This window comes from Labrys sp. WJW, assembly GCF_001676615.1.
In the GTDB taxonomy this organism is placed as follows: domain Bacteria; phylum Pseudomonadota; class Alphaproteobacteria; order Rhizobiales; family Labraceae; genus Labrys; species Labrys sedimenti.
Genome location: NZ_LYXZ01000012.1, coordinates 1 through 94,779, shown reverse-complemented (window position 1 = coordinate 94,779; position 94,779 = coordinate 1). Strand labels below are relative to the sequence as shown.

Sequence of the window (94,779 nt, the reverse complement as noted above, 5' to 3'; positions counted from 1 at the left end):
GAGCAAAGCGCGTTTAGACGGAAACGCTGCATTGCTCTAACTCTTTGGTTCGACGCGTCTTTGCGATTCTTGGTGATTCCACCAAATCGCAAAACGCTTTAGCCGGATACCCTCCGGGCATCGATGAGCACTGCAAGTCCGGCCAGAACACAACACCTGAAAAGACGGAGGCAGCGAAGGATCAATCGCCAATAGGCGATGCGCCCGGCCATGCCGCACAATAGAACCGAATTTCAGGTGATAAGGAGAATGGCTCCGCGAGCAGGACTCGAACCTGCGACCCAGCGATTAACAGTCGCTTGCTCTACCGGCTGAGCTATCGCGGAACAGAGGGTGTCCCCCGGTGGAGCGGGTGTATAGCTCCAAGAATCTCACTTGCCAAGACCTATCCTGCCCTCATTGCATCTTCTTTTCGGATTAATATCTAAGGGTAAGGGAACACAACCGGATCAAAGGTCCGGTTTTGACCGTCTGGAGGGCTTTTTGGCACCCAATGAACAGATCAATCGTCCGAAGGTGAAACTCGCCGGACGACATTTTCATCTGCCAGCCTCGCGAAGCCTGCGAGTGATTCTGGGTGTTCTGCTGGTGATCGGCGGCTTTCTGGGCTTCCTGCCGATTCTGGGCTTCTGGATGATTCCGCTCGGCCTGCTGATTCTGTCGATCGACATCGCGCTGGTGCGGCGCCACCGTCGCAAGCTCGCAGTCTGGTGGGGGCGCCGGCGCCAGACACGCCCGGTAGAGGATCGCTGATTCCGTCCGCGCTTCAAGCGTTACCGGCCACCACGCGCGTTTCCTCGATGGCGACCAGGCGATTGACGACCCGTTGAAGTTCCTTCAGGGCAGCCAACCGATCCCGGCGGGGAATCTGCTCGAGGTCCTCATTCCCCTCGACCGCACAGGCGCGAGCAAGAAAATCGGCCAGTTTGATCTGGCCGAGGAAGAGTTCGAAGGCAAACACTTCCAGATAGAGGGCGTACGGCTGATCCGGCGTCGGATGGCAGGGGCAGATCTTGATTTCCAGTTCGCTCGCCTCGAGCAGATCGAGATCGCGCCGTGTCGGCATGCCTGGTGTGCCGCGGTTATGCGCCAGCCACTCCCGCTGGCGGTCGACGTCGTTGGCAGCTCGATCTCGACCGAGCGGATAGTAGCTGTCATTGGCATCCGTCATGCACCGTATTCCCTTGGCTGGCCGCGCCGGTCGATTCAAACGGCGGCCGGCCGGAAGGCCGACGGTCGCAATCAATGGACCGGCTTGCGTTAACAGACTCTCATCCAAGGTCCCCTGACAGCATCCCGTCCATGGAATCATGGCGCACCAACGGGTGTTTGGCATGACGCAAAGCGGAAATGGCGGTATCATGCTGCATCAGGCTTGCGAGGGCTCTTACCTGCCACCACAGAAGCAGGCTGCCACCGGTTCGTCTCTCTTGCTTGAGGTGCCTGGCTATCACGCGCCGATCACGAGCGTGGTCGCCTAATGATAAAAAAAGGGGAGGTATCCGATGGTGGATGACTTCAGCGCGCTGCAACAAAAGGCACAGGCGCTACAGGTCGAGATCGAGAGCCTGTACGCTTTGCTCGGGGCAATGGCCCGGGCACTTGAAGAAACCGACCAGGATTTCAAGCAGCGCGTGGCCCGATCCGCAGGAGCGGCCATTCGGGCTCAGATGGTGGATGACGATACGCAGGTGATGCGAAACCACTGCCTCCATTTCATCGCGAGCACGCTGAAAGTGCCGCTGTACTGCGTCATCCGCTGAAGGGCGGATCCTTTCTGCCTTCTTCCGGGACCGACAACTCCGGCCGTTTGGATTTGCCGTTGGAAGTCCCTTTGCGACGCATGGACGCCACGAGAATCACGCTATGCTGCGTCGGGATCGGCAGGTGTCATTGCTCGGTGCCCCCGACAACCGACGATGACAATGCCTCGCTTTCAGGTACGAGAGCGATCTCGTCGGCGCTCGAAAGGCGCAATGGAGCAGGGAACAGCAACGGCCTGGGATATTTCCAGTCGTTTCAGGTTGCCTGAGCCGTGGCAAGCCGCGCGGGAAAACTCGTCGCCACGCTATGCTTGTCATTCAGGCGGCATTCAGCTCGTCCCCACTACTTTTACGCGAAGAATAGCAAGGAGATACGCCATGTCCCGATCGGTTCTCGTCGGCATGCTGGCGAGTGCAGGCATCGTTTTTTCATCGGCTGCCGGTGCTGCAATATCGGCCCCCTTGGCCGCCCCCAATGCGTCGCCAGCCGTGCAGGTGCAATATTATCCACCTTGACCGCCCGGCTATAAGGTCACCAGCCATGGCGTCTGCAAGCCGAGCCGCTACCTCAAGAGACACCCCGGTCAGGACCCCTATAGCGAGAACTATCAGCGCCCGCGCCGGTATTACCGATATGAGGATGATCAGTCAGGTTACGATCGTCGCTATCAGCGCCCCGATTACAACAATGGCGATGACGACGGCGATTACTGATCACCGTTCCTTGCGATCAACCCTGGACATCACGCTCCCAGCTAAGCTGTCTTGAGAGCCGCCCAAATCGCCACATGGTGGCGCGATGGCCTGGGAATGGCACGGCCAAGCCTGCGTGAATTCTCGATCCAGGCCTGGATTGCGTCCTGCGCCTTGGCGACCGCGCCCTCAGGTGTTTCGCCATTGCTCACACAGCCGGGAAGATCAGGGACGATTGCGGCGAACCCGCCCCCATCCGCAACGGACCGCGGCTCGACCAGAATTGGGTATTCCAGATCGCCCATGTCGCCCCCACTAGCAAACGCACCATATCGCGCGTGGGCGTCATTTGGATGTCAGCAGGCGCAGCATTACTCGATACCGCGTCCTTGCGATGAAGGGAGATCGCGAATCGATCGTGCCCTTGCCGCCGCGGGCGCCGAAAACGGCCGCCCTTCGCACACAAACCGTATCGCATGGTCATTGAGGGGTAAGCCCCATAGCCAAATTGCCGGACGCCCCGGTGCGTCCTAGGCTTCAGACGCTCTCAGCCGGAGCCCCGGCTGATCGAGCAGGGAGGCCCGGGAGACGATCCTGCAAATCTGCCCTCCGGGCCTCCTGTTTTCTTCCAAGGAAGGCCCTGGCCGATCTCAGGGAAATCTCGTGCCGTGAGGAAGAAAGGGAAGTGGGCGAGAATCGCCTGAACCGCGAGCATCATGCCGAACCGGTGCAGGGTGAAAGCGAACAACGGACGCATCCATTCCGCCGCCGCTGTCGCCAGCAGCCCAATCAGGACGTCCGATGTATCAGAAAAATTGGAGGCCACGCCCGGAATCGAACCGGGGTGCAAGGATTTGCAGTCCTCTGCGTAACCACTCCGCCACGTGGCCATCCATTGTCGCGCTGTGCAGGACAAAGCGGAGGCAGGCGCTATAACAAGCAAGCCTCACGCGTTCAACCGGTTTTCTCAGCCGAAGCAATATTTCCGTGAATGCGGGTTGCGGGCTGTAAAACTGAAGCCTCCCACCTCGCAGCAAGGCCAGCCTTCTTGCCTTTTGCGAGGCCATGCCGCAAACAACGCTGTGACAAACAGAGATATCGAGCGATGACCGACTTCATCCAAGCGCGCCGCACCATGGTGGATTGCCAGATTCGCACCAATGACGTGACCGAGGCGCGCGTCGTGGATGCCTTCCTTGCCGTTCCCCGCGAGACTTTCGTGCCGGTCTCCAAGCAGCCCTTGGCCTATCTCGATGCCGATCTGGCAGTTGGGGGCGAGGCCGGCCAGCGCTATCTCATTCAGCCGATGTATCTGGCCAAGCTCGTCCAGGCTGCGGGCATCAAATCCACCGACACCGTACTCGATATCGGCACGGCGTCCGGCTATTCGGCCGCGATTCTCGCGGAACTCGCCGAGAAAGTGGTGGCGCTGGAGAGCGATGAGGGGCTTGCCGCTTCGGCAAAGACCGCGCTGGCTTCCTACCCCAATGTGACGGTGGTCACTGGCCCGCTCGATCAAGGGGTAGCCAGATCTGGGCCTTATGATGTGATCCTGATCGAAGGCGCCGCCGAAGAAATTCCTCCCTCCTTGTTCGCCTCGCTCAAGGAGGGTGGTCGCCTCGTCGCCGTGGTCGGTCGCGGCCGACCTGGACGCGCCACCGTGTTCGTCAAGGTCGGGTCGGACCATACCGGCCGCATCGCCTTCGACGCCTCCGTGCCGGCCCTGGCAGCCTTCGCCAAGGCCCCCGCCTTCTCATTCTGATCATCAAAACAGCACCTTAGGAGAAAATTAACCACTAATTAACCGAACCCGGGGTTCACTGTCTCTTTTTTGCGTCAACCTCGGATTTATCTCTGGGCAGCCGAAATCAGTTGTTGGTGAAAGCTGCCTGACAGGCTATTTTTTTAAAAAATATGGCGGTTTGTCCGCTTCTTTTGATTTGGGTCGGGTCGAGTCATGAAAACTGTAAGCGTTTTTTCGTTATTGGCTGCAAGTGCTTCGCTTGTTTTCTTCATGGGCGGAGCGCAGGCTCAATCGCTGCAATCGGCCCTTGCCCAAGCCTATGCGGCCAACCCAACCTTGAATGCCCAGCGTGCTGGCACGCGGGCCAACGATGAAACTGTCTCGCAGGCACTCAGTGGTTACAGGCCGAACGTTTCGGCTTCGGCGAGCATCAGCGCCGAACGGGATTTCACCAAGTCTCTGCAGGGGAGGCGGTCCAACGACACCCGATTTCCGCGCGGCGCCGACATCACGGTAACGCAGAATCTGTTTAACGGCTTCCAGACTGCAAATTCAGTGCGTGCTGCCGAATCGGGCGTGCTCAGCCAGCGCGAAACGTTGCGTGACACCGAGCAGTCGGTACTCCTCAACGGCGTAACGGCCTATATGAATGTGTTGCGCGACGCGGCTCTGCTCAATCTGCAGAAGAACAATGTCGAGGTGCTCGAGGAGCAGCTCAAACAGACCAAGGACCGCTTCAATGTCGGCGAAGTGACGCGGACCGACGTCGAGCAGGCCAATTCCAGTTTGGCGAGCGCGCAGTCACAGCGGGTCGCCGCCGATGCGCAGCTCAAATCGTCGGTTGCCATCTATCGGCAGATCATCGGCTCCCAGCCCAAGAAACTGCAGCCGGTCAAGGTACCGCGCTCGCTGCCGAGGAACCAGAACGCCGCAATCCAGGCCGGGCTTGCCAATCACCCCGGTATCACGGCCGCGCTTCATGCCGTCGATCAGGCCGCCATGCAGGTGAAGGTCGCCGAGGGCGCACTCTACCCCAGCCTGAACGCCCAAGGCACGATCTCACACAATTATGAGCCATCAGGCGCGAAGATGGGCACTTCAGCCGCGATCGGCGCCTTCCTCACCGTGCCGATCTATTCGGGCGGCGGCGACTATTCCAAGATCCGCCAAGCCAAGGAACTGCTCGGCCAGGCGCGTATCCAGGTCGACGTCAACCGCGAATTGGTACGCTCCAACGTGATTCAGGCCTGGGGCTCCCTGGACGGCGCCCGTGGCGAAATCCAGGCCTTCCAGGCTGCCGTCAATGCGCAGGGTGTGGCCCTCGCCGGCGTGCGTGAGGAAGCCAAGGTCGGCCAGCGCACCACCTTCGACGTGCTGCAGCAGCAGCAATTGCTGCTGCAGGCACGGGCCAGCCTGATCCAGGCGCAGCGCGACCAGATCGTGGCCGCCTATACCGTGCTGTCGACCGTCGGCAAGCTCAACGCCGCGGCGCTCGGCCTCAAGGTTGCCCGCTACGATCCCACCACGCATTACGATCAGGTGCGTGACAAGTGGATCGGCACCGACATCCCGGATGGGCGCTAAGCGGCGCCTGCCCACAGGAAGATGACGGCAACGCCCTCCGTATCCTTGCGATCGGAGGGCGTTCTTGCTTGAAGTGCCACCATGCCGTTTCGCGCTTGGATGGACTCGCCGAGAATCGCCAGCACAACTCGAAACGAGGAACCGGCGCAAAGCGCGATTCGAAGACATTGCACTTTGCTCCAGCGCGCCATCGGGGCACGGCGCGCTCGATGTGGAAGGAGTCGCCTGATGTCGTCACCTACGCGGGCAGATCCGCCTCGTACCCTCAAGGAACCCTCGATGGACGAGATTCTAACTTCCATTCGCCGCATCATCTCCGACGATCCGCCGGCAAAACCAGGACGCCGTTCCACCGCCGAGGCTTCTTTGTTGGCGGACCTGCCAAGTGCGGCCGCTCTGCCTCGGGAAGAACCGGCGTCGCCCCCCAGCCCGGAGCGGGGTGCCGGCGGCCTGCTCTCGGCGGAGCCTCAATCTGAGGCGGCTTCTGCCTTCGCCTCCCTCAACCATACGGTATTTTCCAAGAACGCGCGCACGATCGAAGATGTCGTGCAGGAGATGCTGAGGCCCATGCTGCAGACCTGGCTCGACGCCAATCTGCCGTCCCTGGTCGAGCGCTTGGTGCGTCAGGAAATCGAACGCATTTCCGGGCGATCGTGACGGGCTGAGGCTCTCTGTCACAAACCGTCAGGCATTTTGATTTCTCACCTCATTCACGAAGCCCTAAATCCCTCGCGTCTAGAGTTCGTCTCGAATCGATGAAGGGTAGGGCGTATGTGCGGCATTGTCGGTATTCTGGGTAAGGAAGCGGTTGCGTTGCCTCTGGTGGACGCCCTGCGGCGCTTGGAGTATCGCGGCTATGATTCCGCCGGCATCGCCACGCTCGAAGGCGGAGCCATCATGCGCCGCCGGGCCGAAGGCAAGCTGCGCAATCTCGAAAGCAAGCTTGATCGCGACCCGCTCGCAGGTGTGATCGGCATCGGTCATACGCGTTGGGCAACTCATGGAAGGCCGACCGAGGAGAACGCCCACCCGCACGCCACCGCTCGAGTCGCAGTGGTTCATAACGGCATCATCGAGAATTTTCGTGAGCTGCGCGAGGAACTGAGCGCCGAAGGCGCACGCTTCCAGAGCGAGACCGACACCGAAGTCGTGGCCCATCTCGTCACCCGCGAGCTCGACCGCGGCCTGCCGCCGATCGAGGCGGTGCATGCCAGCCTCAAGCGCCTGCGCGGCGCCTTCTCGCTGGGTTTTCTCTTTGCCGGCGCGGACGATCTCCTCATCGGCGCACGCCTGGGTTCGCCGCTGGCGATCGGCTATGGCGAGGGCGAAATGTTCCTCGGATCGGACGCCATTGCGCTGGCGCCCTTCACCAACACCATCGCCTATCTCGAAGATGGCGACAGCGTTGCCCTGACCCACGGCTCGGCAACTATCTTCGATGCTGCCTTCAAGCGAGTTCACCGCCCGATCCAGAAATCGCAGGCATCCGCAACCATCGTCGACAAGGGCAACCATCGGCATTTCATGGCCAAGGAAATCCATGAACAGCCCGAGGTCGTTTCCCACACGCTGACCTCTTTCATCGACATGGTCGGCGAGACGATCCGACTGCCCGAGAATTTGCCTTTCGATTGGAAGGAACTCAACCGCGTCACCATATCGGCCTGCGGTACGGCGTCCTTCGCCGGCATGATCGCCAAATACTGGTTCGAGCGTTATGCACGGCTGCCGGTCGAAGTCGATGTCGCCTCCGAGTTCCGCTACCGCGAAGCGCCTCTCGACAGGGGAGGTCTTTCGATCTTCGTGTCTCAATCGGGCGAGACGGCCGATACGCTCGCAGCCTTGCGCTATTGCAAGGAACAAGGCCAGCATACGCTTGCCATCGTCAATGTGCCCACCTCGACCATCGCCCGCGAGGCCTCGGTGATGGTGCGCACTTTGGCGGGCCCGGAGATCGGTGTAGCGTCCACCAAGGCCTTCACCTGCCAGCTCGCCGCCTTGGCGGGGCTCGCCATCGGTGCCGGCAAGGCACGCGGTGTGCTGTCTGCCGAGGAAGAGAGAGAGCTCGTGCACGCCTTGATCGAGGCGCCCCGCCTGATGGCCGAGGCACTGCGCCTCGAACACGAGATCGAGACGTTTTCCAGGGACCTCGCCAAGGCCAAGGATGTACTCTATCTCGGCCGTGGCACCAGCTTTCCCCTTTCCTTGGAAGGCGCACTGAAGCTCAAGGAAATCAGCTACATACATGCAGAAGGTTACGCAGCAGGCGAACTCAAGCATGGCCCGATCGCCCTGATCGACGAGACCATGCCGGTGGTGGTGATCGCGCCTTTCGACACGATCTTTGAAAAGACCGTCTCGAACATGCAGGAAGTTGCCGCACGTGGCGGCCGCATCATCCTGATGACCGATGAAGCCGGGGCGGCGGCTGCCGCGATGACGACCCTGAAGACGATCATCCTGCCTTCGATGCCCACGATCCTGACGCCTCTGGTCTATTCCATTCCGATCCAGCTTCTCGCCTATCACACCGCTGTGATCATCGGCACCGACGTTGATCAGCCGCGCAATCTGGCCAAGAGCGTCACCGTCGAGTAGGAATATCCGCGGGCGCCGCCCGATTGGACCGGTTGCACAAATTTGCATCGACAGCCGGTGACAAGGGCGTGCTAGAAGCGTGACATGGTACGAGATACGCCTCCCCACACGGTGACACCTGCCGGTCCGCCTCAACGGGTCAGCAGATTTGGCGGTTTGCACAGCTACTTTCTCACCGGCCTTGTGGTCACCGGGCCGGTCGCGATCACGCTCTACCTGATCTGGACTTTCATTCAGTGGGTCGACGGCTGGGTCAAGCCGTTCATTCCTGAGCGTTACCTGCCCGAGACCTATCTCCCTTTTCAGATCCCGGGCTTCGGCCTGGTCGTGGCGATCACCGGCCTTACCCTGATCGGCTTCTTCACCGCCAATCTGGTGGGTCGTACCCTGGTGCGCCTCGGCGAGAAGCTGCTCGACCGCACGCCGGTGGTGCGCGGCATCTACAAGGCTCTCAAGCAGGTGTTCTCGACCATCTTCTCGCAATCCGGCACGTCGTTCCGGAAAGTAGGGCTGGTCGAGTTCCCCCAGGGCGCCTGGTCGATCGTGTTCATCTCCGCCGAACCGAGCCCGGTGGTGGAGGAGAGGCTACCCGGCGGCAATGGCGAAGCCTGGGTTTCGGTCTTCATGCCCTGCGCGCCCAACCCGACGACGGGATTCTTCTTCTTGCTGCCGAAGGCAAAGGTGATCGAATTGCCCATCAGCGTCGAGCAAGCCACCAAGCTGGTGATATCGGCCGGCCTGATCCAACCCGAGACGTTGACCGTCTCCGAAGAATTGCGGCCAGGCTGAGCTTGCTGACGCCCTTGCTTCAAGGCTCGATCAGGGCGTTGTTCCAGGCCGTCTCGAGCATGGCCGCAAGGTCCTCCCGGGCGCAGGCTGCGATATCGGCTTCGTCGCTGACACGCCCTACGCTATCCCGATCGTAGCAGACGCACGGCTTCATCCCGCTCGAACAGATAGAGCAAGGTCCGCAGGGCGACGCCGCGCGGCGAGACCAGTTCCGGATCGCGCGCCAGCACCAGCCTGGCATCGTCATTGGCGGGAGCCAGCAGATGGCGATGGCTGTCGAGATCGGCCACCCGGAAGCCGGGCATGCCGGATTGGCGCGTGCCCAGCACGTCGCCTTCGCCTCTCAGTTTCAGATCCTCCTCGGCGATGCGGAAGCCATCCTCCGTCTCGCGCATGATCTCGAGCCGCTTGCGGGAAATTTCCCCAAGCGGGCCCTTGTAGAGCAGCAGGCAGGTCGATTTGTCCGAACCGCGCCCGATGCGCCCGCGGAGCTGATGGAGCTGGGCGAGGCCGAAACGCTCGGCATGCTCCACCACCATCACCGTCGCCTCCGGCACATTGACGCCGACCTCGATCACGGTGGTCGACACCAGGACACGCAGGTCGCCCGCCACGAACCGGGCCATCACCTCGTCCTTGGCCGCACCCTTCATCTGGCCATGCAGCAGGCCGACCTTGTCGCCGAAGAGCGAGACGAGATGAGCATAGCGATCCTCGGCGGCTGCGACATCGAGGGTCTCGGATTCCGCGATGAGAGGACAGACCCAATAGGCCCGTGCGCCGGTCTGCAGCAGGCGCCCCAACCCGTTCACCACCTCATCGAGCCGTTCCAGCGAGATCAAGCGCGTGTCGACCGGTTTGCGTCCGGCGGGCTTTTCGCGGAGCTGGGAGGAGTCCATGTCGCCGAAATAGGTCAGCACCAGGCTGCGCGGAATGGGCGTGGCCGTCATCACCAGCACGTCGATACCGGCATTCTTGCGGCTCAGAGCCAGGCGCTGATGCACGCCGAAGCGATGCTGCTCATCGACGATGGCAAGGCCGAGATCGCGAAACTCGACATCCTCCTGGAACAGGGCATGGGTGCCGACCACGATGTCGATACTGCCATCCTTCAGCGCGGCCTGCATGCGCGTACGTTCGCGGGCCTTGTCGCGCCCGGTGATCAGGCCGACGCGCAAGCCGGCGGCTTCGGCCAGCGGCTGTATGGTAGCCAGGTGCTGGCGGGCTAGGATTTCCGTCGGTGCCATCAACGCCGCCTGCCGGCCGCCTTCCACCATGGTCGCCATGGCAAGCAGGGCCACCACCGTCTTGCCCGAGCCGACATCACCCTGCAGCAGCCGCAGCATCCGGGTCGGCGTCGCCATGTCGGCCCGGATGTCGGCCAATGCCGTAACCTGGCTCGCCGTGAGCTTGAAGGGCAGGGCGGCCCCGATCCGGGCCGAGATCACCCCCGTTCCGGTGACGGCAAGGCCGGGCAGGGCCTTGTTGTGGGCGCGCACCATGGCGAGGGCGAGCTGCGAAGCCAGGAGCTCGTCGTAAGCCAGCCTCAGTCGGGGCGCCGAGTCCGGCGCAACGACCTGCGGTGTCTCCGGCGAATGCAGAGCGGCCAGGGCCTCGCGGAAGCCTGGCCAGCGCTGAGCCTTGAGCCAGGCAGGATCCTGCCACTCGGCGAGCTCGGCGGTGCGGGCGAGCGCTTCCTGCGCCGCCTTCTGGATCTGGCGCGGATAGAGCCCTTCCGTCAGCGGATAGACTGGCTCGACCAGGGGCAGCGATTTGAGCCCTTCCTCATCGACGATGCGGTCGGGGTGCACCATCTGGCGCATGCCGTCGAACAGTTCGATCTTGCCGCTCAGCCAGCGCTTCTCGCCGACCGGCAGGGCATGCTCGATCCAGCTCGTCTGTGCGGCAAAGAAGACGAGGGTGAGATCACCCGTATCGTCATGGACATAAACGCGATAGGGGCCCTTGCCACCGCTGGGCCGATGGCGCTCCACCATGACTTCGACCATTACCAATTCGCCGATCGGCGCATCCGCCAATTTGGGGCGGCGGCGGCGATCGAGCACATTGGCCGGCAGGTGAAACAGGGCATCGACGACCCGCGCTCCAACCGGCTCCGCGCCTCCCAGAAGGCGGGTGAGCAGCTTCACCAGCTTCGGCCCGATCCCTGGCAGGGATGAGACGGAAGCGAACAGGGGGGTCAGAATCGCCGGACGCATGAAAGCCTCATCGGCTCTTTTGACCGGGCAGGCGGCAAGAGGCAAGTTTCAGAGGAAGGAAACCGTTCGCATTGCCTCGAAAGAGAACAGGTGGCGGCACCGTGCAATCCTGTGTTTTGGTTTGCTTGGGCGCTCTGCATTTCCCCCTCATCCCCCTGCCGGGACCTTCTCCCGCAAGGGGAGAAGGAACTGGACTGAGATAGGGCGCGCAGCGGAATGGCTTTCAAATTGTGACCGCCCACCAGATTAATCCCCTTCTCCCCTTGCGGGAGAAGGTCCCGGCAGGGGGATGAGGGGGTATTGCGAGGCAAGGCAAGAAAAACAAAACGGATTGTCGTACTTAGACCCGCATGCGCTCCAGTATTCCTCCGATTACCAGCGCATGGGTGTGTTCGGCATCCCTGGCGGCATAGATCAGGGTGGCGACCTTGTCACCGATCAGGCGGCGGAGCGCGACGACAGCCTCGTTGTTGTGCGCGAGTTCACTTTCGTAGCGGGCCTGAAATTCCTGCCATTTCGCCGGATCGTGGCCGAACCATTGCCGCAGGGCAGGGCTGGGGGCAACATCCTTGGCCCAGATGTCGATATGCGCCTCCGGCTTGGACAGGCCCCGGGGCCACAGGCGATCGACCAGGATGCGCAGGCCGTCAGAGGAAGCGGGTGGATCATAAGCGCGTTTCAATCCGATCGGCATCACGGCTCCCAGTCACCCCGCAGCCCGCGCCCAGGGAATTTGACCGCACGGATGATATTTCGGTCATCCATGGTTTCCACAAGGCTTCTTACTCTCTATACAGCGAGCCAACAGGATCGAGAACATGTCCGGAACGATACGCACTTCTGAGGAACTTGACCCACGTCGCAGACGGATCGTCTACCGGGCCTGGCATCGCGGTTTTCGCGAGATGGACCTCATCATGGGCAGTTTCTGCGATGCCGTCATCGTCGAGCTGTCCGAGGAAGAAGTCGCCGACTTCGAGACTCTCATCGATGCCCCCGATCACGAACTCTACGCCTGGATCAGGAACGAAGAGCCGGTACCAGGCGAATTCGATACGCCCGTGTTCCGGCGGCTGCGCGATTACCATTTCACCATGAAGCCGATGTTTGCATGAAAGCCGCCGATCGACTCGCCGAAGTCCTGAATCGCCCCGGCGGACAACTCGTTTTCTCCAATTGCGCCGACGGCCAGGATGGCCTCGTGCTCGCCGATTTGGCGCGCAAGCTGGTGGCGCAGGCCCGAGAGCGGCCAGCGGCCCTCCTGCACGTCGCGCGCGACGGCACGCGCTCCGCTACGCTGGAAGCGGCCCTCCAGTTCTACGCACCCGATATTGACGTCATCAGTTTTCCGGCCTGGGACTGCCAGCCCTATGACAGGGTTTCTCCCAATGCCACCGTCGTGGCGCGGCGCATGACCGCGCTGTCGCGATTGGCGACCACGAGGGGCGGGGACAAGCCGCGCATCGTGCTCACCACCGTCAATGCCGTGCTGCAACGCGTGCCGTCCCGTGATCTCGTCGCCGCCCAATCGCTCTCGGCTGCGCCCGGCAATGCCGTCAACATGGATCGGCTGTCCGCCTGGCTGGAGCATAATGGCTATCTGCGCTCCTCCACGGTGCGCGAGACCGGCGAATATGCGGTGCGCGGCGGCATCCTCGATCTCTATCCGCCGGGCCTCGCCATTCCGGTGCGTCTCGACTTCTTCGGCGACACGCTCGAATCCATTCGCAGCTTCGACGTCGAGACCCAGCGCTCCCAGACCCAGTTGCGCATGCTCGACCTCGTGCCGATGAGCGAAGTCCAGCTCACCACCGAGACGATCAAGCGCTTCCGCCAGGCCTATCTCGCCGAATTCGGCGCCCAGACCCGCGGCGACCCGCTTTATGAAGCCATCTCGGAAGGGCGGCGCTATGTCGGCCTCGAGCATTGGCTGCCGCTGTTCCACAACAAGCTCGACACGCTGTTCGACTACCTGCCCGAGGTTCCCGTCGCGCTCGATGCGCTGGCCGAGGATGCTGCCGGCGAAAGGCTGGCGCAGATCAAGGACTACTATGACGCCCGCCGCGACGTGCTGGGCAAGCCCGGCGAGAGCGTCCCTTACAAGCCGCTGCCGCCGGATCGTCTCTACATCGCGCCCGAGGAATGGCGACGACGCCTCGACGAGGCCGCCTTGGCCCGTCTGACGCCTTTCGCGTCTCCTCCAACGCCCGGTCGCGAAATCGTCGACTGCGGTGGCCGGCAAGGCCATAATTTCGCAGCGGAACGTGCTGCCGAGGACGCCAACGTCTTCGACGCCGTGGTTCGCCACATCAGAGCCCTGCAGGGCAAGGGCCAGCGGGTTATCGTAGCGGGCTGGACCGACGGTTCGCGTGAGAGACTCGGCGCCGTACTGGCCGATCACGGCCTCACCCAAGCCAAGCCAGTTCCGGACTTCGCCCGTGCCCTGGCCTTGCCGAAAAGCGAGATCGCCCTCGGCGTGCTGCCGCTGGAAACGGGCTTCGAGACCGCGGATCTGGCCATCGTCTCCGAGCAGGACGTTCTTGGCGATCGCCTGGTGCGCCGCGCGTCCAAGCGCAAGCGGGCCCAGAACTTCCTGACTGAGATCGGCACCTTGTCGCCCGGCGACATCGTCGTGCATGTCGAGCACGGCATCGGGCGTTTCGTCGGCCTGCAGACGGTGACCGCCGTCGGCGCGCCGCATGACTGCCTCGAAATCCACTATGCGGGCGGCGACAAGCTGTTCCTGCCGGTGGAAAATCTGGAGCTGCTGTCGCGCTATGGCTCGGAAGACGCCGAAGCGCAACTCGACAAGCTTGGCGGGCGCGGCTGGCAGGAACGCAAGGCGCGTATGAAGAAGCGCATCCGCGAAATGGCGGGTGAGCTGATCAAGATTGCAGCGGCACGTGCCCTGCGCGAGGCGCCGAAGCTGATACCCGCCCAGGGTATCTATGACGAATTCGCCGCGCGCTTCCCCTATAGCGAGACCGAGGACCAGCAATTCGCCATCGATTCGGTGCTCGAGGATCTGGCATCTGGCCGCCCGATGGATCGCCTGGTCTGCGGCGATGTCGGCTTCGGCAAGACGGAAGTGGCGCTGCGCGCCGCCTTTGCTTGCGCGCTGACGGGCAGGCAGGTCGCTGTCGTGGTTCCCACCACGCTGCTGGCGCGCCAGCATGCCAAGACCTTCGCCGACCGCTTCAAGGGATTGCCAGTGAAGGTGGCGCAGCTTTCGCGCTTCGTTCCCGCTGACGAGGCTCGCAAGACCAAGGCAGGCCTGGTCTCGGGCGACGTCGATATCGTGGTCGGCACCCATGCCTTGCTGGCCAAGACCATCGCCTTCCGCGATCTCGGCCTCCTCATCATCGACGAGGAGCAGCATTTCGGCGTGGCCCACAAGGAGCGCCTCAAGCAGCTGCGCTCCGAGGTGCATGTGCTGACCCTCTCGGCGACGCCGATCCCGCGCACCCTACAGCTCGCCCTCACGGGCGTGCGCGAATTGTCGATCATCGCCACCCCGCCCGTCGACCGCCTGGCGGTGCGCACCTTCGTCACGCCTTTCGATCCGGTGGTGCTGCGCGAGGCGCTGATGCGTGAACGCTATCGCGGCGGCCAGAGCTTCTTCGTGGTGCCGCGCATCGAGGACATCGCGGACGCCAAGGCCTTCCTCGACGAATACGCACCCGAGGCCAAGGTCGCCATTGGCCACGGCCAGATGGCCGCCGGCCAGCTCGAAGACGTGATGACGGCCTTCTACGAAGGTAAATACGACATCCTGCTCTCGACGACGATCGTCGAATCCGGCCTGGACATTCCCACCGCCAACACGCTGATCGTCTGGCGGGCCGACATGTTCGGCCTTGCCCAGCTCTACCAGCTGCGCGGGCGCGTCGGACGCTCCAAGACCAGGGCCTACGCCCTGTTCACCCTGCCGGCCAACCGCACCATTACGCCGGGCGCCGAGCGCCGCCTCAAGGTGCTGCAGTCGCTGGATACGCTGGGCGCGGGCTTCCAGCTCGCCTCGCACGATCTCGACATCCGCGGCGCCGGCAACCTGCTCGGCGACGAGCAGTCCGGCCATATCAAGGAGGTCGGCTATGAACTCTACCAGCAGATGCTGGAAGAGGCGGTCGCGGCCCTGAAGGAAGGCGGCGTCGAGACCGAGGTCGAGGAACAGTGGTCGCCGCAAATCACCATCGGCACTCCGGTGATGATCCCGGAGGACTATGTGCCGGACCTGACATTGCGACTCAGCCTCTATCGCCGCCTGTCCTCGCTGGATACCGATGCCGAGATCGACGCTTTCGGCGCCGAGCTCACCGATCGCTTCGGCGAGCGGCCGGCCGAGGTCGACCAGCTTCTCAAGCTGATGTCGATCAAGGCCCTGTGCCGGCGCGCCAATGTCGAGAAGGTCGATGCCGGCCCGAAGGGCGTCGTGGTCTCCTTCCGCGACAACGCCTTCGCCAATCCAGACGGGCTGGTGCGCTACATCGCCGAGCAGGGCTCCTTCGCCAAGGTCCGCCCCGACATGCGCATCCTGTTCCAGCGCGATTTCGACAAGCCCGACGACCGGCTCAAGGGCACGGCCGTCATTCTCAAGAATCTCGCTCGCATCGCCGAGACGAAGAAAGCCGCCTGATCGGACACAACGATGGCAATGCCCTCCCTCTCTTCCGTCGAAACCCCCTTCGTCCAGGTCGACCTCGATATCGCCGAGCGCAATATCGTGCGGCTCCAGGCCTATTGCGACGAACACGGCCTCAAGCTGCGGCCGCATATCAAGACGCATAAACTGCCGCACCTGGCCCGCTTCCAGGTCGAGCAGGGCGCGGTCGGCATCACCTGCCAGAAGCTGTCGGAGGCCGATGCCATGACCGACGGCACCGGGCTCGACGATGTCCTGATCACCTATAATCTGGTGGGGGAGGCCAAGCGCGAGCGCCTGCGAGCCCTTTCCGAACGCATCCGTCTCAGCGTCGTGGCCGACAGCGCCGCCGTCGTCGACGAATTGGCGGCCGCCATGAAGGGAACGGGGCGCAAGCTGACCGTGCTGGTCGAGTGCGATACCGGCGCCCGGCGCTGCGGCGTTCCCACGCCCGAGGCGGCGGCGGAACTGGCAAACCGCATCGCGGCATCATCCGAGCTCACTTTCGGCGGGCTGATGACCTATCCGCCGGTCGGTGGCACCGACGCGGTACAGGATTTCATGCAAAGAGCGAAATCCCTGATCGAAGCTTTTGGAATTCCTGTCGAAACGATTACAAGCGGTGGATCGCCGGATATGTGGCGGGCGCATGAAGCGTCCATCGTCACCGAATACCGGCCGGGCACCTATGTCTACAATGACCGTTCCCTCGTCACCCGCGGCGTCTGTGGCTTCGATGATTGTGCCCTCAACGTAGTTGCCACCGTCGTATCGGTACCCGATACGCACAGGGCCATTATCGATGCCGGCTCGAAGGTCCTGACCTCCGACCTGCTCGGCCTGACGGGCCATGGCCATGTCCTCGGTCGCCCGGACATCGCGATCGACCAGCTCTCGGAGGAGCACGGCAGGCTGGTCACCGAACAGCCGATCAACCTGTCCGTGGGTGACCGCGTGCGCATCGTGCCCAATCACGCCTGCGTCGTCGCCAATATGCTGGACTTCGTGGTCCTTTGCCGTGGCGAGACCCTTATCGGTCCCGAGCCTGTCGCAGCGCGCGGCCGGGTTTGGTAGGAAGCAGTGGTTTCTTCAGCTCCATCGAGAGATGGAGCTGGACCGACCACGTCGTCCGGTGCCTCCCATAGGGTCGATCCGGAGATCGATCCGCCCGTTTTTGTCTGGTATCAGGCCGCGCCCGCAAGCGGCTGGCCGGACTTAGAAGTATCGACACTTTGGCCAAGCTCATGGAGCTGCGGTGCCTCTTGTGCGCTCATGGGCTTGCCAAAGCGTGCGCCCGTGACCTCAAGGAGGCCGACGCCTCGCTCCGTGGCTCCCGAAGCAGGGTAGGAGGTCGATACCCACCCCTCCGCCCCGAGGGGATAGGACACCTCCCGCTCGCTGACGTCGAAACCGATCCCCGGCACCTGCTGGCCACGTAGAGCGAGATAGCCGCTTTCCTCGATGCCGGCCTCGACAAGCGGCAGGGCGGTATCTTCCGGAGCCGAGACCAGGGCTTCGAGCCCGAACCTGCCATCCTCCAGCGAGCGCATCGGCACGATGCCGATCTCACCAAGCACGGCGAAATGCGGAACGGAGCAGGGAACATCGGCCGGAACGACGGCTGTATGGGGCGTGCGCACAAGGCCTGCGACCTTCTCGAGCTTGCGGCTGTCGAACAAGCCGTCGACGAGGCCGGCGCGCAGCACGACATCGGGCAGCAAGGCATGGGTGACACCATGCATCGTCATCTGAACGGCAAAGACCGTCGCATCGAAAGCCTGGTGCAGGACGAGCTGGCATCCCGTGCTGAGCCATGACACAAGGCCGCCGGCAAGCCCGGCAAGCCCTGATGGCGCCATCGGACACAGCAGGCGCGAGGTTCTCGACAGGCCGAGTTCGGCTACCAGGATGGCTGCAGCCGCATGCCATTCCCGGTGATTGCGGGCGACGGCAAAATCTCCCTCCGGGCCTCGATCGATCGTCATGATCGCCAGGCTTTCCTCAGGACGCTCGCGCCGCGACAGGCGGGTAATCGCACCCGTGCGCGGATAGCCGATGCAATCTTCGAACGAGACCGTCCCGCCGGGCAGATCCGCGCCGAAGGCTCCGATGAAGCGAATATCGGCAATGGACTCATCGACGAGATGACGCAGGGACCGCAGGGGCTGGACATCGCCCATGCGCCGCGCCGCCAGGATCGCCTTGGCGTTCAGGCGCTCCGCGACGCCGACGATCTCGGCCGAAGAGAAGTCGATCGGTACGATCACCGCCACCAGACCGGCGCGGATGCAGCCGAGCAATGCGATCAACGTATCCGTGACGTTGAGCCCCTGCACGCAGACCAGCGCCTCGCTCGGCAGTCCCATCTCGAAAAAGCGACCGGCAACCGCGGAAACGGCGGCATCGACCTGGTTCCAGGTCAGCCGGCGAGGCGCGCCGTCGGCCCAGAGCGGGCGATCCGGAGCATCGACCAGGGCCAGCGTATCGCCGCCGCGCTGGGCACTGAGGCGCAGCAGCTGGTCGAGGGTAGGGGGAGCGGGGGCAATCCTGAGCGTGATGTCTGACGTCATGGGGCCTCAGGTATTCACGGGGCACGAATCAGATCCAGGCGAGTGTAACCCCGGATGAAGGCAAAGCCATAGCCGGTTTGTCGGTCCGGGTCGTCCCATCCGCGGGCGCCATCCACACCTTGAGCAGACGTCAGCTCGCATGTCGGTACAGATAAGGCCTCTCGGGTATCAAAGCATTTGGCCTGCCCGGCCGGGCGATCCATAATCGCAGACATGATTCCCGGTCAGAAATTCCTCACGCTCCTGCGCGACATCGCCGCCGACAAGCGCCTCGCTTTCATGCTGTTGCTCGGCTTCAGTTCGGGCCTGCCCTTTCTTTTGGTGTTCTCGACGCAATCGGCCAGGCTGCGCGAGGTCGGGATCACGCGCACCGACATCGGCCTGATGTTCTATGCGACGCTGTTCTACAGCATCAAATTCCTCTGGGCGCCCTTGTTGGAGCGCTTCGATCCGCCGGTGCTGGGCCGGATGGTCGGTCGGTGGCGCGGTTGGCTCCTGATCACGCAGATGGGCGTTATCCTAGGCCTGTTCGGCCTTGCCGGCAGCAATCCGGCAAGCTCGCTGGGAATGACGATATTCTGGACCACGGTTACGGCATTCTTCGCCGCTAGCCAGGACGTGGTGATCGACGGCTGGCGCATCAATGTCATCCCCCGCGATCGTCAGGGCATCATGCTGGCGGTCTCCCAGCTCGGCTATCGCGTCGGCATCTTATGCGCCGGGGCGGGCGCCCTTTATCTGGCCGAGTATTTCGACTGGCAGGCGGCCTATGGTGCGATGGCCGCATTGATGCTCGTCGGCATCCTGGCTGCCTTGTTTGCGCCGGACCCACCTGCCGCCGAGAAGGAAACACTCGAGGGCAAGCTCGTCTCCGTATTCGACGACACCAAGCCTGCCAGTCCGCAAAGAGCATCCAGTTGGCCCGATTGGCTGATCGCTTACAAGGAAGCGTTGAGCGATCTTTTCCTCCGCCGAGGCTGGGTCCTCGTGCCGATCATGCTGCTCATCGCACTCTATCGCCTACCGGACTTCTTGGCTGGCGTGATGTCCAATCCCCTCTATATCGATCTTGGCTTCTCCAAGGCCGAGATCGCCAATATTTCGAAGATTTATGGCTTCGCCATCGGCCTGACGGCTCCGTTCGTCGGCGGCTTTTGCATCTGGCGCTTCGGCCTGATGCCGTCACTGCTCTTCGGCGGCATCGCTGCAGCCACCTCGCATTTGAGCATGGCCCTGTTGGCTTCCATGGGGGCGAATTCGACCTATCTGGCCTTGGCAGTGAGCGTGGAGAGCTTTGCGGGAGGCTTCGCCGGCACCGCATTGATGGCCTACATGTCCTCCCTGACATCACCGGCCTTTGCCGCCAGCCAATATGCCCTGTTGAGTTCGCTTTATGCGCTGCCGGGTAAGTTGCTGGCCGGTATGTCGGGCAAGATGGTCGATCTTTTCGGCTACCCTGTCTTTTTTTCGGCAACCTCGACCATCGGCCTGCCGGTCGCAATCCTTTGTCTGATCGTCTGGCGCTCGGCCGACAAGGAAGCCCCTGCCCGGCCGGAGGAAGAACGGGAACAGGCCTCCCTGGCGGGGGAAGGCGGGCGCCGCTGAGGTCCACGGCAACCGAATCGCTTCCCGATGCAGGCAGGCCGGCTTGCTCCCCCGCAATTTTCGCAACTCGAGTGCCAGATAGGGCAGGCTGGTCACGTTTTCTTCAATTTGTCATGCACAAGCTGCGACACCGTCGCCATAGGTCGTTTTCGAGGCTGGAAACCCGTGCCCGCTTCGTTTAAGGACCTTTTCCGAAATCGTCATCTTGGCGCCTTCGTCGGCGATGAGAGACATTCAGCCCCATCGGTGCGTTGCCACCCCGCGCTTGCCCAGCGCGTTGCGGCGGCGGACTTAGGACCCAAGGATTTTGCATGATGTCGTTCCGCCTCCTTGCGACTGCAGCTCTTGCGGCGCTCAGCCTTGCGGTGACACCCGCATTGGCACAGGATACGCCCGCCAAGCCGGCCGCACCCGCCACGAAGCCGAAGGCACCTGCAGCCAAGCCGGCGCAGAAGCCTGCAGCGGCCGCTCCGGCGGCAGCTGCAGCCCCCGCTGAGCCGGTTCCCGGCCTGGAAGGCGCAACCACGCCCGCCATCTCCAGCTCCCAGCCTGATTGGGTGAAGCTGTGCCAGGCCGATCAGGCCAAGAAGGAAATCTGCCTGACCCGTCGCGACCTGCGCTCCGATACGGGGCAGACGATGATGACGGCCATCCTGATGCAGAACGTCACCGACAAGAAGCAGATCCTGCGCCTCGTCCTGCCGGTCGGCGCCCTGATCCAGCCTGGTGTCGGCCTCTATCTCGACAATGCCGCCTTCTCCACCGGCAAATATGCCGTCTGCTCTCCCGAGGGTTGCCTGGTCGAACTGCCGATCGATGAGGCACAGCTCAAGGCTCTCCGCTCCTCCAAGACCCTGGCGATCGCCTTCAAGACCCCCAACCAGGGCGTCCAGCTGCCCCTGGGCACCGAGGGCTTCGCCAAGGCACTCGACAACAAGCCTCTCGATCCCCAGTCGATCGTCGACGAGCAGAAGAAGCTGCAGCAGCAGTTGCAGGACGCCGCCGAGAAGGCGCGCCAGCAGCTCAACGCCAATCCGGCGCCTGCTCAATAAGACCGCCCAGGAACAGGAATCCAGATTATGCGAAACTCTCTGATCGCTGGCGCTGCGGCAGCCTTGATCCTGTCGGCCGGTACCGCGCTGGCCCAGCAACAGCCCCAGCCTGCTGGCCAGCAGCCCGAACTGCCCAAATTCGACCAGCCGGACTGGACCAAGATCTGCGCCAAAACCCCCGACGGCAAGGACACCTGCCAGACCGTGCGTGACCTTCTGGCGCCGACGGCTGCCTGGATGATGACCGCGCAGGTCGGTCAGGAGAAGGGCGGCAAGCCCAAGCTCACCGTGATCATTCCGGCCGGCGTGGTGCTGCCGCTGGGAGCCCGCGTCCTCGTCGATGACCAGACCATCGACACAGCCAAGTATCGCATCTGCACGGGGCCGAGCTGCATCGCCGACATGCCCTTGACCGACGCCAATCTGGCAAACCTCAAGAAGGGCAAGAAGCTGAAGGTGCAGGCGATCACCTTCCAGGGGCAGCCTATTTCTCTGGATATCGGGCTGGACGGCCTCGGCAAGGCCCTCGATGCCCAGGGCATCGACCAGGCTGGCTATGCCGCCAAGCAGAAGGCCTATGGTGAGAAGCTGCAGGCGATTTTCCAGCCCCTGATCGATGCCCAGCGCAAGCAGCAGCAACAGCAGGGCGGCACCGCTCCTGCGGCACCAGCTGCCCCGGCAGCTCCCGCAGCGCCGGCAGCCCCGGCGCAATGAGATGACAAAGGCCGGCCTTCGGGCCGGCCTTTTCATATCGGAAGGTGGCTGCCTCGCACCGGTCACGGAAGCAGCCGATATGCTCAACGAGCCCGGTTGTCAGTGCCGCGTACCGGGCTTCAGCCGATAGCCGCCATCGTCATCGCGATCGAATAGTTCTTCGATCTGCGTGTTCCGGACCGGCCTGCCGCTGTCGTCGATAACCAGGTTTTGCTCGGAGACATAGGCGACATATTCAGTCTCCTCATTCTCCGCGAACAGATGATAGAAGGGCTGGTCCTTCGAAGGGCGCACATCTTCCGGAATGGACTGCCACCATTCTTCCGTATTGGCGAACTCCGGATCGACATCGAAGATGACGCCGCGGAATGGATAGATGCGGTGACGCACCACTTGACCGATAAAGAACTTTGCTTCCCGCGCTTTATTCATACGCCGTTCAATCGTCATCTGTGCTCGGCAGGCCTGCAATATGATGCCAGCAAGCCGGGCGATACCGAGTTCGCCACAACTGCGCGAACCTGCTATCCCGTTATCAGGATAGCAGTATTCTCGTCAAAGTCGTCCAATATTTCATTAAGAGAGGACGGCGTGACCCGCCGTCATCCCCAGCGCCGGTGTGCCCACATCCATTGTTCGGGATGTTCGCGGATCCACTGCTCGAACAGGGCATGAATTCTGCGCGTCGCTTCGGCAATGTCGGCATCGCGGTCAGCGGTACGCGGCACTTCGATGGCCTCAGCCTCGATGTAGAAATGCACGCCGCCGGTACGCACGCATCGCGCAGCGAGCAGTACGGCATCGGTGCTACGGGCCAGCAAGGCGGGAAAGGGCGTGGTCGGGGCAGGGCGCCCGAAGAATGGCGTCGTGATGCCCCGGCGGTCACGCAGATCCGCCAGCAAGGCCACCGAGCCGCCCTCCCGTACGATGCGCATCAATTTGCGCCCGATGTCATTGCCCTTCGGGAACAGGCCGCGCGGATAGCGGTCCCGGCGAGCCAGCGTGACATAATCATCGACCCTGGGGTTCTTCATGCGCTGGTAGACGCCGGCTGCCTTGATACCGTGAAGCAGTGTCGGATAGATCACCAGCTCCCAATTGCCAGTGTGCAGCGAAACGAAGACACTGCCCTTGCCGGAGGTTTTCAGCGCACCGAGCTGATGGCCGGCGCGGTCTTCGATGCGGCCGGCCCGGAGGATGCGCTCGCTGATCAGTGCTTCCGCGAAGGTCCGGCCAAGTTGCATCCACATGGCCCGCGCAATGCCCTCGATCTCGGCGCGCGATTTTTCGGGATAGGCTGCTGCGAGATGACGAAGGGCACGTTCGTGGCGACGCAGATGCGGCGCGACGAGGCGCCAAATCGCCCCCATCACCCATGAGCCGAAGTCGATGGGTAATATATGCAACAAGCCGGCAAGGGCACGCAGTGCACCGTATTCGAAGGCGTATTTAATCCGCCGCGTGCGGCGTCGCCCCCCCTTTTCGTCCGTGCCGCCCGCCACGATGCCTTCCGCTGTTTCCACGAATTGTTCGTCCCTCCGGCCATTGATAGCAGAAGCCGGAAGAATTCAATGCTCTGCTGCGCGCGCGAGCCCCTGCCGCATCATCACTCGTCTCAGGGGAGCGACCCGCTCAAGGGCGTAGAGCCCGAGGCCGCGCAGCCCCTGCAGAGGAAAATGCCCGGACAGCAAGGAGCGGTTCAAGAGATCGACAGCCGAGTGGCGGGTCCCGATGTCGAGCCGCCTTGCCTTGGCATAGGCCTCGATCACGTCGGCATCGCCGGGATCGCGGGCGACCTCCAGGGCCTTGGCCAGGGCTGCAATGTCGCGCAGCGTCAGGTTGAATCCCTGCGCCCCGATCGGCGGCAGCACATGGGCGGCCTCGCCGATGAGCGCAACCCGACCAACCGCCTGCGTCATCGCCACGACCGCACTCATCGGCCAGAAGGAGCGCCGGCCGTCGACCTCGACATGGCCGAGCAGGGCGTGGCTGCGGATTTCGATGGCCCGGGACAGGGCGGCATCATCCAGCACCCGCAACTCTTCGGCCTTTTCAGGGGAGACGACCCAGACGAGACTGGCCCGCTGCCCCGGCAGGGGCACCAGTGTGAACGGGCCGGACTCGGTGTGGAACTCGGTGGAGATGTCGCGATGGCTGCGGCCGATCTTCAGATTGAGGGCCAGTGCCACCTGCGGATAGTCATGGCTGCGCGTCTCGATCCCGGCAGCCTGCCGCACGAGCGAGCCGCGTCCGTCCGCGGCAATGATGAGATCGGCAGTCAGATCAGGCTGTCCGTCGAGCTTGAGAACGAGACCGGCTGGTCCCGGTTCGGCCGCAAGCACCCGCACCGGCAGATGTTCAACACCGGCATCCCGCAGACGGGCCTGCAGGATCCGGGTCAGAGCGCCGTTGGGGATGTTCCAGCCAAACGCCTCCAGACCGATCTCCTCGGCCTTGAAGGCGATAGGGCGGGCCCGCAGGAGCCGCTGGGTCGCATCGACGATGGACATCACCCGCAGCGGCGCAGCCTCGGAATGACCGGCAATCGCGATGCCTGCCCTTGCCAGGGCCTGGATGCTGCCATCGAGCAGGGCGGTGGTGCGTGTGTCGCCCACATTGCCGGGCGGGCCGACCAGGGTAGTCCTGAAGCCTTTTGCAGCAAGGACCACGGCACAGGCCAGGCCCGCAAGCCCGGCCCCTACGATGACGATCGACCGATAATTTGATTCACGATTGGCTGGCATGATGCTCAACGCAATTAACGCCCTCTGAAGCGGACGTCACGTGTTTTCCGGATGCGGCGGACCAGGCGCAATTGCACCGGAGCGCGTGAATTTGGTAATATCGGGCGGAACGGACATCGGCGATGAAAAGCTTTGTGATCGGGCTCTTTCTGGCGGCCGCTGTGCTGGTGCCGCCGCTGCGTGCGGAACCGTTCACCACCACCGCGCCCATCGCCCTGGTGATCGAAACCGGTTCAGGCACGGTCTTGCTCGACAAGAATGCCGACAAGCCGGTCGAGCCCGCCGCCATGGCCAAGATCATGACCGTCGCCGTGGTCGCCGAAGCTCTGCGCAAGGGCCAGGCTTCGAGAGAGACCGAATATCCGATTTCGGAGGACATCTGGCGCAAGGGTGGTGCTCCCTCGGGCAGCGCCACCATGTTCGCCGCCGTGAGGAGCCGGATGCGTGTCGATGATCTCCTGCGCGGGGTTATGGTCCAGGCTGCCAATGATGCCTGCCTGGCGCTGTCGGCGGGCCTCACGGGCCAGCTCGAGGGGCTGGTGCCGCGCATGAACACGCTGGCCGCCGAGATCGGCTTGCAGCACACGCAATTCCGCAATGTCACCGGCTTTGCCGATCCGGCCCAGTTGACCACGGCGCGAGATCTCGCCCGGCTGCTCGGCTGGCTCCGCCGGAACGAGCCGGACATCTATGCCATCTACCAGGAGCGGGACTTCACCTGGAACAAGATCCGGCAAACCAACCGCAATCCCCTGCTCACACAGGGCCTGGGTGTCGATGGCGGTGTCACCGGCGCATCCGACACGGCGGGCTATGGCGTGGTCGTTTCAGCCCTTCACGGCGACCAGCACTTCATCATGGTGCTGCACGGCCTGCAATCGAATGCCGAACGGGCAACGGAAGCCAAACGCGTTCTCGAATGGGCCGAAAACTCATTCCGCCCGCGTCTCGTCTTCACCAAGGGCGAGATTGTCGGCGAGGCATCCGTCTATGGCGGCACGGCCAATGTCGTGCCCGTCGTGGCCGATCGCGACGTCTCCATGCTGGTGGACAGCAGCGGTACGGAAAAACTCAGCGCCAGACTGCTCTATGATGGGCCTCTTGAGGCGCCGGTACAGAAAAACACCTCCGTCGGCCGGCTCCAGATCCTGCGCGAGGGACAGGTTTCACTGGAAATTCCCCTGTATGCAGCCGCCGATGTGCCAGTCGGCAGTCTTCCCCAACGCGCATTCGGTGCTATCTACGAACTTGGCATCGGATTGATACAGGGTGGGCACGACAAGCGATGAAGGGCCGGTTCATAACGTTCGAAGGCGGCGAGGGCGTGGGTAAATCCACCCAGATCCGCCGGCTGGCGGCATCCTTGAACGCGCTCGGCGTCGAGACCCTGCTGACTCGCGAACCCGGCGGCTCGCCGCATGCCGAGGAATTGCGCGAAGTTCTGCTTTCCGGCGGCGCCAAGCATTTCGGTCCCTTTGCCGAGACCATTCTGTTCTATGCGGCACGCGATGACCATCTCAACACCACGATCAGGCCTGCCTTGGCCAGGGGATTGTGGGTCCTGTGCGATCGCTTCATGGATTCGACCCGTGCCTATCAGGGGGTGCTGGGCGAGGTCGAACCAGCCCTGATCCGCTCGATCGAGCGTGTGGTGGTTGGTTCCACCGTGCCAGACCTCACGTTCATTCTCGATATGCCGGCCCGTGACGGGCTCGCCAGGGTCCGGTCCCGCGGCACGGCCATCGATCGCTTCGAAGGTGAAAGCCTGAATTTCCATGAGAAGCTGCGCGAGGCCTTTCTGGCCATCGCCGAATTCGAACCCCGTCGCTGCGCCGTCGTCGACGCCTCCGCCTCCCAGGATGCGGTTGCCGCGGCAATTCTCGGCGTGGTGCGAAGAAGGCTCAACCTCGATGCGGCCCAGGTGTCGGCATGAGCGAACGCCTCGAAAGCGATACGCTGGCCGACAGCCCGCATCCGCGCGAAACCACGCATCTGATCGGCCAGGACCGGGCGGAGCAGGCTCTGCTGAGTGCCTATCGTTCGGGCCGCATCCATCATGCCTGGCTGCTGGGCGGCCCCGAGGGCATCGGCAAGGCGACGCTGGCCTATCGCATGGCCAAATTCGTGCTCACCCATCCCGATCCTCACCAACTCGGCGATGCAACGAGCCTCTCTGTCGCCGCCGACACCACGGCTGCACGCCAGATCGTATCGCAATCGCATGTCGACCTTGCGATCCTGCGTCGCCTTCCCAACGACAAGACCAAGGGGTTCTATTCCAACATTCGTGTCGACGACGTCCGCAGCGTGGTGCGTTTCCTCGGCTCCACCGCCGGGGCAGGGGGGTGGCGCATCGCCATTATCGATTCTGCCGAGGACCTGGCACGTGAGGGCGCCAACGCCCTGCTCAAAGTGCTGGAAGAGCCGCCGCCGCGCGTTCTCTTCTTGATGATCTCGCATCAGCCGGCCCGCCTCCTGCCGACCATTCGCTCGCGCTGCCGGCTACTCACGCTCGATCCCCTCGGCGACGCCGATGTCCTCAAGGCCGCGGCACAGGCGCGTCCAGATCTGTCCGAGCAGACGCTGGCTGCAGGCGCTGCCTTGGCGCAGGGCAGCGTCAGGCGCGCCTTGACCCTGGCGGATGGGGAGGGGGTATCTCTGCACCGTTCCCTTACGGACCTGCTGGCCAAGCTGCCTCGGATCGATGTAGCCGCAGCCCACGCTCTCGCTGACCGCTGCGCCAACAAGGCAGGCGACGAGAATTTCGCGCTCCTGCTCGACTTCCTCGACGAATGGCTGCACCAGCGCCTGCTGGCGGCGCGTGGTGAACCCGTGGCCCGCCTTGCGCGCTGGGCTGAGGTATGGGAGAAGGCCCGTCATGCTGCGCGTGATGTCGAGGCCTACAATCTCGACCGCAAACCTTTCGTGCTCGCGACCCTCGGCTTGCTCGCCGAAGCTTCTGCAGCCTAAAGGGCTTTGCGTTAGACGCAATCGCGTCGACTCGCGAAACGCCCCAGGCATTTTCCGGCGAAAAGTCTCCCAACTTTCCCCGAAAATGCACTACATCAGGAATCCCTGATGCGCGGCCTGACTGGCGGTGTCGCGCATCGTTGTCAGGAAAAGCGTCATCGATGGCCGAGAAAGACACCTATTACATCACCACGGCGATCTCCTATCCCAATGGCAAGCCCCATATCGGGCATGCCTATGAGCTGATCGCGACCGATGCCATCGCCCGCTTCAAACGGCTCGACGGGAATGATGTGTTCTTCCTCACGGGCACCGACGAGCACGGCCAGAAGATGCTGCAGACGGCGGCCAAGCAGGGCACCACGGCCCAGGCCCTGGCGGACCAGAATTCGGAATATTTCCGCGAGATGGCTCGGGTGCTCAATGCGTCGAACGACGATTTCATCCGCACCAGCGAAGAGCGCCATCATCGCGCCTGCCAGGAGATCTGGCGGCGGATGGAAGCGGCAGGCGACATCTACCTGTCGAAATATTCGGGCTGGTATTCGGTGCGCGACGAAGCCTTCTTCGACGAGAAGGACCTGGCGCTCAATTCGGATGGCTCCCGCAGCGTGATCGAGACCGGAGCCAAGGTGGAATGGGTGGAGGAGGAGAGTTATTTCTTCCGCCTTTCCGCCTATCAGGATCGCCTGCTGAAACACTATGAGAGTCATCCCGGCTTCATCGGCCCGGAGGAACGCCGCAACGAGATCCTGAGCTTCGTGCGTTCGGGCCTGCGCGACCTTTCCATCAGCCGCACCACCTTCGATTGGGGCGTGCCGGTGCCCGGCAATCCCAAGCATGTGATGTATGTCTGGGTCGATGCGTTGACCAATTACCTGACGGCGACAGGCTTTCCGGATACCGATACCGAACGCTCGAAATTCTGGCCGGCCAGCGTGCACATCATCGGCAAGGACATCGTGCGCTTCCACACGGTTTATTGGCCGGCCTTCCTGATGTCGGCCGGCATCGAGTTGCCGCATCGCGTCTTCGGCCATGGCTTCCTGTTCAACCGCGGCGAGAAGATGTCGAAGTCGGTCGGCAACGTGATCGATCCCTTCACGCTGGCCGAGCATTACGGTGTCGACCAGTTGCGCTATTTCTTCCTGCGCGAAGTTCCTTTCGGCCAGGATGGCAATTATTCGCATGAGGCGATCGTCAACCGCATCAATGCCGACCTTGCCAATGATTTCGGCAATCTGGCCAATCGTTGCCTGAAGATGATCGCGGCCAATTGCGGCGGCAAGGTACCCAGCCCCGGCGATCTCCTGCCGTCCGACGAGCAATTGCTGAAGGCGGCGGACAATCTGATCTGGCAGGCTCGGGACGCCATCTTCAATTTCGCCCTGCACACCATTCTGGCCGATCTGTGGAGCGTGGTGGGCGAAGCGAACCGCTATTTTGCAGCCGAGGAACCCTGGAAGCTGAAGAACAGCAATCCGGCTCGCATGGAAACCGTGCTCTATGTCACCGCCGAGGTGGTCCGCCAGGTTGCCATCCTGGCCCAGCCGGTGATCCCGGCAGGGGCAGCGCGCCTGCTCGATCAACTGGCCGTACCGGAAGATGCGCGCGACTTCGACCATCTCGGCATTGACGGTCGCCTGTCGCCGGACATCGAGCTGCCGGCGCCGACAGCCGTCTTCCCCCGCTATGTCGAGGCGGCCGATGGGGCAGGCAAGGCCTGAGACGGACAAACTGAACCATGCTGATCGATAGCCACTGCCATCTCGATTTTCCCGATCTGCAAGCCGAGATCGATGACGTCGTCGCGCGTGCGCGCCAGGCCGGGATCGGGCGCATGATCACCATCTCGACCCGTATCCGCCAGTTCGAGAAGATCAGAGCGCTGATCGAGCGCTATGACGATGTCTTCGGCTCGGTCGGCACGCATTGCCTGCATGCCCATGAGGAGGACGACATCCCGCTCGAGGCCATCCTGGAACTTGCCGCCCATCCCAAGGTGGTGGCGATCGGCGAGGCCGGGCTCGACTATCACTATGACTACGCCCCGCGCGACGTGCAGGCGCGCGGGTTTCGGAAACATATCACCGCGGCACGGCTCACGGGACTGCCGCTGGTGATTCATGCCCGCCAGGCCGACCAGGACATCGGCGACATTCTCGAGGAAGAAATGGGGAAGGGGGCTTTCAGCGCCGTTCTCCATTGCTATTCGTCCGGCCCTGACCTGGCCCGTCGGGGGCTCGCCCTCGGCTTCTACGTCTCCTTCTCCGGCATCCTCACCTTCAAGTCGGCCGAGGAGATCCGGGATATCGCCCGCTTTGTCCCGCACGACCGGCTGCTGGTTGAAACGGATGCGCCCTATCTGGCGCCCATGCCATTCCGCGGCAAGCGCAACGAACCCGCCTATGTGGCCAATACCGCGCGGGTCCTGGCTGAAGCCATCGGCCTGAGCGAAAGCGAGGTGGCGAGGCAGACCAGCGAGAACGCCTTCCGTCTCTTTGCCAAAATGCCTCGTCCCGATGGCATCAAGGCGGCAGCCTGACGCCGATGAAGTTGACAGCGACATTGCTGGGCTGCGGCTCTTCCGGCGGCGTGCCTCGTGTCGGGTTCGGCTGGGGCATCTGCGATCCTCACGAGGCGCGCAACCGACGCCGGCGCTGCGCCCTGCTGCTCGAACGGGACGGAGCGGAAGGTGGCCGTACCACCGTGCTCATCGATACCGGCGCCGACATGCGCCAGCAATTGCTCGACGCCGAGGTCAAGGCGGTCGATGGCGTGCTCTACACCCATGATCACGCCGATCACACCCATGGCATCGACGATCTGCGCGTGCTGGCGCTCTATCAGCGCAGCCTCGTCGATGTCTATGCCGACCGGCGCACCGCCGCCCTGCTGCGGAACCGCTTCGACTATTGCTTCGAGACGCCGCCGGGCTCGTCCTATCCCCCCATCCTGACGCTCAACACGATAACGGTTGGACAGGCCGTCAGTATCGGGGGCGCCGGCGGTTCGATCACGGCCTTGCCGTTCGAGCAGGATCACGGAGATATCCAGTCTCTCGGATTCCGCATCGGAGACTTTGCTTATTCCAGCGATATCAATGGACTGTCGAAAGAAAGCGAAGCTTTACTGGAGGGATTGGACGTCTGGATCGTGGACGCCCTTCGCCCCACGCCGCATCCCAGCCATTGGTCACTACCGGAGACGCTGGCCTGGATCGAGAGATTGAAACCGCGCCGCGCCATCCTGACCAACATGCATACGGACATGGACTATCAGACCCTGCGGCGCACGCTGCCTGCCGGCGTGGAGCCGGGCTATGACGGCATGCGCATCGAGCTGGCACCACCACACGGCAGGCACGTTTAGACGGAAACGCTCCTCTGCTCACACTCTTTGGCGCGACGCGTCTTTGCGTTTTTGATGCGGCTGCCGGATCACAAAACGCTCTGGAACAAACTGACCGAAAAGCTCAAAATGTGACATTAATGTTCATGCTGTTTCAATTGCTTATGTGATAGATTCCTCTTTCTCGTCATGAAGAGGATTCGTCCTTAAGGAATTATTCGGTTGGCTGGTCAGCACGTTTTTCTCAATCTTCTCGCCGGTATCGCACTCCTGATCTGGTCCACCCGCCTGGTGAAGACGGGCATCATGCGGGCCTTCGGCGAGCGATTGCGCGGCGTGATTTCGCGGGCCACTTCCAATCGATTTTCGGCCTGCCTGGCAGGGGCAGGGGTGGCCGCGGCCCTCCAGAGTTCAACCGGCTCGACCCTCCTGGTGATGTCCTTCGTCGAGCGAGGCTTCCTTACGCTCGCCATGGCACTGGCCGTCTTGCTCGGCAGCAATGTCGGTACCACGCTCGTGGTCCAGGCCCTGTCCTTCGATCTTTCCGCCCTGATGCCGGTCCTGATCGTTGCCGGTGTGGCCTCGTTCATGCTCGGGCGCTCTTCCGTCGCCCAGAATGTCGGCCGCGCCATGATAGGCCTCGGCTTGATGATCCTGTCGCTTCACCTGGTTGTCGGGATCGCCGATCCGATCCGCCAGAGCGAGATTATGACGTTGATCTTCGAACGCCTCAACGGCCAGCCCTGGGCAGCGCTGCTGATCGGTGCTGCACTGGCCTGGCTGGTGCATTCGAGCGTGGCGATCCTGCTTCTGGTGATGTCGCTGGCCGGGGCAGGGGTGGTAGGCATTCCGCTCGGCCTTGCCCTGGTGCTGGGCGCAAATATCGGCTCGGGACTGGCGCCTCTCGGTCTGTCGCTGGCTGCCCCGATCGAGGTGCGGCGAGCACTGCTCGGCAATCTCGGCACCCGCCTGGTAGGAGCCGTGGTGCTCTTGCCCCTGATCGGCCTCATCCAGCCTTGGTTGGCGCAACTGGAAGCCTCGGGGGCCCGCCAGATCGCCAATTTCCATGTCGGCTTCAACTTAGCGCTTCTGATCGTCTTCCTGCCCTTCATCGACCAGACCGCCCGGTTGCTCGAAAGGCTGGTGAGGGCACCGGAAGCGCCGATCGGCGAGCGTCCTTCGCCCGTGCTCGACGAGGGGGATTTCGACAGCCCCTCGGTCGCGCTGGTGGCTGCCTCGCGCGAAGTGATCCGGCTCGCCGAACTGGTTGAGATCATGCTGCGGGAATCGATCATAACCTTCGAGGAACAGGACGATTCCAGGCGCAAGCAGATCAGCCAGCTCGATTATCAGGTCGACCGCCTGCAGGAGAACATCAAGCTCTACCTGACCCGGTTGACGCGTACGCCGCTGGACAAGGACATGAGCCGGAAGGCGTTCGAGCTCATCCTGTTCACCACCAATCTCGAGCATGTCGGTGACATTCTCGACAAGACCCTGCTGGAACTGGCGGCCAAGAAGCAGCGGCTCAATCTGAGTTTCTCGAGCGAGGGCTGGGCCGAAATCAAGGCCATGCATCGCGAAGTGGTGGCGCAGATGCGCCTCGCCATCACGGTGTTCATGACCCAGGATCCCGTCATGGCCCGCCAATTGGTGGTGGCGAAGGATCATATCCGCAATTTCGAACGCTCGGCGGCGGAGAGCCACCTCAATCGCCTGCGGGCCGGTACGCTGGCCTCGATCGAGACCAGTTCGCTGCATATGGACGTCATCCGCGACCTCAAGCGCATCGTCGCGCATCTGACGGCCGTGGCCTATCCGATCCTTGAGGCGGCAGGCGAGCTTTCGACGTCACGCCTCAAGGATGCCGGATAAAATCCAGCTTTACCAATGTGATAAATGGATTTTTTCGAGCGATTGATCGACTACAGCGGATTGGGATCACCCCGGCGCAGCGGTGAGATTTCGCACCACGTCGAGAAGCACGCTTGCACCGGCGAGAAGATCGGCATCCGGCGTGAACTCCTTGGGATTGTGGCTGATTCCGGCAACGCTGGGCACGAAGATCATGGCTGAGGGCGCAATCCGCGCCATCATCTGGGCATCATGCCCCGCCCCGGAAGTCATCCGGCGGCAGGGCAGGCCGCGCCGGCCCGCCGCCTGTTCGATCTGATCCACCAGTTCCCTGTTGAAAATGACCGGCTCGAAGCGGGCGAGGCGCTCGACGGACACCGTGACGCCCTCCGACCGGGCGAGCACGTCGAGGAATGAGGCGAGGGCGCCTTCTGCCTCGCGCAGGCGCATCTCGTCGGGATCGCGCAGGTCCACGGTAAAGGTCGCCCGTGCTGGGATGACGTTGATGGCATTCGGCTTGAAACGAAGGCTGCCGACGGTCGCCACCGATGGCGTATTGGCGGCAACGGCCCGCTCGCGCAGAAAGGTTATCACGCGCGCCGCGGCATGACCGGCATCATGGCGCAGCAACATCGGGGTGGTGCCAGCGTGGTTGGCGACACCCTCTATGGTGATGCGCTGCCAGGAGATGCCCTGCAGCGTCTCGACGGCACCGATGGCCCGGCCTTCGCGTTCGAGCACCGGGCCCTGCTCGATATGAAGCTCCAGATAGGCATACGGCTTGAGGAAGCCGGGCTCCCGTTCGCCCGCATAGCCGATCCGCAGCAACTCGGCGCCAAGCCTGGTCCCATCGGTGCCGATCGAGGCAAGCGCCTCCTCGACCGGCAATCCGCCGGCATGGACCAGGGAACCCATCATGTCCGGCGCGTAGCGTACGCCTTCCTCATTGGTGAAGGCAGCCACGGCGATCGGGCGGCTTGGGTGCCAGCCCGAGGATTTCAGCGTCTCGATGACTTCCAGGCCCGACAGCACACCATAGCAGCCATCATAGATTCCGGCGTCGATGACGGTGTCGATATGAGAGCCGAGCAGGAGCGGGGCCTCGTCCCGTACATCGTCCGGCTGCCAGATGCCGAAGATATTGCCGATCCTGTCGATAGCGACCTCAAGGCCCGCATCCTCGAGCCATCGAACCAGACTGTCGCGCCCTGCCTTGTCGGCGTCGGATGCAGCCAATCGCGCCAGTTGGCCATCGTCGCCACGACCGATCGCCCCGAGACTGCGCAGACGCCCCAGCAAGCGCTCGGCCTGGATGGATATTTCGCTCATGCCCGGGCCTCGCCATTTGCCATCCGCACATCCTCCGCGTCGAGGCCGACAAGATCCCGGTATCGCGCGGGATCGGTGGCGCCTTCGCTGTTGATCACCAGAACGCGGGCATGGGCATCCAGGCCGAGTGCCTGGCGCATGACATCGTCCCGAGCAGCCTGAAGCAAGCCGGCAAAACCGGCCGCGCCGCTCTCACCAGCGACAATAGCGGGATCGCCAGGCAAAGGACGCGCCAGGGCCTTCATCGCGGTGATCGCTTCCTCGTCCTCCACTGTCATGAAACCGTCCGCCACCCGCTCCAGGATCCGCCAGGCAACCTGGGATGGCTCGTAGCATTCCAGCATCGCCATCACCGTAGGAGCACCATGGCCGACCTTCACGGGTCGGCCGGCCTTCGCGCTGGCGAAGACACAGGCCGAGAGCGCCGGCTCGACCACCACCAGCTTCGGGCGCCGGGCATCGAGGACCAGTGCTGCATGGCCACCAAGCGCCGCCGCGATGCCGCCGACGCCGGCCTGGACGAATAAATGGGTCGGCGGTTCGCGCATCTGCTGCAGGGCCTCGCGCAGAATGGTGGTATAGCCCTGCATCACAAGGCTCGGGATGCGCTCATAACCAGTCCAGGACGTATCGGAGACAACGGTCCAGCCCCTGGCTTGGCTGACGCGCGCGGCTTCGGCAACGGAGTCGTCATAGGTGCCATCCACCCGTATGATCTCGGCCCCGAAGGCTGCGATCGCCTCCACGCGCCCCGGACTCACCCCGCCATGCACGAAGATCACGGCTTTGGCTCCGACAAGCCGGGCTCCCTGTGCAACGGAACGACCGTGATTGCCGTCAGTCGCACACGCGAAAACCATCCCGGAGGCAACCGGTCTGACGTCGTCCTGCCCGAGTTCTGCGTAATCAACTTGCCGTCCCAACTGCCGGCTTGCTCTCTCGATGACCAGCCGCACCACGGCATAGGCTCCACCAAGAGCCTTGAAACTACAAAGGCCTAGGCGATGGGCCTCATCCTTTACGAGGAGCTCGCCGATGCCGAGCCGTTCCGCCAAAGCGGGCAGGGAGAGCAGGGGGGTCGGGCGATAATCGGCACGAATGGCTAGAAAGCGCTCGACCTCGTCCGCACCGGCACTTCCCAGCATGTCTCGGTCTTCGGCGAGGATGGCGGAACGATAGTGCGGGCCGGAATTGACCAGATGCATCGGGGACCTCCATTTATCAGGCGCAATTCTATTGCGTAGCGGCCGATGAAAGCGCTCTGATTGGGGATCATTGGTGCAATTTTGTCTCGTCAGGTCTCCATGTCGCGCATTTCCGGCTCATCTCTCGAACTTGACGGCTTCGACGTCGCCATCCTGGCTATCCTGCAGCGCGACAACCACACGCCTCAACGCAAGATCGCCGATGCCATTCACCTGTCAGCGCCGGCCGTACAACGCCGCATCCGACGCCTGGAGGAGAGTGGCGTCATCACAGCCAATGTCGCCATGCTCGATCCGGCCAAACTTGGCCAGCCGTTGACCATCGTGGTCAATGTCGACCTGGAGCGCGAGCGAAGCGCCCTGATCGACGAGGCAAAGAAGGCTTTCCTGGCCGAAACCTGCATACAGCAATGCTATTATGTCGCCGGAGAAACGGATTTCGTGCTGATCTTGAACGTGCCGTCGATGGCTGACTACGAAGCACTGACGCGCCGGCTGTTCTTCGCCAACAGCAACGTCAGGCGCTTCCGGACTTTCGTCGTGATGGACCGGGTCAAAACCGGCACCGCCTTGTCCCTGGACAAGGTTCCGGGCGTCTCGTCGTCGCAATAACTCCCCAGGAAATCAGGTCCGAACAATCTTTCAACATATTGAAATACAATGAAAAATTTGAAATTTCATGTTAAGTTGTCATTGCCTTCATGACCAAGATTTCATATTGGCGGCCTTGAAGCCGCCGGGTTCTTGGCACCACATCCGGCCGTGCTGATCGATCCGGTCGAATCCCAAGATGGAGACGTCCGAAAGTTCGTGGCGAGCTCGGGCTGGGCGATCGTAGAGGAGCAAGAACGGATAATGGACCTGAATAATCTGCTTGGAAAAGTGCTGGGTGCCGGCGGTCAAGTTCTCAACACGCCGGGCAAGAAGCTGGCGGCTGGTGGCGCTGCGGCAGGCATCCTGTTTACCGAGACCGGCCGGGATCTGGCCGGCGCCGCCGTCAAATATGGCGGCATTGCCGCTATCGGCGCGCTGGCGCTGCATGCCTGGCAACGCAGCCAGGCAGGGCAAGCCGGTGCTCCGGCAACAGCCGACAACGGCGCCACGGCGGCCAATAGCGCACCAGGCGGCTTCCTGCCGCCACAATTGTCGAGCTCGCAACCGCTGCCGCCCGTCATCGAGGCACGTGCGGTCGAGGCATTGCCCGTGGAAACACCCGCCGCGGCTGAAAGCCATGCCAAGCTCTTGCTGGGCGCCATGATCAATGCAGCCAAGGCCGACGGCAATGTCGATGCCGAGGAGCAGAGCCTGATCCTCGGACATGCCGACAAGCTCGATCTCTCCGATGACGAACGCAACTTCCTGTTCCAGGAGTTGAGCAAGCCATTCGACATGGAGCCGATCGTGCGTGGTGCGAGCACGCCGGAACTGGCGGCCGAGGTCTACGCCGTTTCGCGCATCGCCGTCGGCGCCGCTTCGCCAGCCGAGAATTCCTATCTGCATGTGCTGGCCAGCCGCCTGAAGCTGCCGCAGGCCGTCACGGGCCAGATCGACAACGGCCTGGCTGCCGCCGTCGGCCGATAGCGCGGCCGGGGATCAGACCGCGTCGATCCCGAACACGAACCCCAAGACCGGGCTTTTCCCGAAAAGCCCGGTTTATCAGGCCCTTGGGCCGGTTGGGGGGATGGGTTTATGTTCCATAATATATCTTATGCGAATAATGGAGTCTCACCTTAAAAAGGGAGACTAACGCATTGAAAGATATCGTGTTCCGGGAATTGCTGACGCCGCTGGCTTCCCGGCTCGGAACCATGGCGGCGGGCGCAACGTGGGCTTACATGCCTGCGGGCCAAAACGGAGAAACGGAGTTTGCGAAGGCCGTCGCAATCATCGCCCTGGTGGCGGTTGATCTCGTGATCGGCAAGCTTCTCCGGAAAACGGAGGGCCGCAAATGAGCTGGCTCGGCGGCCTCCTATCTGCGGGCGCAAGCATCCTCGGCGGTCTCTTCGGCGGCGGTGACGATGAGCCGAAAGTCACAACCAGTTACGTCGATTATCGACGCATGGTGCGTGAAGCTGAGGCAGCGGGGTTTAATCCCCTTACTGCGATCCGCAATGGTGGCTCGGCGGGTTTCTCCGTATCGAGCACCACGGGCGGCGGTTCATCGCCGCTATCCAGGGTAGCGGGTGCGCTCCCTGGCATCGCTGATAACTTCCTGCAAGCAATCGATCCGTTCAACGATAAGTCGCGGGAGATGCAATATAAAATTCAGGAAGCGCAGCTTGCTAACCTCCAGGCCGACACGGCAGCGCGCAATCGTGTCTCGATTGGCGGAGTCCCGGCTGTGACGGGTGGTGCCGTAGCTCGCCCCCGTGTGGGGTCGGGCGTTCCGCACGGTAAGACAAATGTGTCGTTACCGGCAGCGGTCCCGCTGCCGGATAGTGCGGCGGAAACCAAGACGCCAAAGGTGGAGGCCCCTACTCTGACGAATCCGTATCCGACGCAGTCGGGGGCGGTCGTGAATAAGGGGCTCCCCGATGCGGAAGTCATCGAAAAGCGCTACGGCGAAAACGAACTGTTTTCGACGATTGGCGGGTTGGGTGTCTTCGCTGGTGACGTCTACAGCAACATAGACAAAGGCGCTCGCGCCTGGGTCGATAAGTACCGAAAGGTACCTGGGTTGTGGGAAGACGCTGCGGGCTATCTGTCGAGAACGAAGAAGGCCGCAAACAAGGCGGTCCCCGGTAGGTCTGGGGATTGGGAGGACCCACGCATGTGGTACCCCCCTCCCCTCTCGCGATAATTGGTTAGCGAGAGGTAAACGACAATGGCTTGCCGCCGTTGCTTAAAGCGACGGGTTAAGATCCGGCGTATCATCCGAAAAATCAAAGGTCTGAAGAAATGAAGACAGGTAAAGGCGCATTGGTTGCGCCCGCTGACGCACGCATGTCCACAACTCCGCTTGTGGCTCCGCGTACAACCCGACGTTGGGCCGCTCGCGGCATCACGTCGTTGCCGGCTGGCAAGATGGTGCCGGTGTTCGCCGCTCCGGTGCTGCGCGAAGATAGCGTGATCTCGGGCCGGCTGCGTCTCAATTTCGAGAGCATGGAAACGGCTGAAATTCTCATGAACGCCATCAACGTCTCGGTGAAGGCGTACTTGGTGCCGTTCCTGGCATTCGACCGGTTCGAGGGGTCTATGGACCAATTGAACCGGTCTTGGGAAGGCCAGCAATTCAAGGGGCTTCCTGTGGTGCCGTTCGTGGAAACGGCAGTGTTCGGGACGCATGGGTCGAACGCCGTGTACAAGTACCTTGGGCTGCACGCCAAGGAAACCGACATGGTGAATACCATGTATCTGGAGGCGTATAACCAGATTTGGAATTTCCGTGCGGGCAATCGGTCGGCCAAGCTGGCGAAGCGTGCTCGCCTGGCAACAGACCTGGCGCCGGCGTTCTGGAACCGGGAGCGGTTCAAGCACATTGTGCCCAGCTTCGACCAGGCCGTCATTGACGGTGAGGTTCCGCTGAACATTACGGCTGGAACTAACCGGCTGCCGGTGCGCGGCATCTATGCGGACAAGGGTTATGCGGTCGGGCCGGCGCTTGGTGCGAACCTGCGCGATAGCGCGGGGCAGCCGCCGCCGGCTGGGTCAACGGGCCTCGGGACGTTCGATGGCACGGCAGCGGCGTTTTACATCAAGCGCGTCAAGCCGGGTGCGGAACTGATGCCGGACATTTGGGCGGAGTTGAATGCGCAAGGCATTACTGTGTCGCTGTCCAACATTGAGTTGGCGCGCAAGACGCAGGCATTCGCCAAGCTGCGTGAGCAGTATAACGGCCACTCGGAGGATTGGGTGATCAATATGCTCATGGATGGTCTGTCCATTCCTGAGCAGTTCATGACGCAGCCGATGCTGGTTGCTGAGCGCGATACTGTGTTCGGCATGTCCAAGCGGTATGCGTCGGACGGCGATAACCTTTCGAAGAGCGCTGTTAATGGGGCGACGTATGTCGATATCTCGATCCAGACGCCACGCGTGCCAACCGGTGGCGTCGTCATGGTGGTCGCAGAAATTACCCCCGACCAGCTTTTCGAGCGCCAGCGAGATCCGTTCCTGCACGCCAAGGCCGTCAAGGATTTCCCGGCCTATCTGCGTGATACGCTCGATCCTGAAAAGGTCGATGCGGTGCCGTGCAGCTATGTGGATGTGGACCACGCTACGCCGGATGCGACGTTCGGTTACGCTCCGCTGAACTATATGTGGCAGTCGGATGCGCCGCATATCGGCGGCAAGTTCTATCGGCCAAAGGTCAATGCCGGGTTCGATGAGGACCGCCAAAGGATTTGGGCGGTTGAAACGATGAACCCCAAGTTGGCAGAAGACTTCTATATCTGCACCAATATTCACCAAAAGCCGTTCTTGGTGACTACTGGCGACCCCTTCGAGTGCACTACGCAGGGCGACCTAGTGTTGCAGGGCAATACGGTCTTCGGCGGCGTTCTGCATGAAGAGCAGAACAATTACGACAAGGTGCTGGCGGAAGCGCCGCAAGAGCGGCTTCCGACTTCTACCACCTAACGCAGTAGTTCTAGCGCCGTCGCGTATGCGGCGGCTGCTAGGGCAATCCCGATAAACGTTGCTCGAAGTTGAGCGCCAAATGAAGGCCAATGATCCATGATCAGACTCGGAAACCTGGGCCGCTGGGTGGCCCTGCCCCGTGGAAGCAAGATTACTTTCCCGGGCAAAGATGTAAGGCGTGTGCGCCTTACTGTCAATTCGCCCGGTGTGGCGAAGCTCTACACTATCGATGACGATGGTGAATTGCACTTCCTGGCGGCTCCTGATCGCCTGGAGGAAGTTGAGTTCTCGTATGCCGGTGATCTGGTGATCGCTACGGATGCTGACGATGTCAGCTTCCTTACGGCTGAAAACGAGCCTGAGCATATCGTCATTGACGATCCGGAAGTCTTCACGGAGATCGCCCAGCGGGCGGCGCGCAATCCTGAACTCGAACGCATGATGTACATGCAACAGCTGAATGCGGAGAAACGCATTGCGGCGATGTTCAACGATATCGAGGGAAGGATTGCCGGTGCATTCGACGCGGGACAACGGGCCGGTGCCGGGCGGACTTCGGGAGAAAATCCTGCGGATGATGGCGAAAAGCCAGCCAAACCGGCTCCTAAGCCCAAGTCACCCCCTCCGGCAGTTGGAGAGGGTGAACCCGCCGCGCCCTCTGGAGGTGCCGGTGACTGATCTGTCAACGGCAATGCGGGCGATGATCGATCAAAAGTTCGTCGCCTCGCAGCGGTACAAGGATCAGCAACACCGCGCCAATATCGAAGGCGCGCATGCTGATATCCTTGAATTCGGCAAACGCCTTGTTACGCGGATGCGTAAACAAGGCGTCCCCCTCTTCATCCTGAACTGTGTTCGGGGTGAGGCTGCGCAGGAAGAGTACTATAGAACTGGTATGTCCAGGGCGAAGTACGGTCAGTCTGCGCACAATTTCGGTATGGCCGTGGATATCATCCATGGTCGCAAGGCATATGACCTTGACCGCAAGTCCTGGGACTTGCTCGGCCATATCGGCAAAGAAATCTCTGTCCAGGCGGGGATACCTATCACCTGGGGTGGCGACTTTATATCGCTATGGGACCCCGCACATTGGGAGTTGAAAGAATGGCGAAAGATGAGCCAAGGACTGAAGCCGTTCCCGTGAACAAGCCGGATTATCCGGTTGGTCTTGGGCAAGGTCCGTTTCTGACTAACCTCAAGCCTCTGTCGGAGGCGTATCGGGACCTTCCGAAGAAAGCGCTGTCCTCGAATCAGCGCGACCATGATCTGCATGTTATGCTGATCATGCGTGATGAGGACGTGTCCAAAACCAAGGCGCTCGCACAGGCGTATTGGGAAGGCTCTGCGGGCCTGACCGAACGTCTGCGCAAGTAGCGCCGTGCGCCAGCCATGCAACCCTGTCTGCATGGCTGGCGCGAAAACATACATCTTCTTGAGTATATATGCATTTAGTGACAGGAAATCTAAAAGTCCCCTCCCCCTCCACTCGGCCTAGTCGAGTAAAGCCGTAAATCAAAAGGCAGGATGCATTCATGCATCCCTGCCTGGACGGCGAGTCCGGGGTAGCAGAGGGCAAATTCGCCGAAGGCGGGACCGGAGCTGCAGCGAAGCGAAGCGAGGACCCACAATTTTCCCGGCGCGAGGGCGGAGCCCTTAGCTCTTTCTTCCGGCAAGACCATGCTCCGCATTCGGCCCCTGGGACGCGGTCAAAAAACAAGACGGAGATAGAGCAATGTGTATAAATCCCGGACTATTAGCGGATGGGACTGAGATTGCATGTCGCATATGCTGGCAATGCAGAGATAATAAGGTCAACGATTGGGTTGGCCGCTGCATTGCCGAAACAAAAACTGCGACACACTCGTTTTTCTGCTCTCTGACCTATGGGCGCGACGAAAACAATAACTCCGACCATTTCAGGTCGGCATGGCTCACCTATTCGGACGTACAGAAGTATTTCAAGTACCTCCGCACGGACGGGTACAAATTCCGGTACCTCGTCTGTGGTGAGTATGGCCATATGAAGGGCCGTGCTCACTGGCATGCAATGCTGTTCTTCTATGGTGAGGCACCACCGCATGAATTGACGGTGGATAAAAATAACAGTCGCATGTTTCATAATAAGTACTGGCCGCACGGTCATCAAGTATGGATGACGGCAACGGAGGCCAGTGCAAAATATGTATGTAAATACATAAACAAGGACATAGGCGTGGAAGAGCGTCAAGCTCACCTAGCTATGTCCAAAAAGCCCCCGCTTGGGGACGCATATTTCAGGTTGCTGGCGCAAAAATACGTGGATGCTGGGCTATCGCCCCAAGATCTTTATTATACGTTCCCTGAAATCAAGGACTACAAAACGGGGCTTCCTAAAAAATACTATCTGCGCGATACAACGGCTTATAACTTCATAGAGTATTACAAGGCCGCTTGGAAAATGATGTATGGTAATAAATACCATCCATATTCAGAAGTGATTGAAAAACACGATGATAAAATAGCAGCGCAGAACAATAATTTCGTCCGAACGGAACCAAAAATACGTATACCTGACCTTCCAATTGGCGCTAAACGCTGGTATGAAGGCATTAACCCTGTTACGGGTTTCAAAGGTATTTACGCGGATGACATGTGGTCAATCCGCTATTGGCTCCGGAAGTCGGACGAAGGGGATTTGCTATGGCGAAGCGAAGAGGAAATGAGCGAAGAGACGAAACGAGAGTGGAGCGCGTGGCGCGAAGCTCGGGGCGGTTCGATAGAGCAGAGCGAAGCGGAACGGTCCGAAGAACTGATCCGCTGGATACGCTCGGCGCTCCGAGGTCTCTCGGGTTCTCCATAGACCCTTTTTCCAGCGATGCCCGTAAACGCGGGCCGGTCTCCTACGGCGTGAAGCCGGAAACTCAAGCCGCAAAAATGCGAGGCACCATTGCAGAGCACGCGGCGATACGGGAGCGCATTGCGCTCTCCCCTCATGAACCGGACCATAAGCGGACGTGGCGGGCCCCTACCCTGGGTGAGCACGCCCCGCGTATGAAAGATCATATTAACGATTGGTCATGTAAAAAGCGCCCTACCCGCACGCAGAAAAAAAGCGGAGGGTCGGGAAAAAAATGGGTCCCCTGGTGCAAATAGCACTTGACGAATCACGTGAGAATTAACTATATAAGTACTTGAGATTCCATTATATATCTTATGCGAATTAAAGACGTCGTCCACTACCCCACTCCTGGGCCGGTTTCGGCCGGCATTTGCGACGAGCTTGATCGCTGCTCGCCATCGAAATTGCCAGCTGTCGTTCAAGGTTCTTCAGCGCCTCTGCATCATTTGTAGCGCCGACCATCGACGCCCGTTCACAGGCATGCCAATTTTGGCCGCTAGGACCGCCGTTTCCCTGGAGGTCGTCCAATGCGCTGCATGCTCCTTGTCTGCTTGCTCTTGCTTGCGCCGCCGGCTCGGGCCGCTTCCGACTTCACCGATGGCGTATGGCTGACGACGGGATACGGCCATGCCTATGCCATCGACGGCGGACATTTGCAGCGTTTCGAGATCACGGCAATCAGTTGCCAGAAGTCGGTCTCTGCCGAACGCGTTGCGGCCTTCGAAAATTCCGCTCGCTTTGCCGGCTCCAGCATCAACAACGACACCGGGGTAATCGATGCCTTCGCGTTCCGGCGAGGTCGACAGCCGAACCGGCTCGTGCTGACTGTGGACGGCGTCGCCACCCAGACCCAACTCACACGCACCGATGCACTGCCAACGGCCTGTTCGCAGGCCGATTCCACGGATCCCATCGTCAATTTCGACATTTTCGCGCGAACTTTCGCCGAACAATATCCGTTCTTCAAGCAGCATCACGTGGATTGGGCGGCTGTGACAGCCACACATCGGATGGCTATCGGCTCTACCACGGACGATCAGACGCTCTTCAGGCATTTTCGCGAGATGCTGGCGCCACTCGAAGATGCCCATGTCTGGGTCGAGGCACCAGCCCTCGGCCTGGAGTTCAGCGGCTGGCGCCCACCCGCAGCCAGGAGCGAGGCAATCCATCAGCGCGCGCTCACCATCGTTGAAAAGCGGTTCCTGACGACGCCCCTCGCCTGGTACTGCAACCGGCAGCTTGCATTCGGCATGTTGCCCGACGGTGTCGGCTATTTGCTGATCGTCAGTTTCGAGAACTACGACAAGAATGCCGAAACTGCCGCCCAGACTGCCGCTCTCGATGCGGCGCTGGACGACATTTTCGGCAAGGTAGCCGGATTGCATGGGCTCATCGTCGACATACGCCTCAATGGCGGCGGCACTGAAATGTTGGGCTTGCAGATCGCGGCACGCCTGACCACCGTGTCCTATCCTGCCTCCAGCAAGATCTTTCGCATCGATCCGGCGGATCCGACGAAATTCAGCAAGCCGCAGCCGATCATGGTGACACCTTCCCCGCGCCCGGGCTTCTACGGACCGATGGCGCTGCTGATGGGTCACGACAGCGTCAGTGCGGCCGAGGCTTTCGCCATGTCGCTCCAGGGGCGCAGGCACAAACCCGTCTTCATCGGTGAGAACACGCAAGGCGTCTTCTCCGACGTGCTGATCCGCCATTTGCCGAATGGCTGGCGCTTCGGCGTTCCCAATGAAATCTACTTGAACCAGCATAGGCAAGCCTATGATATAATGGGCGTTCCACCTGATCTTCCGACCGCCCTGTTCACTGAGGCCGATCTCGAGGCCGAGCGTGATCCTGCTCTTCAAGCCGCGATGCATGCCATTGACGAAGCGCACCGATCGGGGCCGTTTCCCGATCTTCCAAATCGATAATGAATTAGATTCAATAGAAGATATAACGTATTGAAAAACATATATTTTTATCTTGAAATTCGCTTGATTTCGGCGATCATCTCGTCGGTGCTGCGTGTCCGGCAATAATGCCCCTTCATGCTGTCGATCGAAGCCAGATGATTTTCCGGTGTCTCGGCCGCACAGCAATCCTCTATCTGTGTCACGAGGAAGCCGCGGTCGGCTGCGTCACGTATGGCCGACTCGACGCACTGGTCGGTCACCACGCCATAGACGATCAGGAACTCCACACCGAGATTGCGCAGCACATACTCGATATTGGTGGCGTTGAAGATGCCGGATGCCGTCTTGGGGATGATGATCTCATCGCCTCTGGGACCGACAGTCTCGATCACTTTCGCTTCCCAGCAACCCTTCGGGAAATTCAGTCCTGAGATCTTGTGGTCGAGGCTGCGGTCGCGGCCATCCTGGGTCAGGCTTTCCAGCACGGTGAAGATCACCTCGATGCCGGCGGCCCTCGCCGCTTCCTGCAGGCGGGCCTGGTTGGGGATCACCACGCTGTCGATGCGTTCATAGAAGGCCCGCTTTGCCGCTTCCGGCGTGCCCGGCATGCGGGCCCGCGCCAGAATCTGCGCGTTGAACTCGCCATTCTGCATATCGACGTTGAGCAGCGCCGTTCGGGCCGCAACAATCTCGCGCTCGCGGTATGCGCCGCCCGGCGCGTCGATGGCTGGAAGGCCGGCCATGATGTCCTCACAAGATGGAATGCCTTGCTGTAATTCAAATTACGGTTTTGCCCGCAATTGACCTATCCTGTACCGAGGCACTGTGAAAGACAATGGCATCCGCGCGGGTGTCAGGAACATCCGCTCGGACATCGAGAAGAGGTATCGCCATGGAGCCCCCGAGAGCCGCCCTGCCCCAGACCGGCACGACGCTGGCCGACCGCGTCGCGGCAACCATGCCGTCGCTGAGCGATGCGGAGAAGCGTGCGGCCCGCGCCCTTCTTGCTCGCTATCCGACCACCGGCATGGAGACAGTGGCACTGTTCGCCGAGAGAGCCAAGGTCAGCGCCCCCACCATCCTGCGCTTCGTGGCCAAGCTCGGCTTCCCAGGTTATGCCGACTTCCGGCGGGCCCTGCGCGAGGAAATGGAGGCCCAGGCCGAATTCCCCCTGACGCGCCCGCATGCCGATGCCTCGACCTCTGCGCTCATCGAATTCAGCAGCGCCCTGGCCGAGACGGTGCAAGGCTCGATCGCCATGATCAACGAGGCGGAGCTCGCGCGCCTGGTCGACATTCTCGTCGATGAAAGGCGCCAGGTCTTTCTGCTTGGCGGCGATTTTACCGAGCCGGCTGCACGCCATCTGGAATTCCACCTGCGCAAGCTTCGCGGCAAGGTCCGGCTGTTCTCCGCGGGACTGATGCGACGCGCCGACGAGCTTGCCGAGCTTCGGCGCAAGGACGTGGTGATCCTGTTCGATATCCGCCGCTATCAGGCCGACACAGTGCGTACGGCCGAAGTGGCCAAGGGCCGCGAAGCCGTGGTTGCCCTCTTTACCGACCAGTGGATGTCGGATGCCGCCCAGGTCGCCGATATCGTGCTGAGGGCTCGCGTCGACGTCCCCTCGCCCTGGGATAGCCTGATCGGAGTGATCGCCTTGGTGGAAGCGGTTGCTCTCGCAATCGACTCCCGGCAATGGCCGGTCGCCAGGGCCCGTTTCGAAACCATTGAAGGTGTCCGACAGAAGCTGCTCCCATGACGTTTCTTCATTTTGCCAAAAATTACGTCATCGTCGCCATTAACATCATCTTGTAAGAAATAATTCTCACATGCTAGCGTTCGTTCCCATAAGAACAGGGGAACGGCACGCCAATGGCAACAAGGCCTGAGAGCGTCATCACGGTCTGCTGCAGCGACATTGCCGGCCAGGTTCGCGGCAAGGGATTTCTGGCAAGCGACCTGGAGAACCGCCGTCGCTTCGGTGTCGGCTGGACCCCGACCAACATCATGATCAATTGCTTCGGCCGCATCCCCGCCACTCCGTTCGGCGCGGAAGGCGATCTCATGCTGGTGCCGCAACCCGGCGGGGATATCCGCCTGCCCTATGACGACGGCACGCCCGCCGAACACATCATCCTCGGCGACATCATGACCATGGCGGGCACTCCCTGGGATTGCTGCCTGCGCAGCCTGCTCAAGCGGGCCCTCGTCGCTCTGGAGGCCGAGGCGGGCCTGCGCCTCATCGCCAGCTTCGAGCATGAATTCTGGTACGCGGCCGGAGAAGAACGCCCGGGCGACTCCTACGCCGCCAGCAGCCTCAGGGGCATGGAGGGCTTCATCGGCTCCTTCCTGGCTACCCTGCGCGCCAATAATATCGCCCCCGACACCTTCCTACCCGAATACGGCCCTCGGCAGTATGAAATCACCATCGATCCCGCGGAGGGCTTGAAGGCGGCCGACCAGGCGGTGAAACTCCGCGAAATCTGCCGCTCTCTGGCCCGCCGCCATGGCAGCCATGCCAGTTTCTCGCCCGTGGTGACACCGGGCATCGTCGGCAATGGCGTGCATATCCATTTCAGCCTGACCGACCTTGCCGGCAAGCCCGTCTGCTATCAGCCTGGACGACCGGGAGGCATGAGCGAGATCTGCGCTTCCTTCTGCGCCGGCATCCTGCGACATGCTCGCGCCCTGTGTGCCGTCACCGCACCGAGCGTGATCTCCTATGAGCGGCTGAAGCCGCATTCCTGGTCGGCCTATTATGCCAATCTCGCCGATCGGGACCGCGAGGCGCTTTTGCGCATCTGCCCCTATCCCGAGATCGAGGGCATCGACGTCGCCAAGCGTTACAACATCGAGTATCGCGGCGCCGATGCCACTGCGAGCCCCTATCTGCAGCTGGCTGTGCTGGTCTTTGCCGGTCTTTCGGGCATACGGGACGCCCTGCCCGCTCCCTTCATCTCCAGCGGCGATCCCGGGCGTTGGAATGCAACGGAACGAGCCGAACGTGGCATCGGCGACCTGCCTCGCAGCCTGGACGAAGCCCTGGATGCCTTGAAGGCAGACACCGCAGCCACCGCCTGGCTCGGCCCGGTTCTGACCGAGGCCTATCTCATGCACAAGCGCGGCGAGATCGAAATGGCTGGAGACACCGGCCTGGAAGACCTCTGTGCCCTCTATGCGAGGGCCTATTGATGATTTCGCCCCTGCGCCCTCCCCCGACCAGCCTGCTCGCTGCCGGCGATCCACCGCCGGTCGGCTTGCACAATGAAGAGGCCTTCTCGCCCTTCCTGATCATCTGCGACCATGCCGGCAATGCGGTTCCCGCCGCCCTGGCGAGATTGGGCCTGCCGCAATCAGAGCTCGACCGCCATATCGGCATCGACATCGGCATCCTGGGCGTCAGCATGGACCTGTCCCATCGGCTGCGGGCGCCCCTGATATTCCAGCGTTATTCGCGCCTGGTGGCGGAGTGCAACCGGCGGCTCGACTCGCCGAGCTTCATGACGCCAATTTCCGACGGAACGACTGTGCCGGCCAACCGAGATCCCACGGCCGATGACCGCCAGGCTCGTATCCGCGAGATCGTCGAACCCTATCATGCCGCGATATCCACCCACATCGATCACAAGCTGGCGGCCGGCCTGCCCCTGATCCTGGTGTCGATGCACAGCTTCACGCCGTCGCTTTTAGCCGCTCCCGCGCCGCGCCCCTGGCATGTCGGCCTTTGCTTTCACGACAACAGGCAATTCTCGGATCTGGTTCTCGCTGAACTGGCCAATCAGAGCGATCTCGTGATCGGGCGCAACGAGCCCTACGGCGTCAACATGGCCGAGGACTATTCCGTGCCCGTCCACGGTGAGGAGCGACGATTGCCCTATGTCGAGTTCGAGATCCGCCAGGACCTCATCGCCGATGCATCGGGCCAGGCGGCCTGGGCGGAGCGCCTGGCGCCCGTCCTGAATGCCGCCTATGCGCGCTTCAGCCTGGAGACCGGCCGATGATCCCCGATCGCAAGGCGCCCCTCGATCCCGTTCGGACTGCCATCCTGGTGATCGACACGCAGGACGGCATCTTCAACGCACAAGCCGAGGCAACACGGCCCTACTTCTACCGCTCGGCCCGAGATGTTGCGATTCCGAACATTGCACGCCTGCTGGCCGCCGGCCGGGCTGCAGGCACCGAGATCGTCTATACCGTCATCGCCAGCCTGACCCGGGACGGCCGCGATCGCAGCCTCGACTACAAGCAGACCGGCTTCCATTTCGCCCCCGGCAGCCCGGAAACCCGCGTCATCGCCGAGCTCGCGCCCGGCCCGGACGACATGGTGCTGCCGAAAACCTCGTCTAGCCTCTTCAACTCCACCAATTTCGAATATCTCGTCCGCAATATCGGGCTCGACAGCCTCGTGGTAACGGGATTCCTGACCGATCAATGCATCGACCATACCGTGCGCGACGGCGCCGATCGCGGCTTTCGCATGGTCTGCCCCGTCGACGCCTGCACCACCGATACGCCCGAGCGACACGAGCGGGCCCTGAGCGCCTTCAAGGGCTATTGCCGTCAGACCAGCACCGACGAGTTGGTCAAAGAACTGGCGGCCCCGCGGAGGCGCGGCGATGGCTGAACCGACCTCGTCGCAAGCCGCCCCCCTGCTGCACACGGCCGATCTTACCAAGGCCTTTCGCGGCCTGGTCGCCCTGCGCAATCAGGCCATCAGCGTGCGGGCCGGCGAGATCGTCGGCATCATCGGCCCGAACGGATCGGGCAAGAGCACTTTTTTCAATCTGGTGACGGGCTTCTCGCGCCCCAACGCCGGCACGATCGAGTTCCTGGGCCAATCGATCGCCGGCCTGTCGACGGCTGCCATCGTCGAGCGGGGCATCGCCCGAACCTTTCAGGGCTCGCGCCTGTTCGGCTCGTTGAGCGTGCGGGACAATGTGCTGGCTGCGGCCCAGCTTCGCCATCCCATCGGCCCCTTGGCGGCGATCCTGCGGGGCGCGCACTACCGCGAGCGCCTGGATGCCGCCCAGCGCTCTGCCGATGAATTGCTCGACCTGATGGCCCTCCAGCCGAAGGCTCGGCAACCGGCATCGGCCCTGCCCTATGGCGACCAGCGCCGGCTTGAAATCGCCCGCGCTCTGGCAACTCAGCCACGGCTGCTGCTGCTCGACGAGCCCGCCGCTGGGCTCGATTCCAACGAGACCCGTGTCCTCGCCGGGTTGATCCGGGCCATCCGGGACCGCTACGGCATTGCCGTCGTGGTGGTCGAGCATGACATGGATCTGATCATGACGCTGTGCGAGCGCATCCAGGTCCTGGCCACCGGCGAGGTCATCTGCACCGGAACGCCCGCGGAAGTGCGCAGCAACAGCAGGGTCCGGGAGGCCTATCTCGGCCATGCCTGATGCCCGCTCCTCCTCTCCTTTGCTCCGGATCGACGGGCTCGAAGTCAATTTCGGCGCGGTCCGTGCGCTCAAGGGTGTCTCCCTCGATGTCGGCCAGGGCGAAGTCGTTGCCCTGGTCGGCGCCAACGGCGCCGGCAAGAGCACGACCTTGCGCACGATCTCCGGCCTGAACCGTCTAAAAGCCGGAGCCATCACCTTCGCGGGCCAGGCAATCGCAACCCTTCCGCCCGCCGAGATCGTGCGGATCGGCATCTCCCATAGTCCGGAGGGCCGGCGCCTGTTCGGCGGCCTGACGGTAGCCGACAATCTGCGTCTCGGCGCCTGCACGCGGCGTGATCGCGACGGCATCGGCCGTGACCAGGAACGCATGTTCGCCCTGTTCCCGATCCTCAAGCAGCGCCTGGCGCAATTGGCCGGCACGCTCTCGGGCGGCGAGCAGCAGCAGCTTGCCCTCGCCCGCGCCATGATGGCGGCCCCTCGCCTCCTGCTGCTCGACGAACCCTCGCTCGGCGTGGCTCCCCTGCTGGTCCGCCACATCTTCGATGCGCTGTCCGAACTCAAGCGCCAGGGCATGACCATGCTGCTGGTCGAGCAGAACATCGCAATCGCCCTCGAACTGGCCGACAGGGCCTATGTGCTGCGCACCGGCCGCGTGGTGCTCTCCGGCAGCTCCGCCGAACTGACGGCCAATGACCGCGTGGCGCAGGCCTATCTGGGGGCCGATGAATGAACGGCTTCGAATATATCCTCCAGCAGATCATCAACGCCGTCAGCCTGGGCAGCCTCTATGCCCTGGTCGCGGTCGGCCTCTCCATCGTCTTCGGCGTGCTCAAGCTGACCAATTTCGCCCATGGCGATGTGATGATGGTGGGCGCCTTCACCACCGTGATCCTCGGCGTGGCCGGCATGCCTTTTGCCCTCGCCATGCTCTGTGGCATCCTCGCGGCGGCCCTGGCCGGCTTCGTGATCGAGCGCATCGCCTACCGGCCGATCCGCAACGCGCCGGACGTGACGCGGCTGCTGACCAGCCTCGCCGTCACCTATATCCTGGAAAATCTCGGCATCCTGGCCTTCACCTCTTCGCCGCGCAATTTTCCCCTGCCCGATTTGCTCAACGGCTCCTGGCAATTGGCCGATGGCGCTATCACCTTCACCAACATCAACATCCTGACCATCGCGCTCTCCTTCCTGTCGCTGCTGGGCCTCGGCTGGTTCATCACCCGCACCACCGTCGGGCTCGGTATGCGCGCGGCAGCCGAAGACATGTCCGCCGCCCATCTCGTCGGCCTCGACGTCAACCGGGTGATCGTGATCGCCTTCGTGGTCGCCTCCGCCTATGCCGGGCTCGCCGGCGTTCTCTGGGCCGCGCAGGCCGGGGTCGTCCAACCCCAGATGGGCTTCACGCCTTTGCTGAAGGCCTTCGTGGCCGCGATCATCGGCGGCTTCGGCTCGATCTCGGGCGCCCTTGTCGGCGGCTACATGCTCGGCGCCCTCGAGATCTTCATCGTCGCCTTCCTGCCCGATGCGGTGACGCCATACCGCGACGCCATCGTCTTCAGCCTGCTGATCGCCTTCCTGCTGTTCCGTCCTGGCGGACTGCTGCAGCCCAATCGAGAGATCAAGCTATGAAAGCCGGCCTGCCCATCGCCCTGCTCGCGGCCGTCGGCTTGGTGGTTGCCGGTGCGATTGCCATCGGCGCTCCCCTGGTCCTGAGCGACTATTTCACGCGCATCCTGATCCTGATCGCTCTCAACTCGGTCCTGGTTCTCTCGCTCTCGCTGAGCAATGGCTTCACCGGCGTGTTCTCGCTGGGCCATGTCGGCTTCGTCGGTGCCGGCGCCTATGCCTCGGGCATCCTGTCGCTGACGGTGCAACAGAAGGCTGCCCTGCTGCCGCATCTGCCGGCGCTGCTGTCGGGCTTCAGCCTGCCCTTCCTGCCGGCCACACTGGCGGCGGGCCTGTTCACCGCCCTGTTGGCGGTGATCGTCGGCTATCCCCTGATGCGGCTGTCGGGCTATTTCGTCTCGGTGGCAACGATGGGTTTTCTCATCATCGTCAATGTCGTGCTGATCAATGCGGCCGATTTCACCCGCGGCTCGCGCACCTTCACCGGCGTGCCCCTGCAGACCAACCTGCCCTGGGTGATGGCCTGGCTGGTGGTGACGCTCATCTTGCTGGCGCGCCTGGTCTATTCGCCTTTCGGCCGTTCGATGATGGCCGTCAGAGACGACACCATCGCCGCAGGCGCCGTCGGCATCGACGTGCTGCGCACGCGGCTGATCGCCTTCGTGATCGGGGCCTTCTTCGCGGGCGTCGGCGGTTCGCTCTATGCCCACTATCTCGGCTCCTTCTCGCCGATCACCTTCTATTTCGCCATGACGCTGAACCTGATCGCCATGCTCGTCCTGGGCGGCATGCGCTCGCTTTCCGGCGCCTTGATCGGCGTCGTCTGCGTCTCCTTGCTATCCGAGGTGCTGCGCTCCGCCGAGCGCGGCTTCAGCCTGCTCGGCGTGACCGTGCCGCCCCTTTTCGGGGCGAGCCAGATCGTGCTCGGCATCGTCTTCATCTTGATCATGATCTTCCGGCCGAAGGGGATCATGGGCGACCGCGAACTGACATTCGGGGCGACCAAAACATCGGCGAGCAGTCCATCAATTGAGAGGTGACCAGATGTTGACGTTGAGCAGACGCAGAACCCTCGCCCTCGGCCTGTCGGCCGCCGCCTTGCTGGTACATGTGGGGCCCGCGCTCGCTGCCGATCCGATCAAGATCGGCTATTCGGCCAATCTTACCGGTGTGCAGGCCTCGCTGGACGGGCCGATGCTGAACGGCGCCAAGCTGGCGGCGCAGGAGATCAATGCCGCCGGCGGCGTGCTGGGCCGGCCGATCGAGCTGGTGACCTACGATTCCAAATCGGACGCCACCGTGATCTCGACCGTCGCCAGCCAGATGATCGACAGCGACAAGGTCGTCGGCATCATCGGTTTTGCGGATTCGGATTCGGTGCTCGCCATCGGTCCCCAGGTCCAGAAGGCGGAAATCCCCTTCGTCACCCCCGGGGCCACCTCGCCCAAGCTGCCGGCTCAGCTCGGCAACGAGGTTTTCCTCGCCGCCTTCGGCGACAATGTCCAGGCAGCCGTGGGAGCCGAGTTCGCGCTGAAGACGCTGAACGCCAAGACCTGCTATCTGCTCACGGATATCGGCACCGAATACACCACCCTGCTCTCGGACTATTTCGTCAAGGCCTATGAGCATGGCGGCGGCAAGATCGTCGGCAAGGACAGCTACAAGATCGGCGACAAGACCTTCACGGCCCAGATCGCCAAGATCAAGGCCCTGTCCGAGAAACCAGCCTTCATCTATGCGGCCGCCAATGCCGAGGAAATCGGCCTCATCCTCAAGCAGTTGCGTCAGGCCGGCATCACCCTGCCTGTGGTGGGCGGCGACGGCTACGATACGCCTTTGCTGCTGCAGGTGGGTGGCGAGGCCGCCAACGACACCTATTTCACCACCCACGCCTTCATCGGCGACGGCGCCAGCGCCAAGGTGAAGGCCTTCATGGACGCCTACCAGAAGGCCTACAACACCGCGCCGGAAAATGCCTTTGCCGCGCTCGGCTACGATGCCGTGAAACTGATGGCCGACGCCGTCAAGCGCGCCGGAGCGCCCGAGCCCGCCAAGATCCGCGATGCGCTCGCAGCCACCTCCGGCCTTGATGGCGTGACAGGTACGATCACCTATCGCCCGAACGTCTCGGTGCCGGACAAGTCGGTCTCGGTGATCGGTGTGAAGGGCGGCAAGCTCACGCTCGCCGGAGAGGCCGCGCCCTCCTTCGTCGCGGAGCCCTGACATGGCCACTTCCCTGTCCTTGTGGGAGGTCTATCGCGCCGCATTCGCCGGCGCGATCTTCACCGATCTGAGCCACGCCTTCCACCCCGGGCAACCCCGCTTCTCGGCCTTCCCGGACGAGGAGCGCCAGCTCGTGTTCGACTATCCCAAGGGCGATGCCTTCCAGGTGCATCGCTATGCCTTTGTCGGGCAATGGGGCACGCATGTCGATCCGCCCGTGCATTTCATCGAGGGCGGACGCGCCGTGGACGACCTGCCGGTCACCGACATGCTGCTGCCCCTGGTGGTGCTGGACATTCGGGAGAGGGTTGCCGGCAATGCCGATGCCACGCCGGAACTCGCCGATCTCTCAGCCTGGGAGAGCCGCAACGGCACCATTCCCGCAGGCTGCTTCGTGGCCCTGCGCACCGGATGGTCGAAGCGCTGGCCTGACAATGAGCACTTCTACAATCGCTCGGCAGACGGCGTCTCCCATTGTCCCGGCTGGTCGCGAGCGGTACTCGAAGAACTGTTCGAGAAGCGGGGCATCGCCGCAATCGGCCACGAGCAGATCGACACCGATCCCGGCTTGGCAACATCGAAGGGCGATTTCAGCCTCGAGCATTACGTGCTGTCGCGTGATCGCTGGCAGATCGAGCTGCTCGCCAACCTCGACGCCCTGCCGGAAGCCGGCGCCCTGATCATGACAAGCTGGCCCAAGGCCAAAGGGGGATCCGGATTCCCGGCTCGTGCCGTCGCCATCCATCGCTGATGGTTTTACTCATTGGCCGACCGCTTCAGCAAAATCCCTGAAAGCGCTCGACCAGCGCATCGATCATCACCCGTGCCCTCAGGCTGAGATCGCGGCGATGAGGCCAGACAGCGTAAATCGGCAGGCTATCCGGCGCAAATTGCTCGAGAACCACAAGGAGCTCGCCGTCCCGGATGGCATCGCCAACAAGCCAGGCTGGCACTTGTGCAATGCCGAAGCCGGCCAACGCCGTTTCGGCAATCGCTTCGTAGCTGCCAATGCTCAGCCGCCCCGCAACCGCAAGGCTCAGTGCCGTTCCATTGGCGGCTTGCAGTTGCCAGCTCTGCGGCTTTCCGCCCCGGACATAGCTGATGCAGGCGTGAGCGACGAGGTCTTCGGGATGGACCGGCACTCCATGGGTGCGCAGATAGTCGGGAGCGGCACAGGTTACGATCCTCTGCTCGCCGAGCCGCCGCGAAACCAGATCGGCCGGGCGCCCAAGTTGGCCGATCCGGACGGCGATGTCGACATGATCCTCCACCAGATCGATGAGATGGTTCGAGAATCCCACCTCGATCTCGATCCCGCAATAGCGGCGCGCCACATCCCTGACCACCGGCATGACGACACGGCGTCCGAGTAGTTCGGGCACGCTGAGGCGCAAACGGCCGGTCGGCTCGAGCCTTCGCGAGGACAACAGCCCTTCCGCCAGGTCGAGTTCGCCGAAAGCACGCTGGCACGCATCGAGATAGAGCTGCCCCTCCTCCGTGAGAGACAAGCGGCGCGTCGTGCGCCGGAACAGCCGAACGCCGAGCCGCTGCTCCAAACGGGCCACGGCCTTGCTCACGGCCGATCCCGTCAGGTCGAGTTGCTCGCCAGCGGCAGCAAAACTCTCGCTACGCGCCGCCTGCGCGAAGATTCTGGAAGCACTCAGCAACTCGCCGGCTATCATTCATGTCCTCAATTATGGAATTCATTTCCAGAGTAAATGGATCTCCCGTCCGGGAAGGGAAATCAATCCTCTAATATAGTTCTCCCACAATCAGATATCGAAGCGGGAGGCGAGGATGCGCGAAAGCGAGGGGACGGCGGGCCACGATGACTATGCGCTGGGCCGCATGCCCCGCGAGGCACGACACAACTGGATCACCGTCGCCACGCAACGTTTCGGCCAGCTCTCCTGCCTGTCCCAATTCATGCTCGGAGCCACGCTCGGCTATGGCATGACTTTCTGGGATGCCTTCCTGGCGCTGACCTTGGGCGCCGTGATCCTGGAGATCGTCGCCATCTTCATCGGTATCGCCGGCCAGCGCGAGGGATTGGGCCTGGTGATGCTCTCCCGCTGGGCGGGTTTCGGCCGGCATGGGTCGAGCCTGCTCTCGCTGGTCATCACCGTCAGCCTGGTCGGCTGGTTCGCGGTCCAGAACGCCGTCTTTGCCACCGGCATCCAATCCCTGCTCGGCGGCCTGCAACTCTGGGCCTGGGCCCTCATATGCGGGTTGGCCGTCACGATGGTGGTCGCCTACGGCATTTCGGCGATGGCCTGGCTCGCCTATGTCACGGTCCCCGCCTTCCTGCTGCTGGCGGGCTGGTCGATCCTCGCGACGCTGCAACAGCATTCCCTTGCCGCCTTGCTTGCCTCTCCGGCGCCGGGGCCGAAACTCAGCCTGACGGAGGGGGCGACACTGGTCGCCGGCGGTTTCATCATCGGCGCCGTGGTCACGCCGGACATGAGCCGTTTCAACCGCTCGCCATGGGACGTGGTCAAGCAGACCGTGATCAGCATCACCTTCGGCGAATATCTGATCGGCCTGATCGCGGTGCTCCTCGCCCATGCCGTCAGGAGCGCGGATGTCGTGGCCATCATCGTCACCACGACCAATGCCATCGGCACGATCATCCTGGTTACATCGACCATGAAGATCAACGACTGGAACCTCTACTCGGCCTCGCTGGGCGGCGTGAATTTTCTGGATGCCATCCTCGGCCGTGCGATCGACCGCAGGCTCGTCACTCTCGCTATCGGGCTGCTGGGCACCCTGCTCTCGATCTGGGCCGGCATGGAGCAGTTCACTCCGTTCCTGATCATCCTCGGCACAGCCATTCCGCCTGTCGGCGGCATCATCGTCACCGATTACTTCATCCTCAGGCGCAACCGGACCGTCCTGGATGCTTCCGCCGGCCTCAACCAGATTCCCGGGCAAGCCGAAGGTTGGAACCTCCCCTGCTTGCTCGCCTGGGTCGCCGGTCTCGCCACGGGACTCTGGCTCGATATCGGCATTCCGTCCCTCAATGCCCTGATCGTGTCCGGCCTCACCTATTGGCTGCTCTCGCGTCTGTTGCAGGCCTCGTCAAAACAGCTGACCTCGCACGAGGTCTGAAGCACTTCAATCAAAAGTCTACAATTGAATACAAGGAAGATATCATGTTCGAAAACAAGAGGCTCGCCGTGATCGGCGGCACCTCGGGGATCGGCCTCAGGGTTGCCGAAAGGGTTCTCGCCGATGGCGGCGAGATCGTGATCGGCGGTCGCGACGCCAAGCGCCTGGAGGAAGCGCTCCACAAACTCGGGCCCAAGGCGTGCGGCCATCTCGTCGACAATCGCGACCAGTCCTCTCTCCGAGACTTCTTCCGGACCGCCGGGCCGATCGACCTTCTTTTCACGCCCGGTGCCAGTTACAGCCGCGGCCGCATCGACGAGGTCAGCGACGAGGTGGCGGAAAGTTCGTTCAAGTCGAAATTCTGGGGGCAGTATTACGCCGTCAAACACGCCTTGTCCTTCCTGTCCAAAGACGCGGCCATCGTGCTCATGGCCGGTGCCTACAGCGTCCGTCCGGCACCGAATGGCGCAGCCTATGGCGCCTGCAACGCCGCGCTGGAGGGGCTCGGCCGAGCCCTCGCCGTCGAACTCGCGCCTATCCGGGTCAATGTGGTCTCGCCTGGCACGATCGACAGCGAGCTCTGGAAGCGCCAGCCGGACGCGGTAAGGCAGGATGCCTTCCGCTCCTATGGCGAGGTCGCCCTGCTCAAGCGCGTCGGCACGACCGACGAGGTCGCCGAGGCGGTGCTGTTCCTGCTGTCCAATGGCTACATGACCGGCTCCACGCTTTATCCAGACGGCGGATTTGCCTTGCGATGAGCCGTATCCTGACCCCTGACGATATCGAGCCGGCAGTGCTGGGCGGCGCCATACTCGGCGGCGGTGGCGGCGGCTCGATCGAGAACGGCTTTGCCATGGCGCGGCAAGCCTTCGAACTGGGAACCGTTCGCATGGTCCCGATCTATACTCTGCCCGAGCATGCGCTAACCGCCACGGTAGCACTGGTCGGCGCCCCCTCCTCTCCCGACGCTCATGTCGGCGCCGACCAGTACCTGCAAGCGCTCGACCTTCTTCAACAGGCGGTGCCCGGCCTTGCCGCGATCAACACCAACGAGAACGGCGCCGAAACCACGGTGAACGGTTGGCTGCAATCGGCAAGGAGCGGACTGTCCCTGCTCGACTTCGCCTGCAATGGCCGTGCGCATCCGACAGGCCTGATGGGCGCCCTGGGCCTCCATCGCCATGCCGGATTCCGATCCCGCCAGGCGGTGGCAGGTGGCCGAGGCGACCGGGCCGTTAGCGGCGTGATCGAGGGGAGGCTCGACGGTGTCGCCAGGCTGGTTGGGCGAGCTGCCGTCGAGGCCGGCGGCATGATCGCCGTCGCGCGTAATCCGGTTTCTCTAGCCTATGCCCGTGCCAATGGGGCGTCAGGGGCGGTTTCGCAGGCCCTGACGGTCGGCAAAACCTTGATCGAGGCAGGGGCTCAGGGGGTCGCCGACCTGCTCGGCGGTCAGCTTGGTGCACCTGCGAAAGTCACCCTATACGCCTGCGAACGCCGGGACGGTCTCGATGTCGGCAAGCTCGTCCTTTCCGATGGAACCGGCCTCTCCTTCGTCAACGAATACATGACCTGCGAACGGGAGGGCAGACGCCTGGCCATGTTTCCCGATCTCATCATGACCATCGACGGCGATGGGTTGCCTCGCCCCTCCTCGTCCCTGCATGAAGGCGAGGACGTGAGATTGCTGACGGTACCGCGCAGCCGGCTCTTGTTGTCGACTACAATGGACATGCCGGAGCTTTTGGCGCCGATTCTGGCAATGATCGAGTAATGACGAATTTGTCGAAAACCAGTCGCGTTCCTTCACCGGTCGGATAGGTAGATTGTCATAACGAGACCGCTTTGCCAGCAGGTTCGCCCTATCTTGCACTTACCGAACACGGGTAACTGGAATCCGTGTGACCGCACAACCGTTCCATGCTAGCCTGCCGCTAGGTAATTTTGCCTAACACGCCTGGAGTGAACATGGGACTGTTCAATTTCATCAAGGACGCCGGCCATAAGATGTTCGGTTCGAGCAAGGCCGAGGCGGCGCCAGCAGCGCCGGCGGCAGCGGCTCCCACCGACATTGCCGCGCTGGTGAAAAAGCAGATCGAGGAAGCCGGCCTCAAGGCCGAGGGCCTGAATGTATCGGTGGATGGAGACAAGGTTGTCCTGGGTGGCATGGCTCCGTCTCAGGAAGTCGCCGAGAAGATCATTCTCACCGCCGGCAACAACAATGGCGTGGCACAGGTCGACAGCCAGCTCGGCGTCAACACCCCCGGAACGCCTTCGACCATGTATACGGTGGTGAAGGGCGACACGCTCTGGGCCATCGCCGAGAAGCATTACGGCAAGGGCAAAGGCAATCTCTACAAGGAGATCGTCAAGGCCAATACCCCGCCGGTCAAGGATCCCGACCACATCCTCCCCGGCTGGGTGCTGCGCATCCCGCCGATCGGGCAGGCCTGAGCCATCCCGCCGTCCAGCTGCTGATCGAACCCGGCGAGCCATCTCGCCGGGTTTTTCTTCGGCGAAAGCGCGCGCAACAATTGGTGCACGGCAATTCAGTTCCCAAAATAAATCAAAGAGATATGAAGGAATGAAAAAGCTGTGGCTTACGGCGATTGCGGTGATCGGTGTCTGGATCACCCTTGTCGTATTGAAGAACCTATTATCGATTGCCGGCCCAATGCATATCGCCATTACAGCCTTGATGTTACTTGTGTGCGCTTATGGCACCTACAAGGCGATTAGCGCCTCATACTGCGAGTGGAGGGGATGGTCCTAGTACCCTCGCCCCTTTCAAATCGAGCCTTTTACCCGCAAACGGATCCAATTGCCCGCTGGTCATTCCCCCTACGCGCATCCGCTTCGCCGTTGCGGCGCGAATGCCGCCTCCAATGCATCCCACCGAATCTCCCATCCTTGAAGCCATACTTCTTTCATTCGATTCAGCCTGCCGGGAAAACACCAGCCGCCTACTTGACCGCCCCTGCCGTCAATCCCGCCACGATCTGGCGTTGGGCGAACAGCGTCAGCAGCAACACGGGCAGCGTCACCACCAGCGCCGCGGCAGCGAGCGGGCCCCAGCTCACTTGCTCGAAGGACAGCATGTTGTAGACGGCGACGGGCAGCGTGCGTGTCTCGCGGCTAGCCAGCACGATGCCGAAGACGAAATTGTTCCAGGAGAAGATCACGGCCAGGATGAGGGAGACCACGATGCCCGGCTTGGCGATCGGCAGCGCCACCTTGTAGAAGATCTGCCAGCGCGAAGCGCCGTCGATCATCGCCGCCTCTTCCAACTCGAGCGGCGTGGTCTCGAAATAGCCGATCATGATCCAGATGACGATCGGGATCGTCACCACCAGGTGGATGATGATCTGCGGCCACAGCGTGCCGAGCAGGCCGAGCGACTGGAACAGGAGGAACATCGGGATCAGGAAGGAAAGGCCCGGCGTCATGCGGGCGATCATGATCACCATCGCCGCCTTGTCTGCCTTGATGCGGGCGATGCCGTAGCCCGCCGGCACGCCGACGATCAGTGCCAGCGCCGTGGCCGCGCCGGTCACGACCACGCTGTTCCAGAAATAGCGCAGGAAGTCATTGGTAGCGAAGATCTCGGTGTAGTTCGACCAGGCGAACTGCTCGGGGATCAGGATCGGCGGATAGGCCCCGTTGTCGATCTCGTATTTCAGCGAGAGCGACAGCATCCAGATGAAGAAGAGCAGCGCGGGCGACACCACGACAAAGCCGAGGAACAACGTGCCGGCGAGGCGTGGGAGATCTCGAAGCTTGATCGTCCGAAATTTCATCATCCAAATCCTCATCATCCTGGCCTCAAGCGTTCCATTTCGCGCGCTGGCGCAGATGCAGCAGCACCAGCGACATCACGATGATGATGATGAAGAACACCACGGCGATCGCCGAGCCGTAGCCGATGTCGTAATAGGAGAAGGCCACGTTGTAGAGGTAGAGGTTAATGGTCTCCGAGGCCGTGCCCGGACCGCCCTGCGTCATCGCATAGATGATGTCGAAGCTCTTGAGCGCATCGATCGAGCGGATGATCACCGCGATCATCATGAAGGGCAGGATCAGCGGCAGCGTGATGTAGCGAAACTTCTGCCAGGCATTGGCGCCGTCGATTTCGGCCCCCTCGAAAGGCTCGCGCGGCATGGAGGCCAGCCCGCCGAGCACGATGAGCATGATCAGCGGCGTCCATTGCCAGGTTTCGACCAGCACCAGCGACGGGATCACCGTGCCCTGCTCGAAGATCCAGGCCTGGGGCGGAATGCCTACCAGCGACAGGAGGTAGTTCAAGACGCCGAGCTGGGGATGGAACATCATGGTCCAAACCAAAGCGACGGCGACGGGCGTCGCCATCATCGGCATCACGAAGATGCCGCGCAGCACGCCGCGCAGCGGCATCTTCGAATCGAACACCAGCGCAGCCAGCGTGCCTAGGACCAGCGGCGCCACCACCGAGAGCACGGTGTAAGTGAGCGTGTGCCACATCGACTCCCAGAACCGGATGTCGCCGGCCAGGCGGATATAATTCTCCAGCCCGACGAAGCGCGGCGCCGAGCCGACCTGCCAGGCATTCGCGCTCATGCCGATGGTGAACAGCCAGGGAAAGACGATCACCGCCGCCACGAGTATGAGTGCCGGCAGGATGAAGGGCCAATAGCCCGGCCTCAGCGGGCCGGACGCACTGTTGTTCGCCTGGACAGACGCCACGGCCGGGCTTTCGGCGCTCATTGCGCCTCGCTGCGGGCGAGCACGGGTTTGAAGGCTTCCGTCGCCTTCTTCATCTCGGTCGCCGGATCGCCGCCGCCGAGCAGATTGGTCAACCCTACGCCGATGATGTCCCGGAACTCGGTGACCGGAATGATCACGGGAAGCCCGAGCTGGCTGATCGGCGCGGATTGCGCCACGCAGTCCACCCAGGCGCCGGGCATGGTCACGCCTTCGCGCACCTTGGCGTCGTTCAGGATCGAATTGCGGAACGGCACGCCCGCTCCGGCCTGCAGCAGCCGAGCCCCCATTTCCTTGGAAATCGCCCACTGGCAATAGAGATAGGCCGCTTCCTTCTTGGCCGAGGCCTCGGTGACGCCGATGCCGTCGCCGAAGGTGGCCGAGGCCTGCGCAGCCGGCCCCTTGGGCATCACACCATAGCCGACCTTGCCGACCACGCGGGACTTCTGCGGATTCTCCAGCGGCGGGGCGAAGCCGACACCGTCGAGCCACATGCCGACCTTGCCCTGCAGGAAGGCGGACTGGCATTCGGCCCAGTTGAAGCCGGTAACCCCGCGCGGGGCCGATTTGGTCATCAGGCGCTGGTAGAGTGCGGCAGCCTCAATCGCCTCGGCGGAATCGGTCTGCAGCGAACCATCGGCGCCGACGGGGTTCTTGCCATGGCCGAGTAGGAAGCTGGTCCACACCGGCACATTGGCATTCTTGGCGCCGCGCGCTACGAAGCCCGCAATATTGTTGCTGGCATCGGTGATGGTTTCGGCCGCCTTGACCATCTCCTCGAAGGTCTTGGGATATTCAAGCCCCTTGGCGGCGAACAGGTCCTTGTTCCAATAGACGATCCAGTAATCCACCGAGAAGGGCAGCGCACCGAAGCGGCCATTCCTGTCCTTGGCGAAGGCCAGGCCCGCAGCGGCGAAATCGCTCTCGACCAGGGTGGGATCCGTCAGTTCGGGATTCTTGAGGAAAGGGCCGAGATCGGCCAGCCAGCCGGCTTTCTCGAACTGGCGCTTCTGGACGTGATAGCTGACATGGATGACGTCGAAGCTCGGCTTGCCGGAGGTCAGCTCGATCACGGCCTTCTGGCGCTGCTGCTGCTCCGGCGTCTGCTCGGCATTGACCTTGATGCCGGTCAGTTCCTCGAATTCCTTCTGGTATTTCTGCAGCGTATCGCCACGCGGGCTCTTGATCAGGTTCACCTCGAGCGTGGTGCCGGCATATTTCTTCCAGTCGACTGCCGCGAAGGCCGGCCGGATACCGGCGAGGCCGGCAGCGCCGAGTGCGGCGGAACCGGCCAGGAATTGCCGGCGAGACGGCTTCAACAAATCAAAACTCATAGGTTCCTCCTCCCAAAGCTTCTTCTGGATCGTCTGTCTTGTGTATCGTCCTGGCGCTAGACCTTCAGCGCCAGGGCACGGGCGTTGTTGATGTGTTCGGCAATGGCGTCCACCGCCTTTTGCGGCTCGCGGCTCTCGATGGCATCGAGGATGGCAAGGTGCTCGCGCATCACCGGCACCACCCGGCCATCGATACGGAAACGCTCCTGGTTGATCAGGCGCATCTTGATCGAGTTGACGCGATAGGCCTTGGCGATGATCTCGTTGCCGATGGAGTCGATGATTGTGTCATGCAGGTTCCAGTCGGTCGCCTGCGCTTGTTCCACCATCTCGGGGGCCAGATCTTCCGACAGCCCCCGGGCCAGCATGTCCTCGTGCTCGCGGCGCAGCTTCGCCAGCAGGCCATCGGAGGCCGACACCGTGAAAAGGGCCACGGCCTCCTTCTCAAGGAAGAGGCGGAACTGAAAGGCGTCCTTGATGAGGTTGAGGTCGATATGGGCGATCTGGATGCCACGCTGGGGAATGGTGGAGAGCAAGCCCTCCGCTTCCAGGCGCGGCACGAGTTCGCGGATCGCTCCGAGCGGCAGGCCGGTCAGCGCCACCAGTTCGCGCTGGGATACGAACTGGCCGGGACGGACATCGCGCGCCAGCAGATGGCGGGTGAAACTGGCATAGGCCTTTTCCCGCAACCGCAGCGGTTCGCCGCCTTCTTCCATCCGCCCCCTCCCTGTTCCGGAGCAAATGCGATTTTTCGAACCGCACTCTCCTCCAGCTTCTGTTTTGACGCCTCTCTAGGCCGCCTTCGTTTGCCCGATGCGGTCAAACAGGCCAGCCAGCTTCTTGGCATCATGCTCTGGCAACGTCACCAACGGCGCCCGTGTGGCCGACCATGCCGCATCGCCGGTACGATAGGCAACCATCGCCTTAACCGCCGGGATGACCGGATAGTGGAGGAGTTCGTCGACGAAGGCGACCACCCCTGCGTCGTCCAGTCCTTCGTGAACCATGGCAAGCAGGCGCCCGGGACAGATATTCGCCATGCCGGAAATCGCCCCCTGCCCGCCCAGGCGCACGCCCGCCGCCAGGCCTCTCTCGTCGCCGATCAGGATGGCAAGGTCACCATGGGCTTCCAGCAGAGACTGCGTAAACGGCCAATTACCTGAGGAATCCTTGACGCCGGCCACCACCGACGGGAACGCCTGCTTCAGTCGCCCGATCAGGTCCACCGAAAGCTCCACGGCTGTAACCGAGGGAATGTTGTAGAGATAAACGTCCCTGGCTTTCGGCCCGACCGCCTCGAACACGGCGGCAAACCAGGCGAACAGGCCATCGTCCTGCAAGCCCTTGAAATAGGAAGGCGGTGCCAGCAGCACGCCACGGCAACCGACATCGAGAGCCTGCCGGGCTTGAGCCGCTGCATCGGCAATGGCATTCGCCATCACGCCCACCACGATCTGCCGCGCTTCGATGCCCTCAGCCAGGAAACCCGACAGCAGGATTTCGCGCTCAGTCGACGCGATCGAGGCCCCCTCCCCGGTGGTACCGAACAGCGTGACGCTGCCGCAGCCATTGGCGAGGCACCAGCGCGCATGGGCGATGGCACGGGCGACGTCAACCTGCCCCCGGCCATCGAAGGGCGTGGCCAATGCCGCTGAAAGGCCAAAACGGTGGTGCGTCATCCCTGTCTTCCATCGATTTTTCAATATGTAACTATCGATAACAGACTAACATGTCAGTCGCAAGTCGGGTGGAAAATCTTGTCTGATCAATTTCGGCTGCCGGGCTTGACCGGTTGCCGCGAGGCAGCGACATTCGCGGCATACAACCCGCGGCTCTCGCTTTGGCGAGCAGGCCGTACGGGCTCATCCCTTCAACCACCATCCGCTCATGACATTCCCCCTTGGGCTCGCAGCGACCTGGCCGGCTCTTGCCGGCAATCCGGATTTCGCCGCCCTGCTCGACCGCAGCCTCCGCCGCCTGACGGGGCGCGGGCTTTTTCCAACTCCGCCGGGCGAGCGGGCAGACGCGACATGGCTCTACGCCGAGGCGCCCTTCTGCCTTCTGGCCCATGACACCCACGCCGATCCCGTTTTCATCTATGGGAACAAGGCCGTACAAGCATGTTTTGAATATGGTTGGGAGGAATTGACGCAATTGCCGTCCCGTCTGTCGGCGGAGTTTCCGGATCGAGACGAACGCCAACGCTTGCTCGATACCGTCAAAAGCCAGGGTTTCATCGCCGACTATCGCGGCGTGCGCATCGCCAAATCAGGCCGGCGCTTCTTCATCGAGAATGCCACCGTCTGGGAAGTGATCGACGATGCCGGCAACCGCCATGGCCAGGCCGCCATGTTCGCCTCCTGGCACGATCTGCCCTGAGCCGTCAGCGGATGATCAGGGCCGTCCCCCACAGGCCGATCGCAAATACAGTATGCGCGACCAGATTGAGCAGGCGTACCTTGGTGGGATTGGGTGTTTTCGACGCGGCCCAGCCGATGCCGAGCCCGGGCTGCAGCAGGAACCAGCCGGCGCCCACCGTGACAATGCCGAGGATCCAGGCCGGCAGGAATGTCGGGTTCGCCAGCCAAGCGGCTCCGGCGAAGATCACCAGGATCACGCCATAGAGGATGCCGACCACATAATGGCCGATCCATCCCAACGCCAATTCATGGGCATAGGGCTCGGCCTTGCCGATATCGTCATGGAAGACGCGGCCTTCTTTCAGATGCCAGAACCAGCGGCCGACAGGGGCCCAGTTGGGCAGGTTCTCACCGAAGAATTTGTGCAGCACGATCGCCCATAGATCCATCAGGACCGTTGCACCAACACCGATCGCAACGCCGCGCCAGAAAAGTTCGAACATGCCGATTCCGCCAAGAGGACTGTATTCATCATACAAAACACGCCGCAGCCGGCGGGCGCAAGATTTCAAATCTCGAGAAGAGCGCGGATTTCGTCTGGATCTGCGATAATGATGCGGCGGGCCAGCGAAACGGCAAAGCCGCCGCGTGCCAATATGGCGATTTCCCGCCCGACCTCGGCGTCCCTGTCCGCCCGTCGCCAGGGACCGATGCGCCGGCGCTGCGCCAGCCGGGCGGCAGCCCTCTCCTCGGCCTTATCACGGTCCTCCCCTGCAAGCGCCTGGGCCACCAAGGCGCGATCGACGCCCTTGGCAGCCAAGGCAGCGCCGATCCGGCGAGCCGAAAGGCCGCGGCTGCGCCCAGCGTGAAGGCGTGCCTCCACGAAACTGGTGTCGTCGATGAAACCGAGCTGCCGGCAATGGTCGATCGTGCGCTCGATCAGGTCAGCGACGTCAACTTCCGGCCCCAATTTGCGGCGCGCCCGTCGCTGCAGGACCAGACGGAGATTGGCGACGCTGGTCGATCGCTGGCCCAGATAATGGAGCGCCGACCTGCGCATCCAGCTTTCTTCGCGGCTCAGCGACGGGATGATGGACATGGCAGCCTCGAATCGTTGGAAAGAACTTGCCGGAACTCGTGGCTGCGCGCCATCATCCTACGGCTCGGACCTGGCTTGACAAGAATCGCGACACGCCGGCCTCTGCACGTCTTCTCGGATCAGGCGGTTCCCATGTCCTTCTCTCTGGTGATTTTCGATTGCGATGGCGTTCTCGTCGACAGCGAGATCCTGTCGGCGGAAGTCGAGGCCGAAGCTCTGTCGGCCCTCGGCGTCAAAGTCACCGCCCATGACGTGATGCAGCGTTTCCTCGGCCTGACCCAGGAGGCTTTGGAAGAGCGCTTCGAGCAGGATTTCGGCCTCAGGCTGCCGCCTGACCATGCCGAGACCACGCGTCGCATGCTTCGGGCAGCCTATGTGGCGCGACTGGAACCCATTCCGGGCGTGCGCGAGGTACTCCAAAGCTTGCCCATGCCCTTTTGCGTGGCCTCCAACAGCCCCCCCGCCAAGCTTGGCCTCGGCCTCAGCATCACCAACCTGTTCGAACTGCTCTATCCCAACATCTTCAGCGCCAAGCTGGTGGCACAGGGAAAACCGGCGCCGGATCTGTTTCTCCATGCGGCGAAGACGCTTGGTACGGACCCAGCCAACACCGTGGTGGTCGAGGACAGCGTGGTCGGCGTCAAGGCGGCCAAGGCAGCCGGCATGACGGCGATCGGCTTCGTCGGTGGGCTGCACCATATGCCGCCGAGCGAGGAAACCCTGGTAGCCGCCGGCGCCGATCACATCGCCGAGACGATGGACGAGGTGAAGGCTCTGATCCTGGCGTAAGATCGGGCCGGTCTTCGGACCAGCCAAAGCTTTTCTGTAAACGCCAAGTTTCCGGCTGCGCCAAAGACCAGCCCCCCGATCTCAATCCATCGAAATCCTGCCGCCGCGCAGCGATTTGACGTTGGAGCGGCGCGATTTGGACTCGAGGCGCCGCGCCTTGGCCGCTTTGGAAGGCTTGGTTGCCTTGCGGGGCGGCGGTGGCGGCGTGGCCGCCTCACGCAGAAGCGCAACCAGCCTCTCGCGGGCATCTTCGCGATTGCGCTCCTGGGTGCGGAAACGCTGGGCGAGGATGACGACAACCCCTTCCTGCGTCAGCTTGCGGCCGGCGAGCTTCTGGGCCCGGATTGCGACATCGTTCGGCAGCGAGGGCGAAGTGCGGATGTCGAAGCGCAACTGCACCGCCGTCGACAGCTTGTTGACGTTCTGTCCGCCGGGTCCGGAGGAGCGAACGAAATCCTCGATGATTTCGCGCTCGTCGATGGACAAAGTTGAGGTGATCTCGATCATGGAGCCTGCATAACGTATGGCCTTGGACCGTGCTGCTAAATTCTGCGGATAAGTTCACGAATTGTTCTTGTCTTTTCGTCCTTGCTCCTTCAATTTGCGGACCAAAGAGCCTATCTCTCGGCAAAAGCCCACAGGATCGTCCGTATGTCTGGCCGCCCCATCTCCGGCAGCGCTGTTCCATCGCCTGCCGATCGCCGCTTCATTACCGTGCGCGGCGCTCGCGAGCACAATCTCAAGAACGTCGATCTGGAAATCCCGCGCGACAAGCTGGTGGTGTTCACCGGCCTTTCCGGCTCCGGCAAGTCGTCGCTCGCCTTCGACACCATCTATGCGGAGGGCCAACGCCGCTACGTCGAGAGCCTGTCGGCCTATGCGCGCCAATTCCTCGAAATGATGCAGAAGCCGGACGTCGACCAGATCGACGGCCTGTCGCCCGCCATCTCGATCGAGCAGAAGACCACATCGCGCAATCCGCGCTCGACGGTGGCGACGGTCACCGAGATCTACGACTATATGCGCCTGCTCTGGGCCCGCATCGGCATTCCCTATTCGCCGGCAACCGGGCTGCCGATCGAAAGCCAGACGGTCAGCCAGATGGTGGACCGGGTCATGGCCATGCCGGAAGGCACCAGGCTGTTCCTGCTTGCTCCCGTCGTGCGTGGACGCAAGGGCGAATACCGCAAGGAACTCGCCGACTTCCTCAAGCGAGGCTTCCAGCGCGTCAAGATCGACGGCACCTTCTATGAAATCGCCGACGCCCCTGCCCTCGACAAGAAGCTCAAGCATGATCTCGACGTGGTGGTGGACCGCATCGTGGTGCGCGCCGACATCGCCAGCCGCCTGGCCGACTCCTTCGAGACCGCGCTCGAACTCGCCGACGGCATCGCCGTGGTCGAACTCGCCGACCAGAAAGAGGCCGACGGCTCGCCCAAGCGTGTGATGTTCAGCCAGAAATTCGCCTGCCCCGTCTCCGGCTTCACCATTCCGGAGATCGAGCCGCGGCTGTTCTCCTTCAACAATCCCTTCGGTGCCTGCCCGTCCTGCGACGGCATCGGCACCGAGATGACGGTCGACCCCGTCCTGGTGGTGCCGGACGAGACATTGTCGCTGCGCAAGGGCGCGCTGGCCCCCTGGGCGAAATCGACTAGCCCCTATTACAGCCAGACGGTCGATGCCCTCGCCAAGCACTACAAGTTCGGCGTGACTACGCCCTGGAAGGACCTGCCGGAAAAGGTGCAGCAGGTGTTCCTCTACGGCTCAGGCGAGGAACAGATCGTATTTTCCTTCGACGATGGCCTGCGCTCCTACGAGACCCGCAAGGCCTTCGAGGGCGTGGTCACCAATCTGGAGCGGCGCTGGAAGGAAACCGATTCCGAGCAAGCGCGCGAGGATATTTCGCGCTTCATGGCCAACACGCCCTGCAAGGCCTGTGCCGGCTTCCGCCTCAAGCCCGAATCCCTGGCCGTGAAGGTCACGCACAAGCATATCGGCGAAATCTCGGCGATGTCGGTGCGCCAGGCCCAGCACTGGTTCGAAGCACTGCCGGCCGAGCTCAATACCAAGCAGAACGAGATCGCGGTCCGCATCCTCAAGGAAATTCGCGAACGCCTGCGCTTCCTGGTCGATGTCGGCCTGGATTACCTGACGCTGGCCCGCAATTCCGGCACGCTGTCGGGTGGCGAGAGCCAGCGCATCCGCCTTGCCTCCCAGATCGGCTCGGGCCTCAGCGGCGTGCTCTACGTACTGGACGAGCCATCCATCGGCCTGCACCAGCGCGACAATGAGCGCCTGCTCGAAACGCTGCGGCGCCTGCGCGAACTCGGCAACACCGTCATCGTGGTGGAGCATGACGAGGATGCCATCCTGCAGGCCGATTACGTTGTCGATGTCGGGCCCGGTGCCGGCGTGCATGGCGGGCGTGTCGTAGCCCAGGGCACACCGGCCGAGGTGATGGCCAATCCGGCCTCCCTTACCGGCAAATATCTGACCGGTGAACTCTCGGTCCCCATGCCTGCCGAACGGCGCAGGCGCCAGAAGGGCAAGGCGCTGAAGCTCACCGGCGCTCGCGGCAACAATCTCAAGGATGTTTCGGTCGAGGTGCCGCTCGGCCTGTTCACTTGCGTCACCGGCGTCTCGGGCGGCGGCAAGTCGACCCTGCTGATCGATACCATCTACAAGGCCGTCGCCCGCAAGCTGAACGGCGCGCTGGAGCATCCGGCGCCCTACGACAAGCTCGATGGCCTGGAACTGATCGACAAGGTCATCGACATCGACCAGTCGCCGATCGGCCGCACCCCACGCTCCAATCCGGCAACCTATACCGGTGCCTTCACGCCGATCCGCGAATGGTTCGCCGGCCTGCCCGAGGCGAAGGCGCGCGGCTATCTGCCGGGACGCTTCTCCTTCAACGTCAAGGGCGGGCGCTGCGAAGCCTGCCAGGGCGACGGCGTCATCAAGATCGAGATGCACTTCCTGCCAGACGTCTATGTCACCTGCGACGTCTGCAAGGGCAAGCGCTACGACCGCGAGACGCTGGACGTGCGCTTCAAGAACAAGTCGATCGCCGACGTGCTCGACATGACGGTCGACGAGGGAGCCGAATTCTTCAAGGCCGTGCCGAACATCCGCAACACCATGGAAACGCTGGCGCGGGTGGGGCTGGGCTATGTCAAGGTCGGCCAGCAGGCGACCACCCTGTCGGGCGGCGAGGCGCAGCGCGTCAAGCTCTCCAAGGAATTGGCGCGCCGCTCGACCGGGCGCACGCTCTACATCCTCGATGAGCCAACCACAGGCCTGCATTTCCACGACGTCGCCAAGCTCTTGGAAGTGCTGCATGAACTGGTCGACCAGGGCAACACCGTGGTGGTGATCGAGCACAATCTCGAAGTCATCAAGACGGCCGACTGGGTCATCGACATGGGACCGGAAGGCGGCGACGGTGGCGGCGAGGTCGTTGCCGAAGGCACGCCGGAAGCGATCATCCGGGAACCGCGTTCCCATACTGGGCGCTTCCTGCGCGAGGTGATGGAGCGCCGTCCCCAGGGGCGCCGAGGCGAAGCAGCCGAATAGCCCCTTAAGATGCGGGCGCCCTCGTCTGCATCCCAGATGCCCGCGGACATGCGCGGCCAAGAACCGGAGAGATTCCGCGCTCCGGGTTGCGCTCCCCGTCGGGGCCCCGATCTCCCGTCATGGCAAAGCCATTGCCAAACGAGTGTTTCGCCAGTTAACGCTATAGCCATTCATATATAGCGAGTCGGCGCGACCGCTCCGTTTCCGGGAGAAGCAAATGTTCAGGATCCTGCTCGCCGCTGGTCTGGCCCTCGCCAGCACCGCTGCCCGGGCTGACGAAGTAGTGCTTTATGGCGCCGGCAGCCTGCGTGCGGTGTTGACCGAAATCGCACAGGATTTCAGCAGGAAGAGCGGCGTCAAGGTACGCACCGACTTCGGTCCTTCCGGCCTGATGCGGGAGAAAATCGAGCAGGGCGACAAGGTCGACATCCTGGCTTCGGCGGACATGGCCAGTCCCCACAAATTGCAGAAGGATGGCAAGGCGAGTGCCGTCGTCATGTTCACCCGCAACCGGCTTTGTGCTTTCGCCCTGCCTGAAGCCAGGCTCGCCAGCACCAACTTTGCCGAGCGCCTGCTCGATCCTGCCGTGAAGCTCGGCACGTCCACGCCCAAGGCCGACCCCGGTGGTGACTATACCTGGGCCATGTTCCAGTTGATCGACAAGCGAAACCCGGGCGCCTTCGCCAAGCTGGATGCCAAGGCCCAGAAGATCGTTGGTGGCTCGACAGCGCCTATCCCCGCCGGTCAGGACCCGATTGCCGACGGCTTCAAGAGTGGGCAGATCAACGTGATGATGGGCTATTGCAGCGGAGCGGCGCAACGCAAAGCGGCCACGCCGAACCTGGAGGTCATCCAGGTCCCCGAAGCCTATGAAACCGGCCCCGAATATGGCCTGGCTCTGGCGCACACCGACAACGCCTCTGCCGTGGCGCTGATGCTAGCGATCCTCTCGCCGGAAGGTCAGGCCACCTTCGGCCGATATGGTTTCGCGCCGGTCGGCCTGCCGTCTCAACCCTGAACGCAGCGAAGGAACAGGTGGCATTCCCTGCATTGGTATATGCCGCCCCGTCATTTCCATCGGCCTTCGGGTGGCGCGTACAGCGGCGTCAGCAAATCTCCCAGCAATGCCGGCGGGAAATTTGGTGCGCATGTTACCGGCTGCTCCCAGCCACAGATGGCGCCAATGAACCAGAATGGCGCGCAGGCGCCCTGCCATCGGTCTGCGCAGCGGCGCTGCCGCCAGCAGGACAAGAGCCCATGGCAGCAGGCTTTTTCGGCCACTCGACTCACGTCCAGACCGGCCAACGGCCGAGAATGGCGTGGCCCGCAGCCAGGGCAGGCGAAACTGCGCAAGAATGGCGTGGATATCGTCCTCATAGAGCCGCCCATCGGCAAAACCGTTGGCACTCTTGTTGCCGCCCACCGGCTCGGTATGCCGAACCGGAAATTCATCGATCACGGCAAAATCGCGAGGGCTTTCAGCGACGAGGTTGCACCAGATGAGGTCGATGCCGCTTTCATAGCCAAGAGCGTAGAGCGGCGCGATCCGTTCGAGAATGTCGCGCCGAAAGACAGGACACATCATCTCCACGAAATTGACATAGCGCAGAGCGTACCGTCTCTGTCGAAGCAGGCAGGCATAGGTGAAATGGCTATCCCATGTCAGCGCCGGTTGGGCAATCTTGAGATTGTGTTGATCGCAGCGGGAAAAAATCCCATTGATGGAAGCTGGAGATGCCTCAATATCCTCGTCAAGAAAGCATATATATTTATATCGACTGATTAACTTCGCGTTTTCGCGCAAGAATCCGTCATAGCCGGCAACCTTTCTACCTAAGCGACGCTCAAAATAGACCCCATCTTCCTGGATGGCGGGCGAGTTGGGTTCGTAACTGCTGAGAAAGACATCATAATTTCTATCCACACCAGCGGCCAGCCACTTCGCGTGAAGACTCTTTGGCCCGATCCGCGCAACCAGCAGATATTTTCGGACTCTTTTCTCCGAGCCATCTCCTGAACCGTTCGTCGTCATTGCTTCAGTCTCCCGCTAACCTTCCAAGGGCTCGGCGCGTCTTGGCATTACGCAAGATCTAGATCGGATTTTATAAAGCAAAAACTCCAATTAAAATTAATAAATCTAAATTTCATAAAATAATTACCAATCTATATTGGAATATATCTTTGATAAATATATCACTGAACACATCGGAGAATTTTATTTATTCCTATTTTTTAATTCCCTATAGCATGCCAACACCTTTAGAAGCCAAGTCCAACTTTAGTGTATGCGGTACTACTGGTGGGTAACGTCCACTAAGTCTCGACAAGCGTTCCCGGCCGCCAAATTGGGGCCGCCTCGCGCCAATTGGGCCGAGCGGCTTCATCTAGTGCTTCTGGTGGCATGCGGCGGATACCACCGCCTCCTTCTGTCCCGAGGCCGTAGCCGGCCGTGACCTCAAAAGATATGCGAAATACGCATCACAACAGGCAGTCCCTGCCATTATTCGCGTTTTTCAAACGATGACAGCATTGCGACATGCAAAAATTGCATGATTGTTGTGCGATGCAGCATCTACCTCATTCGAGAAAAGGGCGGCATATAGGGAATGTGAACGGCGTTGAGGAATTCGCTTCAAGGCAGGTTCACAGAAGAGGAACCTTATCATGTTGTTCGCAGCTTTGATCGAACGTGTCCGCATCTGGCGCCGTGAGCGCGAGACGCTGGCCGAGCTCAGGCGCTTGAACGGACGCGATTTGGCCGACATCGGTATCAACCCTGCCGACGTTCGCGCAATCGCGCGTCAGGCCGCCCGCGCCTAATCTTGCAGGTAATGACCAATGGGCTGTACGGCTCATTGGTACAGTTTCGACGATCCGCCCCGCGCGTCCAGTTTTTGCAGTGGAAAGTCGTATTGTTTTTGCCAGACGGTGGTATGCCGGCAGGCGACCGGGCCGCGATGACAGCGAGCCTAAGGGAAAAGTCGTAGGCGCCGCCTTGCAGGACCAGGGCCGAGTGCCACATAGCCGCCCTTTTGGGGCGGCTTTTTGTTGGGCTGATGCTTCAATAGCCGCCCCTGATGGTTTAAAAGCCGGGGCATGAGCATTACCCCCATTCATATCATCGGCGGCGGCCTTGCCGGTTCCGAAGCCGCCTGGCAGATTGCCCAGGCAGGCGTTCCCGCCATCCTGCACGAGATGCGCCCCGTTCAAGCGACTGAGGTCCACAAGACCACGGACTTCGCCGAGCTCGTCTGCTCCAACTCCTTCCGCTCCGATGACGCCGAGACGAACGCCGTCGGCCTGCTCCATGAGGAAATGCGCCGGCTGGATTCGGTGATCATGGCCTGCGCCGATAGCCACAAGGTTCCGGCGGGCGGCGCGCTGGCGGTGGACCGGGACGGCTTCTCGGCTGCAGTCACGGAACGGCTGACGTCACATCCCTTGATCGAGATCCGGCGCGAACATGTCGACGGCCTGCCGCCGGCTGATTGGGACAATGTCATCGTCGCCACCGGCCCCCTCACCTCCAAGCCTCTTGCCGATGCCATCGCTGCACTCACCGGCGAAACCTCGCTCGCATTCTTCGACGCGATCGCGCCGATCGTGCACCGCGAATCCATCAACATGGATATTGCCTGGTATCAGTCGCGCTACGACAAGCCGGGCCCGGGCGGCACCGGCGCCGACTATATCAACTGCCCCCTCAGCAAGGAGGAGTACGAAGCCTTTCTCGACGCCGTTCTTGCCGGCGACAAGACAGGCTTCAAGGAGTTCGAGGGCACGCCCTATTTCGATGGCTGCCTGCCGATCGAGGTCATGGCCGAGCGAGGTCGCGAAACCCTGCGCTTCGGACCGCTGAAACCCGTTGGCCTCACCAATCCGCGCAATCCCGACGTCAAGCCGCACGCCATCGTGCAATTGCGCCAGGACAATGCGCTCGGCACGCTCTACAATATGGTCGGCTTCCAGACGAAGCTGAAATATGCCGAGCAGATTCGGGTGTTCCGCCTAATTCCGGGGCTCGAGAATGCCGAATTTGCCCGTCTGGGCGGGTTGCATCGCAACACCTATCTCAACTCGCCCGTACTGCTCGACGCGACGTTGCGCCTCAAATCGATGCCTCGCCTGCGCTTTGCCGGCCAGATCACCGGATGCGAAGGTTACATCGAAAGCGCAAGCGTCGGCCTGATGACGGGCCGCTTCGCCGCCGCCGAACGCTTGGGCCAGTCGGTGACGGCACCGCCAGCCATCACGGCCCTTGGTGCGCTGCTCAACCACATCACCGGCGGTCACCTCGTCAGCGAGGATTCGGGCCCGCGCTCCTTCCAGCCGATGAATGTCAATTTCGGCTTGTTCCCGCCTCTGGAAATTGCGCCCAAGGGGGAAGGTGGAAAGCGCCTGCGCGGCAGCGAAAAGACCCTTGCCAAAAAAAAGGCGATGAGCGCAAGGGCCTTGGAAGCCCTGGAAGGCTGGAAGAAGGCGACGGCTGGCGAGCAACTCCCAGCCTGAGAAATCGAGCTTGTCTCGCGCGCCGGATATTGGCCTCGAACATCCTTGTATCCGGTCTCGCCCCAGCTTTGCTGTCTGCATCCGGGCCTTGAGCTTATCTCTGTGAGCTGCCCATCACAGGCGCGTCACGGTATTCATACTTGCATATCCCTCGGAGCGACGCCGCAATCAAGGATTACGGCTCGAAGGGGAGAGAGATATGAAAATAGTGATAAATGGCAAGTTCCTGCTTGCCAGTATAGAAGGAATGCCAAGAGTTGGCCGAGAGCTAACTATAGCGATCGATAAACTTATAACCGAACCAAAGTATAGAAATTTGGATATCGAAATAGTTACACCAAGAGGTGGTTTAAATCAGATAAAATTAAAAAATATACCTATATTGGAGGTCGGAAATAGACAAGGCGTTCTTTGGGAACAATTTGATTTTCCAATTAACGTTGGGAGCGCTTATTCGTTAAATTTTACAGCGACAGCTCCGATCATAAAACACACAGGCTGCGTTGTTATTCATGACGCGCAATTTAGATCAGCAAAAAAATCCCATGGTTGGAAAACTTTTATTTTATACAACGTCATTACACCCATAGTATCAAGACGATACAAGCACATTGTCTCGGTATCGAATTACGCAAAAAACGAAATATTAAAACACAAAGTCACAAACAGAAACGACATTCATGTAATATATAATGGAGTAGATCATTTTTCTAAACCAGAATTTGAGGATGATAATAATATATTTTCAAAACTTCAAATTGAAAGGAGTCAATACGCTCTAACAAACAGTTATATTCATCACCACAAGAACGTTCGCACGATACTGAGCGCGTTCAAAGATTATTTACCAAATAGAAAACTGATCCTATTTGGATCGACCCTGAAGTCGAATTACGAAGAGAATGGCGTTTCGGTACCTGAGAACGCCATCTTTGCGGGCAGGGTAACGGATGGCGAGCTCGCGGCACTGCTGCGAAACGCCAGCATGTTCATATTCCCATCTACCACCGAAGGATTTGGTCTCCCGCCCTTGGAAGCCATGTCCCTTGGAACGCCGACCATTTGTTCCAACTTGGGCGCCATGCCGGAGATTTGCGCCGGAGGGGCTCTATTCGTCGATCAGCCATACTCGGCGCCGGAGTGGGCTGAAAGAATAGAAACTCTATGGAACGACGAAAATCTGCGGGCCGAATTGGCATCGAAGGGGCGCAGCGTTGCCGAGAGATACAGATGGGAAACCTCAGCCAGACAATATCTCGATATCATTATGGCTGCTGAATAGGGCCTCGATCGAAGGGGCATGGCTAAAGCGGCATCGATGGCGTTGGCCTCGGACCCGAAAGCGTCATCTTTTCTGGATATCTACGCTCCGATCACGCTGCTGCTCGCACGTGATCGGGCTGCGCGACACATGTCACCACTCCGAAGGCGAAAGCGGGATGGGCACTGGCTCGAGAACGATGTAGCCTGCTGGCGGTTTCCACCCTGTCCGCGTCATGGCGGGAACCCAAGGTCCGATCGACGACGTTCATAGTCCCACCTCGTCATCAGCAAAACAGGATTCTGCCATGCTCCGCCTGAGTGGCCTCGCATCCGTCCTGACCCTCCTCCTCGTTGCAGGCCAGGCCTCGGCTGCCGACACCTCATCCGACGCCCCTGCTGCCGCGGCGACGTCCGACCTCGCCTCCGTCCGGGCTCAGATCAAGGCGGAGGACTACAAGGCTGCCATAGCGGCCCTCCAGCCCCTGGCTGACCAGGGCTCGAAAGACCCCGACGTCTACAATCTGCTCGGCTTCAGCCTGCGCAAGAGCGGAGACCGCAAGACGGCCCAAACTTTCTACGAGAAGGCGCTCGCCATCGATCCCAACCACAAGGGAACCCTGGAATATCAGGGTGAACTCTTCATCGAGAACGGCGACCTTCCCAAGGCCCAGCAGAATCTCGCAACCCTGGTCAAGCTCTGCCCCGACGGCTGCGAGGAGCGTGAAGATCTGGAAAAGGCGCTGGCCCTGGCTGCGAAGCCGAAATAGTCCAAGGCAGCCCTGCTCCGAACTAACGCAGCTTGCGTGAAAAACGCCACAGATGCCATTGACTGCGCCATTGCGGCAGTTCGGCCTCCTGGCGAAACCAGTCAAAGCCCGGGCGCGTCATGCGCCTGAGCAAAGGGCCAACCAGCGCAAGACCGACATAGGCGGGTGCAACTGCAATGGGCACGGCAGGCAGCAACTGCTCCGCTGTGTCCAGATGATGCCGCGCTACCGCGGCGAGCTCGCCAAACATGGCACGCATCTCTGCGGTATTGCGCCCATTCAACAGGTCCTCGCGCGCCATGCCATGCTTGAGCACGAGATCGGCTGGCACGAAGATCTGCCCCCTCGCCGCATGCCGGGCAGCCTGTTTCATCAGGCAGGCTATGCCATAGGCCACGCCGGCATGCCCGGCAAGATCGGCAGTACCGGGGTCGCCGCCATCGGCGAGAATGAGGCTGGCTAGGCGGAACAGGCTGGAATAGGTCTCGCCGCAATAACCTTCCAGATCGGTAACGCTCTGCAGCAGGTCGTCATAGAGATCGTGCGCATGGGCATCGATCAGGGTTAAGAGCGCCGAAGCCGGGAGGTGGTAGCGATCGATCGCGGCCAGAAGCTCGGAGGCAACGGGATGCCCCGAGATCTGCCCCCTCGCCTGCCCCTCCAGCAGGTCCCGCCACCATTGCAACCGGACTTCGCCCGGCAGAGGCTCCGACACCATATCCCTCACGCGCTCGATCTCGCTGTTGAAGGCGTAGAGCGCATTGAGGCCGCGCCTGTGCTCGGCCGGCGCAAACAGATTGGCAAGCCAGCGATTGCGGTCATGTTCGCGCAGCAGGCTCGCGCAATAAGCTTCGTTCGTCATACTGATATTGGAATTGGCCAGGGAATTGGCCGGGCGGTCGGCGCTCATGGCACGGCGATCAAGGCGGCAGCCACGCGCCGATCCTCGGCGAGCAGGACATTCCAGGTGCGAGTCGCCGCACCGGTCGGCATCGCATCGACGACGATCTTGAGATCGCGAAAACGCCAGCGCAGCGCTTCGGGGAAAAATGCGACGTCGGGACCGGTGCCGACGAGCAGGATCTCGATGGCATCGGCCTCCGCGAAAACCGGCTCGAAGGCCTGCGCCGAAAACTCGGCCACGCTCGTCACCGGCCAGGCATGCATGCCCGAGGGCAGGCAAAGAAGCGAGCCGCGATGCGACATCTCCGCAAAGCGGAAGCCGCCGGTGCCATAGGCATCGATCGGCGCCACGCGCGGCAGGAAGCGGCGTTCGCCTCCGGTCATGGCAGCTTACTCCGGCTTGTCGCCGCCTGCCGTCTCATGGCTGCCCGGACGCAGGCCCAGATAGATCAGGACGGGCGATGCAATGAAGATCGAGGTGTAGGTACCGACCAGCACGACGCCGAACAGCATGGTGGCGGTGAAGCTATGAATGGCGTGGCCACCGAACAGAAGCAGGGCCAGCAAGGCCAGTGCCACGGTGACGTGGGTGATCACCGAGCGCGACAGCGTGGCATTGATCGACTCGTCCAAGAGCTCATCCATCGGCTTCTTCTTGTATTTGCGCAGGAGCTCGCGGATTCGGTCATAGATCACCACGGTATCGTTGAGCGAATAGCCGAGGATGGTCAGCAGCGCTGCAACGCTGGTCAGGTCGAAATCGATCTGCGTGACCGACATGAAGCCGATGGTGAGCACGATATCATGGACGTTGGCGATCATGGCGCCGACGGCGAACTGCCAGTCGAAGCGGAACCACAAATAGATCAGAATGCCCAGAATGGCGACGAAGATGCCGACCGTGCCGACCGTCACCAGTTCCTGCGAAACGCTCGGGCCGATGATCTGGATCTGGTCGTCCTTGCCGGAGAAATAGTCGGGCTTCAGTGTCTGCTTGACCTTCTCGGCAACCGCATTCTGCTCGGCATCACCGCCCGGCTGTAGGGCAATGCGCATGAGCACCTGTCCCTTGTCGCCGAAACTCTGAATCTGGACTTCTCCCAGCCCGAGCGGTGCCAGCTTGTCACGAATGGCCTGCACGTCGGGCTGCCCCGATTGAGCCGTGACGCCAAGGGCGATACCGCCCTTGAAATCGATGCCGTAATTCAGGCCGTGGGTGAAGAAGAGCACCAGGGCCAGGATCGACAGCACCGCCGAAATCGGAAAGCTGATACGCCGGAACCGGATGAAGCCGAAGCTGGTATTGTCGGGAACAATGCGAAGATGGCGCACCGCGCTCACTCCATCAATCTATCAAATCGGGATGGAACGAGGCTTGACCCCGCGATACCACCAGGAAACCAACAGGCGCGTGACCGTGAAGGCGGTGAACACCGTCGTGATGATGCCGATTCCCAGCGTCACCGCGAAGCCCTTCACGGCGCCGGTACCGACGAAATACAGCACGGCGGCGGCAATGAAGGTGGTGATGTTGGAATCCAGGATGGTCGCCAGCGCCCGGGCAAAGCCGGCATCGAGAGACATCAGCACGGTTCGTCCGGCCCGCACTTCCTCGCGTATGCGCTCATAGATCAGCACGTTGGAGTCGACGGCGATGCCGACCGTCAGCACGATGCCGGCGATACCCGGCAGGGTCAGCGTCGCGCCGAGCAGGGACAGGATGCCGAAGATCATGCCGACATTGAGCGCCACGGCGACGGAGGCGATGATGCCGAACAGGCCATAGCTGGCGATCATGAAGCCGATGACCAGGATCGAGCCGACCAGCGCGGCCATCTCACCGGCGCGAATGGCAGCCTGGCCGAGGCCCGGACCGACCGTCTGTTCCTGAATCACCGTCATGGGCGCGGGCAAGGCGCCCGAGCGCAGCAGCAGCGCCAGATCCTGAGCCTGCTGGGTGGTGAAGTTACCCGAGATCTGGCCCGAGCCACCGGTGATCGGCTCGCGAATGACCGGCGCCGACAGGACCTTGCCGTCGAGCACGATGGCGAAGGGCTTGTTGACATTCTCGGTGGTGACACGACCGAATTGGCGCGCGCCATTGGTGTTGAAGCGGAAGGAGACCACCGGCTCGCGCGTGTTCTGGTCGAAGCTCGCCTGGGCGTCGGTGAGTTCGTCGCCGGCAACCATCACCTGGTCTTCGATCAGGTAGTTCTGGCCTCCATCCGATGACGGCAGGACCGTGGAACCGACCGGCGGGCGGGCCCGCATGGCCTGGTCGACCGGCATGCTGAGATCCACGAGGCGGAATTCCAGCTTGGCCGTCTGGCCCAGCAGAGTCTTGAAACGATCCGGATCTTCCAGACCCGGCAACTGCACCACGATGCGATCTTCGCCCTGGCGCTGGATGATCGGCTCGACCACACCGGTCTGGTTGACGCGGTTGCCGACGATCTCCACCGAACGCTGGACGATGCGGGTCATGCGGTCGCGCAGGCCTTCATCGGTCAAGGCCACACTGACCTGCCCCGGCGTCGACGAGGCGATGGTCGCGGTGCGGTTGCCGGTGCCGAACAGATTGCCGTCAGCCGGATTGCCCAGCACCTGCAGCAACTGGACAGCCTTTTCGGTGTCGGCCGGATTGGGCAGCGTCACCAGGATACCGCGCCCCTGCAGGGCGGCCTGGCTGCGGATCTTGTTGTCGTTCAGGATCTGGCGCGCCTGCGAACGCAGGCTGGCGACCTGTTCCTTGATCACCGCATTCTTGTCGATCTCGAGCAGGAAGTAGGAACCGCCCTGGAGATCGAGCCCGAGCGTCAGTGTCTTGTGCGGCAGCCAGGACGGCATGGCCTTGACCCAGTTGGCCGGCATCAGATTGGGTGCGGCCAGCCATAGGCCGATCAGCAAGGTAAGAAGGACCGAAGCCGTCTTGGCGGGAGAAAAGTGCAGCATAGCGGAGCAATTCCGAGCCTTGACAGGCTATTCTCAGGACAGTCGGGAGATGAAGAACCGCGCCGACCCTATCCTGAGTCTCTTATCGTGTCTTGTGATCGAAGCCAAAGAGGGGAATTACCCCAGAACGCTTCAGGCCGCCTCGGACTTCTTCACCGGCTCGGTCTTGGAGCGGACGCTGACCACCATCTCACGGATGACTTTCACGCGAACGCCTTCGGCAATCTCGGCCTCGATCTCCGACTCGCCTTCGACAGCCTTGGTGACCTTGCCGATCATGCCACCCGACATCACGATGGTGTCGCCACGACGGATCGCCTTGAGCAGAGCGGCCTGTTCCTTCGCCTTGCGCTGCTGCGGACGGATCAGCAGGAAGTAGAAGATCACGAACATCGCGATCGGCAGCAGCAGCGTGCCACCGAGACTGGAGAACAGATCGCCGCCGCCCTGGGCTGCCTGGGCAAAGGCTGGTGTCGTGAACATGGGATCGCCTCTCAAGAGAAGCGGCCGGGACAGCCCGGCCGCGAATTCGCGCGGAATATAGTGAACCAGCCACCGAAAGCAAACAGAACGCCACTTTTGCCTGGCACATGACGAAAAATTCATGGCTAACGATGTGGGAAACCGTCCGTTCGGGTATCATGGCAGTGCATCAAAAGCCGGTAGCCCGGGAATCGTGGGCCCTGCGTCAAAGGCGCCAGCGCAGAGGTCCCGGCCCTGCCAGGAACGCTTCTCGGCCACGCGCCAGCGTTGCTACAGCGCGCATCGCGCCTCGCTGAAAGGCAGGCGCGGCATGCCGCCGCTTTTCAGCGCCCCATTGGCGCGTTAGAGACGAAGAGCTTACTCAAGTTCATCTCACCTGGTTGCCATGACTGATTTTTCATCCCGCGAATTGCCGCAATTGCTCGCCCGTATCGCCGACGCCCTGGAGCGGTTGGCGCCGCCAGCCGCCATCAAGGCCGATTTCGATGCCGCCGAGGCCTTCATCTGGCAGGCAGGCGAGAAACATCTTCAGCCTGTGCCCAAGGTGAACAGGGTTGCAATGCCCCTGCTCAAGGGTATCGATCTGGTGCGGGATCTCCTGGTCGACAATACCGAGCGCTTTGCGCGCGGGCTGCCTGCCAACAACGCCCTGCTCTGGGGCGCCCGGGGCATGGGCAAGTCGTCGCTAGTGAAGGCTTCCCATGCCGACATCAACGCCAAGGTCGGCGGTATCCTGAAGCTGATCGAAATTCACCGCGAGGACATCGACAGCCTGCCCGAGTTGATGAACCTCACCCGCCGGGCCCCCTATCGCTTCATCGTGTTCTGCGACGATCTTTCCTTCGATAGCGACGACACCTCCTACAAATCGCTCAAAGCCGCCCTGGAAGGCGGCGTCGAGGGGCGTCCGGACAATCTCATCTTCTACGCGACGTCGAACCGGCGTCACCTGATGCCGCGCGACATGATCGACAATGAGCGATCGACCGCGATCAATCCCGGCGAGGCCGTGGAAGAAAAAGTATCGCTTTCCGATCGTTTCGGCCTGTGGCTCGGCTTCCATCGCTGCAGCCAGGACGATTACCTCGACATGGTCTATGGCTATGCCGAGCACTTCGGCCTCGACCTCGATCGCGACACCATGCGGGCCGAAGCCCTGGAATGGGCGACGACCCGCGGCGCCCGCTCGGGCCGCACGGCCTGGCAATATGTGCAGGATCTTGCCGGCCGACTGGGCAAGACGTTGAACTGAACCCAAACCATCGGCCCGATAGAAAGTGGCCCGGACATTGCTGCCGGGCCACTCGAGCTGCTTCGGGGTCTCGCGGAGAAGCAGATTTCGGTATCAGGTGCCGGAGAGATAGCGGGTCGGATCGACCGGGGCGGCGCCCTTGCGTACTTCGAACAGCACCTGCGGCGAGGTCACGTTGCCGGTCTGGCCGGCGGTCGCGATGGTCTGGCCACGCCGGACGGTTTCGCCCTTCTTGACGTCGAGATCCTTGGCGTGGCCGTAGGCCGTGACATAGCCGTTGGCGTGGCGGATGAGAATCAGGTTGCCATAGCCCTTCAATTCATTGCCGGCATAGGCAACGACGCCATCCTCGGCGGCCTTCACCTCGGTTCCTTCCGGTACCGATATATTGATGCCGTCGCTATTGCGGCCGAAATTCTGGATGATCCGTCCCTTCACCGGCCAGCGGAACTCGGGGCTACCCGGCGTGGCGGCATTGGCATCCTTCGGCAGTTCCGCGGCGGGAGCAGCCTGCTGGGGCAGGTTCGCGGAGGGCGAGATCGTCCCGGTTGCAACCGGCGCAGGCTGGCTGACTTCGGCGGGCTTGACCGGCTTGGCAGCTGCCACCTGCGCAGGCTTGCTGGCCGGCACCTTCTGCTTGGCAGCGGCGAGCTTCTCCGCCTTGAGCTTGTTCGCCTTGGTCGGATCGACCGGCTTGGCAACCGCGACCTGGGCAGGCTTGGCCTTGGCCTCGACCGGAGCGACCTTTGCCGTCTGAACCGGCCTGACCGTCACCGGCTTGACGGTCGCAGTCTTGACGGCCTGTCCATGCGGGGCTGCGACCTGCATCGCCTCGGCGGCAATCGATTTTTGCGTCTTGGCGGTCCTCACCGGAACCGGAGTGGCGGCACGCGCCGCCTGCACCGGCTTGGGAGCAGCCACAGGCCTCGGCTGAGCGGCGGCGGCAACCGGCACGTCACGCGGCGGACGGTTGTCGACGACCTCAGCAGCCGGCGCTGGCGCAGCGGCATGGGCCGTACCGCGCACGACCAGCTTCTGGCCGATCTTGACGCTCATCCATTCATCGATGCCGTTTTCCTTGGCAAGGCGGGGGCGCGTCGTGCCATAGGCCTTGGCGATCGACGTGAGCGTCTCGCCCGGCTTGACGACATGAACGCCAGAGGCTGCGGCAACGGGAGCCGGCCTCGGCTTCGCACCGGCGGCCGGCGTGGTCGCAACAGGGCGAACCTTGACCTCGCCAACGCTGCCGCGTGACGTCTCGGGTACATCGCCCGGATAGGGTTGCTCGGTGGCGGCGGCGGCAGTCGTCACTGCGCCGTTGCCATTCTGGGCCGCGTTGTAGACGGGGATGATGACCTGCTGACCTGGCGTCAGCGAGCGGGAGGTCAGGCCGTTGACCTTCATGATCGCGTCGGAAGGCACACCGTAGCGATTGGAGAGCGTGTTGATGGTCTCTCCCGCGGCGGCCGTCACCGGCGTTCCGCCCGTCGCGGTCCAACCGCCGGCCTTGAAGCCGCCGATCTGCGGCGCGGGCGTCGAGATCGCGCCAGTCACGATCGGCTGCTCGCCGCGCGCCAGGCGATATTGCGTAGACGGTGCACTGCGCTGCGCCACGGCACCAACCGGCGGCAGTGGCTGCGAGGCGACCACACCGGCCGCAGGCACCGTGTTGACGGCATAGCCGGCGTTGTCGTAGCGCGGCCTCGCCCTGGAAGGCTGCGGCTGCGCATAGGCCAACTGGTTGTCACTCGCGGTGAATGGATTGGAGAAGGGGTTCTGGGCGAACCTCGATGTATCGCTGCAGCTTGCTGCGAGGCCAGCCACCAGGGCGATCACGGCGACGCGCGACAAATGGCGCGAACGGACCAATTCGATCGGAAAACGCATAGGACGCTCACACCCACGCTTGAGAAGAAGATGGGGTGATTAAGCCTCTATTGGGGTAAACAACGCCTTAAGAGCCGGACTCAATTTGGACAAAATCCGGGAATGGCGTCGATCGCGGGCAACCGGGCACCTTGGGATCCGTGCCACTCATCTCATTGAGATCGCTGAACTTTACAACCAGCCGCGTGATGCTCATGCCAGTTGCATGACAGGAGATCACAATCAGGAAACCGGACAGCCCCCGCCTCATGCGTTAAGGCAACACCGCGCCGGCGTTCGCTGGGAATCAGCGTGTCCGGCGCGACTCACAAATGGTGTCAGCGCGTCCATTCCAGGCGCAGATCCTCGGCGCTGCGAATGCCGCCATGGCCTTCGACCTTCAGCTTGCCGATGAGCCTTGCCTGCGGAATACGGCTGACGAGCGCTGCCAATCCTTCTTCCAGTTCGGCTTTTGCCAGGGCCTCGCCCAGGCAGCGATGGGCACCGCCGCCGAAGACATAGTGCCAGCGCGTGTGATCCGTTCGCCTGATGTCGAATCGATCGGGCTCGCCGAAGACATCGGGATCACGCAGGGCCGACATGGTGGAGAGCATCAGCAACGATCCCGGCGCCAAAGTATGGCCGCCTATCTCGATCTCTTCCAGCACCAGTCGCGGCAGCGAGGCCACCGAGGGCTCGAATCGCAGGGCCTCGGAAACCGCGCCGGGAATGAGGCTGGGATCGCCGCACACATCCTGCCATTGTTCGCGATGCTCGAGCAGAAGTGCCGTCTGGATCGCCATCGAGGCCCGGGTGGTATCGCTGCCGCCCAGCACAACGATGATGATCTGCATGATGGCCTCGAGCGGCGTCATCTCGGGATTCTCGTCGATGGCGGCGATATAGTCGGACAGGAAATCGCCGCGCGGGTTCTGGCGGCGTTCCGCCACCAGTTCATACATGTAGTCCGTCATCTGGCGGCAAGCATCCTCGAGCTCGGGAATGTCCTTTTCCGTCCACGAGGTGCCCAGACTGCGGGCGATGACGTAGATCCAATCCGCAAACTTCGGAATATCGGCCTCGGGCATGCCCAGAATGGCGGCGACGGTATGGGCCGGTATGATCGCGGAATAATCCCTGAACAGGTCCATCCCGCCGGTCTCAAAGTGCTGGTCGATCAGTTTCTCCGCCATCGCACGTACCTTGGGGCGGACCTCGGCAACCATCTTGAAGGCGAAGGTCCGCGCCATCGGGCCCCGCCGCCGCCTATGGGCAGCCCCATTCGAAAGCAGCATGCATTTGTCGTAGAAGTCGAAGAGCGGTCCGGAGGTGACTCCCCTCAATTGCAGGAGCTCGGTTTCAATCTGGCGGGTGCGCTCATCGGTGGTGAGGCTGACGACATCCTTGGCGCGCAGGACGAAGAGCGGCCCATCATCCCGCCGGATGAAAGGCGTTTCCGGTCGAAATTTGCGGAACAGGGCATGCGTGTCCTGATCCAGTTCGGCAATGCTGAATGTTGGAATATCTGAAGTATATTGTTGTGCTGCCTGTTCGGTCATCTCAAATCCCCCAACCGACTTGTGGCTCTGACTGAACGGCCAGGGGTGATCTTGAAATCAGACCTGAGCTGCCAGCCCCGCACCGTCGGAAACCGCCGCATACTGCACGGGATGGAGGTATCCCGCCATCCCTCCGTGACCTGAATTTGTCTGCATCCGCCGCGTCGGAGCCTCGCCCCCTGCCCTGCAGTCGAGCGATTGAAATCCGGCTCGACGGGAAAGACAGGTTTGTACTGTGATACCGGCGATGATGGAGCCGAATCTCGCTTCCGTTCCAAACTCGACGGCGGCTTAAAGCCGGTCGGCCACGCCCAGAATCATCGAAGCGGCACGGATGTCCATCAGCGGCGTATGATGGAAACCGTCGGCGTCGCGCACGATCATGGTCAATTGCTGCTCTTCGCCGGGCGGGCCGATCGGCGCGATCATCCGTCCCCCCAGGGCCAGTTGATCCAGCAGATCCTCCGGCACCTCGCTCATCGCCGCCGTGGTGACGATACGATCGAAGGGCGCCTGCTGGCGCCAACCGGAACTGCCGTCTGCCACCATCATGGTGACATTGAGGATGGTGACGGCCCGCAGCCTTTCCTCGGCCTCTGTGACCAAGGTGCGCCAACGGTCGAGCGTAAGAACCCGCTTGGCGAGGCGCCCGAGCACTGCGGTCAGATAGCCGGAACCCGTACCGATCTCCAGTACACGGTGCAGGGGTTCGACATCCAGGCGTTCGGCAATGGTGGCCGCGAGCACAGGCGGTGTGATGGTCTGGCCACACTGGATGGGAAGGCTGAGGTCGCGCCAGGCGAAATCGGCGAATTCCGGCAGCACGAAGACAGGGCGCGGCAAAGTGGAAACGGCATTCAGCACCTTCTGATCCGTCAACCCGTGGCGGCGCAGGCGCAGGATGAAAGCCATCATCTCCTGCGCGTGTTCGTCATCGGGATTCACAAAGGGCTCGTAATCCGTCATGTTGTCCGTCATCGCACCGTTTCAAAGCTATCCGAAAGCCGTTGCAGGGCTGGCACGTCGGTCAGGTTGAGATGGAGGGGGGTCACGGAAATCTGTTTGTTGAAAAGCGCGGCCAGATCGGTGCCCTCGAGCCTGGGCGGCGTTTCCCGCCGCGGTGCCAGCCAGTAGTAGGGACCACCGCGAAAATCCTGCCGCTCCACCACGTCGACGAGAGCCGCGTCGCGCTGCCCTTGCGTCGTGACGGCAACCCCGACGACCTCCCCGGGCTCGCAATCGGGAAAATTGACGTTGAACAAGGTTCCCCTGGCGAAACCGTGGGCCAGGAGCTTGCGGATCACGCCGGGTGCATGCTGTTCGGCGCAATGCCAACGCATGCCGTCCCTGCTCCCAATGCCATAGCCCTGGCTGAGCGCGATCGACGGAATCCCGAGAACGGTGCCTTCCATCGCGGCTGCCACCGTGCCGGAATAGGTGACGTCCTCGGCGATATTCTGGCCGCGATTGACCCCGGACAGCACCAGATCCGGCTGCTTGCCTTTGAGCAGATGCTGCACGCCCATCAACACGCAATCGGTCGGTGTCCCGCTGACCGCATAGCGCTTTTCCTCGATCTGCCGCAGACGCAGCGGCGTGCTGAGCGAGAGGGAGTGGGACACGCCGGACTGATCCGTCTCGGGCGCTACGACGATCACGTCGTCGCTCAGGCTGCGGGCGATCTTCTCCAGCGAAACCAGGCCTGGCGCATGGATGCCATCATCGTTGGTAATCAGAACTCGCATCCGCCGTTCGTCCCTTATTCGCTGAGTCCACACCAGTGTGCCACAGGAAAAGGAGCTCCGGCGAGGGTTTGTCTTACGCAATCCCCTGCCGTTGCGAAAATCCCTGCAGAAACAAAAGACTACCGCACCCTTCTTGATTCTGGAATCAAGGAGGGTATGGCAGGATGCGCAGAGTCGAGGCCTATTGTCTTTCGATCCGGCGCAGGCCGCCCATATAGGGAACCAGGACATCCGGAACGGTGATGGAACCGTCTTCGTTCTGGTAATTCTCCATCACGGCCACAAGTGCGCGGCCGACAGCCACGCCCGAGCCGTTCAGCGTATGCACGAAACGCGGAGCGCCACCGGACTTCGGACGGGTCCGTGCGTTCATACGGCGCGCCTGGAAGTCGCCACAGACCGAGCAGGACGAGATTTCACGGAACAACCCTTGCCCCGGCAGCCAGACCTCGATGTCATAGGTCTTCTGCGAGGCAAAGCCCATGTCACCCGTGCACAGCGTCATCACCCGGTAGTGTAGATCCAACCCCTTCAGCACGGCCTCGGCACAGGCGAGCATGCGCTCATGCTCGTCGCGGCTCTGCTCGGGGGTTGTGATCGAGACGAGCTCGACCTTCTGGAACTGGTGCTGGCGGATCATGCCTCGCGTATCGCGCCCCGCAGCGCCGGCTTCGGCCCGGAAGCAGTGGGTCAGCGCGGTATAGCGCAGCGGCAACTCCTCCTCGGCGGTGATCGCGTCGCGCACGAGATTGGTCAGCGAAACCTCGGCCGTCGGAATCAGCCAGAAATCGCCGGGCTGCACTCGGAACTGGTCCTCGGCGAATTTCGGCAACTGGGCCGTGCCGATCATGGCATCGTCGCGCACCAGCAAGGGCGCCGCGACCTCGGTATAGCCGTGTTCGCCGGTATGCTTGTCGATGAAATACTGACCGATTGCCCGCTCGAGCCGGGCCAGGCTCTTCTGCAGCACCACGAAGCGGGAGCCGGAGAGCTTGGCGGCAATTTCGAAATCCATCAGGCCGAGCGCCTCGCCCAGCTCGAAATGCTCCTTGGGGGCGAATGTATAGGCCCGCGCCACGCCATGGCGGTGATGTTCGACATTGCCGTGTTCGTCGGCGCCGGTAGGAACCTCGTCGAGCGGCAGGTTCGGGATCGAGATGATCTGGTCGTACAGAGCCTTGTCGGCGACGCGCAGCGCCTCCTCGTCAGCCGGCATGGAGGCCTTGAGCGCATTGACTTCGGCCATCAGGGCTTGCGCCTTGGCCTCGTCCTTGGCCTGCTTGGCCGCACCGATCTCCTTGGAGGCGGCGTTGCGACGTTCCTGGGAAGCCTGCAGCCGGGCGACGAGCGCGCGGCGGCTCTCGTCGAGCTCGAGTATGGTGGCGGACAGCGGCTCGAGCCCTCTGCGAACCCGGCCTTGGTCGAAGAGACCCGAGTTCTCGCGGATCCACTTCACATCATACATGAGATCAACTCCAGAACGGTCGTCGGGACACCGACGGGCTATTCCGAAGCCTGCGCATCGCTTTCCGCGCGCTTCTTCTCAACCCACCGGACCGAATAGATCGAGAGTTCGTAAAGGAGCACGCCCGGCACGGCAAGCGCGATCATGCTCCACGGATCGGGCGGCGCCAGCACGGCGGCGATCGCAAACACGATGACGATGGCATAGCGGCGCTTTTCCGTCAGGAAGGTCGAGTCGACCACGCCAATCCGGCCCAAAAGGGTCAGCACCACCGGAAGCTGAAACACCAAACCGAAGGCGAAGATGAGGTTCATCAGCAAGGACAGATAGCCATCCACAGTCGCCAGCAATTCGATGGTGGCGATCCCGCTGCCGCCCAGTTGCTGCATGCCCAGTGCGAAATGCATCACCGCTGGCATCGCCAGGAAATAGACCAGCAACCCGCCCAGGAAAAAGAAGAGTGGAGTGGCGATCAGATAAGGCAGGAAGATATTGCGTTCGTGCTTGTAGAGGCCAGGAGCGACGAAACGATAGATCTGGATGGCGAAGAAGGGAAAGCCGACGAAAGCAGCGGCGAAGAAAGCAACCCGAATCTGTGTGAATAGGAAATCCAGCGGATGATTGTAGATCAGCTTGACCGGATTGCCGGCTGCCGCCCATTCATAGGGCCACAGCAAGATGAGATAGATCGATTTGGAAATCGCGAAAGCGCCGATGAACAGCACGATGAAAGCAATGCCGGATTTCATCAAGCGCGAGCGTAACTCGATCAGGTGATCGAGAAGCGGCGCCTTGGAGGCGTCGATGTCGTCTTCGGTCATCTTAGGACTTGAACGCTGCAAGGGGGGCGAAGGCGGAGGGGATTTCGACCCCGACGAGTTTGGCGGCCAAGGACGAAGGGGTCGGCCCGGCGATGGAAGGCTCGCCCGACGTGGCAGCTCCTGCTCCGTTCTCCAGAATCGGTGCGATCGCTGCCGGGCTGAGCGGTGGCTCCGAATCGAACACCGAGGATTTCAGCGCGTTGCGCGCCAGGCCGGTGGGGCTGCTGATGCTACTCAAGGTTGCCGCGGATTGGCGCAGCGTGTCGAATTCCTTTTTGACATCCTCGAGATTGGCTTCCTTGAGCGCTTCGTTGAACTGGCCCTGGAACTCGCCTGCCATGCGGCGCAGCTTGTTCACGCCCCGCCCGAGGGAGCGCATCGTGCTGGGTAGCTCCTTGGGGCCAATGACGACGACAGCCACCGCCCCCACGATCAGGATATGGCTCCAGCTGATATCAAACATGCAACGCTCGGTCTGGCGAAACGAAACGCTCCGCGCATATACGCGGAGCCTAGAAAGACCCAATCTTCAGGCTGAGGTCACCGGCGCAAACCGCGTCGGATCAGCCCGCCTTGGTCTGCTCGGCCGGGTTGACGGTCGTACCGGCCTGGGTATCGATCGTCTTCACAGGCTGCTGGGCCGTCGCCGGTTCGTCATCGGCCATGCCTTTCTTGAAGGATTTGATGCCCTTGGCAACGTCACCCATCAAGTCGGAAATCTTGCCGCGTCCGCCAAACAGAACGAGGACGACGACAGCCAGAATGATCCAGTGCGTAATACCCCATGTACCCATGATACCCTCCAACGCGGCAAAGCCGATTGCAACAACACAACAACGGCGCCGCTCGCGACCCGATGATCCCAGCAGAATCTAGGCGGGCTTCACGGCAAAAACAAGAAGGTTTGCCGTTCTTACTCAACCTTCATGTTCGGGTTCCGGTTCCGGAAATGCGAAGGAAAGGTCGGCAGCCTCCAGCGGCTCCTCATCCGGCGTCAGCGCGCTGTCATCATTGGGCATGGGCACGCTGAAGCCGGGCGGCAGCCGGCCGTCGAGCAGCCCCGCTCCCTTGAGTTCATCGAGCCCAGGCAGATCGCCGACGCCATCCAGGCCAAAATGCTCCAGAAATGCCGGCGTGGTACCATAAGTTACCGGCCGTCCCGGCGCGCGGCGGCGGCCGCGCAGGCGCACCCATCCGGTCTCCAGCAACACGTCCAACGTGCCCTTGGAAATCGAGACCGAGCGGATATCCTCGATCTCGGCGCGCGTCACCGGCTGGTGATAAGCGATGATCGCCAGGGTTTCCATCGCCGCCCGCGACAATTTGCGCGTCTCATAGGCATCGCGCGACAGGATCCACGCAAGGTCGTCGGCGGTACGGAAAGCCCAGCGCCCGCCCAGCCTGACCAGATTGACGCCACGGGAGGCATAGTCGGCCTGCAAGGCAGCGATGGCGGCGCCGACATCGGCCCCCTCGGGCAGCCGGGACGCCAGCGTCGCCTCGTCCAGCGGTTCCGTCGCCGCGAACAGCAAGGCCTCGATCAGGCGCATATGCTGCTTCAGATCGGTCTGCGCTATGTCTTCCGGTTGGAACGATGCTATTTCGCCCAAAGCCTAATCCTTCCCTATGCGGGCAGCGTCACAAGAATGAAGCGCGGGCCGCATGGCCAAACAAAACCTGCGTCGTCCCAGACCGATTGCGCCCCGGGCGGTTTGCCGCACAAGGGGATGAGACGCCGCCAATTCTTCTTGATGGAACCCTGGTTCGATCAGGAAGAATCGGCCTGACCAGTCTCCCCGCGCGAGCGCAAATAGATCGGCGAGAAGGGAGTGGCCTGTCGTAAATCGAGCTTGCCTTCCTTCACGAGTTCGAGGCTCGCAGAAAAGCTAGAGGCCCGAACCGTGGCCCGTGTCGAGGGCTCGGCCAGATAGTCCACCAGAAATTCGTCGAGACTGAGCCAGTCCGCCGCCGGCCCGATCAGCGCTTCCAGCAATTCACGCGCTTCGGCCAGTGTCCAGACATTGCGTTCGGGCAGCTTGACATAGCCGACCATGGCGCGCTGGCGCTGCTGGGCATAGGCCGAGAGCAGATCATGCAGCGTCGCCTCGAATCGCCCGTGATTGTTGAGCCGAATGCCTTCGGGCATGCCGCGCTTGAAAACGTCGCGGCCCAGAACGGCCCGCTCCTGCAACTGGGCGGCGGCATTGCGCATGGCCTCCAGGCGCTGCAGGCGGAACGCAAGGGCGGCAGCCAATTCGGCGGCGGGCGGTTCTTCGCCCTTGGGCGATTCCGGCAGCAGCAGGCGCGATTTGAGATAAGCCAGCCACGCCGCCATCACCAGATAGTCCGCCGCCAGTTCAAGCCGGAGCCGGCGGGCCTCCTCGACGAAGGCCAGATATTGCTCGGCAAGGGCGAGGATGGAGATGCGCGTGAGATCGACCTTCTGGCGTCGCGCCAATTCGAGCAGCAGATCGAGCGGTCCTTCGAAGCCGTCGACATCCACGACGAGCGTAGGATCGCTGACTGCCTTGTCCGCCCTCACCTGCTCGTCGAATTCATCGCTCATTCAGACCGTCTCTCCGCTGGCGAGCGCCGCCGCCAGCCGTTCCCGTGCCTCGCCGATGTCGAGCGGCTCCGGCAGGTGCCGGATGCGGGCCAAGGCGGCATCGGCACGGCGGCGTGCCTTGCCTGCCAGAGCCGGGGCAGCACGCGCCACTCCGATCATCTCGTCCATCTTGCCGTTGCAATGCAGGCCGAGATCGCAGCCCGCAGCGAAGGCCGACGCAGCCCGCTGCTCCAAGGTTCCCTCGAGGGCCTGCATGGAAAGATCGTCGCTCATCAAGAGACCATCATAGCCGATTGCCTTCCTGATCACATTCCGGATCACCTTTTTGGACGTCGTAGCTGGGGATGACGGGTCCAAAGCCTGGTAAACCACATGCGCGGTCATCGCCGCGGGCATATCGGCCAGCATGCGGAAGGGCAGGAAGTCGAGTGATTCGAGTTCAGCCCGGCTCGCGGTGACGATCGGCAGTGAGAGATGACTGTCCACGCCGGCCCGGCCATGACCGGGCATGTGCTTCATCACGGGTAGCACGCCGCCGGCGATCATGCCCTCGGCCGCAGCCCTGCCAAGCGTGCCGACCGTGGTTGCGTCGAGACCATAGGCCCGGTCGCCGATCACATCATGCGCGCCTGGTACGGGAATATCGAGCACCGGCAGGCAATCGACATTGATGCCGACCTCCAGAAGATCATGCGCGATCAGCCTCGCGGCCAGCCGGGTGATCTCGCGACGTGTCACCGGATCATTGGCATGGATCTGGCTATAGCGCCGCGCTGCCGGATATTTCGGCCAATGGGGAGTCGTCAGCCGCTGGACCCGCCCGCCCTCCTGGTCCACCAGAACGGGCGCATCGCGTCCCACTGTCTCGCGCAGCGAATCCGTCAGGGCCCGAACATCCTCCGGCGTACCGACATTGCGCCGGAACAGGATGAACCCCCAGGGATCCGCATCGCGATAGAAAGCGCGCTCGTCGGGAGTGAGCGACAGGCCGGAACAACCCAGGATCAGCGCTGATTGGGGCATGACAGTCTCTTAGGCTTTCAGGAAAATATGAAGGACGGGCAAGCCAACTGGATCGGGGCGATCGGAACTCGGCCCCGATCGCCCCGATCCAGTTGGCTTGCCCGAAATCTCTCGAACCTCTGGTTCCGTCGCCGCGCCGTAGAAACAGCGCCAGGATCGGGCCAGCCGGTATCAGTTGCGAGCGATCACGCAATCCCCGCCGGCAGCCTTGAGCTTGCCACAGAAGGCCGTTGCCTCGGCCGGGCTGGACCAGCCGCCAACACGCACCCGGTAGTAGGTGCCGCGGTCAGGCAGATCGACCTTGCGGATCGAAGGCTTCATGCCGCCCAGCACACCTGCAAAGCGGCGCTGCAGCGACTGGAACGCGTTCTGGGCGTCAGCTGGCGAACGTTGTGAGGAAACCTGGACGACATAGCTGCCACTGGCGACCGGGGCAGCTATCGGAGCCGACGCCGCGGCCGGGGCAACCCCGGCGGCCGGTTCGGCCGACGCCACCTGCGCCGGCTTCGGCGCCGGCGGCATGTGGCGGGGGCGAACCGGTGGCACCGCGGGC

General features: G+C 62.1%; 93 protein-coding genes and 2 tRNA genes. 54 read left to right on the top strand and 41 right to left on the bottom strand.

Going from position 1 to position 94,779, the window contains the following annotated elements; all coding sequences use genetic code 11:
- Positions 1-250 precede the first annotated feature (250 nt).
- Positions 251-326: transfer RNA gene (locus BA190_RS07745), tRNA-Asn, on the bottom strand.
- Positions 327-483: 157 nt separating this feature from the next.
- Here BA190_RS07745 and BA190_RS07740 point away from each other — a divergent pair.
- Entirely contained in the window at positions 484-753 is a 270-nt protein-coding gene (locus BA190_RS07740) for a hypothetical protein (protein WP_068284923.1), read from the top strand.
- 13 nt (positions 754-766) lie between these two features.
- Here BA190_RS07740 and BA190_RS07735 read toward each other — a convergent pair whose 3' ends face one another.
- Positions 767-1,171: a hypothetical protein gene (locus tag BA190_RS07735; RefSeq protein ID WP_068284919.1), complete on the bottom strand. Its 405-nt coding sequence runs from the start codon at positions 1,169-1,171 to the stop codon at positions 767-769.
- A gap of 334 nt (positions 1,172-1,505) precedes the next feature.
- Between BA190_RS07735 and BA190_RS07730 the strand changes: the two genes are divergently transcribed.
- A complete protein-coding gene (locus BA190_RS07730) occupies positions 1,506-1,763 on the top strand; it encodes a hypothetical protein (RefSeq protein WP_068284915.1) in 258 nt (85 codons plus the stop codon).
- Positions 1,764-2,141: 378 nt separating this feature from the next.
- Positions 2,142-2,279 (top strand): hypothetical protein, encoded by a 138-nt coding sequence (locus BA190_RS35755; protein ID WP_156771399.1) that lies wholly within the window; start codon positions 2,142-2,144, stop codon positions 2,277-2,279.
- Between the two features lie 239 nt (positions 2,280-2,518).
- Here BA190_RS35755 and BA190_RS07725 read toward each other — a convergent pair whose 3' ends face one another.
- The 3 genes from BA190_RS07725 to BA190_RS07720 form a co-directional block, all read right to left on the bottom strand.
- Positions 2,519-2,761, bottom strand: coding sequence for a type II toxin-antitoxin system HicB family antitoxin (locus tag BA190_RS07725; RefSeq protein WP_068284914.1), 243 nt, complete (start codon positions 2,759-2,761; stop codon positions 2,519-2,521).
- 242 nt (positions 2,762-3,003) lie between these two features.
- Positions 3,004-3,306 (bottom strand): hypothetical protein, encoded by a 303-nt coding sequence (locus BA190_RS35145; protein ID WP_082979548.1) that lies wholly within the window; start codon positions 3,304-3,306, stop codon positions 3,004-3,006.
- Positions 3,273-3,346, bottom strand: a tRNA-Cys gene (locus tag BA190_RS07720). Before BA190_RS07720 ends, BA190_RS35145 begins: the two co-directional genes overlap by 34 nt.
- Before the next feature lie 215 nt (positions 3,347-3,561).
- On the opposite strand from BA190_RS07720, the gene BA190_RS07715 reads away from it, so the two are divergent.
- The 5 genes from BA190_RS07715 to BA190_RS07695 all read left to right on the top strand — a co-directional run bounded on the left by BA190_RS07715 (position 3,562) and on the right by BA190_RS07695 (position 9,171).
- Entirely contained in the window at positions 3,562-4,218 is a 657-nt protein-coding gene (locus tag BA190_RS07715) for a protein-L-isoaspartate O-methyltransferase (protein WP_068284909.1), read from the top strand.
- A 252-nt stretch (positions 4,219-4,470) separates the two neighbouring features.
- Positions 4,471-5,784: a TolC family outer membrane protein gene (locus tag BA190_RS07710; protein ID WP_245314612.1), complete on the top strand. Its 1,314-nt coding sequence runs from the start codon at positions 4,471-4,473 to the stop codon at positions 5,782-5,784.
- Positions 5,785-6,012: 228 nt separating this feature from the next.
- Positions 6,013-6,441 carry a PopZ family protein gene (locus BA190_RS07705; RefSeq protein WP_245314611.1) on the top strand — a complete coding sequence of 143 codons (429 nt, stop codon included), beginning with the start codon at positions 6,013-6,015 and terminating at the stop codon, positions 6,439-6,441.
- Between the two features lie 114 nt (positions 6,442-6,555).
- Positions 6,556-8,382 (top strand): glutamine--fructose-6-phosphate transaminase (isomerizing), encoded by a 1,827-nt coding sequence (gene glmS, locus BA190_RS07700; protein ID WP_068284903.1) that lies wholly within the window; start codon positions 6,556-6,558, stop codon positions 8,380-8,382.
- 156 nt (positions 8,383-8,538) lie between these two features.
- Positions 8,539-9,171 (top strand): DUF502 domain-containing protein, encoded by a 633-nt coding sequence (locus BA190_RS07695; RefSeq protein ID WP_068284901.1) that lies wholly within the window; start codon positions 8,539-8,541, stop codon positions 9,169-9,171.
- A gap of 122 nt (positions 9,172-9,293) precedes the next feature.
- On the opposite strand, the gene recG is transcribed toward BA190_RS07695, so the two are convergent.
- Both recG and BA190_RS07685 read right to left on the bottom strand, forming a co-directional pair.
- The gene (recG, locus tag BA190_RS07690) at positions 9,294-11,390 is read right to left on the bottom strand and encodes an ATP-dependent DNA helicase RecG (protein WP_068284900.1); all 2,097 of its coding nucleotides are present in this window, start codon (positions 11,388-11,390) and stop codon (positions 9,294-9,296) included.
- A gap of 340 nt (positions 11,391-11,730) precedes the next feature.
- Positions 11,731-12,084 carry a DUF488 domain-containing protein gene (locus tag BA190_RS07685; protein WP_068284898.1) on the bottom strand — a complete coding sequence of 118 codons (354 nt, stop codon included), beginning with the start codon at positions 12,082-12,084 and terminating at the stop codon, positions 11,731-11,733.
- A gap of 124 nt (positions 12,085-12,208) precedes the next feature.
- Here BA190_RS07685 and BA190_RS07680 point away from each other — a divergent pair, with 124 nt between their 5' ends.
- Genes BA190_RS07680 through BA190_RS07670 form a run of 3 tightly spaced genes read left to right on the top strand, consistent with a single transcriptional unit; the run spans position 12,209 to position 17,106 of the window.
- Positions 12,209-12,505, top strand: a complete 297-nt coding sequence (locus BA190_RS07680; protein ID WP_068284896.1) for a succinate dehydrogenase assembly factor 2 — start codon at positions 12,209-12,211, stop codon at positions 12,503-12,505.
- Complete coding sequence (gene mfd / locus BA190_RS07675) at positions 12,502-16,026, top strand: transcription-repair coupling factor (protein WP_068284895.1); 3,525 nt, start codon at positions 12,502-12,504, stop codon at positions 16,024-16,026. Before BA190_RS07680 ends, mfd begins: the two co-directional genes overlap by 4 nt.
- Positions 16,027-16,044: 18 nt before the next feature.
- Complete coding sequence (locus tag BA190_RS07670) at positions 16,045-17,106, top strand: D-TA family PLP-dependent enzyme (protein WP_371260300.1); 1,062 nt, start codon at positions 16,045-16,047, stop codon at positions 17,104-17,106.
- Positions 17,107-17,216: 110 nt separating this feature from the next.
- Here the strand turns inward: BA190_RS07670 and BA190_RS07665 are convergent, their stop codons facing one another.
- Positions 17,217-18,602: a class I adenylate-forming enzyme family protein gene (locus tag BA190_RS07665; RefSeq protein ID WP_068284892.1), complete on the bottom strand. Its 1,386-nt coding sequence runs from the start codon at positions 18,600-18,602 to the stop codon at positions 17,217-17,219.
- A gap of 213 nt (positions 18,603-18,815) precedes the next feature.
- Here BA190_RS07665 and BA190_RS07660 point away from each other — a divergent pair, with 213 nt between their 5' ends.
- The 3 genes from BA190_RS07660 to BA190_RS07650 all read left to right on the top strand — a co-directional run bounded on the left by BA190_RS07660 (position 18,816) and on the right by BA190_RS07650 (position 21,973).
- Positions 18,816-20,207, top strand: a complete 1,392-nt coding sequence (locus tag BA190_RS07660) for an MFS transporter (protein ID WP_068284891.1) — start codon at positions 18,816-18,818, stop codon at positions 20,205-20,207.
- A 311-nt stretch (positions 20,208-20,518) separates the two neighbouring features.
- The gene (locus tag BA190_RS07655) at positions 20,519-21,259 is read left to right on the top strand and encodes an invasion associated locus B family protein (protein WP_068284890.1); all 741 of its coding nucleotides are present in this window, start codon (positions 20,519-20,521) and stop codon (positions 21,257-21,259) included.
- Positions 21,260-21,286: 27 nt separating this feature from the next.
- A complete protein-coding gene (locus BA190_RS07650) occupies positions 21,287-21,973 on the top strand; it encodes an invasion associated locus B family protein (RefSeq protein WP_068284889.1) in 687 nt (228 codons plus the stop codon).
- A gap of 99 nt (positions 21,974-22,072) precedes the next feature.
- Here BA190_RS07650 and hspQ read toward each other — a convergent pair whose 3' ends face one another.
- The 3 genes from hspQ to BA190_RS07635 all read right to left on the bottom strand — a co-directional run bounded on the left by hspQ (position 22,073) and on the right by BA190_RS07635 (position 24,717).
- On the bottom strand, positions 22,073-22,423 hold the full coding sequence (hspQ, locus tag BA190_RS07645; protein WP_245197071.1) for a heat shock protein HspQ: 351 nt from the start codon (positions 22,421-22,423) through the stop codon (positions 22,073-22,075).
- 152 nt (positions 22,424-22,575) lie between these two features.
- Positions 22,576-23,496 (bottom strand): lysophospholipid acyltransferase family protein, encoded by a 921-nt coding sequence (locus tag BA190_RS07640; RefSeq protein ID WP_202908439.1) that lies wholly within the window; start codon positions 23,494-23,496, stop codon positions 22,576-22,578.
- Between the two features lie 45 nt (positions 23,497-23,541).
- Positions 23,542-24,717, bottom strand: coding sequence for a UbiH/UbiF family hydroxylase (locus BA190_RS07635; protein ID WP_068284937.1), 1,176 nt, complete (start codon positions 24,715-24,717; stop codon positions 23,542-23,544).
- 122 nt (positions 24,718-24,839) lie between these two features.
- On the opposite strand from BA190_RS07635, the gene BA190_RS07630 reads away from it, so the two are divergent.
- From BA190_RS07630 to BA190_RS07600, 7 genes are all read left to right on the top strand, one after another.
- Complete coding sequence (locus BA190_RS07630; RefSeq protein ID WP_068284886.1) at positions 24,840-26,006, top strand: D-alanyl-D-alanine carboxypeptidase family protein; 1,167 nt, start codon at positions 24,840-24,842, stop codon at positions 26,004-26,006.
- Complete coding sequence (gene tmk / locus BA190_RS07625; RefSeq protein ID WP_068284885.1) at positions 26,003-26,650, top strand: dTMP kinase; 648 nt, start codon at positions 26,003-26,005, stop codon at positions 26,648-26,650. The genes BA190_RS07630 and tmk overlap by 4 nt, the downstream gene beginning before the upstream one ends.
- Positions 26,647-27,687 (top strand): DNA polymerase III subunit delta', encoded by a 1,041-nt coding sequence (locus tag BA190_RS07620; protein WP_068284883.1) that lies wholly within the window; start codon positions 26,647-26,649, stop codon positions 27,685-27,687. Before tmk ends, BA190_RS07620 begins: the two co-directional genes overlap by 4 nt.
- Before the next feature lie 161 nt (positions 27,688-27,848).
- The gene (metG, locus tag BA190_RS07615) at positions 27,849-29,414 is read left to right on the top strand and encodes a methionine--tRNA ligase (RefSeq protein WP_068284881.1); all 1,566 of its coding nucleotides are present in this window, start codon (positions 27,849-27,851) and stop codon (positions 29,412-29,414) included.
- A 17-nt stretch (positions 29,415-29,431) separates the two neighbouring features.
- Positions 29,432-30,232 carry a TatD family hydrolase gene (locus BA190_RS07610; protein WP_068284879.1) on the top strand — a complete coding sequence of 267 codons (801 nt, stop codon included), beginning with the start codon at positions 29,432-29,434 and terminating at the stop codon, positions 30,230-30,232.
- A 5-nt stretch (positions 30,233-30,237) separates the two neighbouring features.
- Positions 30,238-31,059, top strand: a complete 822-nt coding sequence (locus BA190_RS07605; RefSeq protein ID WP_068284876.1) for an MBL fold metallo-hydrolase — start codon at positions 30,238-30,240, stop codon at positions 31,057-31,059.
- A 201-nt stretch (positions 31,060-31,260) separates the two neighbouring features.
- Positions 31,261-32,913, top strand: coding sequence for a Na/Pi cotransporter family protein (locus BA190_RS07600; protein WP_068284874.1), 1,653 nt, complete (start codon positions 31,261-31,263; stop codon positions 32,911-32,913).
- A 66-nt stretch (positions 32,914-32,979) separates the two neighbouring features.
- Here BA190_RS07600 and BA190_RS07595 read toward each other — a convergent pair whose 3' ends face one another.
- On the bottom strand, positions 32,980-34,221 hold the full coding sequence (locus BA190_RS07595; RefSeq protein WP_068284872.1) for a Zn-dependent hydrolase: 1,242 nt from the start codon (positions 34,219-34,221) through the stop codon (positions 32,980-32,982).
- Complete coding sequence (locus tag BA190_RS07590; RefSeq protein WP_068284870.1) at positions 34,218-35,426, bottom strand: diaminopropionate ammonia-lyase; 1,209 nt, start codon at positions 35,424-35,426, stop codon at positions 34,218-34,220. Before BA190_RS07590 ends, BA190_RS07595 begins: the two co-directional genes overlap by 4 nt.
- A 99-nt stretch (positions 35,427-35,525) precedes the next feature.
- On the opposite strand from BA190_RS07590, the gene BA190_RS07585 reads away from it, so the two are divergent.
- The 10 genes from BA190_RS07585 (at position 35,526) to BA190_RS07540 (ending at position 44,813) form a co-directional block, all read left to right on the top strand.
- The gene (locus BA190_RS07585; RefSeq protein WP_068284868.1) at positions 35,526-36,038 is read left to right on the top strand and encodes an Lrp/AsnC family transcriptional regulator; all 513 of its coding nucleotides are present in this window, start codon (positions 35,526-35,528) and stop codon (positions 36,036-36,038) included.
- Between the two features lie 243 nt (positions 36,039-36,281).
- On the top strand, positions 36,282-37,007 hold the full coding sequence (locus BA190_RS07580) for a tellurite resistance TerB family protein (protein WP_068284866.1): 726 nt from the start codon (positions 36,282-36,284) through the stop codon (positions 37,005-37,007).
- A 170-nt stretch (positions 37,008-37,177) separates the two neighbouring features.
- Positions 37,178-37,378, top strand: coding sequence for a hypothetical protein (locus BA190_RS07575; protein ID WP_068284864.1), 201 nt, complete (start codon positions 37,178-37,180; stop codon positions 37,376-37,378).
- Positions 37,375-38,226: a hypothetical protein gene (locus BA190_RS07570; protein WP_068284862.1), complete on the top strand. Its 852-nt coding sequence runs from the start codon at positions 37,375-37,377 to the stop codon at positions 38,224-38,226. Before BA190_RS07575 ends, BA190_RS07570 begins: the two co-directional genes overlap by 4 nt.
- A 224-nt stretch (positions 38,227-38,450) precedes the next feature.
- Entirely contained in the window at positions 38,451-40,004 is a 1,554-nt protein-coding gene (locus tag BA190_RS07565) for a hypothetical protein (RefSeq protein WP_068284859.1), read from the top strand.
- 96 nt (positions 40,005-40,100) lie between these two features.
- Positions 40,101-40,682, top strand: coding sequence for a hypothetical protein (locus tag BA190_RS36420; RefSeq protein WP_068284857.1), 582 nt, complete (start codon positions 40,101-40,103; stop codon positions 40,680-40,682).
- Complete coding sequence (locus tag BA190_RS07555) at positions 40,675-41,148, top strand: M15 family metallopeptidase (RefSeq protein WP_162275063.1); 474 nt, start codon at positions 40,675-40,677, stop codon at positions 41,146-41,148. Before BA190_RS36420 ends, BA190_RS07555 begins: the two co-directional genes overlap by 8 nt.
- Entirely contained in the window at positions 41,145-41,378 is a 234-nt protein-coding gene (locus BA190_RS07550) for a hypothetical protein (RefSeq protein WP_068284852.1), read from the top strand. The genes BA190_RS07555 and BA190_RS07550 overlap by 4 nt, the downstream gene beginning before the upstream one ends.
- Positions 41,379-42,024: 646 nt before the next feature.
- Positions 42,025-42,843 carry a hypothetical protein gene (locus tag BA190_RS07545; protein ID WP_156771396.1) on the top strand — a complete coding sequence of 273 codons (819 nt, stop codon included), beginning with the start codon at positions 42,025-42,027 and terminating at the stop codon, positions 42,841-42,843.
- 566 nt (positions 42,844-43,409) lie between these two features.
- Positions 43,410-44,813 carry a S41 family peptidase gene (locus BA190_RS07540; RefSeq protein WP_068284848.1) on the top strand — a complete coding sequence of 468 codons (1,404 nt, stop codon included), beginning with the start codon at positions 43,410-43,412 and terminating at the stop codon, positions 44,811-44,813.
- Positions 44,814-44,860: 47 nt separating this feature from the next.
- On the opposite strand, the gene BA190_RS07535 is transcribed toward BA190_RS07540, so the two are convergent.
- Positions 44,861-45,538 (bottom strand): cysteine hydrolase family protein, encoded by a 678-nt coding sequence (locus tag BA190_RS07535; RefSeq protein WP_068284846.1) that lies wholly within the window; start codon positions 45,536-45,538, stop codon positions 44,861-44,863.
- A gap of 149 nt (positions 45,539-45,687) precedes the next feature.
- On the opposite strand from BA190_RS07535, the gene BA190_RS07530 reads away from it, so the two are divergent.
- The 10 genes from BA190_RS07530 to BA190_RS07485 all read left to right on the top strand — a co-directional run bounded on the left by BA190_RS07530 (position 45,688) and on the right by BA190_RS07485 (position 54,800).
- Positions 45,688-46,554, top strand: a complete 867-nt coding sequence (locus BA190_RS07530; RefSeq protein ID WP_162275062.1) for a MurR/RpiR family transcriptional regulator — start codon at positions 45,688-45,690, stop codon at positions 46,552-46,554.
- 113 nt (positions 46,555-46,667) lie between these two features.
- A complete protein-coding gene (locus BA190_RS07525) occupies positions 46,668-47,987 on the top strand; it encodes a glutamine synthetase family protein (RefSeq protein WP_068284844.1) in 1,320 nt (439 codons plus the stop codon).
- Positions 47,987-48,796 carry an N-formylglutamate amidohydrolase gene (locus tag BA190_RS07520; protein ID WP_068284842.1) on the top strand — a complete coding sequence of 270 codons (810 nt, stop codon included), beginning with the start codon at positions 47,987-47,989 and terminating at the stop codon, positions 48,794-48,796. Before BA190_RS07525 ends, BA190_RS07520 begins: the two co-directional genes overlap by 1 nt.
- Complete coding sequence (locus BA190_RS07515) at positions 48,793-49,419, top strand: cysteine hydrolase family protein (protein WP_068284840.1); 627 nt, start codon at positions 48,793-48,795, stop codon at positions 49,417-49,419. Before BA190_RS07520 ends, BA190_RS07515 begins: the two co-directional genes overlap by 4 nt.
- Complete coding sequence (locus tag BA190_RS07510; protein ID WP_068284838.1) at positions 49,412-50,200, top strand: ABC transporter ATP-binding protein; 789 nt, start codon at positions 49,412-49,414, stop codon at positions 50,198-50,200. Before BA190_RS07515 ends, BA190_RS07510 begins: the two co-directional genes overlap by 8 nt.
- Positions 50,193-50,930 (top strand): ABC transporter ATP-binding protein, encoded by a 738-nt coding sequence (locus BA190_RS07505; RefSeq protein ID WP_068284836.1) that lies wholly within the window; start codon positions 50,193-50,195, stop codon positions 50,928-50,930. Before BA190_RS07510 ends, BA190_RS07505 begins: the two co-directional genes overlap by 8 nt.
- Positions 50,927-51,829 (top strand): branched-chain amino acid ABC transporter permease, encoded by a 903-nt coding sequence (locus BA190_RS07500; protein WP_068284834.1) that lies wholly within the window; start codon positions 50,927-50,929, stop codon positions 51,827-51,829. Before BA190_RS07505 ends, BA190_RS07500 begins: the two co-directional genes overlap by 4 nt.
- Complete coding sequence (locus BA190_RS07495; protein ID WP_068284832.1) at positions 51,826-52,866, top strand: branched-chain amino acid ABC transporter permease; 1,041 nt, start codon at positions 51,826-51,828, stop codon at positions 52,864-52,866. The genes BA190_RS07500 and BA190_RS07495 overlap by 4 nt, the downstream gene beginning before the upstream one ends.
- A gap of 4 nt (positions 52,867-52,870) precedes the next feature.
- Positions 52,871-54,049 (top strand): ABC transporter substrate-binding protein, encoded by a 1,179-nt coding sequence (locus tag BA190_RS07490; RefSeq protein WP_068284830.1) that lies wholly within the window; start codon positions 52,871-52,873, stop codon positions 54,047-54,049.
- A 1-nt stretch (position 54,050) separates the two neighbouring features.
- Complete coding sequence (locus tag BA190_RS07485) at positions 54,051-54,800, top strand: cyclase family protein (RefSeq protein WP_068284828.1); 750 nt, start codon at positions 54,051-54,053, stop codon at positions 54,798-54,800.
- Positions 54,801-54,825: 25 nt separating this feature from the next.
- Here the strand turns inward: BA190_RS07485 and BA190_RS07480 are convergent, their stop codons facing one another.
- Positions 54,826-55,731, bottom strand: a complete 906-nt coding sequence (locus BA190_RS07480; RefSeq protein WP_068284825.1) for a LysR family transcriptional regulator — start codon at positions 55,729-55,731, stop codon at positions 54,826-54,828.
- A 115-nt stretch (positions 55,732-55,846) separates the two neighbouring features.
- Here BA190_RS07480 and BA190_RS07475 point away from each other — a divergent pair, with 115 nt between their 5' ends.
- From BA190_RS07475 to lysM, 4 genes are all read left to right on the top strand, one after another.
- Positions 55,847-57,160, top strand: a complete 1,314-nt coding sequence (locus BA190_RS07475) for a cytosine permease (protein WP_068284823.1) — start codon at positions 55,847-55,849, stop codon at positions 57,158-57,160.
- Between the two features lie 44 nt (positions 57,161-57,204).
- Complete coding sequence (locus tag BA190_RS07470; RefSeq protein WP_068284821.1) at positions 57,205-57,918, top strand: SDR family oxidoreductase; 714 nt, start codon at positions 57,205-57,207, stop codon at positions 57,916-57,918.
- A complete protein-coding gene (locus BA190_RS07465) occupies positions 57,915-58,931 on the top strand; it encodes a DUF917 family protein (protein WP_068284819.1) in 1,017 nt (338 codons plus the stop codon). Before BA190_RS07470 ends, BA190_RS07465 begins: the two co-directional genes overlap by 4 nt.
- Positions 58,932-59,125: 194 nt before the next feature.
- Positions 59,126-59,611 carry a peptidoglycan-binding protein LysM gene (lysM, locus tag BA190_RS07460; RefSeq protein WP_068284818.1) on the top strand — a complete coding sequence of 162 codons (486 nt, stop codon included), beginning with the start codon at positions 59,126-59,128 and terminating at the stop codon, positions 59,609-59,611.
- Positions 59,612-60,120: 509 nt separating this feature from the next.
- Here lysM and BA190_RS07450 read toward each other — a convergent pair.
- The 5 genes from BA190_RS07450 to BA190_RS07430 all read right to left on the bottom strand — a co-directional run bounded on the left by BA190_RS07450 (position 60,121) and on the right by BA190_RS07430 (position 64,907).
- Positions 60,121-60,954 carry a carbohydrate ABC transporter permease gene (locus BA190_RS07450; RefSeq protein ID WP_068284934.1) on the bottom strand — a complete coding sequence of 278 codons (834 nt, stop codon included), beginning with the start codon at positions 60,952-60,954 and terminating at the stop codon, positions 60,121-60,123.
- A 25-nt stretch (positions 60,955-60,979) separates the two neighbouring features.
- Positions 60,980-61,897 (bottom strand): carbohydrate ABC transporter permease, encoded by a 918-nt coding sequence (locus BA190_RS07445; protein ID WP_068284814.1) that lies wholly within the window; start codon positions 61,895-61,897, stop codon positions 60,980-60,982.
- Complete coding sequence (locus tag BA190_RS07440) at positions 61,894-63,228, bottom strand: ABC transporter substrate-binding protein (protein WP_068284813.1); 1,335 nt, start codon at positions 63,226-63,228, stop codon at positions 61,894-61,896. Before BA190_RS07440 ends, BA190_RS07445 begins: the two co-directional genes overlap by 4 nt.
- Positions 63,229-63,284: 56 nt before the next feature.
- Positions 63,285-63,944: a GntR family transcriptional regulator gene (locus tag BA190_RS07435; RefSeq protein WP_068284811.1), complete on the bottom strand. Its 660-nt coding sequence runs from the start codon at positions 63,942-63,944 to the stop codon at positions 63,285-63,287.
- Positions 63,945-64,019: 75 nt separating this feature from the next.
- Complete coding sequence (locus BA190_RS07430) at positions 64,020-64,907, bottom strand: dihydrodipicolinate synthase family protein (RefSeq protein WP_068284810.1); 888 nt, start codon at positions 64,905-64,907, stop codon at positions 64,020-64,022.
- Positions 64,908-65,115: 208 nt separating this feature from the next.
- Between BA190_RS07430 and BA190_RS07425 the strand changes: the two genes are divergently transcribed.
- A complete protein-coding gene (locus BA190_RS07425; protein WP_068284809.1) occupies positions 65,116-65,607 on the top strand; it encodes an MEKHLA domain-containing protein in 492 nt (163 codons plus the stop codon).
- Positions 65,608-65,611: 4 nt separating this feature from the next.
- Here BA190_RS07425 and BA190_RS07420 read toward each other — a convergent pair whose 3' ends face one another.
- Together BA190_RS07420 and BA190_RS07415 are read right to left on the bottom strand one after the other, a co-directional pair.
- Positions 65,612-66,091, bottom strand: coding sequence for a DUF2938 domain-containing protein (locus BA190_RS07420; RefSeq protein WP_068284807.1), 480 nt, complete (start codon positions 66,089-66,091; stop codon positions 65,612-65,614).
- A 65-nt stretch (positions 66,092-66,156) separates the two neighbouring features.
- Entirely contained in the window at positions 66,157-66,687 is a 531-nt protein-coding gene (locus tag BA190_RS07415; protein WP_068284805.1) for a regulatory protein RecX, read from the bottom strand.
- Positions 66,688-66,819: 132 nt separating this feature from the next.
- On the opposite strand from BA190_RS07415, the gene BA190_RS07410 reads away from it, so the two are divergent.
- Positions 66,820-67,476: an HAD-IA family hydrolase gene (locus tag BA190_RS07410; protein ID WP_068284803.1), complete on the top strand. Its 657-nt coding sequence runs from the start codon at positions 66,820-66,822 to the stop codon at positions 67,474-67,476.
- An 81-nt stretch (positions 67,477-67,557) separates the two neighbouring features.
- Here BA190_RS07410 and arfB read toward each other — a convergent pair whose 3' ends face one another.
- On the bottom strand, positions 67,558-67,983 hold the full coding sequence (arfB, locus tag BA190_RS07405) for an alternative ribosome rescue aminoacyl-tRNA hydrolase ArfB (protein ID WP_068284801.1): 426 nt from the start codon (positions 67,981-67,983) through the stop codon (positions 67,558-67,560).
- Positions 67,984-68,127: 144 nt separating this feature from the next.
- Between arfB and uvrA the strand changes: the two genes are divergently transcribed.
- A complete protein-coding gene (gene uvrA, locus BA190_RS07400; protein WP_068284800.1) occupies positions 68,128-71,052 on the top strand; it encodes an excinuclease ABC subunit UvrA in 2,925 nt (974 codons plus the stop codon).
- A 217-nt stretch (positions 71,053-71,269) separates the two neighbouring features.
- Positions 71,270-72,070 carry an extracellular solute-binding protein gene (locus tag BA190_RS07395; protein WP_068284798.1) on the top strand — a complete coding sequence of 267 codons (801 nt, stop codon included), beginning with the start codon at positions 71,270-71,272 and terminating at the stop codon, positions 72,068-72,070.
- Here the strand turns inward: BA190_RS07395 and BA190_RS35750 are convergent.
- Positions 71,990-73,084 carry a hypothetical protein gene (locus tag BA190_RS35750; RefSeq protein WP_156771395.1) on the bottom strand — a complete coding sequence of 365 codons (1,095 nt, stop codon included), beginning with the start codon at positions 73,082-73,084 and terminating at the stop codon, positions 71,990-71,992. The two genes, BA190_RS07395 and BA190_RS35750, sit on opposite strands and share 81 nt — an antisense overlap.
- 632 nt (positions 73,085-73,716) lie before the next feature.
- Here BA190_RS35750 and BA190_RS35140 point away from each other — a divergent pair.
- The 4 genes from BA190_RS35140 (at position 73,717) to BA190_RS07375 (ending at position 77,591) form a co-directional block, all read left to right on the top strand.
- A complete protein-coding gene (locus BA190_RS35140; protein WP_082979542.1) occupies positions 73,717-73,872 on the top strand; it encodes a DUF1127 domain-containing protein in 156 nt (51 codons plus the stop codon).
- Positions 73,873-74,148: 276 nt separating this feature from the next.
- Positions 74,149-75,561, top strand: coding sequence for a methylenetetrahydrofolate--tRNA-(uracil(54)-C(5))-methyltransferase (FADH(2)-oxidizing) TrmFO (gene trmFO, locus BA190_RS07385; protein ID WP_068284793.1), 1,413 nt, complete (start codon positions 74,149-74,151; stop codon positions 75,559-75,561).
- 199 nt (positions 75,562-75,760) lie between these two features.
- Positions 75,761-76,843 (top strand): glycosyltransferase family 1 protein, encoded by a 1,083-nt coding sequence (locus BA190_RS35135; RefSeq protein WP_082979541.1) that lies wholly within the window; start codon positions 75,761-75,763, stop codon positions 76,841-76,843.
- Between the two features lie 286 nt (positions 76,844-77,129).
- Complete coding sequence (locus tag BA190_RS07375) at positions 77,130-77,591, top strand: tetratricopeptide repeat protein (protein WP_068284789.1); 462 nt, start codon at positions 77,130-77,132, stop codon at positions 77,589-77,591.
- Between the two features lie 22 nt (positions 77,592-77,613).
- Here the strand turns inward: BA190_RS07375 and BA190_RS07370 are convergent, their stop codons facing one another.
- The 5 genes from BA190_RS07370 to yajC form a co-directional block, all read right to left on the bottom strand.
- The gene (locus tag BA190_RS07370) at positions 77,614-78,501 is read right to left on the bottom strand and encodes a phytoene/squalene synthase family protein (protein WP_245314609.1); all 888 of its coding nucleotides are present in this window, start codon (positions 78,499-78,501) and stop codon (positions 77,614-77,616) included.
- Complete coding sequence (locus BA190_RS07365) at positions 78,498-78,878, bottom strand: Mth938-like domain-containing protein (RefSeq protein WP_068284787.1); 381 nt, start codon at positions 78,876-78,878, stop codon at positions 78,498-78,500. The genes BA190_RS07370 and BA190_RS07365 overlap by 4 nt, the downstream gene beginning before the upstream one ends.
- Positions 78,879-78,884: 6 nt before the next feature.
- The gene (gene secF / locus BA190_RS07360; protein WP_245314608.1) at positions 78,885-79,826 is read right to left on the bottom strand and encodes a protein translocase subunit SecF; all 942 of its coding nucleotides are present in this window, start codon (positions 79,824-79,826) and stop codon (positions 78,885-78,887) included.
- A 21-nt stretch (positions 79,827-79,847) separates the two neighbouring features.
- Positions 79,848-81,446 carry a protein translocase subunit SecD gene (gene secD, locus BA190_RS07355; protein ID WP_068284783.1) on the bottom strand — a complete coding sequence of 533 codons (1,599 nt, stop codon included), beginning with the start codon at positions 81,444-81,446 and terminating at the stop codon, positions 79,848-79,850.
- 132 nt (positions 81,447-81,578) lie between these two features.
- Positions 81,579-81,929, bottom strand: coding sequence for a preprotein translocase subunit YajC (yajC, locus tag BA190_RS07350; protein ID WP_068284781.1), 351 nt, complete (start codon positions 81,927-81,929; stop codon positions 81,579-81,581).
- A 385-nt stretch (positions 81,930-82,314) separates the two neighbouring features.
- Here yajC and BA190_RS07345 point away from each other — a divergent pair, with 385 nt between their 5' ends.
- The gene (locus BA190_RS07345; protein WP_068284778.1) at positions 82,315-83,181 is read left to right on the top strand and encodes an ATP-binding protein; all 867 of its coding nucleotides are present in this window, start codon (positions 82,315-82,317) and stop codon (positions 83,179-83,181) included.
- A gap of 93 nt (positions 83,182-83,274) precedes the next feature.
- On the opposite strand, the gene BA190_RS07340 is transcribed toward BA190_RS07345, so the two are convergent.
- The 12 genes from BA190_RS07340 to BA190_RS07285 all read right to left on the bottom strand — a co-directional run.
- The gene (locus BA190_RS07340) at positions 83,275-85,068 is read right to left on the bottom strand and encodes a peptidoglycan DD-metalloendopeptidase family protein (RefSeq protein WP_068284776.1); all 1,794 of its coding nucleotides are present in this window, start codon (positions 85,066-85,068) and stop codon (positions 83,275-83,277) included.
- Positions 85,069-85,385: 317 nt separating this feature from the next.
- Positions 85,386-86,606, bottom strand: a complete 1,221-nt coding sequence (locus BA190_RS07335) for a cytochrome P450 (RefSeq protein ID WP_068284773.1) — start codon at positions 86,604-86,606, stop codon at positions 85,386-85,388.
- Positions 86,607-86,897: 291 nt separating this feature from the next.
- Positions 86,898-87,584: a protein-L-isoaspartate(D-aspartate) O-methyltransferase gene (locus BA190_RS07330; protein WP_082979540.1), complete on the bottom strand. Its 687-nt coding sequence runs from the start codon at positions 87,582-87,584 to the stop codon at positions 86,898-86,900.
- The gene (gene surE, locus BA190_RS07325; protein WP_068284771.1) at positions 87,581-88,351 is read right to left on the bottom strand and encodes a 5'/3'-nucleotidase SurE; all 771 of its coding nucleotides are present in this window, start codon (positions 88,349-88,351) and stop codon (positions 87,581-87,583) included. Before surE ends, BA190_RS07330 begins: the two co-directional genes overlap by 4 nt.
- 181 nt (positions 88,352-88,532) lie before the next feature.
- Entirely contained in the window at positions 88,533-89,816 is a 1,284-nt protein-coding gene (serS, locus tag BA190_RS07320; RefSeq protein ID WP_068284769.1) for a serine--tRNA ligase, read from the bottom strand.
- 38 nt (positions 89,817-89,854) lie between these two features.
- Positions 89,855-90,637: a twin-arginine translocase subunit TatC gene (gene tatC / locus BA190_RS07315; protein WP_068284767.1), complete on the bottom strand. Its 783-nt coding sequence runs from the start codon at positions 90,635-90,637 to the stop codon at positions 89,855-89,857.
- A gap of 1 nt (position 90,638) precedes the next feature.
- Complete coding sequence (gene tatB / locus BA190_RS07310) at positions 90,639-91,100, bottom strand: Sec-independent protein translocase protein TatB (RefSeq protein WP_068284766.1); 462 nt, start codon at positions 91,098-91,100, stop codon at positions 90,639-90,641.
- Between the two features lie 100 nt (positions 91,101-91,200).
- A complete protein-coding gene (locus tag BA190_RS07305) occupies positions 91,201-91,431 on the bottom strand; it encodes a twin-arginine translocase TatA/TatE family subunit (protein WP_068284764.1) in 231 nt (76 codons plus the stop codon).
- Between the two features lie 123 nt (positions 91,432-91,554).
- Positions 91,555-92,247 (bottom strand): SMC-Scp complex subunit ScpB, encoded by a 693-nt coding sequence (gene scpB / locus BA190_RS07300; protein WP_068284760.1) that lies wholly within the window; start codon positions 92,245-92,247, stop codon positions 91,555-91,557.
- 158 nt (positions 92,248-92,405) lie between these two features.
- The gene (locus tag BA190_RS07295; protein WP_068284758.1) at positions 92,406-93,203 is read right to left on the bottom strand and encodes a ScpA family protein; all 798 of its coding nucleotides are present in this window, start codon (positions 93,201-93,203) and stop codon (positions 92,406-92,408) included.
- Positions 93,204-94,226, bottom strand: coding sequence for a beta-N-acetylhexosaminidase (nagZ, locus tag BA190_RS07290; RefSeq protein ID WP_068284756.1), 1,023 nt, complete (start codon positions 94,224-94,226; stop codon positions 93,204-93,206). It lies immediately after the preceding gene.
- Between the two features lie 171 nt (positions 94,227-94,397).
- On the bottom strand, positions 94,398-94,779 hold a 382-nt coding region (locus BA190_RS07285), incomplete at its 5' end, for an SPOR domain-containing protein (protein ID WP_162275061.1).

Excerpts from the sequence above, each read along its gene's own strand:
- tatC (WP_068284767.1), bottom strand. The coding sequence starts at position 90,637 with ATGACCGAAGACGACATCGACGCCTCCAAGGCGCCGCTTCTCGATCAC.
- BA190_RS07680 (WP_068284896.1), top strand. The coding sequence starts at position 12,209 with ATGTCCGGAACGATACGCACTTCTGAGGAACTTGACCCACGTCGCAGA.
- BA190_RS07445 (WP_068284814.1), bottom strand. The coding sequence starts at position 61,897 with ATGAGCGCCGAAAGCCCGGCCGTGGCGTCTGTCCAGGCGAACAACAGT.
- BA190_RS07430 (WP_068284810.1), bottom strand. The coding sequence starts at position 64,907 with ATGACGCACCACCGTTTTGGCCTTTCAGCGGCATTGGCCACGCCCTTC.
- BA190_RS07450 (WP_068284934.1), bottom strand. The coding sequence starts at position 60,954 with ATGAAATTTCGGACGATCAAGCTTCGAGATCTCCCACGCCTCGCCGGC.
- BA190_RS07415 (WP_068284805.1), bottom strand. The coding sequence starts at position 66,687 with ATGTCCATCATCCCGTCGCTGAGCCGCGAAGAAAGCTGGATGCGCAGG.
- BA190_RS07605 (WP_068284876.1), top strand. The coding sequence starts at position 30,238 with ATGAAGTTGACAGCGACATTGCTGGGCTGCGGCTCTTCCGGCGGCGTG.
- BA190_RS07525 (WP_068284844.1), top strand. The coding sequence starts at position 46,668 with ATGGCAACAAGGCCTGAGAGCGTCATCACGGTCTGCTGCAGCGACATT.
- BA190_RS07660 (WP_068284891.1), top strand. The coding sequence starts at position 18,816 with ATGATTCCCGGTCAGAAATTCCTCACGCTCCTGCGCGACATCGCCGCC.
- BA190_RS07715 (WP_068284909.1), top strand. The coding sequence starts at position 3,562 with ATGACCGACTTCATCCAAGCGCGCCGCACCATGGTGGATTGCCAGATT.
- BA190_RS07595 (WP_068284872.1), bottom strand. The coding sequence starts at position 34,221 with ATGAGCGAAATATCCATCCAGGCCGAGCGCTTGCTGGGGCGTCTGCGC.
- BA190_RS35140 (WP_082979542.1), top strand. The coding sequence starts at position 73,717 with ATGTTGTTCGCAGCTTTGATCGAACGTGTCCGCATCTGGCGCCGTGAG.
- BA190_RS07655 (WP_068284890.1), top strand. The coding sequence starts at position 20,519 with ATGATGTCGTTCCGCCTCCTTGCGACTGCAGCTCTTGCGGCGCTCAGC.
- BA190_RS07305 (WP_068284764.1), bottom strand. The coding sequence starts at position 91,431 with ATGGGTACATGGGGTATTACGCACTGGATCATTCTGGCTGTCGTCGTC.
- BA190_RS07520 (WP_068284842.1), top strand. The coding sequence starts at position 47,987 with ATGATTTCGCCCCTGCGCCCTCCCCCGACCAGCCTGCTCGCTGCCGGC.
- yajC (WP_068284781.1), bottom strand. The coding sequence starts at position 81,929 with ATGTTCACGACACCAGCCTTTGCCCAGGCAGCCCAGGGCGGCGGCGAT.
- BA190_RS07730 (WP_068284915.1), top strand. The coding sequence starts at position 1,506 with ATGGTGGATGACTTCAGCGCGCTGCAACAAAAGGCACAGGCGCTACAG.
- BA190_RS07500 (WP_068284834.1), top strand. The coding sequence starts at position 50,927 with ATGAACGGCTTCGAATATATCCTCCAGCAGATCATCAACGCCGTCAGC.
- BA190_RS07610 (WP_068284879.1), top strand. The coding sequence starts at position 29,432 with ATGCTGATCGATAGCCACTGCCATCTCGATTTTCCCGATCTGCAAGCC.
- BA190_RS07295 (WP_068284758.1), bottom strand. The coding sequence starts at position 93,203 with ATGAGCGATGAATTCGACGAGCAGGTGAGGGCGGACAAGGCAGTCAGC.
- BA190_RS07335 (WP_068284773.1), bottom strand. The coding sequence starts at position 86,606 with ATGACCGAACAGGCAGCACAACAATATACTTCAGATATTCCAACATTC.
- hspQ (WP_245197071.1), bottom strand. The coding sequence starts at position 22,423 with ATGACGATTGAACGGCGTATGAATAAAGCGCGGGAAGCAAAGTTCTTT.
- BA190_RS07670 (WP_371260300.1), top strand. The coding sequence starts at position 16,045 with ATGCCCTCCCTCTCTTCCGTCGAAACCCCCTTCGTCCAGGTCGACCTC.
- BA190_RS07470 (WP_068284821.1), top strand. The coding sequence starts at position 57,205 with ATGTTCGAAAACAAGAGGCTCGCCGTGATCGGCGGCACCTCGGGGATC.
- BA190_RS07620 (WP_068284883.1), top strand. The coding sequence starts at position 26,647 with ATGAGCGAACGCCTCGAAAGCGATACGCTGGCCGACAGCCCGCATCCG.
- BA190_RS07570 (WP_068284862.1), top strand. The coding sequence starts at position 37,375 with ATGAGCTGGCTCGGCGGCCTCCTATCTGCGGGCGCAAGCATCCTCGGC.
- BA190_RS07425 (WP_068284809.1), top strand. The coding sequence starts at position 65,116 with ATGACATTCCCCCTTGGGCTCGCAGCGACCTGGCCGGCTCTTGCCGGC.
- BA190_RS07510 (WP_068284838.1), top strand. The coding sequence starts at position 49,412 with ATGGCTGAACCGACCTCGTCGCAAGCCGCCCCCCTGCTGCACACGGCC.
- BA190_RS07685 (WP_068284898.1), bottom strand. The coding sequence starts at position 12,084 with ATGCCGATCGGATTGAAACGCGCTTATGATCCACCCGCTTCCTCTGAC.
- nagZ (WP_068284756.1), bottom strand. The coding sequence starts at position 94,226 with ATGCCCCAATCAGCGCTGATCCTGGGTTGTTCCGGCCTGTCGCTCACT.
- BA190_RS07435 (WP_068284811.1), bottom strand. The coding sequence starts at position 63,944 with ATGGAAGAAGGCGGCGAACCGCTGCGGTTGCGGGAAAAGGCCTATGCC.
- BA190_RS07375 (WP_068284789.1), top strand. The coding sequence starts at position 77,130 with ATGCTCCGCCTGAGTGGCCTCGCATCCGTCCTGACCCTCCTCCTCGTT.
- BA190_RS35755 (WP_156771399.1), top strand. The coding sequence starts at position 2,142 with ATGTCCCGATCGGTTCTCGTCGGCATGCTGGCGAGTGCAGGCATCGTT.
- metG (WP_068284881.1), top strand. The coding sequence starts at position 27,849 with ATGGCCGAGAAAGACACCTATTACATCACCACGGCGATCTCCTATCCC.
- BA190_RS07705 (WP_245314611.1), top strand. The coding sequence starts at position 6,013 with ATGTCGTCACCTACGCGGGCAGATCCGCCTCGTACCCTCAAGGAACCC.
- BA190_RS07365 (WP_068284787.1), bottom strand. The coding sequence starts at position 78,878 with ATGACCGGAGGCGAACGCCGCTTCCTGCCGCGCGTGGCGCCGATCGAT.
- lysM (WP_068284818.1), top strand. The coding sequence starts at position 59,126 with ATGGGACTGTTCAATTTCATCAAGGACGCCGGCCATAAGATGTTCGGT.
- BA190_RS07330 (WP_082979540.1), bottom strand. The coding sequence starts at position 87,584 with ATGACGGACAACATGACGGATTACGAGCCCTTTGTGAATCCCGATGAC.
- BA190_RS07370 (WP_245314609.1), bottom strand. The coding sequence starts at position 78,501 with ATGAGCGCCGACCGCCCGGCCAATTCCCTGGCCAATTCCAATATCAGT.
- BA190_RS07465 (WP_068284819.1), top strand. The coding sequence starts at position 57,915 with ATGAGCCGTATCCTGACCCCTGACGATATCGAGCCGGCAGTGCTGGGC.
- BA190_RS07650 (WP_068284889.1), top strand. The coding sequence starts at position 21,287 with ATGCGAAACTCTCTGATCGCTGGCGCTGCGGCAGCCTTGATCCTGTCG.
- BA190_RS07565 (WP_068284859.1), top strand. The coding sequence starts at position 38,451 with ATGGTGCCGGTGTTCGCCGCTCCGGTGCTGCGCGAAGATAGCGTGATC.
- surE (WP_068284771.1), bottom strand. The coding sequence starts at position 88,351 with ATGCGAGTTCTGATTACCAACGATGATGGCATCCATGCGCCAGGCCTG.
- BA190_RS07535 (WP_068284846.1), bottom strand. The coding sequence starts at position 45,538 with ATGGCCGGCCTTCCAGCCATCGACGCGCCGGGCGGCGCATACCGCGAG.
- tmk (WP_068284885.1), top strand. The coding sequence starts at position 26,003 with ATGAAGGGCCGGTTCATAACGTTCGAAGGCGGCGAGGGCGTGGGTAAA.
- BA190_RS07420 (WP_068284807.1), bottom strand. The coding sequence starts at position 66,091 with ATGTTCGAACTTTTCTGGCGCGGCGTTGCGATCGGTGTTGGTGCAACG.
- BA190_RS35135 (WP_082979541.1), top strand. The coding sequence starts at position 75,761 with ATGAAAATAGTGATAAATGGCAAGTTCCTGCTTGCCAGTATAGAAGGA.
- serS (WP_068284769.1), bottom strand. The coding sequence starts at position 89,816 with ATGTATGATGTGAAGTGGATCCGCGAGAACTCGGGTCTCTTCGACCAA.
- BA190_RS07410 (WP_068284803.1), top strand. The coding sequence starts at position 66,820 with ATGTCCTTCTCTCTGGTGATTTTCGATTGCGATGGCGTTCTCGTCGAC.
- BA190_RS07340 (WP_068284776.1), bottom strand. The coding sequence starts at position 85,068 with ATGCGTTTTCCGATCGAATTGGTCCGTTCGCGCCATTTGTCGCGCGTC.
- recG (WP_068284900.1), bottom strand. The coding sequence starts at position 11,390 with ATGCGTCCGGCGATTCTGACCCCCCTGTTCGCTTCCGTCTCATCCCTG.
- BA190_RS07480 (WP_068284825.1), bottom strand. The coding sequence starts at position 55,731 with ATGATAGCCGGCGAGTTGCTGAGTGCTTCCAGAATCTTCGCGCAGGCG.
- BA190_RS07725 (WP_068284914.1), bottom strand. The coding sequence starts at position 2,761 with ATGGGCGATCTGGAATACCCAATTCTGGTCGAGCCGCGGTCCGTTGCG.
- tatB (WP_068284766.1), bottom strand. The coding sequence starts at position 91,100 with ATGTTTGATATCAGCTGGAGCCATATCCTGATCGTGGGGGCGGTGGCT.
- BA190_RS07635 (WP_068284937.1), bottom strand. The coding sequence starts at position 24,717 with ATGCCAGCCAATCGTGAATCAAATTATCGGTCGATCGTCATCGTAGGG.
- BA190_RS07530 (WP_162275062.1), top strand. The coding sequence starts at position 45,688 with ATGGAGCCCCCGAGAGCCGCCCTGCCCCAGACCGGCACGACGCTGGCC.
- mfd (WP_068284895.1), top strand. The coding sequence starts at position 12,502 with ATGAAAGCCGCCGATCGACTCGCCGAAGTCCTGAATCGCCCCGGCGGA.
- BA190_RS07440 (WP_068284813.1), bottom strand. The coding sequence starts at position 63,228 with ATGAGTTTTGATTTGTTGAAGCCGTCTCGCCGGCAATTCCTGGCCGGT.
- BA190_RS35750 (WP_156771395.1), bottom strand. The coding sequence starts at position 73,084 with ATGACGACGAACGGTTCAGGAGATGGCTCGGAGAAAAGAGTCCGAAAA.
- uvrA (WP_068284800.1), top strand. The coding sequence starts at position 68,128 with ATGTCTGGCCGCCCCATCTCCGGCAGCGCTGTTCCATCGCCTGCCGAT.
- BA190_RS07515 (WP_068284840.1), top strand. The coding sequence starts at position 48,793 with ATGATCCCCGATCGCAAGGCGCCCCTCGATCCCGTTCGGACTGCCATC.
- BA190_RS07585 (WP_068284868.1), top strand. The coding sequence starts at position 35,526 with ATGTCGCGCATTTCCGGCTCATCTCTCGAACTTGACGGCTTCGACGTC.
- trmFO (WP_068284793.1), top strand. The coding sequence starts at position 74,149 with ATGAGCATTACCCCCATTCATATCATCGGCGGCGGCCTTGCCGGTTCC.
- BA190_RS07630 (WP_068284886.1), top strand. The coding sequence starts at position 24,840 with ATGAAAAGCTTTGTGATCGGGCTCTTTCTGGCGGCCGCTGTGCTGGTG.
- BA190_RS07495 (WP_068284832.1), top strand. The coding sequence starts at position 51,826 with ATGAAAGCCGGCCTGCCCATCGCCCTGCTCGCGGCCGTCGGCTTGGTG.
- BA190_RS07485 (WP_068284828.1), top strand. The coding sequence starts at position 54,051 with ATGGCCACTTCCCTGTCCTTGTGGGAGGTCTATCGCGCCGCATTCGCC.
- BA190_RS07490 (WP_068284830.1), top strand. The coding sequence starts at position 52,871 with ATGTTGACGTTGAGCAGACGCAGAACCCTCGCCCTCGGCCTGTCGGCC.
- BA190_RS36420 (WP_068284857.1), top strand. The coding sequence starts at position 40,101 with ATGATCAGACTCGGAAACCTGGGCCGCTGGGTGGCCCTGCCCCGTGGA.
- BA190_RS07735 (WP_068284919.1), bottom strand. The coding sequence starts at position 1,171 with ATGACGGATGCCAATGACAGCTACTATCCGCTCGGTCGAGATCGAGCT.
- secD (WP_068284783.1), bottom strand. The coding sequence starts at position 81,446 with ATGCTGCACTTTTCTCCCGCCAAGACGGCTTCGGTCCTTCTTACCTTG.
- BA190_RS07395 (WP_068284798.1), top strand. The coding sequence starts at position 71,270 with ATGTTCAGGATCCTGCTCGCCGCTGGTCTGGCCCTCGCCAGCACCGCT.
- BA190_RS07580 (WP_068284866.1), top strand. The coding sequence starts at position 36,282 with ATGGACCTGAATAATCTGCTTGGAAAAGTGCTGGGTGCCGGCGGTCAA.
- BA190_RS07505 (WP_068284836.1), top strand. The coding sequence starts at position 50,193 with ATGCCTGATGCCCGCTCCTCCTCTCCTTTGCTCCGGATCGACGGGCTC.
- BA190_RS07345 (WP_068284778.1), top strand. The coding sequence starts at position 82,315 with ATGACTGATTTTTCATCCCGCGAATTGCCGCAATTGCTCGCCCGTATC.
- BA190_RS07590 (WP_068284870.1), bottom strand. The coding sequence starts at position 35,426 with ATGCATCTGGTCAATTCCGGCCCGCACTATCGTTCCGCCATCCTCGCC.
- BA190_RS07540 (WP_068284848.1), top strand. The coding sequence starts at position 43,410 with ATGCGCTGCATGCTCCTTGTCTGCTTGCTCTTGCTTGCGCCGCCGGCT.
- glmS (WP_068284903.1), top strand. The coding sequence starts at position 6,556 with ATGTGCGGCATTGTCGGTATTCTGGGTAAGGAAGCGGTTGCGTTGCCT.
- arfB (WP_068284801.1), bottom strand. The coding sequence starts at position 67,983 with ATGATCGAGATCACCTCAACTTTGTCCATCGACGAGCGCGAAATCATC.
- BA190_RS07665 (WP_068284892.1), bottom strand. The coding sequence starts at position 18,602 with ATGACGTCAGACATCACGCTCAGGATTGCCCCCGCTCCCCCTACCCTC.
- BA190_RS07475 (WP_068284823.1), top strand. The coding sequence starts at position 55,847 with ATGCGCGAAAGCGAGGGGACGGCGGGCCACGATGACTATGCGCTGGGC.
- BA190_RS07545 (WP_156771396.1), top strand. The coding sequence starts at position 42,025 with ATGAAGGGCCGTGCTCACTGGCATGCAATGCTGTTCTTCTATGGTGAG.
- BA190_RS07710 (WP_245314612.1), top strand. The coding sequence starts at position 4,471 with ATGGGCGGAGCGCAGGCTCAATCGCTGCAATCGGCCCTTGCCCAAGCC.